The following is a 115,343-nucleotide window of genomic DNA, read 5'->3' on the forward strand; positions in this document are numbered from 1 at the left end:
AACCGAGGTCCACGGATTTGCAATCCGCTGCATAGCCACTCTGCCAAGGCGCCTTAATAACTCCAATCGAATCGCTTATTGCCATCCTCTTGGGTACGGGATGCATTCTACGGATTCGAGCGTTTGAGTCAATATTATTTTTGTATTTTTAATTCGTTTGAATAGATTTTATACGAAACAGGCTAAATAGCTGACTTTGTGTGCAAAGCACTTTGTGGACAGGCTATTCAAAGGAGATCTATATCACATTAGATATCCACTATTGATAATTTAACCTTAGGTTAAAGATCAAAAAAGCGAGCCTCAGCTCGCTTCTTCATCAATGGTGTTTTTCGTCTAACAAATCATCTTTGGCGGCCATCAAGTATTGCGCCATTGACCAGTAAGTAAGAACGGTTGCAACATAGAGTGCAATGTAACCCACCCAAACCATCCAGTCGTCGTATCGCCAGATAAGTACCCAAAGAGCAAACATCTGAGAAACGGTTTTCACTTTACCAACCCAAGATACCGCAACGCTTGCACGTTTGCCGATTTCAGCCATCCATTCACGAAGCGCCGAGATGATAATTTCACGACCAATCATGGTCACAGCAGGAATAGTCACCCAGATCGAGTGATAATGCTCGGTAACTAAGATAAGAGCAGTAGCAACGAGCACCTTATCCGCCACGGGGTCAATAAAGGCACCAAAGCGAGACGTTTGTCCTAGTTTACGAGCCAGCATGCCATCTAGCCAGTCAGTAAAACCCGCTACCCAAAACACCATTGCAGCAGCAAAAGGAGCCCATTCATAAGGTAGGTAAAAAACAACAACGAATACTGGGATTAAAAATAGTCTCAGTAAGGACAAAATGTTAGGTATATTCAAACGCATATTATTAGGCTCTTATCAATTGCGCTTTAATGGTGCGGGATTTTTACTATTGTTTCAATGCTTGATAAATGTTTTCTGCCAAAGAATGACTAATGCCCGGCACTTTGGCTATTTCTTCGACAGTTGCACGCTTAAGTTCTTGTAAGCCACCCATATATTTCAACAAAGATTGACGACGTTTCGGTCCTACCCCTTCGATTCCTTCCAAAGCACTGGTTCGGCGAGTTTTACCTCGTTTCGCTCTGTGCCCTGCTATCGCGTGATTATGGCTTTCGTCACGAATATGTTGGATAAGGTGTAGCGCTGGCGCATCACTGGGTAAATTGAACTCTTCGCCTTCAAGAGTCACCAAGGTTTCTAAACCCGGTTTACGCGTAACCCCTTTGGCTATACCCATCATTCTTGGTCGAAATGGCCAATCACCCCAATATTGAGAAATGATCTCATGAGCGCGGTTGAGCTGACCTTTACCACCGTCGATAAAAATGATGTCTGGGATCTTATCGACATCAAGTTGCTTCGAGTAACGCCTCTCAAGCGCCTGAGCCATTGCCGCGTAATCATCACCACCGGTAATGCCAGTGATGTTGTAACGGCGGTATTCGGGTTTAACCGGCCCTTCTTGATTGAACACCACACAAGACGCAATTGTGCTTTCACCCATGGTATGACTGATATCGAAACATTCCATTCGTTTAATCGCATCCATCGACAACACTTCTTGAAGCTCTTTAAAGCGCTGGTTGATGGTCATCTTGTGATTAATCTTGGTGGTAATAGCCGTCAATGCATTGGTATTCGACAGTTTAAGGTAACGACCTCGAGTACCTGAAGGGTTGGTATTAAAGTGAATCTTACGACCCGCCACTTCACACAAGGCTTCTTGAATCGGAGTGACATCTTCCATCAAATCGGCATTGAGAATCAAACGAGTTGGGATGGTTCTCGCTTCATTATGCGCAAGATAGTATTGGCTTAAAAAGCTCGAAAAAACCTCTTCTCGCACCGTATTGTTGGGGATTTTCGGGAAATGGCTTCTACTGCCTAAAACCTTGCCTTGGCGAATCATCAAGATATGAATACACGCTACGCCATTCTCTTGAGCAAAGCCCAACACGTCCATATCTTCCATTGAATCGTCGGATACATATTGTTGTTCTTGCACGCGTCGAATCGCTTGGATTTGGTCACGGAACGCGGCAGCTTGCTCAAAGCGAAGCTCTCGGCTTGCTGTGTCCATCTTTTCGATGAGCGTCTCAAGGACTAACTTGTCCTTCCCTTGCAAGAACAGACGAACGTAGTCGATAAGTTCACTGTACTCTTCATCAGAGATGATTGAGCTGACACATGGCGCAGCACAACGGCCAATCTGATACATCAAACACGGGCGCGTTCTGTTGGCATAAACCGTATCTTCACACTGGCGAGCAGGAAAGATTTTTTGTAGTAGGTGCAACGTCTCACGCACAGCGCCGGAATCAGGGTAAGGACCAAAGTATTCGCCCTTTTTCTTTTTAGCACCACGATGCATCGACAAACGAGGATGCTTGTGACCGCTAATAAAAATATAAGGGTACGACTTATCATCACGCAAAAGTACGTTGTATTTAGGCAAGTACTGCTTGATGTAGTTATGCTCAAGGATGAGCGCTTCTGTTTCCGTGTGCGTTACAGTGACATCGATCTTGTCAATATTGCTGACTAAAGCGCGTGTTTTTTCACTGTCGACTTTTTTACGGAAATAACTGGAAAGGCGTTTTTTGAGGTTCTTAGCTTTACCGACGTAAATAACAACAGCCTCGGCGTTATACATTCGATAAACGCCGGGCTGCTCTGTTACTGTCTTGAGGAATGAGACTGAGTCAAACAAGTTGGTCACTATACGATCTCAGTGTTAAAGGGTCTCAGTGTCTAACATTCCATGTCTAATCGCTAAATGCGTGAGCTCTACATCGCCACTGATATCCAGCTTACTGAACAAGCGGTAGCGGTAACTGTTGACTGTTTTAGGACTTAGATTGAGTTGTTCTGAAATATCCGTCACTTTCTGACCTTTGGTAATCATCATCATGATTTGAAGTTCACGTTCAGATAAGTCTGCGAATGGATTTTCAGACGCAGGCGAGAATTGGCTCAAAGCCATCTGCTGCGCAATTTCTGGCGAAATGTATCGTTGGCCACTATTAACCACTCGAATTGCATTTACCATTTCATCCGGACCTGCCCCTTTAGTAAGGTAACCAGCAGCTCCAGCTTGCATCACTTTAGTTGGAAACGGATTTTCCGTATGAACAGTTAAAACGATGATTTTAACATCAGGGTTGAAACGCAAGATTTTCTTGGTTGCTTCTAAGCCACCAATACCAGGCATATTCATATCCATCAAAATAACGTCAGTATTGTTAGTACGACACCATTTTGCAGCATCTTCACCGCTTTCAGCTTCCCCTGCTACGTTCATTCCACGGACGTCTTCAATAATACGTCGTATCCCTGTGCGAACCAGCTCGTGATCATCTACAAGGAAAACATTTATCAAACTTGTATCTCCACACTATTAATTGGCTCTGCAACCACTGTGTCATTTCATCTGTTTGAAACAATTGAACAAAGGAACAGTGAATCGCAGCATTGAGTACATCTTAACTTAATTACTAAAAAAAAGCTCTGTTGAATATGTGCTGAAACACGAACTTTAGCAAGTACTTATTAACAAATAAGCCAACTAAAACAACAAGCTTTTTCTAAAAATCAACCAGTTAAAACAACACCCAATAAAATTACACAAGATAAAGATATTTTCAATACCATTGAATAGCCATTCGCGACAATTTCACTTATTTGCTTATAGAGTCCCGTTATTTGCCTCTGTTAACTAGAATTTAGTTAGTATTTTTGCTGCCTGTTATGCGCTGAGGGTCGCTAGGTGGTAGTATTCGATTCCCAATTTCAATAGGTTACTACATTGGATATTCAGCAAGGCTTTGTACTCACAAGACAAGCAAGAGACTTTTCAGGGCGCACACAAATCGACTTGTGGTTAAGCACCCCTAAAGGCCCTACGCTACTGACTATTCAAAACGAAAAGCCTGTCTTTTTTGTTGCTCAATCTGATGTTGAAGAATGTCGGGCAATCGCAGCGAAAGAGTCGATTGATTGCCAATTCAAGTCCCTAGAACTAGCCACATTTGACCAAACCCCTTTAGCCGCTTGTTACACTTCCTTATCGAGAAGCAGCTTCGGGTTAGCTCAAGCCTTTAACGGTGAAGAGATCCAAACCTTTGAAAGTGATATTCGACTAGCCGATCGATATCTGATGGAACGCTTTATCAAGGGCAGTATCGAATTCACAGGCACTATCACCCCAAAAAGACAGCATCGCAGAGTATCGAACGCAAAATGCCGAGCTGGCGATTACTTGCCAAACTTGTCTGTGGTTTCGCTTGATATTGAGTGTTCGGAAAAAGGTGTGCTTTATTCCATCGGCCTAGACAGTCCAATGGATAGCCGAGTGATAATGATTGGCGATCCACAAGAAGCAGATACCAATATCCAATGGGTTACCAACGAGAAAGCGCTGCTTGAAGCTATGATTGCGTGGTTCTCCGAGTTTGACCCGGACATCATCATCGGTTGGAATGTCATTGATTTCGACTTTAGGCTGCTGCACAAACGTTCAGAATGGAACGAAGTGAAACTCAGTATTGGTCGCGACAATCAACCGAGCTTCTTTCGCAGCTCCGCACAAAACCAGCAGGGGTTCATTACCATTCCTGGTCGCGTGGTCTTAGATGGTATCGATATGCTTAAAACAGCAACCTACCATTTCAGGTCATGGTCTCTTGAGTCCGTGTCACAAGAGTTACTGGGCGAAGGCAAAGACATTCATAATGTTCATGACCGCATGGATGAAATCAATCGAATGTTTAAGTTCGATAAGCCTTCACTTGCCAAGTACAACCTTCAAGACTGTGTGCTCGTAAACCGAATCTTCGAACACACTCACCTACTCGATTTTGCTATTGAACGTTCTCGATTAACTGGTGTTGAACTTGATCGCGTTGGCGGCTCTGTCGCTGCTTTTACTAACTTATACATGCCTCAGATACACCGAGCAGGTTACGTCGCGCCGAACTTAGAGCCTGAGAACTGGATCGCTAGCCCCGGTGGTTATGTGATGGATTCGATTCCCAACCTTTATGACTCGGTTTTGGTACTCGACTTTAAAAGCCTGTATCCATCGATCATTCGATCTTTCTTGATTGACCCGATGGGCCTGATTGAAGGACTAAAGTTAGAGTTAGGCTCCGAAGAAGACCAAGCGGTGGCTGGGTTTCGTGGCGGTCAATTCCACCGCTCTAAGCACTTTCTACCAGAGATGATCGAAAATCTGTGGGCAGCGCGTGATGTCGCAAAGAAAAATAACGAGAAAGCTTTTTCTCAGGCGATTAAGATCATCATGAACTCTTTCTATGGTGTGCTGGGTTCTTCTGGTTGTCGTTTCTTTGATACTCGATTGGCGTCATCGATCACCATGCGTGGTCATGAGATCATGAAGCAAACCAAGGTTCTGATCGAAGATAAAGGGTATCAAGTAATTTACGGAGATACCGATTCAACTTTCGTGTCTCTTAATGGCAGTTTTGAGCAAGAACAAGCAGACGAGATTGGTCACTCTCTTGTGGCTTACATCAACGACTGGTGGACGAATCACCTGAAAGAGGTCTACAACCTCACCTCGATACTTGAATTGGAATACGAAACTCACTATCGCAAGTTTCTAATGCCAACCATTCGAGGCTCTGAGACAGGATCGAAGAAACGCTATGCAGGTCTAATCAATCAAGGCGACCAAGAGAAGATCATTTTTAAAGGCCTTGAAAGTGCACGAACCGATTGGACGCCCCTTGCACAACAGTTCCAACAAACCTTGTATGAGATGGTCTTTCACGACCAAGATCCAAGTGATTATGTTAGACAGTTTGTCGATGAAACATCCGCGGGCAAACACGATGACCTACTGGTTTACCAAAAACGCTTGCGCCGTAAGTTGCATGAATACCAGAAGAACATTCCGCCACAGGTTCGCGCTGCTAGATTAGCCGATGAGATCAATGCTCAGCTCGGTCGCCCGCTTCAATATCAAAACAAAGGGCGTATTGAATATTTGATTACGCTGAGTGGCCCCGAGCCCAAGGAGTATTTGAAGAGCGGTATCGATTATCAACATTACATCGACAAGCAGATTAAACCGGTCGCAGAAGCGATTCTGCCATTTATAGGGTTAGATTTTGAAAGAGTCAGCGGCCAGCAGCTAGGTCTGTTCTAGATTTAATTCTCTTTTCGACGCGACATTAGACTCGAGATATCTATTAAAACTCGAGCCAGACCTTAAAACGAAAAAAGCAGAGGAGTGCTTAACTCGCTCTGCTTTTTCATATCAATGGATAGCTTACGATCTTGATAGCTTACGACCCCCTACCCGATTCGAAACTCAGTTTTCTGATACTGCTTAACCAGCCATTCACCAAAGCCATCAAGAATACCTATTACTGAACGTTTAGGAATCGCACGCCCAGACAGCAAAATACCCAATCTTTGAATCTCGACTTCTTTCTCTGGATGATATCTCAAGAACTGTTGACCGCACTCCATAGGCGCATCGAACCAGTTTTTATCTCGGTACATGATCAAAGAGTAACTGGCTCGCAGAAGCTTCTTGGCAATAATCACCTGCGCGGCGATTTGCTGCTCTGGCGTTGTTGCTCGGGCAATCTTATTACGATAAACCGCTAACCAATTTTCCGCGTCCATATTCCAGTGCTTGGCAATTTCCCAACTCGTTTCGAAATCACCATAGCAATCAGATAAGTCTTCACCATGCACACACACGGCTAAATGCTTGAGCATGAAGCCCCACGTAAAGATATTGTCGAAATCAACTATCTCGCTCACCAAGGTAGTTTTGATCGCCACTTGAGTGACCTGAGGGAAGCTCTTTTGGAAGCGCCATTTAATGGTATTCAGCAGCGTGGTTCGTTGATCTGGAAAAGGACGATGAGTAACCACAACCACATCTAGATTCGAGCGACCGACGACGGCTTGTTTGCGTGCCACACTGCCATAAACATAGACACTGTGTAGATTGGATCCTAACCCACCTTTTAAAAAGGTAATCAGATCGTTAACCACAGGTTGGAATTCAGGTTGAAATGGCTGTGTTGGGTCAATAACAGGTAGCTGCATAGGTCGTTTCGGTAAATAAAATAATGATTTAACTGTCTCTCTATGATCGCTTAGGTGACTTTATGATTCAAGCTATTCCTATTTATAGCGTCTACGAGATATAATCACCGGATAGACCCAATAAGGACAAACACAAAATGCCTAGAGCAAGTGAGATTAAAAAAGGTTTTGCGATCAACGTTGATGGCAAAACAGTACTAGTAAAAGATATCGAAGTGACAACACCAGGTGGCCGTGGCGGTCAAAAGATTTACCGCTTCCGTGGTCACGATGTAGCAACTGGCGTTAAAACAGAAGTTCGCCACAAGGCTGACGAAATCGTTGAAACTATCGACGTAACTAAGCGTGCAGTGATGTTCTCTTACGTTGACGGCAACGAGTACATCTTCATGGATAACGAAGATTACTCACAGTTCATCTTCAACGGTGAAATGATCGAAGACGAACTGCTATTCATCAACGAAGAAACTCAAGGCATGTACGCGATTCTTATCGACGGTACTGCAGCAACGCTTGAACTACCAACTTCAGTTGAGCTAGTGATCGAAGAAACAGACCCTTCAATCAAAGGTGCATCTGCTTCAGCTCGTACTAAGCCAGCTCGTCTGTCTACTGGCCTTACTGTTCAAGTTCCTGAGTACATTGCAACTGGCGACAAAGTTGTTGTGAACACAGCTGAACGTAAATACATGAACCGCGCAAGCTAAGATATTTATTATGACCGAAGCTAACGACTTTATGTCTTACGACGACGCAATTGACACTGCATACGACATCTTTCTAGAGATGGCTCCTGATAACCTTGAACCAGCAGACGTGATCCTATTCACGGCTCAGTTTGAAGATCGTGGCGCTGCAGAGCTCGTTGAAACTGGTGACGATTGGGTTGAACATGTTGGCTTTGAAGTCGACAAAGAGATCTACGCTGAAGTACGCATTGGTCTTGTAAATGAAGCTGATGATGTCTTAGATAACGTATTCGCTCGTCTGCTGATCAGCCGTGACCCTGAACACAAGTTCTGTCACATCTTGTGGAAACGCGACTAGGCTCTTCTTAAATCAGCTCAGAGTACTGAGCTGATTTTCTTACGACTTCATAGCCTCATCACTTTACCAAACTGCAACTCTACAAAATTATGACCAAAGCAAAGACAGATACACTATCCAAAGGCTATGCCTGTGTTGGATTAGTAAACCCCAAAACACCTGAAAATGTTGGCTCAGTAATGCGAGCGGCTGGTTGCTACGGAGCAAACTCTGTATTTTATACTGGCACCCGTTATGACCACGCTCGACAGTTTCATACCGACACCAAGGAAAAGCACCTTGAGCTACCATTAATTGGTGTTGAAGACCTGAAAGACATTATTCCAGTTGGCTGCGTACCAATCGCGGTTGATTTGATAGAAGGCGCTAAGCCTCTGCCTGATTATAAGCACCCACCTCGTGCTTTTTATATCTTCGGCCCTGAAGATGGAACTCTGAAAAAAGAGATCACGGACTTCTGTCGTGAAACTATCTACGTTCCGACTAATGGCTGCATGAACCTTGCTGCCGCGGTCAATGTTATTTTGTATGACCGCATGGCGAAGGGTGACAACTTCTCGAATCATTTGAAAGTGACCTAATACCAATCGTAGTCCATAGCTAGTCACCCTAGCTAGTGAAGCACTTCTACCTGGTTAATCGTTTCTACTTGGTAAGCACTTCGACATGATTTGAACTGCGCCATATTCAAGACGAAAAAAAACCTGCTAAGTTAGCAGGTTTTTTAGTATTCGAAACGTTGGACTAAGCTTTAAGCTTAAGAACTGTAGCAACTACTGGTGTAATTACTTACGTGATCTTGGCTTAGCCGGTTTAGCCGGGCGTCCGTTGTTCAGTTTAGGCTTTTTGGTAGCCTGAGGTTTGCCATTGGTCGCTGGAGCACTACGGCCTGAATCAGGTGTTGTAGTACCGCGAGTTGCAGGCTTCTTACGCTTAGTCTGGTTGCTACGGCCTTTAGGAGCATTTGCACGCTCTTCGTGACGCTTAACAGCGCGACGAATTTTTTGGCTACGAGAACGCTCACGCTTACGAGAAGTGTTTGCAGGATCAAGATCCAACAGTGTCTCTTTTTCTGGCTGAAGTTCAACAAGCTCACGCAAGTAGTTTACTTCTTGAAGATCTAGCTCTTTCCAACCGCCACGAGGCAGTTTCTTATCAAGGTAGATATCACCGTAACGTACACGTTTCAGACGGCTTACTGTTGTTTCTTGTGATTCCCAAAGACGACGAACCTCACGGTTACGACCTTCGTTAATCGCTACGTAGAAAGTATGGTTCATACCTTCACCGCCAGCGTAAACCACGTCTTCGAAACGAGCCATACCATCTTCAAGTTGAACGCCACGAGTCACGTTCTTAACTTTTTGCTCAGTCACTTCACCAAACACACGTACTAGGTACTCACGCTCAACCTGACGGCTTGGGTGCATTAGGCGGTTTGCAAGTTCACCATCAGTAGTGAAAAGCAAAAGACCCGATGTGTTTGCATCAAGGCGGCCAACTGAAATCCAACGAGAACCACGGATCTTAGGTAGACGATCGAAAACAGTGCGGCGACCTTCAGGATCATGACGAGTACAAAGCTCACCTTCAGGTTTGTAGTAAGCAAGTACACGACAAACCACTTCTTCAGAGGCTTTGCCTGTAATAGTGTGGCCATCGATACGGATCACTGAGTTCTCGTCTTCAAGACGCTCACCCAATTTCGCAACTTGACCGTTAACACTTACACGACCAGATTTAATTAAACCTTCTAGTTCACGACGAGAACCGTGACCAGCTCGCGCTAAAACCTTCTGTAATTTTTCGCTCATTTACTCTTTTCTACCTAATTGTCGTCTTCACAGACGTCGAATGAATTTTTCGCGACCAAATCGCGGTCGCGTATTATCGCAAATAACCTGCCAAAAAGCACTTGTTATTTACTCTGGCAGGTTTGCCGTTTCGTTACAGACTGTTAATCAGTAACGCTATTATTCAAACGGCGCTGGATCGCCGGCACCACGACGTAAAACAACGGCATCATCGTCACTGAAGTCAATAACCGTAGTCGGTTGCTCACCTAAGTAGCCGCCATTCAAAATGACATCAACCGCATGCTCTAGGCTGTCGCGAATTTCTTCTGGATCCGATTCAGTTGTCTCGTTACCCGGAAGAATCAGAGACGTCGACATCAATGGCTCACCCATTGCTTCCAACAGGTCAAGTGCAATCTTGTTGTCTGGGACACGAATACCAATCGTTTTACGTTTCGCATTCATCAAACGCTTCGGTACTTCTTTGGTTGCTTTGAAGATAAACGTGTAAGCACCGGGCGTGTGCGCCTTAAGTAAACGGAAAGCAACGTTATCAACTCGTGCATACAGTGACAATTCAGAAAGATCACGGCATAACAACGTGAAATTGTGCTTATCATCGATTCGACGAATTTTACAGATGCGTTCAAGTGCTTGTTTGTTTTCAAGCTGACAGCCCAGCGCATAACCGGAATCTGTTGGATAAACCACAACGCCGCCATTGCGAATAATCGCAACCGCTTGAGTAATTAAGCGCGCTTGTGGGTTATCTGGGTGTACATAAAAAAACTGGCTCATTGTTGATCCTCGTTATCGAATCTCTCGACTCTATCATCAGAAGGAGCTGGTTCACCTAAATACTGTTATCGGTATCAGTTGGTGAAACCGTTTGAAACTCCCAATCTTTCCATACTTCTTCGACCCCAGAAGGTAGCCAGAGATTACGTCCAAGTTCCATCCACGGAGATGGATAATGGAAGTCACTGCCTTGGGAGGCTAATAGTTTGTATTGTATAGCATAATCCGCAAGTGTGCGTCTTTCTTGTTGCGCTTGCTGAGGCTGAGCGACTTCCATAGCGTCACCTTTTGCTTCAACAAATGCAGCTAACAGACGCTTAACCCACTTCGCTGTTAAGCCATATCGGCCGGGGTGAGCTAATACGGCTTGACCACCAGCAGCATGAATAGCCGTGACAGCATCACTCATTGAACACCACGTTGGCGGCACATAACCTGGGTTATTGCGAGTCAGAAACTTTTTAAACACCTGCTGCATGGTTTTCGCGTAGCCGTTATCGACTAACCACTTAGCAAAGTGAGCACGAGTGATAGGCGCATCACCCGCAATCAATTTAACTTCTTCTAGCAAGCCTTCACGAGTCGCTTTCTCAAGACGTTGAGCAATCATCTCTGCACGCCCAACACGGTGTTGCTTCTGTTGTTCAATTAACGCTTTTAGCTCTGGTGACTCCGGATCAACATTTAACCCAACAATATGGATATCTTTGTTTTGCCAAACGGTCGAAATCTCAATGCCGTTGATCAACTGGATAGGAAGGTTGTTATCAGCAATATAGCTGCGTGCTTCAGCAAGCCCATCAGTCGTATCATGATCTGTAATCGCTAACGCTTCGATGTTAAAGCCTAGCGCTCGGTCAATCAGTTCAGGTGGAGTAAGTCGGCCATCTGAGGCTGTTGTATGACTATGTAGATCAATTCTCATATATTCTTTTTCATTGTTTTCAATTTTTATCGTTATATTTGTGTCAACGCACTTGACCTGCAAGCGCAAAACTAGTTAACTAGTACGCAAATACGAAGTATCACATTTGATAGGTTCACCATGTTACAAGAATTTAACCAAAACCATAAAGATAAAGTTTTAGAACTTTCTTCAGTAGAAGCAAGTTCAGAGCTTAATTGGTGGCGCACTTGGACAAGTTCTTGGTGGGCTAACGTGTACTTCTAGTTAAACAGTTTGTTTATAAAAAAGTTATCACTAAGCCCGCTTTAATAGCGGGCTTTTTAATTTGTCGAACATCTCACATTCAACTGACTAACAAATCATCGAATTGACCATATTCTAGATTGGGTGAAAGGTATCTTTATGCGACTATGTACGGCAGGAAATTTAAAGAATCATAAAGGAGGTCTTGTGAACAAGGCCATTGAAATCAAAAAGCTGGGAACCATTGAGGTCATCAATTCTTCAGTTCCTTACTCGCAAGATCCAACCAGCGTTTTTCATACTTTGTGTGAAAACAAAACAGACAGCCTGTTGTTGGAATCTGCTGAGATTGAATCTAAACAGAACCTGACAAGCCTACTCCTTATCGACTCTGCTGTTCGCATCGTATGTCGCGGACATGAAGTAACCTTCCAAGCATTGACTGAAAATGGTCAAGCGCTTATCGAACATCTAACTCAAAACGTTAAAGCAGAAATTGAATCTGACCTTACCAATAACGTTTTGACGCTGACTTTTGTCGAGCCAAGCAACGAATTAGATGAAGACTCACGTTTAAGAGAAGCTTCTTCATTCGATGCACTGCGTTTGGTTCAACACAGCTTTGAGCAAGACGCGGATAACAAGCACGCGTTATTCATGGCGGGCCTATTCGCTTACGACATCGTGGCGAACTTTGAACCGCTAGGTGATGCTGAAGCGACTAACAACTGCCCTGACTTTGTTTTCTACGTTGCGGAAACACTATTGCGTTTCGATCACCAAGAGAACGAAGGTCTGCTTCACGCGAGCTTGTTCACTCAAGATGAAAACATCAGAACACAATTAACTGAGCGTCTAGCTGATATTCAGACACAATGTCAGTCATTGAAAGCCATCACAGAAGTAACGCCGCTCGACAATGTTGAAGCTGTACCAAGCGTTTCAGATGAAGACTTCTGCCAAACGGTTCGTGACTTAAAAGAGTACGTAGTTAAAGGCGATGTATTCCAAGTGGTACCTTCACGCCGCTTCACTCTGCCTTGCCCTGCTCCACTGGCGGCTTATAAAGAGCTCAAGCAAAGTAATCCAAGCCCTTACATGTTCTATATGCAAGACGAGCTATTTACTCTGTTTGGTGCCTCTCCAGAAAGTGCTCTGAAATACGAAACCGAAACCAACCAAATCGAGATTTACCCAATTGCTGGTACTCGTCGCCGCGGTAAGCGCCCAAATGGCCAAATCGATTTCGATCTAGACAGCCGTATTGAGCTTGAACTGCGTACCGACAAGAAAGAAAACGCCGAGCACATGATGCTTGTTGACCTAGCACGTAACGATGTGGCTCGTATTGCCGAAGCAGGCACTCGCCACGTAGCAGACTTGTTGAAAGTGGATCGCTACAGCCATGTGATGCACTTGGTTTCTCGTGTTGTTGGTCAGCTACGTGAAGACTTAGATGCCCTACACGCTTACCAAGCTTGTATGAACATGGGCACGCTAACGGGCGCACCAAAAATCCGCGCAATGCAGCTTATTCGAGACGTAGAAAAAACGCGTCGTGGTAGCTACGGTGGTGCAGTCGGTTATCTAACCGGTGAAGGGACTCTAGATACTTGTATCGTAATTCGTTCTGCTTACGTTGAAGATGGCGTAGCACAGGTACAAGCTGGCGCTGGTGTGGTATTCGACTCAGACCCACAAGCAGAAGCCGATGAAACTCGCGGCAAAGCTCAAGCGGTCATCTCTGCGATTCAAGCAGCTCACACTAAGAGCTCTGCTACAAACCAACACTCATCAAATAAGAAGGAGTCGTAATCATGGCTGATATTGTATTCATCGATAACTTCGACTCATTCACATACAACCTTGTAGACCAGTTTCGTTCATTAGGTCACAGCGTAAAGATTTACCGTAACAACATTCCTGCAAAAGTAGTTGAAGCGGCGATCAACGAACTAGACAACCCTGTTGCACTGCTTTCACCAGGCCCTGGCGCTCCAGCGGATGCGGGCTGCATGCCTGAGCTAATTCAGCTGCTAAAAGGCAAAGTGCCAATGATTGGTATTTGCTTAGGCCACCAAGCGATTGTTGAAGCCTACGGCGGCACCGTTGCAGGCGCTGGCGAAATCATTCATGGTAAGGTGTCGATGATGGAACACCAAAACCATGCGACTTACCAAGGCTTACCTTCGCCGCTGGCTATCGCTCGCTACCACTCTTTAGTGGCAACGCATGTATCCGATAGCTTAACGGTGACCGCTGAAGTCGATGATTTGGTGATGTCTGTGGTTCAAGAACAAGACAAGGTTTGTGGATTCCAATTCCACCCTGAATCGATTATGACGACCTACGGTGCAACGCTTCTAGCGAACGCTATCGAATGGGCTCTTGAGAAACCTCTTCATCTAGAGAAAAGCTCTACTCTTGATAAAAAGACTAACTAGGAAACGATCATGGAACAGATTAATAAACTTTACGAACAACAGTCTCTTACTCAAGAAGAAAGCCAACAACTGTTTGATGTGATCATCAAGGGCGAACTAGACCCAATCTTGATGGCTTCTGCGCTTACTGCACTGAAAATCAAAGGCGAAACGCCAGATGAAATTGCTGGCGCGGCGAAAGCACTGCTTGCCAATGCAAACCCGTTCCCACGTCCTGATTACGATTTTGCAGACATCGTAGGTACCGGTGGTGACGGTCATGACACCATCAACATTTCTACAACTTCTGCATTTGTAGCAGCAGCGTGTGGTTTAAAAATAGCTAAGCACGGCAACCGCAGCGTATCGAGCAAATCAGGCTCTTCTGACCTACTAGACTCGTTCGGCATTAACCTAGCGATGACAGCAGAAGACACTCGTACTGCAGTCGACGAGCTTGGCGTAGCATTCCTATTTGCTCCGCAATATCACGTCGGTGTACGTCACGCGATGCCTGTTCGTCAGACGATGAAAACGCGCACTATCTTCAACATCCTTGGTCCACTGATTAACCCTGCTCGCCCTAATATCGAGTTAATGGGTGTTTACAGCAAAGAGCTCGTCCGCCCTATCGCGGAAACCATGCTGCAAATGGGTATGAAGCGTGCTGCCGTTGTGCATGGTAGTGGCCTTGATGAAGTGGCTATTCATGGCGAGACAATCGTTGCTGAAATTAAAGATGGCAAGATTCACGAATACACAGTGACACCGGCTGACTTTGGCCTGAACACTCACCCTCTTGAAGCAATCAAGGGCGGCGAGCCAGAAGAGAACAAAGCCATCACAACCGATATCCTGACGGGTAAAGGCACAGATGCTCAAGTTGGCGCTGTGGCAGTCAACGTTGCTCTGCTGATGCGTCTATTTGGTCACGAAGATCTAAAAGCCAACACACAGCAAGCGATTGACGCGATGAACTCTGGCAAAGCGTACGAGCTTGTACAAAAGCTTTCTGCACACGCCTAACGAACGACGAGACAAAGAACATGACACAGACTACCGATAAACTGTCGACCCACGTTTCAGTCAAAGAAGCTGAAATGGCGGAAGTATTAGCAAAAATCGTTCGTGACAAATACCAATGGGTTGAAGCGCGTAAGCAAACTCAACCATTGGACGAGTTTAAAGCAGCGTTAACCGCAACAGACCGCAGCTTTTATGATGCATTGAGCGGCGAGCAAACCGTTTTCATCACTGAATGTAAAAAGGCCTCTCCGTCAAAAGGTCTAATCCGTGACGAGTTTGACCTCGACTACATTGCGTCGGTTTACAACAACCACGCAAACGCGATTTCTGTGCTGACAGACGAGAAGTACTTCCAAGGTGACTTTGAGTTTTTACCTAAAGTTCGCAGCATTGCTAAGCAGCCTATCCTGTGTAAAGACTTCATGGTTGATACCTACCAAGTGTACTTAGCTCGACATTACTCAGCTGATGCTATCTTGTTGATGCTATCGGTATTAGATGACGAAGAGTACCAAGCGCTGGCTGAAGTTGCTCACTCGCTAAATATGGGTGTACTCACCGAAGTCAGTAACGAAGAAGAGCTTCACCGCGCAGTCGCTTTAAAAGCAAAAGTGATCGGTATTAATAACCGTAACCTGCGTGACCTTTCGACGGATTTGAACCGAACCAAAGAGTTGGCGCCGCTGATTCGCGAACTGGCTCCAAACGCAGTCGTGATTTCAGAGTCTGGCATCTACACACATCAACAAGTTCGTGACCTTTCAACGTTTGCAGACGGCTTCCTAATCGGCAGCTCTTTAATGGCAGAGAAAAACCTTGAACTCGCAGTGCGTAAAGTAACACTCGGTGAAAACAAGGTGTGTGGTTTAACTCACTCTGATGATGCAGCAAAGGCTTATCAAGCTGGTGCGGTATTCGGTGGTCTGATTTTCGTTGAAGCATCTAAGCGTCATGTTGATATCGAAGCAGCTCGTTTAACCATGAGCGGCGCACCTTTGAACTACGTGGGTGTATTCCAAAACCACAGCGTAGCAGACGTTACGAAAACGGTATCTGAGCTAGGCCTATTCGCTGTGCAACTGCACGGTGATGAGTCTCAAGCATTTGTCGATGAGTTAAAACAATCAATACCTGAAAGCGTTGAAATTTGGAAAGCTTACGGTGTGGCTTCTGGTGGTGAAAACTGTGCTAAAAGCGCGCTACCAGAATTACTGAAAAGCAACGTGACTCGTCACCTGCTAGATACTAAAGTAGGTTCTCAAACGGGTGGTACAGGTCAAGCGTTCGATTGGAGCCTAATCAACAACCAAAGCGCAATCATGTTGGCGGGTGGCCTAAACCCAGACAATGCTAACCAAGCAGCGAAACTAGGCTGCTTAGGGCTAGACCTAAACTCAGGCGTTGAATCAGCTCCAGGTAAAAAAGACGCAGACAAACTGCAACGCGCTTTTGCAGCGATTCGTAATTACTAGTCCAAGCTCGGCGCTAGAAATTAGAAAGCAGAAACTAAAAACATATTTGTGAGCTTTGCCTTTTGCGAAGCTCAAGCAAGATTAAATGACTTGGTGTGAATACACATCGATAGAATTGAAGGAATAACACAATGGCTAAACTCGATGCCTACTTTGGTGAATACGGTGGTCAATACGTACCGCAGATCCTAGTGCCAGCACTAGACCAACTGGAACAAGCATTTATCGATGCACAAGCAGATCCTGAGTTCCGCAGTGAATTCATGACGCTTCTGCAAGAGTACGCAGGTCGTCCAACGGCACTAACGCTAACGCGTAACCTGACTAAAGGTACAAAAACCAAACTGTACCTAAAGCGTGAAGATCTACTTCACGGTGGTGCTCACAAGACAAACCAAGTTCTTGGCCAAGCATTGCTAGCAAAACGTATGGGTAAACAGGAAATCATCGCTGAAACTGGCGCAGGCCAACATGGTGTTGCAACGGCTCTAGCTTGTGCTCTATTGGGCCTTAAGTGTCGTGTTTACATGGGCGCAAAAGACGTTGAACGTCAAAGCCCGAACGTGTTCCGTATGAAACTTATGGGCGCAGAGGTTATCCCTGTTCATTCTGGCTCTTCAACGCTAAAAGATGCATGTAACGAAGCGCTACGTGACTGGTCTGCAACTTATGAAGACGCACACTACCTATTGGGTACTGCGGCTGGCCCTCACCCATTCCCAACGATTGTTCGTGATTTCCAACGCATGATTGGTGAAGAAACGAAGCACCAAATCTTGGCTCGTGAAGGTCGCCTTCCAGATGCCGTGATCGCTTGTGTCGGAGGTGGTTCAAACGCTATCGGTATGTTCGCTGACTTCATTGAAGAAGAGTCTGTACGCCTGATCGGTGTAGAGCCTGCTGGTAAAGGTATTGATACCGACCAACACGGCGCGCCGCTTAAGCACGGTAAAACCGGTATCTTCTTCGGTATGAAAGCACCACTGATGCAAGATGAGAACGGCCAAGTAGAAGAGTCTTATTCTGTTTCTGCTGGTCTAGACTTCCCATCAGTTGGTCCTCAACACGCGCACCTAAATGCTATTGGCCGTGCTGAATACGACAACGTAACCGACGATGAAGCGCTAGAAGCGTTCCAATTGATTGCACGCAAAGAAGGTATTATCGCAGCACTCGAGTCATCTCATGCTGTGGCTCACGCTGTCAAAATGGCTCACGACGACCCAGAGAAAGAACAGCTATTAGTGGTTAACTTATCTGGTCGTGGTGACAAAGACATTTTCTCCGTACACGACATTCTTAAAGAGAAAGGAGCATTATAATGGATCGCTATCAATCACTCTTCACTCGCTTAGCTGAAAAGAATCAGGGCGCATTTGTACCATTCGTAACGGTTGGCGATCCTAACCCTGAGCAGTCTCTTAAGATCATGGAAACGCTAGTTGAAGCGGGTGCTGACGCACTTGAGCTTGGTATCCCATTCTCAGATCCGCTTGCAGATGGCCCAACAATCCAAGGCGCAAACATTCGCGCGTTAGATTCAAAAGTAACGCCAGATGTGTGCTTCGATCTTATCGGTCAAATTCGTGCTAAATACCCAGAGTTACCAATCGGCCTACTGATGTACGCAAACTTGGTTTACGCACGTGGTATAGAAAATTTTTACGAACGCTGCGCAAAAGCAGGTATCGATTCAGTATTGATTGCTGATGTACCAACTAACGAGAGTGGCGAGTTTGTTGCTGTAGCTAAGAAGTTTGGTGTTCACCCAATCTTTATTGCTCCACCAACAGCAAGCGATGAAACGCTTCAATCAGTATCTGAGCTAGGTGGCGGCTACACCTACCTACTTTCTCGCTCAGGCGTAACGGGTGCAGAAACAAAAGCAAACATGCCAGTAACGGCACTGCTTGATCGCTTGAACAAGTTCGATGCGCCACCAGCACTGCTTGGTTTCGGTATCTCGGCTCCTGAACAAGTGAAAGAAGCGATTGTAGCTGGCGCTGCCGGTGCGATCTCAGGCTCAGCCGTAGTTAAAATCATTGAAAACAACGTTGAACAACCAGAAGCAATGCTTAAAGCCCTTGCGGAGTTTGTTACGCCAATGAAAGCGGCTACGCAGAAATAATCGACGCTCGTAATCAATGGTCATTAAATAGAACCAGCGATTCAAATACTAAAAGGCTCCACAACTGTGGAGCCTTTTTTATTGCTCTTCATTTGAGCCAATCACTCATCGGCTTTCATCGCTTTCTTAATCGCTGCCTCATTGAGCGTCGCTTTGATCGGGTCGGTTATCTTCTCGACCAGATCGATGGGCATTGGGAATATGATTGTGGAAGTTCGCTCATTAGCTACTTCTGTTAGTGTTTGCATATATCGCAATTGAATGGCGTTGGGCGCTTGATTAAGAACCTCTGCAGCCTCTTTCAGCTTGGTTGATGCTTCTAATTCCCTGTTGCATGGATCACCTTAGCTCGACGTGAACGTTCCGCCTCGGCTTGCTTAGCAAGGGCTCGCACCATACTGTCATCAAGATCCACATGCTTGATCTCGACATTGGCAATCTTAATCCCCCAGTTATCGGTGTGTTGATCCAGTATCGCTTGCAAGTCTCTATTGAGCTCTTCTCGCTCAGACAGCAATTCATCCAACTCATGCTGTCCTAATACTGAACGCAACGTTGTTTGTGACAGTTGACTGGTCGCTTCGAGGTAGTTCTCTACGTTATTGATCGCCATCTTCGGATCCAGCACTCGAAAATAGACCACGGCATTCACCTTCACTGACACGTTATCGCGTGTGATCAAATCTTGCGTCGGCACGTCCAACACGATAGTTCGTAGATCCACTCGCACAATTTGTTGGATGAAAGGAATGATGATAATTAACCCCGGCCCTTTAACACCGTAAAAGCGCCCAAGGAAAAACACCACTGCACGTTCATATTCGCGCAGCACTCTGAACATGCTGGCTATCAACAAGATAACGAGCACAATGACAATACCTATAGTGTGTATAAACATAACCGCCCCCTAATGGTAACGATGGCTAAGCAATTAATAATTCAATAACGTTTGTTCTAACAGTCCGCGCTAGCTAGATTTCGATGATGTATCATCGGGCAGCGCCTCAACATCCAAAGATAGCCCCGTCAGCTTGGTCACTCTGATGATCTGCCCCACTTGCAATTCACTCGCACATTTGGCTTGCCAGATCTCACCTTCGACTAGCACATGCCCCGCACCGGGGAAGCCGCTTACCACTTTGCCCGTGTCACCGACTACCGCTTCCATCCCCGTAGTCACTGGTTTGTTTCTCACTCGGACTAGCATTGATATTGTTACGACGATAAAGGCAACAGAGAACAAACTGATCCCGATAATTAACGGCAATGCGATTTGATAACCCGGCACTTCGGTATCCATCAACATGATCGAGCCGAGCGTAAACGCAGCGACGCCGCCCAAACCGAAGATGCCAAAACTGGGGCTAAAGGCCTCTGCGACCATCAAAGCAATTCCCAATAGGATTAAAGCAAGGCCCGCGTAACTCACAGGCAGCATTTGTAAGGAGTACATCGCTAATAACAGACAGATACCGCCCAAAACACCCGGTAGCCCGACGCCGGGGTTATAGAATTCGAGTAACAAACCGTAGATACCAATCAGCATCAAAATATATGCAACGTTCGGGTTCGTGATCACTGACAGCAAACTAAAGCGCCAGTCTTGTTCCCGCTCGATAAAAACCACCTCATTGAGCTGAACTTCCTGACTGACACCGTTGATGGTGACGGTGCGCCCGTTACTCAGTTCAACCAATTGCTGAAGGTCGCTGGCAATAAAATCAATCACGTTAAGAGTCAGTGCATTCTCAGAATCCAAACTTGCTGCCTCTCGCACCGCTTTTTCTGCCCATTCTTCATTACGGTTGTGTAGCTTAGCCAAACTGACAATGTAAGCCGCAGCATCATTGATGACTTTCTTCTCCATCGCAGTGGTTGCTTTTACTTGGTCTGGGTTCTCTTGTTTTGTTTCGTCTTGCTCACTCGCTGACGTGTTGTCATCTTTATTAGCATCGTCTTGAGGAGATAGCGGATTAGTCGGTGCTTTACCCCCACCGAGCGACACAGGTGTTGCTGCACCTAGATTAGTTCCGGGCGCCATGGAAGCAACGTGGCTGGCAAGTAAAATATAGGTTCCGGCGCTCGCTGCTCGCGAACCCGCAGGCCCAACCCAAGTAACGACTGGAATCGGTGAGGTGGTGATGGATCGAATAATGTCACGCATCGACGAATCTAACCCGCCAGGCGTATTCATTTTCAAAATGATGAGTTTTGCTTGCTCATCGTGAGCTTGTTCTATTTCTCTAGTGAGGTAATCACTGGTCGCCGGACCTATCCCTCCGTTCACCTCAATCACCCAGACATCATCGGCCTGAGCGAACACAGAGCTGAACAACAGAAGAAACGCAAACAAGTACTTTAATATAAAAGTCATAGCCCCTCTCCTTACAACTGAGATGCTAGATAGACGTTTTATTTAAAGCGCAGAGGTAACATCTTGGTAATAAATAGATACCTTAAGCATAGTTCAGGCTAAATTTCCCACAACAAGCTTTATCATTTTCAGCCAGATTAATCTGTATAGAAAAAACGCAAAGATATGGATTAAATGTTAACAAAAGTAAGCAAGCGACTCGAAGCACAATCCATTCACAAAGCGATCAATAAAAACACTTTTATAAATCTTACAAATAACCGAACAACGAAAAACCAAAGCAAACGTTTGCTTTGGTGTGAAAAAACATCTAATAGCGATTCACCTGCTGTTTTTAAGAGACTTTCACCTCTGCTCATATTGATAAATGTAAAGGATACGTGTAAAACTCTTCGCGAAATATTTATCCAATGGCACATCGTTCATTGGTGAGTAATTCTGGGATTTTTATATTTAGTAGCACAGAGGTTATGGAAGTGTTAAAAGAAAAGAGTTTACTAAGCAACATCGGCGTTCAAGTCGTTATTGCAATGATCATCGGTACCGCTGTCGGTGCAATGATGGGTGACAGCGCAACAATGTTCGCTCCACTGGGCGCAATCTTCATCAATTTAATCAAGATGCTGGTTATTCCTCTAGTCGCAGTTGCCCTAATTTCAGGTGCTGCAGGTCTAGGTAATAGCTCATCGGCAGGTAAAGTTGGTGTGGTTACACTGGGTTACTTTGCACTCACGTCTGCACTTGCTGTAGCACTAGCGCTTGTAATGGGTGAAGTATTCGAACCGGGTCGTGGTATCGATGTTTCTGGCGTTGAAGGTATGTTCTCTTCTGAATACGCTGCGAAAGGCGAACTTCCAACGTTCTGGGCAACCATCACGGGCATGATCCCTACCAACGTTTTCCAATCACTGAACGAAGCCAACATTCTGCAAATTCTCGTTTTCTGCTTATTCTTCGGTATTGCGATTTCTAAACAAGCGAAAGAAAAACGCGACCCAATCATCAATGGCGTAAACGCGATTGTTGACGCTATGGTTTGGATGATCAACAAGGTTATGATCATTGCACCACTTGGTGTATTTGGCCTAATGGCAGAAGCAGTCGGTACATTCGGTTTTGGCGCACTTATGGTCGTGTTCAAGCTGTTCATTGTCTACATTGCTGCGATTCTTATCTTCGGGTTTGTGGCTTACCCACTGATGATTCAAATCTTCACTAAGACTTCAGCTAAGAAGTTCCTAGTGGCAATGAAGAAACCTCAAGCGGTTGCACTATCAACAGCCTCTTCAATGGCGACACTGCCAGTAACAATGGAAACGGTAGAGAAAGAACTTGGTGTTCGTAACTCTACGGCTTCATTCGTCCTGCCTCTTGGCGCGACGATCAACATGTCTGGTAATGCAATTTACTACGGCCTAGTTGCTATATTCTTTGCACAGCTGTTCAATATCGACCTGTCTATGGGTGCTTACGTTGCTATCATCGTAACCTCTACGCTAGGCGCAGTTGGTCAAGCTGGTGTTCCAGGTCCTTCTTTCCTAGTGGTTGCGGTTCTTCTAGCAGCTGGTATCCCTATCGAAGGTCTACCTCTATTATTCGCTCTAGACCGTATCTTCGACATGATTCGTACTGCTCTTAACATCACAGGTGATGCAGCATGTGCAGTAATCGTTGATTCTCTAATCAAAGACGAAGTGAAAGAAGCTGAGCTAGAGAAACAACAAGCTTAAACTTCTTAGAAACCTAAAGACCAAAAAGCCACTCATTGAGTGGCTTTTTTACTTTCAAACGTTGATATTTGTTAACTCTAAATTAAGCGTCTTAAGAAACGTTAATTTTAAATCTCAGGACTTTCAAACTTGAATCGGGGTCAACATCGACAAACTCAGGTGGGTTATCTAGACGCTCGATAAACTCAACACTTGGCGCTTCTTCTACCATCGTCTCAATCAAGAAGTTTGGTGACACTGCTGGTGAGTTAACACAAGCAATCACTTCACCACCTTCGGTTAGAAGCTCAGGCAAACGACGTAAGATCTTTTTGTAGTCTTTAGTAAGTGCAAAGCTGCCTTTTTGGAACGAAGGCGGATCGATAATAACCAGCTCATATGGGCCACCCTTCTTGATTTTTCCCCACGACTTAAAGATATCGTAGCCAAGGAAGTTCACCGAGCGCATATCATGCTCATTCAAGCGGTGGTTATCACGGCCTTTGTTCAGTGATCCGCGAGACATGTCTACGTTCATACATTGTCGAGCGCCACCCGCAATCGCCGCCACAGAGAAACCACAAGTGTATGCGAACAGGTTAAGAACGTTCTTATCCTTAGCATTATCTTGTACCCACTGACGGCCATTACGCATGTCTAGGAACAGACCGAAGTTCTGATTGCGGCCAATGTCTAGTTGGTACTTAAGCCCATGTTCAACCACGACTGGTGAGTCGTTCAATTGACCCCACAACACTTCAGAGGGCGCGCCATCAGCATAACGGTGTTGCAGCACAATGCTTGTGCCCTGTTTTACTTGCCAGATATCTTTGTTAGTGAGGTCGACCAATCCAGTCTTTAGAGATGATAAGAACGCTTGGTCCACTTCTTTAAACACGTTAACCAATAACTGTCCATCAACCCAATCACAAGTGAGTTGATCTAGGCCGGGCCAAAACTTGCCACGCCCGTGAAAAATACGACGTAGTTCATTCGGCACTTCATTCAATTGCTGTTCAATATGACTAAAAAACAGAGGTAAAGCTGATGCTTCCATTATTTCACTCACTTAGTGTTTAGCTTTGGCCACGTTAATGACCAAGGTTCAAGCCAACTGTCTAAACCATTAGACACGATCTCTTGATGCCATTTCTCACCCAAAGAGTCGAGGTTTCTTGGATCGCAGACATATTCGTAGGCTTGTGATTGATAGGTAAATCGAATCGCGAAGGCATGCAGATAGCCTCTGTCAGCCTCCTTCGATGGATTGTAAATAGGATCACCCACAATAGCCGAGCCAATGGACTTCATCGCGACACGGATCTGATGAGCTCGCCCCGTATAGGGTTTACATAAAAGTAGACGCTCACCGGGTTCAGCCGTTGCAGATAAAAATTGGGTAATCGCTGGGTTTTCTTTGGTTGTCAGCAGCTTCCAGCTTGAGCGTCGTGAACGCTCCATATCTCCTGAGATCAGCCCCTGCTTTTTCTTCGGCTTCTTGGAGCCTATCGCAAGGTAGTACTTCTCTACTTCACGCTTTGCAAACAACTGTGAAAGCTCACTCGCTGCCGGGGCATTTTTTGCCAGCAGTAGAATTCCTGACGTCATTTTATCGAGACGATGGACTAAATATAGCTTCGGCTCATTGATTGCCTTAGCAACTTCTTGCAATAACATCGTATCACCATCGTCTTTATGGACGCTGACGCCTGGATGTTTGTTTATAAGTAAAAAATCAGAGTGATTCAGAAGAATGTCGAACATGTAAAGGCTAGCTCCATTGTAGAACGTGGAGTATACCGTGTCTGAATCCAGATTCCAGCTACGAAAAAGCCCAACGAGTTCAATAAACATTGAATCGTTGGGCTTATGTTTCAATAGGCAACTTTCACTGGGAAGTCTTTAATCAATTCGCTCTAAGCTTATGTTCTAGACTTATGATCCAGCTCTAAGCTCTAAGCTCTAAGCTCTAAGCTCTAAGCAAGTTTGAACTTACCTACTAAGCCTTCAAGTTCGGCAACTTTAGCATTCAAACCTGATGTGTTCTCAGAGCTGCGAGTCGCTAACTGTAATGACTGTTCAGAGATATCACTGATTGCCGTAATATCCGCTGCGATTTCTTTTGTCACCGCTGTCTGTTCTTCTGCCGCAGTCGCAATTGAGTTAACCATGCTTTGTACGTTGCCCGCACCGCTAACAATTGCTTCTAGAGCCGATACCGCCCCTGTACTTTGCTCTACACCAATTTCAACTAAACGACAGTTGTCTTGAGTGTAAGTCACCGCTTCTTGAGTACCTGATTGAATAGATTGGATGATACCAGACACTTCTTGTGTTGCTTTAGTCGTTCTCTCCGCTAGCGCTCGTACTTCATCAGCTACCACGGCAAAACCACGACCGAACTCACCAGCACGCGCAGCTTCAATAGCCGCGTTCAGAGCCAAGAGGTTGGTTTGTTCTGCGATATCTTCGATTACCTTGATAACACTGCCAATCTGCTCGCCATGTGAACCCAGCGTGTTCATTTGTAACGACATGTCGCTCATTTGAGTAGACACTTGTTGGATGCTCGCAACCATCTCCACGATCACTTTACGACCGTCTTCTGCAGACGTTTCTGAGCGGCGCGCTTCTTCATAAGTAGAAGTACCTTGTTGCGCTACTTCAGAAATGGTTAAGCTTAGTTCTTCTGCCGCAGTCGCAATCAATGTCGCTTTATCTGCTTGAGCAGAGGCGCCAGATACGATGTCGTGGCTGATTGATGATAGCTCACCAGTAACGGATTGAACTTGGGTAGTCACTGATGAGATAGAACCGAGGAGATCGACCAATGACTTTTGCATCTGGTTGATCGATTGAGCAAGGTCAGCCAATTCATCACCAGAATCATCAACAATATCTCCAGCCGTCAGGTCACCATTTGCTACGCGGCGTGCAACTTGTTCAACACGAGTTAAGCGATTAGTAATAGAGCTAGACAATACAAACGCAATTACACAGCCAAACACAATCGCAACCGCAGTCAACACCATAATCGTGCGTTCGATTGTAATAAACGAATCCGTTAGTGTTAGCAGAGCTCGCTCTGTATCAGCAATCTCACTTTCAGATGCTTGATCAAGCAAATTTTCAATCGGGATAAGATTACTCTCATACAAAGAGCGAAGCTGCTGGATATTTGATAACAATGCAGTTTCATCATTAAGCATAGGTACGAGCTTCGATTCAAACTCTTGAGTAAAGCGCCCCATTAGCTCTTCAATTCGCTGAACACGACGATGGTCCTCTGAGCCTTTACTCTCTAAACGCTTTGCTTCTTCAATTGCTTGAGAAAATTGAGTCTTATTAGCTCGATAATCATTGAGCGCATTACCGCCCTGAACAACCGCGCCCAAAGCATCACGGTAAACATCACCAGCTTCATCGATCAATATAAGGTAGGTAACAGTTCCTGGAACATCATCCAGTCTAATTTCATCAGAGCTCTCGTGAGCCCCAATCACTTCTATCGATACAATCCCTACTAACGTGACAAGCACCGCCAATATAGATCCAAAACCCAAATATAGTTTTTTTCTCACTGACAATTTCACAGAACACCTACCTAAAATAAATACAGGCCGATATAGCCTAACCGAAAGATATATCGGCCACCACACGGATAACTTTAGGGGACGATGTTTTTATTTCTCGAAAAACAATAAGTACGTCGCATAAAAAACGGGAGCCAATGGCTCCCGCTTATCAATTAACTTTAGTTTGCGATTAGAGTTTCTAAGAATTATAGCTTCTTAGAAATAAGCGCAGAGCCGGCAATGATACCAATACCTAGTAGCATGATTGCACCTTTACCGCTGTCGAAGCCAGAAGATATACCCATAAACGCTACGATAGCGATAGCTACTGGGATGATGTACTTAACGAGTGTGTACCATAGACCAAATAGAGGGAAAGAAACTTCACCGTCGTTAGTGATTTCTTTCTCTAGGTCAGCACGATTTAGCCTCCAACCAGCGAAGATACATACCAACATACCGCCAACTGCTAGGAAGATTTTATCCGTTAGTAAGTCGAAGATATCAAATGCACCAGTACCAAACAGTGTTGGACCGAAACCGCCAAGTGATAGAGAAGCGAAGATACATAGAATCGCCATTACGACACTTGCAGACAGTACAGCTGTTACACGCTTCATGCCTTTCTCATCGATTAGGTACGAAACAACAACTTCAAGTAGAGATACTGAAGAAGTCAGTGCCGCAACACTTAGACCAACGAAGAACATAAGAGCAAATAGAAGACCAACTACGCCGCCCATTTCAGCGAATAGCTGAGGAACAACAACGAATACTAGACCAGGACCTGCTGCAGGTTCCATACCGAATGCGAACATTGCAGGGAACATTGCAACACCAGCTAGGATAGCAACGCCTGTATCCATCGCCGTAACCATAGCTGTAGTTTGAACTAGGTTCTCTTTCTTCTTAAGGTAAGAACCGTAAGTCAACATACAACCCATACCAAGAGATAGTGAGAAGAATGCTTGACCTAGTGCGGCTAGGATTACACCGCTGTCTACTTTAGAGAAGTCAGGGCTGAATAGGAATTCAAGACCAGCCATCGCGCCCGGAAGCATTAGGCCTTTGATTGATACCACGATAAGGATGATGAAAAGAAGTGGCATCAGAATCTTACCCGCTTTCTCAATACCGCCAGAAATACCCTTCATAACGATGACAACGTTAAGTAGTAGGTATAGGCCCATCCACATTAGTGGCTGAACTGGGTTTGAGATAAAGCCACCGAAGCTGTCGCCAATTGCTTCAGGTGCGTCTAGTAGACCACCAGCAATTTTACCGATGTATGCGATAGACCAGCCACCTACTACAGGGTAGAAACCCATGATAAGTAAACCACTGACTACGCCAATAACACCAGCGAACGTCCAGCGACGGTCAGTTGATTTAAATGCACCTACTGCTGATTTTTGCGTATGACGGCCAATCGCAAATTCAGTCAGCATCACACTAAAACCGATGAAGATTACAAAAAACAGATAAATTGCAACGAATGCACCGCCGCCACTTTCACCTGCTGTGTATGGGAATTTCCAGATGTTACCTAAGCCAACAGCAGAACCTGCTGCAGCCATTACGAATCCTAATTTCGAACCCCAGGTATCGCGGGGTGTAGTGGTTGTATTACTAGTAGCCACGTTTACTCCAAACTTTTGTGTTATGTGATGTTGTATTTTGCTTTGTGTGGCGTCATTAAAAGATAAGGTGTATACAATAATTTACACCATTAAAAGATTTGATTGACGCTCGTTATCTAGCAAGTAAACCAGTTTAAGAATACAATTGGAAGCCCGAACCGTATATATTTCGTTATCAATGTAAATCTTTATGGTTAAATGCCGGTTTTTCATACAAAACAATTGCATTCGTCTTAAGTTAACTAAAACTTAACAACTTTAACCTGTTTACAGCTTTTGCTCTATTTTGTAAATAGTTGATTCCTTAAATTCCCATATCCGTAAAATAGCATTACTATCTAAGTGTCTCTTTTTTCGAGTATTCAATGTGGAAAAGCTCTACCATTTTTTAACTTTAGCTTCTGTCGCTTTATACTGGGTCCTTGTCGCCGGTGTGACTTTTCGTGTCGTACTAAAACGACGCTCTGTCAGCGTTTCTCTCGCATGGTTGATGGTTATCTACATTATCCCTATTGTTGGCGTCGCTTGTTACTTCCTTTTCGGAGAGCTAAATCTCGGTAGAAAGAGGGCTGAGCGGGCACATCGCATGTTTACGCCTTTTGGTGATTGGTTCCGCCAATTAAATGATTGCCAAGTCCACCTTCCAGGTAAAGTCGGCTCTCCTATCCACAAAATTGATGAGCTTTGTAACAATCGGATGGGCATTCCAGCTCTCAGCGGAAACACACTTTCACTGCAAGCTTCTCCTAATGAAATCCTACACGCAATTATCGAAGATATAGAAAACGCCCAGACGAGTATCAAAATGGTTTTCTATATTTGGCACCCCGGTGGCTTAACTGACTCCGTTGCTTCCGCACTTATTCGAGCAGCAAAACGTGGTGTCGATGTTAAAGTTTTACTCGATTCTGCAGGTAGCCCGCGTTTTTTCAAAAGTCACTGGCGTTCAATGATGAAAGACGCTGGCGTTCACGTTGTCCAAGCATTAGAGGTTAGTCCTTGGCGTATTTTCTTACGCCGTTTAGATCTAAGGCAGCACCGGAAGATCATCGTGATTGATGAGTCCATCGCCTATACCGGGTCAATGAATATGGTAGATCCAGCTCATTTCAAACAGAGCTCAGGTGTCGGCCAATGGATTGATGTCATGGTTCGCGTCACTGGGCCAACCGTTAACGTGTTGTCAGCAATTCATGGTTGGGATTGGGAAGTGGAAACCGGTGAACGCATTCTTCCTGATTTACCAGAGTGCCCGGTTGAAGAAATAATGACGCATCATCCAGTTCAAGTAGTGCCATCTGGGCCGGGCATGCCGGAGTATTTGATTCTGCAAGTTCTTACTATTGCGATTAATCAAGGAAACCATTCAGTTCGTATTACAACACCCTATTTTGTACCGAGTGCCGACTTATTAGAAACACTCAAAATGACGGCACAACGTGGTGTCAGCGTCGAATTAATCATTCCACATAACAACGATTCATTAATGGTTAAATGGGCTTCTCGCGCCTTCTATACCGAACTGCTTGAAGCCGGAGTGAAGATATATGAGTTTTACGGCGGGCTTCTTCACACCAAATCGGTAGTGATTGATGAAGAGTTTTGCTTAATCGGAACGGTCAATATCGACATGCGCAGCCTATGGCTTAACTTCGAAGTAACGCTAGCCGTTGATGATGTGCACTTCACCAAGCAACTGTTTGATTTGCAGCAATCCTATATTGAATCATCTCATCCAGTGGAATTGGAGCAATGGGAGCAGAGAAATTTACGCAACCGCTTCTTCGAACGATTGTTCTATTTGTTCAATCCACTACTGTAATCCAATCAATGGAGCCACTGCGACTCATATCTCTCTGCTTATCAGACTTTTGACCTTTCACGATAAACGACGTGAAAGGTTAAAAAGCGAAAGAAAAGCGCAAAAACTCCCGCTCTGCTCTTGCTTTGAAGGCTATTGGCATGTTTTAAATAGGACATAACCGATTGATAAGGAATTCACAGCATGTCCGAGAACAAAACCACTAAACTGATCACTGCAGGTCGTGATAAGAAGTGGACTAATGGTGTCGTTAACCCACCAGTACAACGCGCTTCAACTGTCGTGTTCAACACAGTAGAAGAGAAACGCAAAGCGACCATTAACCGCGCTAACAAGACACTTTTCTACGGACGCCGTGGCACCACGACTCATTTCGCATTTCAAGATGCAATGGTTGAAGTTGAAGGTGGTGCAGGTTGCGCACTTTACCCCTGTGGTACGGCAGCCATCTCTAATGCCATCCTCTCTTTTGTTGAAACAGGTGACCATATTCTGATGGTCGATACCTGTTATGAACCCACTCGTGATTTCTGTGACACCATAATGAAAAAGATGGGTGTAGAGACCACTTACTACGAGCCAACGATCGGTGAAGGTATCCAAGACCTTATTAAGCCAAATACTAAGGTTCTATTTACTGAATCTCCGGGTTCAGTCACCATGGAAGTTCAAGACATCCCAACACTCGCACGTATTGCTCATGAACATGACATCATTGTAATGCTCGATAACACGTGGGCGGCTGGTGTTAACTTCTCACCGTTCGATTTTGGCGTCGACATCTCAATTCAAGCGGCGACTAAATACATTGTTGGTCACTCTGATGTGATGCTAGGAACTGCGGTAGCCAACGAAAAATGTTGGGATCAACTGAGAGAGCAGAGTTACTTGATGGGACAGTGCGTATCTCCAGATGACGCTTATCTTGGTCTTCGCGGTATTCGCACTCTTGACGTTCGACTTCGCCAACATGCTGAAAACAGCCTTAAAGTAGCAAAGTGGTTAGAAACACGCCCTGAGGTTGACCATGTTCGTCACCCTGCCCTTGAGTCTTGTCCTGGTCATGAATTCTTCAAACGAGACTTCACTGGCGGTAATGGTTTGTTCTCTTTCGTACTGAAGAACTCAAACACAAAAGCAACGACTGCTCTGCTTGATGGTATGACGCACTTTAGTATGGGTTACTCATGGGGTGGATTTGAAAGTTTGATTCTAGCGAACGAACCGAGCAGCTTTAATAGCTTGAGAACGGTAGCGAACCCTAACTTCGAAGGAACCTTGATACGCGTTCATATCGGCTTAGAAGACGTCGATGACCTGATTGCGGATCTAGAAGCTGGACTAGATCGTTACAACGCTCTGGTTTAAGTAAAACAATAAACAAGTTTCCACAAAAAGGCAGGGACAACCTGCCTTTTTTAGTTCGGTAAGCTCTTGGTGTAGAAGTTATATGACTACTTCTGAACCTTAAAACATACCCAATTAAAAATTTCGAAACGATTTTTATTAAATAAATAGAGTGAGTCATCGGTGACAACAACTGAGTAATCAATATTCAGCCCCTTATACGAGCTATACTCTCGATTAATAACAGGATCATCAGTTTCAGTTGTCGGCGAATAATCAATGATAGAGATAGACAACTCGCCATCTTCTAACGAATAACGACCTGAGGAGTGGTGCTCCAATTTACTCACCTGACCATTCTTCTCTTCAACCTTCACCGCCTCTGCAATCATAAACGTATTGTCTGATTGGAAGGTAAAAGTCATACGTTCATACAACGATTGATAAGGTTGAAATGCCTGCGTCATAAAGCCCGTTTTGATGGTTTTACAGTGCCAACGAGTGCCCGCTAATATGTTTCTATCAATCATGAAACTTGCAGCTGTGAGTGCTAATACCAATAGCAAACCAATTATTCGCAAAAGTAACTCCTTTGAGCCATGTAATTCACAAACGAATCAAAAGATGACTCAACTTCAAAAATAGATGACAAGTAATTAAGAGCTTCGCCATCCTTTCTCTCAATCAGCATATACAAAGCATCATTTTCAGGTTGGTTGACAGATGGATAAATGCGTACAAAAACATCAACATTACAGTGGCTAGGTATAACTTGTATCAGTCTCTCAGTGATCGCAGGCAACGAGTAGGCTTCATTGCGAACAATATGGAAAAAGTAGTGATTAGTTTCATCTACGAAGCTGTCGTGATACTCATTTTTATCAACAAAGTATGGCAATGGCTGATAGTAAGCCTGAAATATATTAAACAAAGAGATCAACACACAGGTAAAGGCTAAAAAGTAGCCCACGCAGGCTAAATGACGATGAACAAAAAGCTTAAAGCTAGGTGGTACCGCGTTGACTGAACCTCTCGGGCTAACTGTGGACAATGGCATTTCCATGTCGCCTTCAACGCTTTGTGTTACTGATGCAGGCATAACATGAGCCTGCTCATCTTGCGGCTTTTTCTCAGGTGACTCGCCTGAGGTTTGTGTTTGATTTGTCGTTATTGATGATGGGTTAAGTTCGGCTTGCGATAATCCTATCGTTTGAGGAGACTCTGATACTAAATCCGCCTCAGGGACTGTCGCTTTAGGCTCTGTATTTTGAGGTTGAGATGATTCCTCTATCTCCAGAGAATACCCCATTTTACTGACGGTACGAATCGTGGCGCAACCACAAGTCACTCTGTTCAGTGTTTTTCTAAGCTTAGATATCACGTTGGTCAACGCTTGCTCAGAGACAATCACATCCCCCCAACATCTATCAAAGATCAGGCCTCGCTCAATGCATTCGCCTGTATTTTCAAGCAAGAATAGGAACACTTTACCTTCTAGCGGCGCGATAGTTTCTACGTGGCCATCCTCACGCATAAACTGCCTAAGCAAGGGATCATAGTTAGCATCACATATTTGGTAGTTTTGTTGATTCACTATCGTTGTCTACATTTGAATTTGGTCGCATATAATATTGAAAAGTTTATAAATGACCAGTGAATTTTTCAATTTACACACAATTATTTCGCGTCGAGAAATAACACCTTTATTTATGTGGGCAACCTTCTAAATGGTCATTAACCATACCTGTCGCTTGCATTAACGCGTAACAGATTGTTTCCCCAACAAACTTAAAGCCTCTCTTCTTCAAAAACTTACTCATCGCTTTGGATTGCTCGGTAGAAGCTGGAACTTGAGTCATCTCAATCCAGTCGTTTTCGATCACCTTGTTATCGACAAATTGCCATAAGGCGTTTGAAAGAGAACCAAACTCTTTCTGCAGTTCAAGCGTTGCTCGAGCGTTGTTATACACAGAGGCAATCTTGCCTTTATGCTTAACCACATCAAAGTTCTCTATGACGTGTGGCACATTGTCTTCACTCAATTCGGCTAACTTGTTTAGATCGTAATTATCAAAGGCAGCACGATAGCCTTCGCGCTTTTTAAGGATCGTAATCCAACTCAGGCCCGCCTGAGCGCCTTCTAAAGTAATGAACTCAAACAGAACTTGGTCATCATAAACAGGCACGCCCCACTCTGCGTCGTGGTACTCCCTTTCCAGTTCGTGCTTCAGTGCCCATGCACACGTTCTACCTTCAGTGTTTGTTTCCATGTTATTGCTACCTATTTTAAATCACTCAGAAATGATAATGCCCCTAAACAGGGGCATTAATTCAAAGACTCACTCGTCTTACGAGACTTCAATTTTATGGAATAGACGATACAGCACAGGTACCACGATTAGCGTCAGTACGGTGGCGAAGCCCAAACCAAACATGATGGTTACCGCCATTGGCTTGAAGAAGATATCCGGTAACAATGGAATCATACCGAGAATCGTTGTGATAGCCGCCATACATACAGGACGTACACGACTCAATGCCGCATCAACAACCGCTATATATGGGTCTTTACCTGACTTCATCTCAATCTCAATTTGATCAAGCAGTACGATACCGTTCTTCAGAAGCATTCCAGACAAACTCAAGAAGCCCAGAAGCGCCATAAAACCGAACGGTGTATTCAAGGCTAGCAAGCCTGTCGTTACCCCTATCAAGGCGAGTGGTACCGTTAACCAAACAATCAGGGGCTCTTTCACCGAATTAAACAAGAACACCGTGATTAAGAACATGAACAAGTAGCCTAACGGCATAGTTGTGAACAGTGACGCTTGAGCGTCAGCTGACGACTCGTATTCACCACCCCATTCCAATGAATAACCCGGTGGCATCTCAATCGCTTCTATTTGTGGCTGTAAGCGTTTCTGTAAAGTTGATGCTGTCTCTTCACCCAGTAGGTCAGGATCCGCCATTACCGTCAGCATACGCTTACGGTTCTTACGGATGATCAGTGGATCTTCCCATTCCAATTCGTAGCCTAGTGTTACTTGTTGTAGTGGGATGTATTCACTTAATGCCGGGCTCCAAATCTTCATACCTTCGATGTTGCGAATATCAATTCGCTCATCTTCAGGTAAACGAGCCACAATAGGCATCAGCGTAGTACCATCACGATACACACCAATCGACTTACCAGAGAAAGACATCGCTAGGAAATCATCAACGTCAGATTTGGTAATACCATAACGACGCGCTTGGCTTTCGTTGAACTGAGGTTCCAGTACCTTAGTTCTTTCACGCCAATCGTGACGAACGTTAAACGACCCATTGTCAGCACGCATGATGTCCATAACTTGAGCTGCGATTGAACGTAAAACCGTTGGATCAGAACCCACAATTCGCGCTTCAATTTTAGCACCGCCACCAGGACCTAATTCGATCTGTTTAAGTTTGTAATTAATTTCAGGGAACTGGCCGTTTACATGCTCACGAAAGCGCAACATCAAACCTTCAAGTACTTCATAACTCTTCACACGAACCGTTATCTCACCGTATGCGCTATAACTTTTCTCTGGCGCATAAGTCAGCATGAAACGTTGCAGACCTTTACCCGCCGTTGTCGTGATATGTTCAACTTCGTCCTGCTCTGCTAACCAACCTTCAAGCACTTTAAGCTTAGTGTTGGTCGCACGAATATCGGTACCTTCCGGCATCCAAACATCCACTTGGAACATTGGCGTAGTCGAAGATGGGAAGAAGGCTTGTTTTACAAAACCAAAGCCGTAAACACTCGCACCCAAACCAATAATCAGAACGAACATCGTGAGCCACGCACGCTTCATACAGAACTCAAGGAAGTTTTTATAGATAACAAAAACCATCCCGTTGTATGGGTCTTTACCTTCACTATCTGGATCGACTTTCTGGCCTTTGAAGAACATATCGGCAAAGAATGGCGTGAGTGAGATGGCCGTAAACCAACTCAGCATCAAGGAGATAAGTAGAACCGTGAACAAGGTGCCACAATATTCGCCCGTTGAGTCTTCAGACAAACCGATTGGGGCAAAAGCGGTGACCGCAATAACCGTTGCACCAAGCAGTGGCCATTTGGTTTGGGTCACAATATCTGTAGCGGCCTGCATTCGGGTTCGCCCCTTCTGCGTGCCGATCAATATCCCTTCCACCACCACAATGGCATTATCCACCAGCATCCCCAGCGCGATAACCAACGCGCCCAATGAAATACGTTGAAGATCGATTTTGAAGTACTGCATGAAAATGAAGGTACCGAAAACGGTCAATAGCAGTATCAAACCAATCAACAAACCCGATCGTAATCCCATGAAGAACAGCAACACTACGATTACGATCGCAACCGCTTGTCCTAAACTCACTACAAATCCACTAACTGACTTATCGACTTCTTTGGGTTGGTTATAAACCTCAGATATGTCAATACCTACGGGCTGTTGGTATTTCAGCTCGGCGAGCCTTCGGTCAAAGGCTTCGCCCACTGCGACCACGTTCACGCCTTGTGCAAAAGAAACACCAAGGTTAAGTGCGAGCTTCCCGTTATAGCCAATGATGTTAGTAGGCACTTCAACATAACCACGAGTTACATTCGCCACATCTTTTAGATAGATAAGCCCTTGAGCGCCACCTTCCGTAAGAATCAAATCACCGAGCTGTTCAACATTCTGGAACTCTCCTGTTGGATGGATTCGAATGTACTCGTCACCAATCCTTACAGCACCTGCACTTGAAACAATATTTTGAGTGGATAAAAGGTTAAATACAGTATTTGGAGACAAACCCAGAGAGCTGATCCGTTTCATCGATATCTCAATGAACACTTGCTCTTGCTGTTGGCCGGATACCGAGACTTTACTGACCCCATCAACAAGTTCTAGCTCTCGCCTTAGGTAATCAATGTAATCAAGTAACTCTTTGTAACTGTAACCGTCTCCCGTTACGGCAAGCAAAATGCCGTAAACATCACCAAAATCGTCTATGACTTGAGGGTCATTTACCCCGGGTGGAAGTTGACCTTTCAAATCATTCACTTTACGTCGAAGTTCATCCCAAATTTGTGGAAGATCATCAGGGCCGTAATTATTCTTCATCGTTACCGTAACCTGAGACAGGCCACGACTAGAGATAGAGTTAACTTCATCAACATAGGTAAGCTGTTGAATCGCTTTCTCTAATGGGTAAGTCACTTCCTCTTCCACTTGCTGAGGCGTCGCTCCCGGATAAGAGGTCACTACCATGGCATCTTTGATGGTAAAGGCAGGATCTTCTAAACGGCCCAAACCAAAGAATGCAGACACACCACCAATAAGAAAGATCAGTGATAGCATCCAGCTAATGACCTTATTTCGTATAAAATAAGCCGCCACTCCAGTGATTTGGTCATCACCCTGTTGATCGTCACTTTGGGGCTTGTTATTGACTTCACTCATTGTTCGTCTCCTGAGACAATACTTCCACTGTCATCCCATCTCGCAATCGCGATACGCCTGCAACAACGACATGCTGCCCCATTTCTAATCCTTTGATTATCTGCAATGTTTTCTGATTCGCTTTGCCTAATACGACTTGCTGTTTAGATACTGTATTGTCGTCATTAAGAATCCACACGTAAGAGTTTTGACGAGTTAACTCATCCCCATCGGCATTGAACACAGCCTCAATAGGAATAAGTACGCCGGCTTTTAATTTCAACCCGATATCACGCCCATTTGACGTGACCTCAACGGCCATACCGTCAAGAATCAAATCATCTTCTGGCATAGGTAAAGCAAGCGTGACGGTAAATGTACCTGTGTTTGGATCGGGTTCAGTCGTAAACTCTTTTATCCCCGCACTGTATTCATTCCCACTTGGAACTCTAACTACTGCCTCAATATTCGAGATAGTCGCTTCATTTGGTTGATTTACATAGATTTGGTCAGGCAATTGGATAACAACTTCAACATCCTCAACACTGTGAATATTCACAATCTGTTGGCCAACCTGAATATTTTCGTATTGGTCAACACTGACACGAGAGATAATTCCATCAACCGGTGCGCGAAGCTTAGTAAATGACAAACGCAGTTTTGCCAATTCTAACTCGGCATAAGCGATTTGACGCTGAGCGGCAATCTCATCGAATTGAGACTTAGCCAATAAGCCTTTTTTAACCAAAGGGCTAGAACGTCTGTATTGGCTGTTAATCACTGTGTATCGAGCTTGAGCGTTATCAACGTCCAACTGATAATCTGTTGGATCTAACTCGGCAAGAACATCACCCTTTTTAACTTGTTCACCTTCTTTGACATCAAGTTTAAAAATCTCACCAGCGACACGGAAACTTAGGTGCGCTTTCTCAGCAGCATTAGCAACTGCTGGAAAATAGAGTTTATCGTTAAAGTCTAAGACGGAGATTTCAATGGCTTTAACGAGAGGAAGCTTTTCGACTTCAGTGACACCTTTGTCTTTGCAGGCTGTCAACAACGCCAAACATGATAGGCCGATGGCTTTTGATACTGTCTTCATGTTAGAGCCCCCTTTCCTTGATCCACTCACGAACTTTGACGCCAGTTTCTAATCCATTAACGCCCGAGGTCACAACGCGGTCTCCGTCGTTAAGACCCGAAATAATATGACGTTTTTCATCAATGACTATCGCGACTTCTTCGACGATACCATCGTTGTTAACGCGCCATACTGAGACATCATCTCCATTGGTCATCATTGCTGAGGTTGGAATTTTTGTCGCCGCTGCTTGTGAAGAAACAAGGTTAACCGTGCCAGACATACCCGGCAGGATGCCTATATCAGTCGGTCTCTCCATTACCATGGTGACCTTGTATGAACCGGTTTTAGGATCGGCTTCGGTATCCACTTCTTGGAAGGTTAGAACGTAATAGTTTTCAGGAAATGCATCAAAAACCATGGTTGCATCCGTCTTGAACCCTGAAGAAAAGCGCGTAATAAGTTGGTCGGGTAATAAGAAGACGACTTTAAGAATTTGATTGGTTTGAATATTCATCACGCCTTGTTTAGCCGCAATATATTCATGGTTTTCAGCCGGAATAATGGAAATCGTTCCATCGTAAGGCGCAACAAGAGTGGTATAGCGAAGGTTTGCTTTGGCTTGATTAAGCATCGCTTTAGCAGAATTATGATTGGCTTTCGCTTGGTCGAAATCTTGCTCAGATACGACTCGGTCTTTACGTAGCTTAATCGAACGTTGGTATTGAACGTCAGCAAGCTTAAAGTTGGCTCTTGCTTGCTTCTCTAGCAGTTGATATTCGTCAGGATTGAGCGTTGCAAGCCCTTCACCTTTACTGACCTGTTGACCAGATGTGACATCGATAGTCTGAAGTAGCCCTGGAACACGAAAGGCCAGTACGGCTTTGTCACCCGCTTCAGTGGTGGCAGGAAAGCTACGTTCAAAGGCATTACTACCTACGGAGACAGTGAAGAGTTTGGCTGGTCGTGATTCGGGTTCTGGAACCGGAGGGAGCTCCTTACCACACCCAGATAACCCGGATAAGGTCACCAATAGGACTAGGGAGGCTTTGTACATTGCGATCATCCATATCTATAAATATTTTATTAACATAGATTAATCACATGTAACTTACCAGTTATCGTAAGATTTATTTAGACAAAATTATTAAAAAAAATAACGGCTTGGGATAAATTTTCCTAAACCGTTATCTAATCTTTTTGAGGCTTGACCACTACATGTTCTTAAATGCACGGTCGACTTTAAAAGTGTCCGAAGTCACATAAGCTTCCATATTGCGTACACTGGTCTCTAACGTCTGGAAATCACCCTCTAAAGTGCCCAACAATGACTCTGCTGTTTGCCCTTTTTCCCAGGGTTTTTGCTTGAGTGTGTGCTCTTGTTTGGCTTTCATCTGATCGACATATTGAGGTGGTTGTTTTTCCAGCATAAATGTCAAAGCTAAATACGCTAACAATACCAAAAAGCTACCACCTAGCAGTGCGGCTGAGATCACTAAGATACGAACCAACCAAACTTCAAGGCCAAAATAGTTCGCTAATCCGGCACACACGCCAGACAATTTACCGTTAATCGGATCGCGATACAGTTCTCTACTCATAGTTTCGTCTCCAGTTAGGTGACTCCGCATCCAGTATTTTTTCTAACGTTTTCACTCGGTCTTGCATCGACTCAGCTTGCTCAGAAAGCTTATGCAGACGCTGAAGATCCGTTTCTGAAAGACCATTGCTGGATTTCTTCTTGCTGCGGTAGTGTAAGAATAACCATAGCGGAGCCACGAAGATCAAAAAGACAATCAGTGGACCTGCAATTAGAAATGTTGACATAGACAACTCCTAAAATTATTTATCGCGGTTTTCAACTTGTTGCTTCAGTTTCGCCAGCTCTTTTTCAATCTCATCTTGAGCTTGTAGCTCTGCAAACTCTTGGTCTAAAGATTTTGCGTTACCGGTTTTTGCGTAAACGTCAGCTTCAGCTTCTAATTCATCCACTTTACGTGAGAATTGCTCAAACTTCGCCATTGCTTCGTTGGTTTTGCTTGAATGCAGATGTTTTTGAACATCACGACGATTGCTCGCCGCATTATTACGAATCATTAATGCTTGTTGCTTTGCGCGAGTTTCTGCAATTTTAGTTTCAAGCTTGCCGATCTCACTGGTTAGCTTTTCGATGGTTTCATGAACCAAAGTTTGCTCGGTATGAAGGCCCTTGATGATATCTTCAAGTTTTTGCTTTTCGATTAGCGCCGCTCTAGCCAGATCTTCACGTTGCTTAGTCAGTGCGAGTGTCGCTTTGTTTTGCCAATCTAGAATCTGAGTTTCGATAGCTTCAACTTTACGTGCTAACTCTTTCTTGTCTGCGATTGCTTTTGCTGAGTTAGTACGAACCTCAACCAGCGTGTCTTCCATTTCTTGGATAATCAGGCGAATCATCTTTTCAGGATCTTCGGCCTTATCTAATAGTGCACTGATGTTTGAATTTACAATGTCTGCAAAGCGAGAAAAAATACCCATGAGGAACTCCTTAATTACAATGATGGCAAATAGGTTTTAAATCGTTTTTCGATTTCTCAATCCACTTGCTCAAAAATCTACGTTTGTTGTTAAACCTACCATAAGTAATCCAAGTAGCGTGCCAACTTTTAAGCCATTGTTTATCAAACACTTACAATAAAATGGTGATTAACCCGAACCATGCTATGATGAATTTAGCCAAGTATTGGTATTTTTCACCACTACAGCTTTGTGATTAATGCTATTTACATCAAGTGATGTAAATAAAACTCTCTATATCATGCCCATTGGAAATCAGACCATACAAGGACCCATTATGCAGCAGAATCTCATTGGTGAATCCCCTAGTTTTCTCTCTGTTTTGGATAAAGTGTCTCAACTCGCGCCAATCGAGAGACCGATTCTGATCATTGGTGAACGTGGTACAGGTAAAGAGTTAATCGCTCAAAGGCTGCATTACCTTTCAAGACGCTGGGACCAGCCATTGATCTCACTTAATTGCTCAACCCTTAGCGAAGGGTTGATTGATTCAGAGTTGTTTGGTCATGAATCAGGTTCTTTTACCGGTTCAAAAGGTCGTCATCAAGGTCGTTTTGAAAGAGCTGAAGGTGGAACTCTGTTCTTAGATGAACTAGCGACCACCCCCCTTGCCGTTCAAGAGAAGCTATTGCGTGTTATTGAATACGGGCAATATGAGCGTGTCGGCGGACAAAAGGCGCTGAGTGCCAATGTAAGACTGGTGTGTGCGACCAATGCTGACTTACCAAACATGGCGTTAAAAGGCGAATTCAGACCCGATTTATTAGATAGACTGGCGTTTGATGTCATTACTATCCCACCTCTTCGCGAACGAAAAGAAGACATCACGCTACTAGCAGAATACTACGCCATTAAGATGTGTCGAGAGTTAGAATTGGAGCTGTTTGTCGGTTTTGCTCCATCTGCTGTTGAGGCACTATTGGATTATTCTTGGCCGGGAAATGTGAGAGAACTCAAAAACGTCGTTGAACGAGCTATCTACCAACACGGTAAAGATCCATATCCTATTGAATCTTTGGTGTTTAACCCCTTTAAACCAACATGGAAAATAGATCAAGATTCCACGCACGAAACTGGCAATGATCTGTCCAACAGCCATACTCCATTAGAGCACTCATTTTCTTTGCCGCTTGATTACAAAGCATGGCAAGAACAGCAAGACATTAAATTACTCAATCAAGCTCTAAAACAGAGCAAGTATAACCAGAAACAAGCAGCAGAATTACTTGGGTTAACCTACAACCAATTACGTGGAATGGTGAGGAAGTACGCGATTGTAGGACAAGCGAACGATAAATAGCTGTCCACACTTGATTATTATTTGGAGCCGAATAAATAAAATGTTAAATTGTCGGGATCTTGAGGCTCCTCTAACGCCTCGTTTCGAAAAGTATTTCTTTTTATGAAAGCACTAATAAGACTATCACTTAGCATCTGCACGCTTGGCTTTTTAGCTGGATGTGGTGAAAGTGTCACTCACGAGCAAATCCGTGAAAAAGGCTTCATTTATTGCGGCCAAGGTAATCCTAGTACCTTCAATCCACAATTGGTTGATAGTGGCATTACCTCAGAATCGCTGAGCCCTCAAATTTTCGATACCCTGCTCACTCTTGATCCTATGACTTACCGACCAAAACAGAACTTGGCAACAAGCTGGTCTGTCGATAAATCAGGTACAGAGTACACTTTCAAACTGCGCCCAAATGTTGCGTTTCAAACCACAGATTGGTTTGCCCCAACCCGCACCATGAATGCACAGGATGTGGTCTTTAGTTTTGAACGAATTATTGATAGTTCAAACCCATTCCATTATGTGGGTGGCGGTTTATATCCATGGTTCGCTGGCATCGACTTTCAAAACCTGATTGTTGAAATCACAGCGGTGGATGACCTAACGGTGAAGTTCCAGTTAAGTCGCCCAGATAATTCATTTCTTAACAATATCGCCACCAGTTATGCGGTTATCCACTCCAAAGAGTATGCCAACAAGCTGATTACCACAGATGAAAAAAATGAAATAGACTCCAAGCCCGTAGGCACAGGCCCTTTCTACTTGGATGAATATCAAATTAATGATCTTGTACGCTTGAAAAAGAACAAGCATTACTGGAAGGGTGAAGTACAAATGGACCAAGTCGTATTTGATACTTCACAACGCGGTACAGGCACACTTGCCAAGCTTCTCCGCAGTGAGTGTGACGTGTTGAACTCACCAATTTCTAGCCAGATCCCTATTATTCAAGCTCATGAAGAATTGAAGATTTCTGCCACACCTGCAGTAAATGTCTCTTTCATCGCGCTAAACACAGAACACCCTGCATTGCGTGACTCTCGTGTAAGAAAGGCGTTGAATTTGGCCATCAACCGCCAAAACATTCTCGACTCGGTTTATTACGGTACGGGCACGAAAGCCTACACGCTGTTGCCTCCAACTTCTTGGGCTTACCAAAAAGACAGTGTTCAAGTTCGCTATGACCGCAACTATGCTGTTGCGCTTCTTAAAGAAGCTGGCGTAGAACCTGGGCTAGAGTTGTCAATGTGGGTGCCTTTAGAGCCACGCGCATACAATCCAAGTCCAAGAAAAACGGCAGAACTGATCCAAGCAAACTTGGCTGATATTGGTATTGAACTCAAACTCTATACCGACGACCGATTTGACCGAACACAGCTGTCTTCAATTTCCTCAACAGATTTGTTGCTCACAGGTTGGATTGGCAGTACGGGCGACCCAGATAACTTCTTGCGTCCACTTCTATCATGTAGTTCGGAACGCGCGGGATTAAACGTCTCTATGTGGTGCAACTCAGACTTTGATTTCCTTCTCGACTTGGCATTAGAGATTAATCAACAAAGGCATCGCGTGAACTTGTATCGACAAGCCCAAAACATTCTTAATGAAGAAGTTCCTGTGATACCTCTCGCTCATGGCGTGCAATTCCGTGTGCACGATCGTTCGCTAACAGGTTTTAAACGTAGTCCTTTTAATGCTCAACCTTTTGATCAAGTCAGAAGGGAGGTGAACTGATGTTTTGGTATACATTAAGACGTGTAAACTTATTCATTATTACACTTGGAATTCTGACTTTAGTGGGCTTTGCTCTACTTCGATTAGACCAAACCTCACCTTGGGCAATTCAAGATTTTTGGCCCGGCTGGCTTAGCTACGTCACCGAATTATCGACGCTGAATTTCGGCCTGAGCAAACACGGTGTTCCTATCATCGAAGAGCTTGTCGTGGTATTTCCTGCGACGTTAGAATTGTGCTTCTTTGCTTTTCTACTCGCACTGTTTATCGGCATCCCTTTCGGCACAATTGCCGGCATGAGACAAGGTAAGTTTGTTGATACCACCATATCGTTTACTTCAATGGCAGGCTACTCAGCACCTATATTTTGGGTCGCATTGCTAATGATCATGGTGTTCTCACTGCACTTCGAGATGTTCCCTGTTGGGGGGCGATACGATCTACTTTACGAAATTGAACACGTGACTGGCTTTGCAATGATTGATGCCTTCTTTGCCGAAGGTAACTATCGAGCACACGCCCTACAGAGCGTAATAGACCATATGGCGTTACCTTGCCTTGTTTTGGCGCTCGCTCCAACAACCCAGGTTATCCGACTAATGAGAGCGTCAGTGGCTGAAGTGATGGCTCAAAACTACATCCGTGCCGCACGAATCAAAGGTCTTTCAACAAGAGAGATCGTCACTCAACACGTATTAAGAAATGCAATACCACCGATTATTCCTAAGGTCGGCGTTCAACTCTCCAGTATGTTAACGCTCGCTATCATCACCGAGTCTATCTTTAACTGGCCGGGTATTGGCCGCTGGTTGCTGGATGCATTATCCAATCAAGATTACGTTTCAATTCAAGCTGGTGTAATTGTGGTAGCAACCTTGGTTTTGACCGCGAATATACTGTCCGATCTACTGGGCGCGATGGTCAATCCTCTGGTAAGGAAGGAATGGTATGCTAACAAATAACGTCTACCAAGAAGAACAGATTCCAACCCAATTCGAGCGTTTCTGGCGCAGCTTCCGTGGCAATAATCTCGCAATGTTTGGACTATGGTGTTTGGTCTTGATCATTTTGATCACCATCACTTCACCATGGCTAGCACCACATGATGCTCAAGAGCAGACGGGGCACCTACTAACACCTCCTTCTTGGGATCCGGCTGGAACAGTTGAGTATTTTCTAGGCACTGATGATTTAGGGCGAGATATTCTATCCCGTCTGATTATTGGCTCTCAGCTGACATTTGGTGCCGCAGTAGTGATTACCTTTATCGCAGCAGTCATCGGTTGTCTGATTGGCGTACTTGCAGGTATGACTCGTGGGTTGCTATCAAGCACGCTAAACCACTTGCTTGACACGGTAATGTCTATTCCGTCGTTGCTACTTGCGATTATCTTCGTGGCATTTCTTGGCTTTGGCGAGTTTAATATCTTGCTAGCCTTATGTTTGGCATTGATTCCACGCTTTATTCGTTCGGTATACATTGCCGTGCATGCAGAAGTAGAAAAAGACTATATTTTGGCTTCTCGCCTTGATGGTGCGAATGACTTCTACCTGTTATGGAATTCAATCCTTCCTAATATTCTTACTGTAGTGGCACTTGAAATTACACTGGCATTGTCAGTCGCCATTCTTGATATCACGGCCTTGGGTTTCTTAGGGCTTGGCGCTCAAGCACCAAGTACCGAATGGGGCTCAATTTTGGGTGATTCTGTAGAGCTGATTTACCTTGCGCCATGGACAGTAACTCTACCCGGCTTAGCCATTATGTTTACAGTGATCGTGATTAACCTTGTCGGTGAAGGTGTTCGCCAAGCGCTAAATGCAGGAATCGAATAATGCCGTTACTTGATATTCGACATCTAACTATCGAGATTGAGACCCCTCAAGGGATGGTTAAAGCAGTAGATCGAATGAGTATTACCCTCAATGAGGGAGAAATTCGTGGCTTAGTAGGTGAATCAGGTTCTGGTAAGAGCTTGGTTGCAAAAGCGATCGTTGGTGTTTGCAAAGAAAACTGGAAAGTGTCTGCCGACCGAATGCGCCTTGGCAATATCGACCTGCTACAACTGACGCCCAAAGAACGACGCCGTGTGATCGCTCGCGATATCGCGATGATCTTCCAAGAACCATCGACGTGTCTTGACCCTTCCGAAAAAGTGGGACGCCAGCTAATAGAGGCGATTCCTTCGCGTTCATTTGAAGGTCGATGGTGGCAACGGTTTAAGTGGCGAAAAAAGCAAGCAATAGCATTACTGCATAAAGTGGGGATCAAAAATCACTCTCACCTAATGGACAGTTATTCTTATGAGTTGACCGATGGTGAGTGTCAAAAAGTCATGATCGCCATGGCGATCGCTGCCAAGCCAAAAGTGCTAATTGCCGATGAGCCAACCAACGATTTAGACCCGATTACGCAGTCTCAAATATTGCGCTTATTGAGCCGAATGAATCAACTTCATAACACGACAATTCTCCTCATTGGGCACGATTTAACGACTATCACTCAATGGGCGACACGAATAACCGTGATGTACTGTGGTCAGTCCGTTGAGTCTGCAGATACGACAAAACTGTTGGATGTACCAAAGCATCCTTACACCGTTGCACTGCTAAAAGCGATGCCCGATTTTAACGACTGGATTCCCCATAAAGAAAAACTGCAATCTTTACCAGGGTCAATTCCGCCGCTGCAGCACCTCCCGATTGGTTGTCGACTTGGACCACGTTGTCCATACGCGCAAAGACAGTGTGTCGAGATCCCGCATACTAAGCGTATAAAGACCCACAAATTTAACTGTCATTTCCCTCTGAATATGGAGAAGAAAAAGAAATCATGAGTGCATTATTAGAGGTCAGTGATTTATCTAAAGACTTTACGACTCGCTCTGGTCTTTTCCGTAAAAAGATTCATCAGGCAGTGAAGCCAGTCAGCTTTTCCCTTGAAGCGGGACAGACTATTGGTTTTATCGGTCAGAATGGGTCGGGGAAATCGACATTAGCAAGAATGCTAGCGGGTATGGTGGAACCAACAGCAGGTGAGATCCGAGTGAACGGTGAAAAGCTAGAGCACAAAGACTACTCAACTCGCTGCAAACTGATTCGAATGATCTTCCAAGATCCGAACACCTCGCTAAACCCACGCATCCAGATTGGTCGAATCCTTGAAGGACCGTTGAAGCGAAATACCAACATGCCACCAGAAGCCCGCATGCACCGCGTAAAGGACACATTATTACGTGTTGGGCTTCTACCAGAACATGCTTACTTCTATCCTCAGATGCTTGCTGCAGGCCAGAAGCAGAGGGTTTGTTTGGCTCGCGCATTGATACTTCAGCCTTCCATCATTGTGGCTGATGAAGCGTTGAATGGTTTGGATATGGCGATGCGTTCGCAAATCATCAATCTGTTCCTAGAACTTCAAGAAGAGATGGGCGTATCGTTCGTTTATGTTTCCCAACACATCGGCATTGTTAAACACATCACAGATAAGATCATCGTCATGCACGAAGGCAATGTGGTTGAAAGTGGCGAAACACATGAAGTACTGACTAACCCAACTCACCAAATCACACAAAGGTTAGTTGAGAGCCACTTCTATAAAGCACCAAGCCATTAATCGGTGATCGCGCTATATTCCGCAAAGGGGAAAGATATGTTACCAAGAGCTTCAATGCTTTCCCTCTTGTTGGCGCTGCTGTCCTTTAATGCAGCAAGCACACCACTCACATGGCTAGATAGAACCTTCGTCGAAACTGCCTTTTATCACGTCGCACTTCAACACGAATATTCACAAGGCGACAAGCTACTCGCTAAATGGAAACAACCTATTAAGATATGGATCGATCACCGAGTCGGCGACGAAGAGCTTCATCAAGAACTCACCGAATTGCACGTCCAGCACCTATCGCAAGTCACCCAACATCCGATTAAAATCGTCACACGAGAATCGGATGCAAACGTTAAATGGATATACACAAGGCAGAGTCAGTGGATAGCTGAAGCCAAAACTGTACTCAAACTGAAATCGACACAGCATCTAAACAGCGCTATCTGTACTGCAGGTTATCGAACTAATTCCAAAGGGGAGATTGTATATGCAGGAATTGTGATCCCAGTAGATCAAGCGAGAGCAAGAGGAAAGCTGGTCGCATGTATTGTTGAAGAGATCACACAGGTACTTGGGTTACCCAATGACTCAGATAAAGCCTACCCTTCTATTTTCAATGATCACACGCCAGAAGACTTGTTATCCCCCTTAGATGTAGTGCTGCTAAAGCTACTGTATGAACATCAATTGAAAGTGGGAATGACAAAAGAACAGGCAAAACCAGTTGTGCGAAAAATACTGAAAAGATACAGCAAAACAGGTGTACTTCAGCAAGCTTCAGAAGCCGCTCAACAAGCACCCTTGTATCAATTGATTGGGTATTGACGAAAATACGTTGGAAAGTAGCTTAGAATGGAAGAATAGAACAACAGCGTTGCCCGAGGTAAGACAACGCTGGCTTACAATTTGACGAGAGAATTAGCGCTTAGCAGCCTGCTTCTTCAGCTCGAAGTCGAACTCATCCGGGAACAAGATAACACCTTCTTCCTGTTCGTTCGGGAACACAACAACGGCAAGCTCGTCGTCTTCTAGACCGTTAGTCCAACGGCTATGCCATTTGTTTAGTGAAATAGACTCAGCTTTACACTCAGACCAATCACCCGTCGCCCAAGACTCCGCAAACTCTTGGTTTGGCCATACAGGAACACAGTCTTCATCTTCTGTGTTCAGCATTACACAACCGTGTTCATCGGTTAAGATCCATACTTCACGGTTCGCTACGATTTCTTTCACACAGTACTTCAGGCGTTGCTCACCCGTATACTTATTGATTTCAGCGATTTTTTTATCGTCTAGCTGTGTAGTCATCTCAATTTCCTACTTTAGTCAGTAACTATTTTCTTAAAGCTATTTTATGCCGAGTGTTTTTAACTTCAAACACTATCGATGAAGAAGAAAGCCTACTTCAAAGAAAAACGCCTGCTAAATTAGCAGGCGTTTATAATTAAGCGACTTGTTTAAACAAGCTCGCCTTGAAGCCAAGGCCAACCTTGCTTCTTACGGCTCAATGTATTTTCCATCATCAATACACCGTCTTTCTCGAATTTAACCAGCTTATCAGCCCACTCACCTTTGTATAGAAGACGAGTTTGAGCTGTAGTGATATCTGTCAGCATTACTGCCGCGAACGCTAGACCATCTTTCTCACAACGCGCTTCAAGATCAGCTTCTAGAGCTTCGATCATGCCGTCTACTTGCTCAAGAGTCGCAAGCTCAACTTGACCAACAACAACATCACGACCGTTGAATGGGTAGCCTTTAAGGTCTTTTTCTACTAACTGTGCAGCAGATAGGCCTTCGATGTTTGTCTTAGCGATTAGAAGCGCTTTGATAAATGCATCAACGTCAGTCACGCCAGCGATTTCAGCAAGCTCAGCAACCGCGTCTTTGTCTTTTTGAGTACATGTTGGAGAAGCAAAACCAACTGTGTCTGAAAGAATTGCAGACATCATCAGTTTAGCGATTTGTTGAGAGATAGCGTGACCTTCAATCTTAAACATGTTGAAAAGTACTGTATTTGTACAGCCAACAGGCCAGATCCAAGCTTCCATAGGGTTAACTGTCATCACGTCACCTAGACGGTGGTGATCGACAATACCTACGATCTCAGCATCAGCTACATCGTCTGGTGCTTGTGCAAGATCTGAGTAGTCTACTAGCCAGATTTTCTCACCAGCAACAGAAGTACGAAGTTCTGGCTTTTCAGCACCAGCGACTTCTAGAATGTGTTGAGTTTCGCGGTTGATCTCGCCTTGGCGAATTGGTGTCGCTTCCTCGCCACGAGCTTTAAGAAGCTCAGTTGCAACTAACGCACTACAAATACTGTCACTATCAGGGTTTTTGTGACCAACAACTAAAATCATGTTTCTTCCTATTACACTAACAATTATGACTCTACCTTTAGAGTCTCTCTTTATTAGGCATACTTTACCTCATTTTTTTAGATTGGTCATGTTTCGTGGGTTTGGCCAATGGTAACAAAAGATAAAAAAACAACGAATGCAATTGATAATTATTATCATTCGTATATGATTATCTTAATACACAAATTTTGAGTGACACTTATGGATCGACTAATCTCTTTTTTGCCAAGCAGCAGCGCTGCGAAAACAACTCAGTTTTCACTGTCTTTTAAGCGCCTGCTTTTACCTATTTCACTTGCGGCGTTAGTTGCAGCTCCTGCTACGCGAGAATTGACGGTCACTACCTTGTCTGACGCCTTCTGGGCAGTGTCATGTTACGTTGCGCTAACCCTAGCGATTTACCACTGGTTAAGTCTATACATCAACAAAGATAACGTCTTCAATAAGCTCGTCCATCAATCTCGTTCAAACCAAGTTGTATTCGCCGCGCTAATGGGCGCATTGCCAGGCTGTGGGGGAGCGATTGTGGTCACCACACAATTTATTTCAGGCAAACTCGGATTTGGTGCGGTTGTGGCTGTACTCGTCTCAACCATGGGTGACGCGGCCTTCCTGTTAATTGCTAGCGAACCCAAAACAGGTTTAGCCATGATGGCGATGGGTGTAATCGTGGGTACCGCCTCAGGACGAATCATAAACTTGTTTCACGCAGACGACTTTTTACGCCCGAAACAGGCAGAGAGAAATGAAGCGGAAAACAGCTGTACCTCACAACCTCAAGATCAAAGCCCTGTCTCTAAAAAAGCGATAAACCTTCAGGGTTACCTATGGTCTGTGCTTATTATTCCGGGAGCCGCTGTTGCCCTGCTTGGCTCTTTTCAAATCGATGTAAACCAGTTGCTGACACTGCCTGAGATGTCTATGGAATGGACGGGAACGATTTTACTGATCAGCTCGATGTTTTTGTGGGGGCTTACTCGTGAAATTGAGGATTACAAATCGGCCGTAAGTGAAGATGAAAAATGTATAGGTTCTCACCCACTACAAAAAACCGCTCAAGATACAAACTTTGTCACTGCATGGGTGGTGGTCGCTTTTCTTTTCTTCGAGTTTGGCTCTGTGCTTGCAAATGTCGATTTTGCGACGCTATTCTCAAGCTGGGGGATGATGCTCCCCCTGGCGGGTGTGTTGATGGGCTTACTGCCGGGGTGTGGTCCGCAATTGTTGGTCACTAGCCTTTACCTTTCAGGTGCACTGCCACTTTCAGCTCAGGTCGGTAACGCAATTTCAAATGATGGTGATGCTTTATTCCCTGCTATCGCAATGGCACCGAAAGCCGCTCTTGTAGCCACATTATATTCAGGCATACCCGCATTAATCTGTGCATACGGTTATTGGTTTATGTTCGAGATTTAACTCAAGCTGATTCAATTCCATAGGTCTCTATTAGGTCGATACTTTGTATCGGCCTTTTTGTTTCCGTCTGCCTAAGTCCTTACAACAGATTCTTTTTACACTCCCTTCCTGCTTCATTGTTCATTGTTCATAGTTCATAGTTCATAGTTCTACAGCCTATCTCAAACGGCACGTCGTTATCGCCTGTCTCAAAAACGCCCCCTCTTAGCGTTATGACAATGCTTAATTAGAAATCCCGCACACAGGCTAGAAAAACAAAAAGCCCCTGTAAGAGTGCTTACAGGGGCTTTAATTCAAGCTTTAATCTTGGTTCTTAAGTACAAGACTTAAGAAACTTCGATTGGACCACCGAATGAAGTTACTGGAGGCAGTTTGCCTTGGAACTTCTCGAAGTTAACCAAACATGTGTTTGCTGACGTTGCTTGAGCAAGTTCAGACGTACCGATGTCTTGAGTTAGTGTGTTTGGATCGCCGTATGTATCTAGCGCCCCCACTTTCTCGTTGATCGGGCCGTACCAAGCGCCTTCTTCGATACGAACAACACCAGGTGCGTAGCTATCCATTAGAACAGCACCTGCTAGTAGTTGACCACGGTCATTGAACACACGTACTACGTCGCCATCTTTGATGCCTTTCTTCTTAGCATCGATTGGGTTGATGTAGATTGGCTCACGGCCTTGTACCGCGTAAGTCGCACGCCACTCTTCAGATTCACACATCTGAGAGTGAAGACGCTTGTCTGGGTGACAAGATTGTAGCCAGTACGGGTGTTTATCAGAGCCTGGACCACCGTGTGAACGTTCAGATTTCTCAAACCACATTGGGTGTTCTTGACAGTGCTCGTAACCCATGTTGCCAACAGTACGGCTTGTGATTTCGATGAAACCAGAAGGCGTACCTAGTGCGTTGATCTCTGGATCTTCACGGAATGAAGCGTGACGAGTCCATGGCTTACCTTTACCGAAGTCTAGGAAACCTTTCTCCCAGAACTCAGCAAACTCAGGCATTTCGAAGCTGCCTTCGTTTGATGCACGACATTCGTCATACAGAGATTTAACCCACTGCATTTCGTCCATACCACGCGTGTAATCGTCGTAACGACCCCAACGCTTAGTTAGGCTAGACATAATCTCGAAGTCAGTTTTAGACTGGAACAGAGGATCGACTAGTTTGTGCATCGCGATCAAACCACGACCAGAGTACGCGCCGTAACCATCAATATCGTTACGTTCCCACTGAGTACATGCAGGAAGCACGATATCAGAGTGACGACAAGTTGCAGTCCAAGCGAAATCAACAGCCACTACAGTTTGTAGGCTCTTGAATGCTTTACGCATCTTGTTGCGATCTTGGTGGTGGTGCCACGGGTTATTACCACTGAATACCATCATCTTGATATCCGGTAGTGTAACCGTTGAACCGTTCGCTTTGATCTTCTTACCTGGCTCTAGCAAGCTATCTACCCAACGAGCAACAGGGATTACACGGCTGTAACCGTTGTAATCAGTGTTAGTGTGCTTAGGCGATTGACCTTGGTCGATGTTCAACGGGAATGAACCCGGAGCAGCGAAGCCAGTTGAAGAAACACCGATACCAGAGTAATGGTGACCGTAAGAGATACCACCGCCAGGTAGACCGATTTGGCCAACCATTGCTGCGATAACGGCACACATCCAGTAAGGCTGCTCACCGTGTTGTTGACGTTGGATACTCCAACCGACAAGAATCTGCGTACGACCGTTAACCAGCATCTTAGCGAATTCACGGATAGAGTCCGCGCTTGCACCACAGATAGCCGAAGCCCACTCAGGTGTCTTCTCAACTTTATCTTTCGTTTCACCTTGAACGTACTTGATAAAGTCTTCAAAACCTAGACAGTAAGTTTCGATGAACTTCTTGTCGTATAGATCTTCGTTGTAAAGAACGTGAGCAACACCAAGCATGAACGCCACATCAGTTTGTGGGTTGATGTACATTTGCTCGTTTTCTAGGTAACGGCCTGTTTTGTTTTTAACAGGGTCAACAGAAACAACGTTGATCTCTTTCTTAGCAACTTTTTCTTTCAGCTGTTCTAAGTACGCGAATGACTCGTGAGTCTCACATGTCCAACCTACTTGCAGGTTTTTAACTGGATCGTTACCCCAAAGAACAATGTTGTCACTGTTTTCTAGGATAAGTTCCCAAGATGTACCTTGTGCGTAAACTTCAGTAGAACCTAGCACGTAAGGCATGATCGTTTGACCAGCACCTGTTGAGTAGTCACCGATTTTCTTCACAGAGTAACCGTGAAGTGCCATTGCACGTTGCATATGGTTAGTACAGCTGTGGAACTGACCCGTTTGTCTCCAACCAGTTTGACCTGTGTGAAGCGCCCATGGACCGTAATCTTTCTGTACGCGCTCTAGTTCGCGGTAAACAAGGTCTAGTGCCTCATCCCAAGTCACACGAATAAAACGGTTGTTACCACGCGTGTCTGCGCTGTATTTATGCTTCTTCAACCAATCTAGGCGAACCATTGGGTAACGCACACGTGATGGGCTGTAGATAATACCTTTAATACCTTTCAACATCTCAGTTGGGTGTTGATCGATTTCTAGAGGTTTAATCTCTTGTACTTTACCCGCATAAACGCGAGCTCGGAATGCACCCCAGTGAGAACCAGAGACTTTCCACGCGCCGTCTGTTTCTGCTGCAGACACTGATGCCGACGCCAATAAGCTTGGACCGATAACCGATGCCGCACTTGTAGTCGCGACACCTTTCAGAAAACTTCTTCTTGTAATTGCCATTGTGTTACTCCAATTGACGTCTTATTAGTGATGGCCTTCAGAAAAATCTGATGAGTGCTTCTGTAGATACTTAAGAACAAGTGCTTCTGTATCTGTATCGAAGTTAACGAATGCAATCATACCATCTAACATGCCTACCCAACCGTTAGCGCTGAAGTGAGCTTCATCTGGCTGTGAGTGACACGTTGAACAGTTAGATTGGTACGCTTGACCCGCTGCGTTCCAGATTGGATCGAAGTTATCAACCATAGACTCTTTCTTCATCCAAAGTGCTAGGTTAACTTCTTCCCATGGAAGGCCAGTAAGCTCATCTTCTTTCTTCTCACCAACAGTGATAACGTCACTTTGAGATACTTCTTTGGTCAAGATTGCAGTTGAGATATTCATACCGAAGTCTTCTTGGATTACACGTCCGAAACCTTTCGCTTTACGCCAACCATCGATTTGAATCTTGATCATGTCGCCTTTTTCGTCGATAACCGCAACTTTACTTGCAGGGCTGAGTAGACCCGCTTCAACTGTTGCTGTTTCATCCGTGTACATTGGGAGGTGACGAATAGAGATCACGTCAGAACCATTTGCGTAAGATGTGCTGCTTGCTACATTTTCTAGCTCGCCAACAATACCGCTTGCTGATGCCATATCCATTGGAAGGTTGTGAGCAATACCTTTGTGACAGTCAACACAGCTTTGATCACGTTCTGCTGCATTCTTCATCTGGATACGCGCTGTTGGGCGCATGTTCTCGAAGTCCATTGAATCGTAGTTGTGACAGTTTTTACACTCTAGAGATTTGTTCGAAGAGAAACGATCCCATTCGTGTTTAGCCAGTTCGATACGACGAGCTTCGAATTTCTCAGGTGTATCTAGGTCACCAAATACTTGAGCGAATACTTCTTTAGATGCTTGCATCTTACGAGCGATTTTTGCTGTCCATTCATGTGGAACGTGACAGTCAGGACAAGTAGCACGTACACCAGAAGTGTTTTTCCAGTGAACCGTTTCTTGTAGTTCTACGTACACGTTGTCACGCATGGTGTGACAACTTACACAGAACTCTTCTGTATTTGTGTGCTCTAGAGCTGTGTTAAAACCGCCCCAGAAAATAACACCGGCGATAAAGCCACCCATAGTTAGTACACCAAGACTGATGTGTACTGCAGGGCGAGTCATTGTGCGCCATAATTTAACTAAAAATGATTTCATGTTTAGCTCTCTTAAATATTGATTTTAAAAAATGTTGTTACTAGAGGGCATTACATGCCGCCGTGAGCACCAGGAGGTCCGAATACAAACACTTGCAGTGCCCAAACTAGGAAGCCGTAACCGCCTACAAAAGCCACACTTAATATTGGAAAGAGAACCACCGCAATGAAGAGGAAAGACTTCCACTCCAACGAGCGTTTTTCGCCAGTTTCAATTTTATTAACATCACTCATACATTTTGCCTATTTTGTATTTAGTAATTTCGAGTAACCCATTCTATGGGGCTAAAGTTCTTGAGTATCTAACAACAAATTTTAGACCATACACAAAGTAGGGTTCAATCAAATCCCCCGTTATAACCCTTGCTAATCAATACTTTTTTGAGGTCATCCAAACTTGTTTTCAGTTAAACAAAGTTATTAAAAAGTATTAACAAATGTGAAGAATTAAGTATATTTCACAAATGTTAAAAACCAACATACACGCAACCATCTGACAACCAATTTTAACTTTTTACTTACTAAGTAGTAGCTAAAAAAGCCTCAAACAACCACTATTTTGTGTTTTGTTTGTTAAATGATTGATCATTTTTAGAATTGGCGACTTTACAGGTGAAATGCATCATTTGGCACTTTCAGATATGATGGAGACCACTTAAAAGGAATCATTATGCAAGACGTTATTGATATATCTTGGTGGCAGTTATTGTTCTTCAGCTCACTTCTCTTGCTACCCATTACCATCAACTACAAGTTAAAACTCGGCCTTGGCAAAGAGGCTTCTGTCAGCATAATCCGTATGGTTATTCAGCTATTTCTAGTGGGACTTTACCTAGAATACTTGTTCACCTTAAATAGCTTATGGGTCAATTTACTGTGGCTATTTGCAATGATCATCGTTGGGGCAAGCTCAATTGTTGAAAAATCTAGGCTCTCCAAAAACCTACTTTTAGGTCCTATAGCCGTTAGCCTTGCTGTAACTTGTGTACCTATTGTCTTGTTTATCTGCTTTTTCATCATTAAACCGACACCGGTTTTTAACGCACAGTACCTTATCCCTATTGCAGGGATGCTGTTAGGTAATAGCTTAAGCAGTAATATCGTGGCATTGCAGAACTTGTTTGGGGCTTTTGAAACGCAGAAATCAGAGTACGAAGCGGCTATCGCTTTGGGCGCATCTCCTTCCTATGCAGCCGCGCCTTTTGTTCGTAATGCGATACAGAAGGCGATGTCACCAATTATGGCCTCTATGGCAACTACAGGCTTAGTCACGCTACCGGGAATGATGACAGGACAGATCTTAGGAGGTGCATCACCGATGATTGCGATTAAGTATCAGTTGATGATCATGTTAGCTATCTTCGTGATGATGAGCTGCTCTTTAGCACTTGCACTTCAGCTCTCATTGAAGACATCTCTTACTAAAGAAGGCCGAGTTCTCGCGCAAATACAGCCTTCGAAATAGCCTCCCTACCCCACTTAGATCTGGTTACTCACTGAATTTGAGACAGGTTATCCACAGAAATTGTGGATAACCAAATCAATATAGATCCTTTTTTGTCCATTCCCACCTAGGGAAAGATCATTACCTTTGATCTTTGGGTGTTTTCAAAGACATATACACACACGGTGATCCTCGCTATTGAGCGTTCACATGATAATTTAAGAAATGAATAAGTAGGTTTTCCACAAATAAAAACGGCCTGCAATGCAGACCGTCTTTTAAATGTCATAAGTCAGTTCAGTGTTTTCACTGAGTCCAAGTTACCCAGTTAACTCGTAAACTGGATTAACCGCGTAATCGGAATTAATCACGAAACCTTTGCTTGGTGGATCACGCCACCCTTATTAGTCACGTAGGTAGATCAACCAGTACCACATACCAACAAAGATACCACCGCCAATGATGTTACCAATGGTAACGGGCAGCAAGTTGTTCATCAAAAAGTCCATCATGTTCAGATCAACGTAGTCCGCAGGGTTAGCGCCTGTCATTGTCCAAAATTCTGCGGGAGCAAATGTTTTGATACCGATAGCTAAAGGGACTTGGAACATGTTGGCAATACAGTGCTCAAAACCGGCTGATACGAACATCGCCACAGGTAAAATCATAACTGCGATTTTGTCAGTCAGTGTACGTCCACTAAACGTCATCCATACCGCGATACAAACCAACACATTACACATGATGCCAAGCGCGATAGCTTGGATAAAATCATGGTGCATTTTGTGTTGGGAAATCGCCATGGCATTCAAACCCACTTGCCCATGATCGAACATGTACTGTTTAGTCAGAAGCATACAGGCCACCAGCAGCAATGCACCAATTAAGTTACCGACATAAACCGTGGTCCAGTTCTTAACTAATGTACGCCAGGTAATCTTGCCACTTGCGCGAGCAACAAGCGTCAACACCGAGCTGGTAAACAGTTCACCACCAGTAACAACAACAAGGATTAATCCTAAGCTAAAAGCTAGACCACCCAATAAGCGAGTAATACCCCACGGTAAATCACCAGCACCGGTAGTCACGATAGTGTAGAACACAAACGCGATACCAATATGTATGCCGGCAGAAATCGCTAGGAGAAAAGATTTGATTGGATCTTTGGTTGCTTTACCTACGCCAATATCTGCAGCGCGCTCAGCCATTTGTGGCGGTAATAATGAGTCGAATTGGTTTAGATTCATGATGATTTACATTTTGAAACATGTCGTCGGGAGCGCGATAATCCTCTCTTTCATTTCTGAATTCAAGAGCTATTTTAAGCTCGAAATGCCTCTCACAACCCTGTTGAAAAGAATTAGTCCAAGTTATTCCAAATTCATACGACTTTAGTAGTAAAAATAAAACTCTGCTGAATGATTAGTTATCAGCATAGAAAATAACACATCTAGAAATATCAACAAGTTACGTTAAAACACAAAGAATAACGTACACTATAATGACTCAATGAACAATTTTGTTTTCAGATTTTGACATAGATCAACAGAACGTAAAAAAGCGCCCTTAGGCGCTTTTAACTCAATCACAAATAAAGAAATTAGTCTTACTAAACCGAAGGTTCAACCATTTCTTCTAATGATTGTTCGAGAGATGCATCCTCTAGGCTAGATTCAATACTAGGAAGAATCACATCAGAGTCACTTTCGCTGGCAACTTTACCACCTAAGCTTTTCAAACTATCCACTAACTCTTCTAGGCTCTTTATATGAGCATCACTCTTGGTAACCTGATCATCTAACAATTGGTTGTGCTTGGTCGCTTCAACCAATTTCTGTGTTTGTTTCTGATTCTCACTTTCTAACTTAGCGAGTCGCTCAGTCAAAGTTTTAATCTCTGACTTTAATGACGCCGTCATGTCTGAGCCTTTCAGCGCTTTAACACTCGCTACAATTTTTTGAGACTGAAGACGCAATACAACATCACGGTGATCTTCATCATTAACCACTCGTGAAATGCTCAATAACTGGTTCTCTGCATTCAAAACCGACTGTTCGAACTGGTCGCCTTTTACGCTCGCTAGTACTTTAACTTCATGAGCAACACTGCGCACGTGGTTTAATTCGAACTCTGCAGCGTGAACTGCGTCTTCAATGATCGACTTTTCACGGGGACTGGCTTTCACTTGGCTTTCTGCCAAAGCAATTTGAGATGCCGCTTTAGCAAACGTCAGTGGAACAACGTCATCGAAATCTTCATCTTCCAAGAACTCCAACTCATCCTTCAAAGGTTCGATGTACTTCTTGTGCGCCACTTTAACTTCTAACAAGCTCGCGTTATTAAGAAACTCTACCTGTGCTTCCTGAGCATCTTCAAGTTCGTCGACCAGCACATACTCAAACAGCTCGCTGTATTCTGAATACAAGCGCTTGTAGCTCGATGCAAACATAGTATCGGCACCAAGAAACTTTAAGTAATCCATTTGCACTATCGAGTCGGCTAATACTCTGTCAGCCTTTTCCTTTAGCACTAAGATCGAGTCATAATTTGATCGAATCAACGCGATTTTTTCATCAAAGGCTTCGGCGTAAGTTAATGTCGAAAAAATCGAGTAACTCTTGGTTAACCGTGTTTGATCTTTCAGTAAGTCCGCATAAATGCTTTCAGCATCATCCCAAGCGTCTAATAGTTCATTGTAATTCTCTGGAGCATAGAGAGACAATTGAGCGTGTTCTTCAAGCTTAGCCTCCCACTCGGAGTAAACACTTTGGACAGACTGAAATGAACGGACCTCTACTGTTGATTCATTGTCATTTGTGGTTTGGTTCGCGCCTGTCTGCTCTGAGGGTGCACTTTGACAACCTGAGATAGCAAATAGCATACTGATCGTTAATGCTACTTTGTTCACTCTCACTGATGCGTTTCCTTTTTATACAATATTAGCTGGATGCAATATATTTCTAGTAACACAATATATTACAACCACTTCCCAATAAACATCGTTCAGAATTTAAGTGGCTGCAAATCACGCAATCTAACTAAAATAAACCCACCATACGACGATTAATCATTCAATTTGGTATCACTTATCAATTCTATTTATTTGCTATTGCTTGAGCCGTGAATGCGCACTAAGGTGAAGGTAGAGAACGTTATGAATATATAGGTTAATTATGAAGTACAACGCTGAACATATTGCTGATTTAAACCTCCTTCTTCAATTTGATGTAAGTAGCGCCGCTACTGGAATTAAAGTTCATCAAGAGGCTGCTCAAGAAACTCAAGACGCTGTTAAGCGCCTATTCGAAAAGAATCTTTGCACTCAGCCAGACGGTGGTTACCTAACAGACGAAGGTATCCAGATGGCAGAGCGCGCAGACAAGTTACTTCGCGTACTGAACTAAAACTCCACGGTTCTAGTAAAAACTCCACTCGCTTCGGCCGTGGAGTTTTTTCATTTTTGGGCAAAGGTTTGTTAGGCTTACTATAAATCCATAGCTTTCAGTTGTGAGGAACACATGGCTTCTATATTTATTGTTGGTGCAGGATGGGTCGGTGCACCTTTATCTGAACATTTAGAAAAACATGGTAACCAAGTTGTGGTCACGAAAACGACCCAAGCAGGTGCAGACGCTGTTGGGAACAAACGAGTTCCATGTGAAGTGTTTAGTTTTGACTCATCAAAGTCAGATGAGACTATCGGTGAACTCTATTCGTTGTTACTCGAAAACAACACTGAGATAGTGATTGGTAGCTTCCCTCCAGGCTTTAGAAAGGGAGCAGGACAAGAGTACGCCAACCACTGGCAGCAACTCACCAATGCATGTCAAAAGGCCAACGTTAAGAAGCTTATCATGGTCAGTTCAACAACCGTATACCCAACTAAACCTGGCGTTTTGAACGAACTGGATGCTTCACTCCCCCTTTCAACCTCAGGCAACGAGCTCGCGTCTTCATTTTCCGATAACGCGCGTGTCATGCTGCAAGCGGAACAGTCAGTGATTGATTCTGGCATCGACTACACCATTCTTCGCTTTAGTGGATTGATTGGTCCGAACCGTCACCCATCGAGGTTTGCAAGTAAATTGAAGCAAGTGAGCACTCAAGCTCCTGCCAACATGCTTCACCTTAACGACGCGATTGGTGCGGTCGATTTCGCCATCAATCAACTGCACAATGAAATCGTAAATGTCACCACACCAAATACAGTAAGTAAGGCAGAGTTCTACGCAGCAGCATTAAAAAGTGCCAATAGCAGCGAGCCACTCCCTCCTATTGTCGATACCCCAGACAAGCTGATCTCTTCTAAAAAGATCCTCGGTTTAGGTTACTCGTTTAAATTCGATTCCACATTGGACGCTCTTTATGACTAAGCAATCCATAGCTAAGCAACCTGTAACAAAGAACTCAAAGGGTAAGCGATATCACTCGATCGACACCCTTTGGAACTTTATGTCTATAGGTCACAAGGTTACGCCTTCAGACTGTATTTTTGTATTGTGTAGCAACGATACTCGCGTCGCTGAATATGCAGCCGAGCTTTATCACCAAAAGATAGCGCCTTACATCGTTTTTTCTGGTGGTGTGGGACGTTTTACAGAAGGAAGCTTTGAGCGTTCAGAGGCTGAAACATTCGCGGCTATCGCACGAGACGCTGGCGTGCCTGACTCTGACATTATCATTGAGAAGCACGCAACTAATACTGGGGAGAACGTACGATTCACCCACAAATTGTTGACTGAGCGTGGACTATCCCCGAAACGCCTGACCTTAGTACAGAAACCCTTTATGGAGAAACGCACTTACGCCACGTTTGCTAAACAGTGGCCTGACGAAGTTACCGAGATTCAAGTCACTTCACAATGGCAAGACTGGATTGATTACTTTAACGAAGAGTTACCATTAGACATGGTGTTAGGTGCATTGATTGCTGATTATGAGCGAATCAAATCCTACCCCGCTCAGGGCTTTCAAATAGAGATGCCCATCCCTGACGACGTTGACCATGCCTATCAAGCATTAAAGAGGCTCGGTTTCGAATAAAGCAAAAGATCGACTAAGAATAAAATAGAAGCTCGGCTTGGAATAAAACAAAAGCTCGGCTCAATAAACAAAAACGGTGACACTAGGTCACCGTTTTCTAATTTGAACGCTATTGGTTTTAGCAATGCCGACTTGTAGGCTGCTTATTTACCTAACGCTTCTTTATAATGTAAACGGCAAGCCGAAACATATTGGTCATTGCCACCAATAGCGACTTGGTCACCTTCAGCAATTGCCACACCGTGCTCATCTGTACGAATTACCATATTGGCCTTACGGCCACAGTGGCAAATTGTTTTAAGTTCTACTAATTTGTCAGCCCAAGACAACAAGTAGCGGCTACCTTCAAACAGTTCACCCAAGAAGTCAGTGCGCAAACCGTAACAAAGTACAGGGATGTGCAGCTTATCAACCACTTCTGTTAGTTGGTAAACCTGCTCTTTCGATAAGAACTGACACTCATCGATCAATACACAATGACGCTTTTCTTCTTCGTTGAGTTTTTGAATTGCCTCAAACATATTGGTGTCGTTTTTAAACAATTGAGCTTCAGATTGAAGACCAATTCGTGAACTCACTTTACCGATACCATAGCGATCATCTAATGCAGCCGTAAAGATCACTGGTGTCATACCACGTTCTTGGTAGTTGAATGAAGATTGAAGAAGCGTTGTTGATTTACCCGCGTTCATTGCCGAGTAATAAAAATACATCTGAGCCACAGAAATATTCCTGTTAATTAAAAGGTGAAGATAAAAAGGTGAAATTAGAGAATTTTTGCTAGAAAAAAGGGCTGAAAATCAGCCCTTTTTATAAGATTTACTTACGACGCCAAGTCGTACCTTCTGGACCATCTTCCAGAACAATACCTAGCTCGTTCAGCTTATCACGTGCAAGATCGGCATTTGCCCAATCCTTCGAAGCGCGAGAGTCATTACGTAGCTTAATTAGGCCTTCGATTTCAGCGACTTCGTCATCGTTACCGGCTGCATCGCCTTGCAAGAAAGCTTCTGGATCTTGGTGAAGAATACCGATGATGTCTGCCAGTTCACGCATCAACGCACCTAGTGCACTTGCTTTTTCTATGCTTTCAGTCTTGATACGGTTGATTTCACGAGCCATTTCAAACAGCACTGAATAAGCTTCAGGTGTGTTGAAATCATCGTTCATCGCTGTAGAGAAACGAGTCACATACTCTTCACCACCAGCAGGGGCTGCGGTAACGTCTAGACCACGAAGTGATGTATAGAGACGTTCAAGTGATGCACGAGCCTGATTTAGGTTATCTTCACTGTAGTTTAGTTGGCTACGGTAGTGACCAGACATTAGGAAGTAACGAACTGTCTCTGCATCGTAATGCTGAAGTACGTCACGGATAGTGAAAAAGTTACCCAGTGACTTAGACATTTTTTCTCTGTCTACCATCACCATGCCACTGTGCATCCAAGTATTCACATACTGGGTGCCATGTGCGCAGCAAGATTGTGCGATTTCGTTCTCGTGGTGCGGGAACTGTAGATCCGAACCACCACCATGAATATCGAAGTGATTGCCAAGAATAGACGAGTTCATTGCTGAACATTCGATGTGCCAACCTGGACGACCTGGCCCCCATGGCGATTCCCACGTCGGCTCACCAGGCTTAGACATCTTCCAAAGAACAAAGTCTAACGGGCTACGTTTTGCAGAATCGATGTCAACACGGGCGCCAGCTTGAAGCTGCTCAAGATCTTGCTTAGAAAGCTTACCGTATTCGTCAAACTTCTTAACTTCGAACATCACGTCACCGTTGCTTGCAACGTAAGCAAAGCCACGTTGAATTAGCTTTTCTACTAACTCAATGATCTCTGTGATGAATTCAGTCGCACGAGGCTCGACATCTGGGCGTTTCATGTTCAATGCATCGAAGTCCGCGTGCATTTCACCGATCAGACGCTCAGTCAGAGAGTCACAAGACTCGCCGTTTTCATTAGCGCGCTTGATGATTTTGTCATCGATATCAGTGATATTACGAACGAAATTCAAATCGTAACCAAGGTAACGCAGGTAACGAGTTACCACGTCAAATGAAACGAACGTACGGCCATGACCAATATGACAGAGATCGTATATGGTTACCCCACAGACATACATACCGACTTTGCCAGCTGTAATTGGTTTGAATTCCTCTTTCTGTCTTGTGAGCGTGTTATATATCTTCAGCATGATCTCTATCTATTTTATGGATTAATCAAAAATAAGATCGCAGTATAACAAGTCATACCTTAATAGGTAATCCCCCAAAGCAGGAATTACCTCAAACATCCGAGTTAAGTTAATGATTTGGTGATTTGAAAGTCCGCCAACATGCGCTAGAATTCGAACTTCATATTAAAAAGACAGTAAGGTAACAATCATGATCATCCTTCACACAAATTTTGGTGACATCAAAGTCCAACTTAACGAAGAAAAAGCACCAGAAACAAGCGCAAACTTCCTACAGTATTGCCGTGACGGTTTTTACGACAACACGCTATTCCACCGTGTTATCGATGGTTTCATGGTTCAAGGCGGCGGCATGACTTCTGGCCTTAAAGAAAAAACAACTCGCGCGACTATCAAGAACGAAGCAAACAACGGCCTAGCGAACAAAGTGGGTACGCTAGCAATGGCTCGTACTATGGAACCGCATTCAGCGAGCTCTCAGTTCTTCATCAACGTTAACGACAACTCTTTCCTAAACTTCCGTAGCGAAAGCCTAGACGGTTGGGGCTACTGTGTATTCGCAGAAGTTGTTGAAGGCATGGACATCGTAAACAAGATCAAAGGTGTTAGCACTGGTTCTATGGGTATGCACCAAGACGTACCTCTAGAAGAAGTGATCATCACTGGTACTACAATCGAAGCTTAATCACTTGCTTTCGGTTAGGGCGTATTGACCTTTTGAGCTAATTTTTGCAGCGAGTTGCTGGGGATTTATACAAGGCAGAGGCTTTGATGTGTAGCTAGCCTACATGAGAAGCCGATAACGTAGTAGAAATGACCAGCAAACGCTGCCCAAAGGGTTCGGCTAAAAGCGTTCTACTCTTTGTTGAGGGAAATTTGCTTAGAATGACTAGGCTTCCTATCCCTCGCCTCGATTAAAACGCTTTTATCTCGAACAAAATTTAACCGCCAAAGGTCAACACGCCCTAGTATTAATAATTGATGAGCCGATAAAATCAGGATATAGGGAGCGAATCGCTCCCTTTTTTTAGACCTATGAAAACATATTTTATATCAGATCTACACCTTGCTCCGTCGCGACAAGACATCACAGACTGCTTCTTAACCTTCATGAAGAACGAGGCCGTAGAAGCGGATGCACTCTACGTGTTGGGTGATCTTTTCGAATTCTGGATTGGTGACGACGATACAAGCGAGTTCGCGAATTCAATTCGCCAAACGTTTATAGACTTAGTTAACACTGGCGTACCTTGTTATTTCACACAAGGCAATCGGGACTTTTTAGTTGGCAAAAAATTTGCGAAACAAACAGGCGTACAGCTTCTAGATGAAGTTTCTACTATCGATATCTACGGACAAAAAGCAGTGGTATTGCATGGTGATACTCTGTGTACCGAAGATATAAAGTACCTCGCCTTTCGTGAAAAAGTTCATCAGCCCTGGTTACAATGGGTCTTTAATAGAATTCCATTTTTTATCAAAAAGAAAATTGTCTCCAAGGTTCAGTCTGATATCAAAGATGATAAGCAGACAAAGTCACTCGACATCATGGATGTAACACAGCAAGAAGTCGACAATGTGATGAAACAACACAACGTCGATTTGATGATCCACGGTCATACTCACCGTCCAGACATACACTCCTTCAGTGCTAACAATTGCACTAAAACCCGTATCGTACTGGGTGATTGGTATACCCAAGGATCAGTTCTGGTGTTCACTCCGCAAAGTTTTGAACTACAGAATCGCGAGTTTAGCAATCGCTTTTAGCATCACGCTTAAACTTTCACTTTTATTATTATCATCGGTCAGATTTTCTTCACTTGTATATGGTAATTTCTCCTGAATTAGCTATTATTTGTCTATCAAAAATAAACCGAACACAGTACCAAGTTGAAATATTCATACGTAGCGCGTCAACCAATACTCGATGCAGACAAGAAGACCATAGGTTACGAGTTGCTATTTAGGGATGGTCCTAAGAACACTTTCCCTGAAGTAGAGCCGGAGCTCGCTACTAGCCGTTTGCTTTCCGACCACTTCTTATCTACCCACTATAATACATTGGGCGATAAGCTTGGATTCGTTAATTTTCCATATGCAAGCTTGGTTAACCTAGTCCCGACTCTATTTCCGAAAGAGAGCTTAGTTGTCGAGGTACTGGAAGACTGTGGGCCAACAGACGAACTGCTAGAAGCCATCATCACAATTTATGATGCGGGTTACACGATCGCGTTAGATGACTTTGTGCCTAGCAAAGCATGGAAACGCTTCTTACCTTACGTATCAATTATCAAATTCGACATACGTTTGATCTCAATCGCTAAAGCTGCGATGTTCATGAACACTCTGAAAGACTTGAATATCGAGTTTCTAGCGGAGAAAGTAGAAACTCACGAAGAATACCAAGAAGCAATCCAAGCCGGGTTTAACTATTTTCAAGGCTACTTTTTCAGTAAGCCGGAGATGATCCAAACTCGCGCATTAAACCCTGCTTTTTTAACCATTGTTCAACTGTTGAAAGAGATTGCCAACGATCCTATCAACTTTGCCGAAGTAGAGCGTTTGATTACCCTTGATATGACTATGTCGTATAAGCTGCTCTCTTACGTAAACTCCGCTGGTGGCTCATCAACACCGATTCGTTCATTCCACCAAGCGCTTGTTTATCTTGGTGAACAAAAACTACGTAAGCTAGTGTCACTGGTTGCTATCGCATCCGCGAAAGAAGATAAACCAGACTCACTCTATGGTTTAGCCGTGATACGCGCGCGCCAATGTGAACTGTTGGTCGAGAAAATGAACGTTAAGGTTGAGCCCGGGCAAGCCTTTTTAACTGGCATGTTCTCGCTGCTCGACTCCCTATTCGATCTGCCGTTAGTAAAAGTACTGGACTCGGTGCCGATCGATGATGAGATTAAACAAGCCTTGATTCAACGTAAAGGCGTATTAGGTGCCATTTTGGCGATGGTCATAGCTTATGAACAAGCTCGCTGGGATGAAGCAACGCGCATTCGTAAACTGCTCAAACTCAACGAAGCAGAGCTAGGTCAAGCTTATGACGAAGCAACTTCTTGGGCCCAAGACCTGCTGTCTCCTACTTTGAAATAGTTCACATCACACAGCTACTTCAATCGAAACTCAGCTTTGGTGAGCAGTCGTTTCTTGATAAACTCCAACACATTCATTTATGGCCTCTTAACAGAGGCCATTTTTACAGGATTTGACCATGTCTTTATGCCCATGCGGTAGCAAAAATACTTACCAACAGTGCTGTAAATCAGCACACCTTAACCACAGTGCCGTTGAAACACCCGAGCAATTGATGCGCTCACGTTATTCTGCACATGTACTTGGTTTGGTGGATTATGTTGTTGCGACTTACCACCCTAGCTGCAACGCAGAAGCGCAAAGAGAAGGTATTGCCGAATCTATCAACAGTGATTGGGCAGGACTAGAAGTCATCGATACTGCGGTAGGCTCGCACCAAGACGAAGGCTTTGTTGAGTTTAAAGCTTACTTCAATGAAGAAGGCGCACAATACTGCATGCAAGAACGCTCTCGCTTTATACGTGAAGACGGTCTTTGGTACTACATTGATGGTACCTTCCCAGAGCAGGAACAAACTACACAACCAGAAATTGACCCACGCTTAAATCAAACCGTTGAGAGCTTTAAAATCGGCCGTAATGATCCGTGTATTTGTGGCAGTGGTAAGAAATACAAGAAGTGCTGCGGGTAACTCGTTCGACTAAGAAGTCAGATTAAGAGAAGAGATTCCTGATGTCGCTTCGGCTCCTCGGAATGACGCAAAGTCAGAGGTTAGAAAAGTGACGCAGGGCTTAGAAATCTTGAAAATTAAACAGTTAAAAAGCCCCGTAAACATGTTTGTTTGCGGGGCTTTTGCCTGTCTTTTACGCGGTTCTATTAATCTAAAGAGAGCTTACTTATGACGCTCTTTCAGCTTGTTTACCACATCATCCATCGATAAGCCTTGATCTTGAAGAAGAACCATTAGGTGGTAAATCAAATCTGCTGATTCACACACTAACTCCGCCTTATCGCCCGACGTCGCCGCAAGCGCGACTTCAACGCCTTCTTCGCCCACTTTTTGCGAAATACGCTTGGTGCCACGGGCATATAGACTGGCAGTATAAGAAGATTCAGGATCGGCGTCCTTGCGGGCAGCCAATAGCTGCTCAAGCTGATGAAGCCACACCATCTGAGACTCTTCTTGCTTGTCTCCATCCCAACACGTTGTTGTTCCTGTGTGGCACGTTGGGCCAATGGGATTAACCTTAACCAGCAAGGTGTCGTTGTCACAATCCAATGACATGTTTTGCAGTTGCAATACGTTACCCGACGTTTCACCTTTGGTCCAAAGGCGCTCTTTGGTGCGAGAGAAAAACGTCACTTGGCCAGTTTCACCTGTTTTCTCGAGCGCTGCTGGGTTCATGTATCCCATCATCAGCACTTGGCTCGATTGGTAATCTTGAACAATCGCTGGCACTAAGCCATCGACTTTTTCCCAATCAATACGCTCTGACAATGCGCCTACTTCTGTTTTTGATAAGCTTACGGGTTCAAAACTCATAGTCGCACCTCTACATCTTGTTGTTTCAAATACTGTTTAAGTTCACCAATATTGATGACTTGCTTGTGGAATACCGAAGCCGCAAGTGCTCCGTCCACGTTGGTTTTTTTATAGGCTTCAGCAAAGTGCTCCATCGCACCTGCGCCACCTGATGCAATCAGGGGTACATTACACACTGAACGTACCATATTTAACTGGTCGATATCATAGCCGTTGCGAACGCCATCTTGGTTCATCATGTTTAACACGATCTCACCGGCGCCACGCTTCTGTACTTCCTGCACCCAATCTTTGGTTTCCCACTTGGTTGCTTTGGTACGCGTTTCATCGCCTGTGAATTGGTAAACCTGATATTTACCGGTTTCTTTATCGAAGTATGAATCGATACCAACAACGATACACTGCACGCCGAACTTATCAGCAAGGTCAGTGATCAGTTGCGGATTAGCCAATGCCGGTGAGTTGATTGATACTTTATCCGCACCAAACTCAAGAATACGCGCTGCATCTTCCGCTGATTTAATACCACCAGCGACACAGAAAGGAATATCAATCACTTCTGCTACACGTTTCACCCAGCTCTTGTCGACTACACGCCCATCGCTTGATGCCGTGATATCGTAAAATACTAATTCATCAGCGCCCTCTTCCGCATAACGTTGCGCTAACGGAACGATGTCACCAATAATTTCGTGGTTACGGAACTGAACGCCCTTAACCACCTGTCCGTCACGGACATCCAAACAAGGGATTATTCGCTTTGCCAACATGCAAATGCCTCCTCTGCGGTAAACTTACCATCAAGTAGCGCACGACCCACAATCACACCAGCAACACCGCTGCCTTTAAGTGCTTCGATATCAGCTAGGCTACCAATGCCGCCCGATGATTGGAATTGCACTTGTGGGTACTGCTTACAAAGATCAACGTAGAGCTCTACGTTTGATCCTTCTAGCGTGCCATCACGTGAAATATCGGTACACAGAACGTGTTTAAGACCAACCGTGAGGTAGTCTTCAATCAGCGCTTCAATAGTCACGCCTGAATCTTCTTGCCAACCTGAAATCGCCACTTTACGTGTGCCGCTTTCGTCGATGTTAATATCCAGAGCCAGCACTATTTTTTCAGCGCCGTACTTCTCCATCCAACCTTTCACCAACTCAGGTTGCTTAACTGCTGTAGAACCAACTACAACGCGCTGCGCGCCAGCTTCTAGTAGATCAACAACATCTTGCTCGTTACGCACGCCACCACCAATCTGGATGTTTGCAGGCGTGCTAGCCAGTAGCTTAGCAATCAAGTCTAACTGACGAGCCGTTGTGTCTTTTGCACCCGTTAAGTCAACAAGGTGAAGCCAACCTGCGCCAGCTTGGTGGTACAAGTTAAACTGCTCTGCTGGGTCTACTTTGTATTCTGTTACTTGCCCGTAGTCTCCTTGGAATAAGCGAACTACTTGGCCTTCAATTAAATCTAACGCGGGAATAATCATTTACATTCCTTATATGGCAACGTTAGCCGCTGCCTAATCCTTACTACAATTCCAAGAAGTTCTGAATCAGCTTAGAGCCAGCTTTCGAAGATCGCTCTGGGTGGAACTGAACACCATAATAATTGCCACTTTGAACCGCTGCTGTGAATGGATTACCGTAATCACATTGTGCGATTGTGTAGTCACCCACTGGCATTGCGAAGCTGTGTACAAAGTAGAAGTACTCGCCCTCTTCAATATCTTTGAATAGAGGGTGGTTAGGTGTCGCGGTTACTGTGTTCCAACCCATGTGTGGTAATGGCAAATCACCCGTTTCAAGTAAACGAACTTCACCATCACACAAACCTAGGCATTCAACTAACTCGTCAGCCTTTTGGCCTTTCTCTTGAGACAGTTTGCCTAACAGCTGCATACCTAAACAGATACCTAGCAGAGGCTTCTCTACTTGCTTCACAAGGGTAACAAGGTCACGTTCTTGCAGGTTCTTCATTGCCTCACTTGCTGTACCTACACCGGGTAGGAATAGCTTATCGGCAGCAAGAACAACGTCTGGTTCTTTTGAAATTTCAACTGCGTAGCCTAGACGTTCAATCGCAAACTTCACCGAGGAAACATTGGCACAACCAGTATCAATAATAACGACTTTTTGATCTTTCATTGTTTTTCCTTGCTCACGTTAGCCTTACAGAACGCCTTTGCTGCTTGGTAACTCGTTACCTTCAACTTTGATTGCTTGGCGAAGAGTACGGCCAAACGCTTTGAATAGGCTCTCAATGATGTGGTGATCATTATTGCCGTCAGAAGAAAGGTGTAGCGTACAAGCCAATGTATCAGTTAGAGAACGGAAGAAGTGAACCACCATCTCTGTTGAAAGATCACCCACTTGCTCGCGGCTGAACTTAGCATCGAACTTAAGGTATGGGCGACCAGATAGATCAAGCGCACACTGAGCCAAACACTCATCCATTGGCAGGCTGAAACCAAAGCGGCCAATACCACGTTTGTCGCCTAATGCATCTTTCAATGCTTGGCCTAAAGCAAGTGCGGTATCTTCTACTGTGTGGTGATCATCAATGTGCAGGTCGCCCTTCACAGTCAGGTTCATTTGGAAACCGCCGTGTGTCGCGATTTGATCAAGCATGTGATCGAAGAAACCCATGCCAGTATCAATCTTGTTGTCACCGGTTTCATCAAGGTTTACGGCTACCTTAATGTCGGTTTCTTTAGTGGTACGAACCACTTCAGCAACACGAGCATTAACCGTCAGATCTTTAACGATCTGTGGCCAGTTAAGCGTGCCTTCAGTTTGCGCATCTGGTCCGTATTGGATACCACGAATTGCCATGTTCTCAGCAAGTTGAAGATCCGTCATTCGATCGCCAATCACGACTGACTTTTGGAAGTCAACTTTACCGCCTTGTAGGTATTCTTTAACCATACCCAGCTTAGGCTTGCGGCAAGAGCAATTGTCTTCATCAAAGTGAGGGCAGATTAGAACATCATCAAACTTAACGCCCTGAGACTCAAAGAACTCCATCATCATATTGTGTGGAGCATCGAACTCTTCTTGCGGGTAGCTATCTGTACCTAGACCATCTTGGTTAGTCACCATCACTAAGCGATAACCCGCATCTTGCAGTGCAAGTAGGCTAGGAATCACTAACGGTTCGAATTTTAGTTTGTCTAAACGGTCTACTTGAAAGTCAACTGGCGGCTCAACAATTAAGGTGCCGTCACGGTCTATAAAAAGTATTTTCTGTTGTTTACTCACTTGAACTTCCTTTTAATTTTAAATCTGCTGGCCTAGCTAAAATCAACGCTAACCCAAAATATTGGTTTCATTTGCCAGCCGATTATTAATCCACTAAAACTGGCAAATGTTATTACTGGTAAGCCTTTCGTTACTGATAAAAGTTACGAATGAATCCAAGTGTCTTTTCGCACTCTTCGCGATTACCAATACTAATACGAACACAGTCTTCAATTGGTGAATTACGCAAAATGATGCCCGTATCCCAAGCCGCTTTAAATAACTCATCGCCGTTCGGGAATTTAACCAGTAGGTAGTTACCCCAACCATCAAACACCGTCACTTGAGGCATACCTAGTAAACCGGCTTGTAAATACGCTCGGTTAGCACTTAAATCCAGAACTTGGAACTTAGCACGCGCTAGTCCTTGCTCTGAAAGTGCTTGAACGGCAATGTCAGCAACAGGGATTGGCACAGGATAAGGAGCAATCACTTTTAACAATACATCGATAAGCTCTTTGTTCGCTAGCGTAAAGCCACAACGTAAACCCGCTAAAGCAAATGCTTTCGAGAGAGTTCGAAGAATCGCTAGATTCGGATACTGAGCAAGCAAATCCACCGTTGATGCTTCAGGGCAGAAATCGATATACGCTTCATCCATCACAACAATCGCTTTGTCTTGTGTCATTTCAAGCAGCTTGATGATGTCTTTGCGATCAACCAAATTACCGGTTGGGTTATTTGGACTACAAACAAAGACCACTTTTACGTTGTCAAGTTGAGCTTCAATAGCAGGAAGATCCAATTGCCATTCAGAAGTCAGAGGCACCACTTTACGCTCAACACCAATCGTCTCTGCACTGATTGCGTACATACCGTAAGTGGGTGGGCAGTAAAGAATAGCGTCTTCGTTCGGCTCACAGAAAGCACGAATCAGTAGTTCAATGCCTTCGTCAGCACCACGAGTAGTCAACGTTTGCTCTGGTGCAACACTCGCATATTGAGCGTAAGCATCGATTAGCTCTTTAGGCTGACACTCGCTGTAGCGATTAAGTCGAGTCAGATTTAAGGTGTACTCGTTATCAAACGGAGATTCGTTGGCGTTCAACCATACATCTCCGCTGCCACCAATGCGTCTTGCAGACAAGTAAGGTGTTAGAGCCTGAACTTGTTTTCTTGCTAACTTTTCCATGCCCTACCCTTATTTCGCTTTATTTAGCTGTTCAAATCGATTTAATTTTTCAACTCGGATGGTCACCGCACGTTTGTGTGCGTCCAAACCTTCGGCTTCCGCCATTGTGACTACCGTTGGCGCTAGGCCTTGTAAGCCATCAGCTGTTAACTCTTGTACCGTCATACGCTTAGAGAAATCCGCCAAACCTAGGCTTGAATAAGTCTTGGTATAGCCGTAAGTCGGAAGAACGTGGTTTGTGCCTGATGCGTAGTCACCTGCAGATTCTGGAGACCAGTCACCCAAGAAGATTGAACCTGCATTATCTAGTAATGGCAGCAGTTCACGTGGACTCTTGGTCTGAACAATCAAGTGTTCCGGGCCATAGAAATTCGAAATCGCAATCGCTTGAGTGATCGATTCAGCAATGATGATTAGACTTGAAGCCAATGCTTGCTGAGCGATGTTCGCACGAGACAGCTCTTTCAGTTGCTTCTGAACTGCATCGGTTACTTGGTCGGCAATAACTGGTGATGGTGTTACTAATACAACCTGTGAATCTGGCCCGTGTTCAGCTTGGCTCAGTAGATCAGCAGCAATGAAGTCAGCATCCGCAGTTTCGTCTGCAATCACTAACACTTCAGACGGGCCAGCAGGCATATCAATCGCAGCGCCACGGAAGTCGTTACTTACTTGGCGTTTAGCTTCCGTTACGTAAGCGTTACCTGGGCCGAAGATCTTATCAACCTTAGCCACGCTCTCGGTCCCGTAAGCCATGGCAGCAACGGCTTGACCACCACCAACATTGTAAACCTCATCGATTTTACAAAGATTAGCGACATACAAGATTTCATCCGCGATGGGCGGAGGTGAGCAAAGCACAACCTTACGACAACCCGCAATTTGAGCAGGTACACCTAACATAAGAACCGTTGACGGAAGTGGCGCACTGCCCCCCGGAATATAAAGTCCAACAGTATTAATCGCGCGCGTCACCTGCTCACACACAACACCAGGCTGTGTTTCAACCTTAATTGGCTGTGGCTTTTGAGCTTCGTGAAACTTAGCAATGTTGCTGTAAGCTTGCTCCAACGCTTGCTTCATCTCTGGTGTTAGACGAGCACATGCCTCTTCGATCTCACCCGAACTAACTCGGATAGATTCTGGAGTCACACCATCAAACTTTTCAGTCAGTTCCTTAAGTGCGGCATCGCCTTCATTTCGTACTTTTGCAATAACATCAGAAACAGTCGCTGTGATGTTTGCACCTTCAGTAATAGCTGGACGCTCTAATACCGAGTCTTGCTGTGATTCACTTAAAGATTGCCAAACAACGGTTCTCATCGTCACTACCCCATCATTTTTTCGATTGGTAATACTAGAATCGAGCTTGCACCCAACTCTTTCAGCTGTTCCATAGTTTCCCAGAACAAGTTCTCTGTACTTACGAGGTGAACGGCAACTTTGTCTTTGTCTGTAGATAGAGGAAGAACCGTAGGATCTTCAGCCCCAGGTAGTAGAGCTTTGATTTGCTCCAGCTGAGACGTTGGTGCGTGAAGCATGATGTACTTCGACTCTTTCGCTTGTTGAACACCCTGCATACGAGTCAGTAGTTTTTCAATCAATGCCGTTTTGTCTGCATCGAAATCACCAACACGTTGAATCAGTGTTGCTTTAGATTGGAAGATAGCCTCTGCTTCCTTTAGACCGTTTGCTTCTAGCGTTGCACCTGTAGAAACTAAATCTGCGATAGCGTCTGCTAGACCTGCGCGAGGGGCAACTTCAACTGAGCCAGTTAGCATACAAGCGCTGAATTCAACACCCTGCTCGTCCATGTAGGCTTTTAGTAATTGTGGGTAAGTTGTCGCAATACGTTTACCCGCTAGGTCTTGTGGGCCGTTGTATTCTTCATCTTTGTTGATTGCGATAGAAAGGCGGCAACCACCGAAGTCTAAACGACGTAGTGTACGAAACTCTGAAGGCTCCTTTAGAGCGACACGGTCTAGGCGAACTTCTTCTAGTTCATTCTCACCGATAAAACCAAGGTCAACCACACCATCCATGATAAGGCCTGGGATGTCGTCATCACGAACGAGTAACAAGTCGATTGGCATATTTAGTGAATGAACAACTAAGCGCTCACCCATGATGTTAAATTTCACACCACATTTTTTAAGTAGATCTTGGCACTCTTTACTTAAGCGACCTTTCTTTTGAATTGCGATTCTTAGGCGTTGTGTCTGCATTGCTGTATCCCTGTGCAAATATTTGAATTTATTGATTATTTAAAAGTGCTAAAACTAAAAAACCCTCGGAAGACTTTGTCGTCCCGAGGGTTTAAATCTAAATTCTTTGACTTAACCTCCGGGAGAATTCTTGCTCCCGGGTATACGTAAATCTCCCCGAAAGACTAGATAGGGTGATGATGGTGATGAATGTTCATTACTAATTTACGCATACTTATCAGCTCTTAGGTTGTTTGCTGTCTTGTCTCCACACTAACTAAGCTGACACCCTTTTTCAACCATTTATTCGAACTTTTTTCACGAAATTTAAAATTAAATTAACGAACACAAAAAAAGGGAGGCAAACGCCTCCCTTCTCATTATTCAATCAAATGATGATTAGCTTTTACACGTTGCTATCTTGCAACGAGAGAAATAAGCCAATGCAAAACATACCGCAACAAACGTTAGAGACGCTGCGCCAAATGCAATGCCAGTTGATGATGTCATTCCTAGGGTGATAAAACCAATACACGATACGAACGCCACAGACAGCGCGTAAGGGAGCTGAGTCGATACGTGGTCAATGTGGTTACAACGCGCACCTGTAGAAGACAGAATCGTTGTATCTGAGATTGGAGAACAGTGGTCACCAAATACAGAACCCGCAAGAACCGCACTTAGCATAGGAAGAATTAGCGCGATGTCAGAGGCTGCAGCCATGTCACCCGCAATCGGTAACATGATACCGAACGTACCCCAAGATGTACCTGTCGAGAACGCCATTAGGCCAGCAAGAAGGAACAAGATAACCGGTAGCCAGTGGTAATCGATGTTACCTGTTGCTAGAGAGGATAGGTACGAACCTGTTTTCATGTCGCCAATAACAGAACCAATCGTCCATGCAAATACAAGGATAAGGATAGCGCCAAACATTGAGCTTGCACCAATCCACATTGTTCTTGTGATATCAGCCATAGGTAGTTTCTGTTTGAATACCGTTGCTAGCGCAACGAGTAAACCAATCACACCACCGTAAACCAGAGACTTACCTACATCTGTATTTTCAAATGCACCAAGTAAGTTGAATGCTTGACCATCAGCAGTAAGCGCTTGGCCACCGGTGTAAAGCATTGCTGCAACCGTCGCGACGATTAACGCTACGATTGGCATAACGAGATCAGAAACAGAACCGTTTTCGCTCTCTTGAATATCCAGCTCTTCGTTTAGATCGTGCGCTTGCTTTTGATCATTATCACCTTCAAAACCACGGCCTTGAGAGGCTTCAATCTCATGCTCGCGCATTTTGCCAACATCTAAACCAAACCACGCAACGGCAAACACCATTAATAGTGCGAACACAGCGTAGAAGTTCATTGGGATAAGGCGAACGTAAGCACCCAGTGCAGAATACTCTGTCACACCGTGTGTCACTAAGATGCCACCAATGATAGTGATGATGTAAGCACCCCAGCTAGAAGCCGGCATGATCACACACATAGGAGCAGCAGTTGAATCTAGAATATAAGCTAGCTTAGCGCGAGATACGTAGAAGCGGTCAGTTACAGGGCGAGAGATGGCACCTACCGCTAAGCTGTTGAAGTAATCATCAACAAAGATGAATACACCTAAAAAGGCAGCAAGTAGTTTTGAACCACGTTTGCTCTTAACACGAGACTGTGCCCACTCAGCGAATGCGCGAGTACCGCCAGACAGTGTTAATAATGCCGTTGTCATTCCAAGGATAATTAGGAAAGCAACGATGCTCATGTTCCAAGTGTTAATACCACCATCTTCGATGAAAACACCAGATACTTTAGTAAAGACGTAGCTAGCTGCGTTACCTACTGAGTAGTCAGCAAGTAGAATCGCACCCATGACGATACCGACACCCAAGGAAACTAATACACGGCGGGTAACAATAGCAAGAGTCAAGGCAACCAAGGGAGGAAGCAGCGATAAAGGCGATGTTGCAAAATCTATTAAATTCATGATCTTCAAAAACCAGTTTTTTATTTGGCTAGAGATCTACTGCAGATAAACTTGATACGGCTTATCAAGCTCATGTTGAACTAAGCGAAAGGGAAGTGAACACTTCACCCAACCCTACAGTAGCGCTCCATAGTTTAAAATTAAGACTATGGCAGTGTTGTACCTATTGAGCACAACCCCAGCAAATTGCTTAGATATACAATTTACTTCGGCAATTACACCTTTCATTCCCGTTCATTGGCATCACCCCAACGAAAACTACTCTTTATAATTGCACCTCTACGTGCGGTAACATTATTAACCGTGTAAACCAGAGTTTAACAACAGATTAACCAAAGCACCGCATCAGGTAGCCGCAATTGTACCCATCAAGAGCAACAATGCAACATATCATTCCGAGAAAAATAGCTTTTTGTTAATGAAGTAATCAATAGAAGAATAGTCAACTTTTACGGATTACTCCACTTAACACATATCAGATATCACCTGTTTTTTTTAAGATATTCTTAATAGTTATTATAAGTTCATTAGAGGTCTATCTTTTCATCTTAAAACACTCGTCTCATTTTTTTATTTAAATAACTAATAGAAGAAATACTATTTGTTTTATTCTTAGGCTCTGTTTATTATTAGGAGGATTATTTAGTTTACCTTGATGGGAAATATCATGTCTGAATTAACAAAAACTCTATTAAATATCCGTAGCCTTCGTGCGTTCTCACGTGAATTAACTCTTGAGCAACTTGAAGAAGCGCTAGACAAGCTGACTATTGTTGTACAAGAACGTCAAGAGTCTGAAGCTGAAGAACGCGCAGCAAAAGCAGAGCAAGAAGCTAAGCTTTCTGCTATCGCAGAACAAATTGCAAAAGACGGAATCGATGTTGCCGATCTTATTGCTGCACTTTCTGGTGAAGCAAAATCTAAAACAACAAAATCTAAACGCGCTCCTCGCCCTGCGAAATACAAATACGTAGACGCGAATGGCGACGAAAAAACTTGGACAGGTCAAGGCCGTACGCCTTCAGCTATCCAAGAACAACTAGATGCTGGTAAATCTCTAGAAGAGTTTGCTCTTTAAGGCATCGAGTTTGCTAAGTGAATAATCAATAACCCACTAAGCAATAGAATTAATATTTAAGTCGACTAAAGTATTATTTACGGCTTCAATATATTCAGAAACAAAAAAGGCTCCTTTCGGAGCCTTTTTTATATTTCTAATAGTGAAATATAAATCAAAAAAATGCCTTATCTTTCCCAGTACGCTTCTTCTAGACTATCTTCTCTTTCAGGAAGGCCACGAGATAAACGTGGAGAGTGTTGAACCAACACTTCATAGCTAGCACGGTTAGAATATTTACAAACTTGTGAGAACGAAGAGTACGTCAAGAATGAATGTTGGTGCTTACTTGAGTTCGGCACGTTTTCTTTGTGATACTTATTAGCAGCCATATCATGTAATAAAGCTGATAACGCAGCATCACCTGCACCATTGGTATTTTTGATCTTTTCTGGACCACCCATGTATGGCGCAATGTGCGAATACACTTTAGTTGGGTTTTCACATAAATCTTTATGTGCGGGACGACTAAACTCATAACGGTTAAATTCAGCAATCGAGCCTGGTAACAACGGTAATGACGTTTCACGCTTAGCTGCATCTTCTGTATAACCAGCCATAAATAGGCCAACAGGTCCCGCAGTACATAGAACAAGGTCTACCCACTCTAGCGCTTTATCTGATGCAGCAAGCGGATCGCTTTCACCCGTTAATGCTTCAGCTTCGTCTTCATTCATTGCAACAACCGTTACGTGTTGCTCAAGGAAATCTTTCCAGAATTCTGGATCATCTTGAATAACGAACTTAGTACCTAGTGTAAGCACGACTGGCACATCGTATTTCTTCGCGTATTCGATCGCTTTCATTGTTGCTTCAGGCATCGGGTCGCCTGGCTTACAACGAACTAAATAAGCCGTTAAAACTAAAGCAGAAGCACTTTTGAAGATTTTTTCAGGAATGCTTTCTGGTTTTAATTGGTTCATTTGTCCTTCGCTAATTGCGAAAGTACGTTCACCGTCTTCTGTAATTAATGCAAAGCAGCGACCAATTGCGCCATCTACCCCTTGTAAATGGTTCAGATCCATTCTGCTTGATGTATTACATAAATAGCGGTAACCGTAGCTACCAATCTTAATATCTTGGCTCATTACACCTAACAGTGTAGAACGGTCATCCGCCAATACTGAGTAATTGTGTAATGTGTTACCAATTGTGCCACCAGCGTATTCATTGGTAATCAGGCACTGTTCTTTTAATTCTTGATATAAAGATTCAGCGGCTGCGTCGCCAATAACCAGTGAATGTCCCTTGCTCAAACCATACTTCTCAATAAGTTCAGAACTCACCTTTGCTTCAATATCCACCAATGTTTGGTCAATACCGATAATATGAGTGCGTGACATTCTTTTACTGCTTTGAGCTTGGCTCACTAGAGGATCACGAGCGTGAACCGGAAAGTAGTGCTTTGATTTACGTTGTCCAGGGAATTTCATAGGGCTAGTCTAAGTCAAGGGGAAATAGGTGGCGGATTCTACCGCGCTATATTTAACGCGGCAATCTTTCAAACTATAGCAAACGTTTGCTGAAGGTTTTTTTTATTCGCCTTCCATAAAGCTTAAATCAGGCAGCATGCCCAAATGCTCTGCGTAACGTTTTTGATTAAACTCCGCGCCGTTTTTCATAACGTCAAATACTTCAATTGCCAGTGCACATGCCATAGCCGCAATTGCTTCTTCACGTGGAGTGCCAGTCATCATTAAACGCATCAACGTCTCTTTCACTTTCACTGGTTCGCCATCTTCAAGCTGGTTCTCGATAATCTCAATCAGCTCTTCTTCTTGCATAAATTCGTTTTGTTCAGACATTTTTTTATCTCAGGTCTTGGGTTTCGAGCGACTATGCCACATATACTTCTGACATCCTAGCGACTCACCTCGCTCTCATGCGATTCTCTAACAAAGTCAGCGCACTATTTGTGCAAATGAAACTGTGATTCCAGTCTCGGATCTGTCACGGCGTTTCTCTTTCTGTTAGAATCTGCGACCAAGTAATAGTAACGGTGTTTAGACATGTCAGATATCAGCTCTGGAAACAGCGAAAAGAAAGTAATTGTCGGTATGTCCGGCGGTGTAGATTCGTCAGTATCGGCGTATCTTCTTCAGCAACAAGGCTATCAGGTAGAAGGCCTTTTCATGAAAAACTGGGAAGAAGACGATAACGAAGAATACTGCACGGCAGCTGAAGACCTTGCTGATGCTCAAGCGGTATGTGACAAGTTAGGTATCCACCTTCACACTATCAACTTTGCAGCAGAGTACTGGGATAATGTATTCGAGTACTTTCTGGAAGAATACAAAGCGGGTCGTACACCGAACCCAGATATCCTTTGTAACAAAGAAATCAAATTCAAAGCATTCTTAGAGTTTGCGGATGAAGTCTTAGACGCAGACTACATCGCGATGGGTCACTATGTTCGTCGTACTTTCCCAACACAAGAAGAGCTAAACGCTGGTGCGAAGCCAGAAATGCTACGCGGCCTAGACGGCAATAAAGACCAAAGTTATTTCCTTTATACGCTAAGCTCAGATCAAGTGGCACGCAGCCTATTCCCTGTGGGTGAATTAGAGAAGCCAGAAGTACGACGTATTGCTGAAGAGCAAGACTTGATCACTGCGAAAAAGAAAGATTCAACAGGCATCTGCTTTATTGGTGAGCGCAAGTTCACTGAGTTCTTAGGCAAATACCTACCCGCTCAACCGGGAAACATCGAGACACCAGAAGGCCAAGTTATTGGGCAACACCAAGGCTTGATGTACCACACACTAGGCCAACGTAAAGGCCTGCATATCGGTGGCACCAAAGGTGGCGGCGGTAATGAAGAACCATGGTTTGTTGGTGAAAAAGATCTTAAACGTAATGTTCTGATCGCGGTACAAGGTAAAGACCACCCTCTTTTAAAATCAGAAGGTTTGATCGCTTCTCAGCTTCATTGGGTTAATCGCACACCAATTACTGAAGTTATGACGTGCACGGTAAAAACACGTTACCGTCAGACCGATATTCCTTGTACAATCATCCCAATTGATGATGAGAACATTAAGGTTATTTTTGACGAACCACAAATTGCGGTGACCCCAGGTCAATCAGCAGTGTTCTACCTAGACAACGTATGTCTTGGTGGTGGTATCATTGAAAAGCGCATCTAACCAATAATCGAACGACAAACAATAGAAGACAACTAGGAGTTACTACGTGGCTAATACACTTTATGACCGTACTATTGCTTTCGCTGGAATTTGCCAAGCTGTGGCTTTGGTTCAACAAGTAGCGAAAGACGGCCATTGTGATAAAGATGCCTTCGAAGCTTCACTCAATGCTATTTTAAATACCAACCCGGCGAACACCGTGGGTGTCTTTGGACGTGAAGCGAACCTAAAGCTTGGCCTTGAGTGCTTAGTAAAAGGTATCGATAGTACTCCAGCTGGTAGCGATATTACTCGCTACATCATCAGCTTGATGGCACTTGAGCGTAAGCTATCTTCTCGTAACGACTCTATGTCTCAGCTTGGCGATCGTATTCAAACTGCAGAACGTCAAACTGAACACTTTGATCTGTTTGACGAGCAAATGATCAGCAACCTAGCCAGTATCTACCTTGATGTTGTGAGCCCTATCGGCCCGCGTATTCAGGTTTCTGGGACGCCAGCTGTACTTCAACAGACGTCGAGCCAGCATAAGGTTCGTGCCCTGCTGCTATCAGGAATTCGAAGCGCTGTGTTATGGCGTCAAGTTGGCGGTAAACGTCGCCACCTTATCTTCGGTCGCAAGAAGATGATCGAGCAGGCTCAAATCCTGCTAGCTCGCATGTAATTTATTAGCTCGCGCCTCGTCGCGAGCTTGTTTTTTGTACCAACACAACTCTCACGCAAACGATTGCGCAATATGCGTGACAATTGAGATTGTTACTGGTATAAACCTCTCAAAATTTAGAAAACTCAATTCAGGAGAACACCATGGAACTGTCAGCATTGACTGCTGTTTCACCAGTAGACGGCCGTTACGGAAGCAAGACTGTTGCATTACGCAGCATCTTTAGTGAGTTTGGCCTACTAAAGTACCGCTCTATCGTTGAAGTTCGTTGGTTACAAAAGCTTGCAGCTACAGATGCAATCAAAGAAGTACCAGCGTTCAGTGCAGAAGCTAACCAGTTTCTTGATGAACTAGCAGCTAACTTCAGTGAAGAAGATGCTCTACGTATCAAAGAGATCGAGCGCACGACTAACCACGACGTTAAAGCGGTTGAGTACTTCTTGAAAGAGAAAGTTGCTGGCGTTCCTGAACTTCACGCTGTAAACGAATTTATTCACTTTGCATGTACTTCTGAAGACATCAACAACACATCTCACGCGCTTATGCTTAAAGAAGCTCGTGACACAGTGATTCTTCCAGAAATCCGTAACGTAATTGATGCTATCAAAGCACTTGCGAACGAGTACCGTGACATTCCATTACTGTCTCGTACACACGGTCAGCCTGCTTCTCCTTCTACTATGGGTAAAGAGATGGCTAACGTTGCGTACCGTATGGAACGTCAATACAAGCAAATCGAAAACGTTGAGATCCTAGCGAAAATCAACGGTGCTGTAGGTAACTACAACGCACACCTTTCTGCATACCCAGAAGTTGAATGGCACCAGTTCAGCGAAGAGTTCATCACTGAATCTCTTGGCGTAACTTGGAACCCGTACACAACTCAAATCGAACCTCACGATTACATCGCTGAGCTATTCGACGCTGTTGCTCGTTTCAACACTATCCTTCTAGACTTCGACCGTGACGTTTGGGGCTACATCGCTCTTGGTCACTTCAAGCAGAAGACTATTGCTGGCGAAATCGGTTCTTCTACAATGCCGCATAAAGTTAACCCAATTGACTTCGAAAACTCTGAAGGCAACCTTGGTCTAGCAAACGCAGTATTCAGCCACCTTGCACAAAAACTTCCAGTTTCTCGCTGGCAGCGTGACCTTACTGACTCTACGGTTCTTCGTAACCTAGGTGTTGGTGTTGGCTACGCTATCATTGCATACACTTCGACTCTGAAAGGTATTAGCAAGCTAGAAGTTAACCGTGAAGCGCTACTTGCTGAACTAGACAAGAACTGGGAAGTACTAGCAGAACCAGTACAAACAGTAATGCGCCGTTACGGCATCGAGAAACCATACGAGAAGCTAAAAGAGCTAACTCGTGGTAAACGTGTAGATGGCGAAGGCATGCGTGCATTCATCGACGGCCTTGAAATCCCTGCAGACGAGAAAGTTCGTCTGAAAGAGATGACACCAGCGAACTACATCGGTCAAGCTATCGAGCTAACTGACAAGCTGTAAGATTCGAATTTCGAATCACAGAATAGACTAAGGCTTCCCATGTGGAAGCCTTTTTGTTGAGCGGAAGAAAGTGCACTGAGCAAGAGCTGTAATCAAAAGAACATAGCCCCCCTCCTAATTACCCTACACATGTCAGTCCGTGCTATATCAACCAATAAATATCGCAACGCTTCATCACTAGTAACCCTCTATCACCAGACACATATCCCTCGGATACTTACTGTCTTGAACACCAAGATCAAAAAAGGCCTCCCGAAGGAAGCCTTTAAAAGGTCTCTTGTCGACTAGCGACGAGAATTACGTAGCGATTACATGTTACGTAGAGACGCAATACGCTTGTCTAGTGGTGGGTGGCTCATCAGAAGCTCAGTAAGCGATTTCTTGCCGTTGATACCAAATGCCATCATAGAACCTTCTAGTTGTGGCTCATGGCTCACCTTAAGACGTTCTAGTGCTGCTATCATCTTCTCTTTACCTACTAAGTGCGCAGCACCTGCATCGGCATGGAATTCACGATGACGGCTGTACCACATCGTAATGAAGCTTGCTAAGAAACCAAATACTAATTCCAGCACCATAGACACACCAAAGTACACCATCATGTTGCTGCCACCCTCTTCTTCGTTGTCATTCGACGCAACAATGTTGGCGATGAAACGAGATAGGAAGATAACGAACGTGTTCACCACGCCCTGCATTAGCGTCATGGTCACCATATCACCGTTCGCGATGTGACTCACTTCATGCGCTAACACTGCTTCAGCTTCATCACGCGTCATGTTGTGTAGCAGACCCGTAGAGACTGCTACTAATGAATCATTACGCTTAGCGCCCGTCGCAAACGCGTTGATGTCTGGCGAATCGTAAATCGCCACCGTTGGCATACCAATACCAACTTGTTGAGACTGACGGCTTACTGTCTCCATCAACCAATGTTCGGTTTCGTTACGTGGACTTTCAATGACCATACCGCCTACCGATCGTAGCGCCATTTTCTTTGACATCATCAATGAAATGAATGAGCCACCAAAGCCAAATACTGCAGCCATCACCAATAAGCCTGATAGGCTACCAGGTTGCATACCTGTAACTGCGTATACAATATTAAGAACAACACTTAGTACCAATACAACCGCTAGGTTGGTTGCAAGGAACAACATTACTCGCTTCATTACTTATCTCCGCATGAAAGCTGTTTTTATAAAACTTATTATTATAGACAAGGCAGACAGCAATTTATTCCAACCTTGAAGACTTATACTTACTTATACATATAGTCTTAGATTAAGAAAACAAGGTTAAGCATTAAATTGCAACATTTGATTACGAGACCATATTCGAATCACCTCCAGTCTATTAGACCTAAGTCGTATGGTGTCGGTATAACAATCCGTTTACAGTGGCTTCAGATGATTTATTGGCTAGTCCATGTACAAAAAGGGAAGAATCATGGTTGAAGGTACTAACACTCAAATGGCTATCGATTTACTGTGCTGTCACCTAGGGATTACTGAAGAAGAAGCAAAAAAGCAGATTGGGATCCTAACACCGCAAACGGCACAGACAAAAATCACAGAAACACAGCAAGCACTAATGGGACTTACAAAAGAACACTAACCCATAGCGACTTGTTCAAAGGCCAGTTGTTTATAAACTCATGGCCAAAAGGCTTAACATAGCAAAAGGGCTGCAATCGCAGCCCTTTTCTTGTTTAACGTATAACTCGAAGTTTAAAGGTCGAGCAATGGCTGTATATCAATATACTTACCAATGTTCTTAGACTTTGCTCTTGGCACATACGGAATTTCACCTAACTTCGGTGCACCTAGCTTATCTTCAAGCATCGCTATAATTTCGGCGTAATGTTCAGTACCTGGGTTAATGCGGTTTGCAACCCAACCCACTAGGTTCAGTCCATCAGCACGAATCACTTCTGCGGTTAGCAGTGCATGACTCAAACAGCCAAGCTTAATACCGACCGTCAATACCACTGGCAGCTGCTCTTTTTTGACCCAGCTAGACAAATATTCTTCATCAGAAACCGGTACACGCCAACCACCAGCACCTTCAACTAACACGATGTCAGAGTTTTGCTTATGCTCTGCCAACTTAACTGATAATACGGTTTCATCAATCACCACACCATCATACTTTGCTGCAATGTGTGGTGATGATGGTAGCAACAACGCATACGGGTTAACGTCTTCGTAGGCGATATCTTGCGTCGCAGCTTCTTGAAGATGCAGTGCATCACTATTACGTAACCCTTCAGGGGATTGTTCACACCCTGCGGCAACTGGCTTGTAGCCTATTGTTGATAACTCTTGTGCGGCTAAAGCTTGAAGAATCGCTTTTGAAACCACAGTTTTTCCCACTTCGGTATCCGTACCTGCAATGAATAATGCATCAATCATAATTGAATAACCCCTAAACAAACTTGATATGTTGCTGGTAAGAAACCTTGATGGTTTTTAAACTCTCTATATTCCCGCTCAACAAGCTGCAACATTCGGCGACTTGTTAAACCTTGTGAGCGACCACTTACGTGATTAGCGCCGATACCTTTAAGGTCGCGCATCAGTTCAAACGCAGTGTCGTACCAAACGGTGATGGTGGGCAAGTCTAGTTGATGAGCCGTACAGCTAGATTGCGCTAACGCAATTTTTACCTGATTGATTGTAATAAAATGGTTAACGTGTTGATGTGCGTCAATTTTGGACCACGACTTTTTCAGTTCAAACAGTGATCCATCAAGCAAAGTTGAGAAAATAACACGTCCACCAACCGCTGTAACACGCTTCATCTCTCTCAAAGGCGACGACAAGTCGTCACACCATTGCAACGCAAGACTAGAGAAAACAATGTCAAAGTGCCCGTCTTCAAACGGTAATTGCTCGGCATCGGCTTGTTGATATGAAGAGACTGATACACCACAGCGCTGTTTTGCTTCGTCCAACATTCCATTGGAAAGGTCAGCACATACCACTGCAGCACCTCGCTTAACTAACTGTTCAGAGAAATACCCTGTACCACAACCTAGATCGAGCACCTTTAACCCAGAGAGGTCACTCGGTAGCTTATCCAATAGTCGGTGGCCTACATCGCGCTGAAACTCAGCGTGTTTGTCATAGGTTGCAGCTGCTTTGCCGAAGGCTTCAGCAATCGCACTCTTATCTTGGCTTACGTAATTATGCACTACTGCTTCTTGTGACATTTACTGAGCCTCTTTCTTTAATTCAAAGCTTGATTCTATGCTTGGCTGGCTTCCAGAGTCGTTGCTTCGCTCTATTGCTTGAAGCAACGAGTCAGTTAACTGAAGAATCTGTTCCTGACTATGGTTCGCCGTTAAGGTAATACGCAAACGAGCAGTCCCAATAGGCACCGTTGGTGGCCTTATTGCCGTTACCCAAACTTGATTGCGCTTTAACTCTTCAGCAATAGATAGTGCTGCTTGGGCTTCGCCGATTAAAAATGGTTTGATCGGCGTCTGAGTATCAATAAAACCTTTCACACCATTCATCTGCTCTGCATAGAGCGCACCTAGCTCCGTGAGTTTCTCACGACGCCACTCTTGCGTTTGAATCATCTGACATGCATGAGACAAAGCCACCGCTTGTGAAGGTGGCATTGCCGTCGAATACACATGATGACGCGCAAACTGAGTTAAGTAATCACCCACTTCTGACGAACAAAGAATCGCAGCACCAGAAAGGCCAAATGCTTTACCAAAGGTCACCACCAAGATATCAGGTGAGATTTGTGCGGCGTTGCAACTCCCTGCCCCGTTATCACCTAATACGCCAATACCGTGGGCATCATCAACCGCCAACCAACTGTCGTATTGATTAGTCAGGCTAGATATCTGACGGAGAGGCGCTTGATCACCATCCATGCTGAATACACCCTCAGTCACGACCAAGGATTGTGGAGTTTGACTCAATAGCGACTCTAAATGTTGCGTGTCGTTGTGCTTAAAGCGTTTCATGGTTGCAGGTGAAAGCATCCCCGCTTCCATCAAAGAGGCGTGGTTAAGTTTGTCTTGCAACAGAAAGTCGTCTTTTTCGAGCAGAGAAAACAACAAAGCTTGGTTAGCACTGAAACCAGAGTTAAAGAGAATGGCGCGTTCAAAGCCAAGCCATTCACACAGCTGAGTCTCTAAATTTCGATGAGCAGGACTAAAACCCGTGACCAATGGCGATGCCGCACTACCAGCACCATACTGGGAAAGCCCCACTTGCCACGCATCAACCAATTCAGAATCGTTTGCCAAGCCTAAGTAATCATTACTCGAAAAATTAATGAAGCTAGAACCTTCGCTAGTAAGCAAAGGGCCATTACTGTTTTCGAGCACCTTCAGTTGACGAGTTAACCCCTGCTCACGGCGATGAACAAGGGCACTTTTGATGCGAGATTTAAACAGTGGCATCGTAGAACATGTCATCTTTCGTTGGACGAGCAGCAACCCGCTCCACCACTTGATCTAACAGTTCATTTTCTTGAATTTCGTCAGGCTTCTGAGCCACCTGTTGGCTGTTGATACCTAACTTCTTAAACAGCTGCATGTCCGTGTCTTCATCTGGGTTTGGCGTAGTCAGTAGCTTACAGCCGTAGAAGATAGAATTCGCACCCGCCATGAAACACATCGCTTGCATCTGTTCGTTCATGTTCTCACGGCCTGCTGATAAACGAACCGCAGACATAGGCATCATGATGCGAGCAATCGCAATCAGTTTGACGAAGTCGAAAGACTCAACATCATCGACGTTTTCCATCGGTGTGCCTTTGACTTTTACGAGCATGTTGATTGGTACACTTTCTGGGTGAACAGGAAGGTTCGCAAGCTCTACAAGCAGGCCTGCACGGTCATTAGTACTTTCGCCCATGCCAATAATACCACCAGAACAGATCTTCATACCGGCATCACGCACATGAGATAGCGTATCTAAACGGTCTTGGTAAGTACGAGTGGTGATAATGCTTCCGTAGAACTCCGGAGACGTATCAAGGTTATGGTTGTAGTAATCCAAACCTGCGTCCGCTAGCTCACCTGCTTGATCAGGCGTTAACATGCCTAGTGTCATACATGTTTCTAGGCCCATGCCTTTCACACCTTTGATCATGTCAGTTAGGTGAGGCATATCGCGTTCTTTCGGGTTTTTCCATGCCGCGCCCATACAGAAGCGAGTCGAGCCCGCGTTCTTAGCTTTTTGCGCCGCATCCAAAACACGCTCGACTTCCATTAAGCGTTCTTTGTCGACATCCGTTCGGTAGTGAGCACTCTGAGGGCAGTACTTACAGTCTTCAGGACAAGCACCTGTCTTAATCGATAACAGTGTACTCACCTGCACGTGGTTGTGCTCTTGGTACTGTCTATGAACCACTTGAGCTTCAAACATTAAATCCATAAACGGTTTTTCAAGCAGTGCTCTTACTTCAGCAACTGTCCAGTCATGACGAACTTCCACGTGTCGATCCTTTTTTATTATTTGATGTTACATCTCTATCAATAGAGATTGTATTTATGCTTGGATAGTCTACCGACAAGCTTTAGACTGTCAACACATTGATAATATCAAAAGTTTACATTTGGTTATTTATTAGCCACACCAAGAATGGAAGTTACTATGGATCTCGCCTTTGACCGCCAGCATATCTGGCATCCTTATACATCAACGTTGACACCTCTGACCTGCTACCCAGTCACTAACGCAGACGGCGTTTACCTAGAATTAGAGGGCGGAAAACGAATTATTGATGGTATGTCCTCTTGGTGGTCAACCATCCACGGCTACAATCATCCAGAGCTCAATGCTGCAGCTCACAGCCAAATCGATAAGGTTTCGCATGTTATGTTTGGAGGTATCACCCACCAGCCTGCTATCGATTTATGTAAGAAACTTTTGAACCTAGCACCAAATAATCTCGAGCACGTATTCTTGGCTGATTCAGGTTCAGTAGCCGTGGAGGTTAGTCTCAAGATGGCTCTCCAATACTGGCACGCTAAAGGGCAACCTCGTTCAAAATTCCTCACGTTGAGAGATGGTTACCACGGTGATACCTTTGCGGCAATGTCGGTGACCGATCCAGATAACTCGATGCACAGCCTCTACAAAGGCTTTTTGCCTGAGCACATTTTTGCTGATTCGCCAAAAACGGGGTTTTGGGATCAATGGGACGAAAACGACATCAACAGCTTTCGAGAAAAGCTGGCAAATCACCATCAAGAAGTTGCTGCCGTGATCTTAGAGCCTATCGTTCAAGGTGCTGGCGGCATGCGCATCTACCATCCTGAATTTCTGAGACAGGTTCGCTTGCTGTGTGATGAATTCAACGTATTGCTGATCTTGGATGAGATTGCGACTGGATTTGGTCGTACAGGGAAACTGTTTGCTTGCGAACATGCCGATGTTCAACCGGATATTTTATGCGTAGGTAAGGCGCTAACTGGTGGCTATATGACGCTGTCAGCGACACTTGCGAGTAAAGAAGTCGCCGACACGGTATGTGGCGGTGAAGCCGGGTGCTTTATGCACGGGCCAACCTTCATGGGCAACCCTTTAGCTTGTGCTGTAGGTGCGGCAAGTTTGTCCATCATAGAGCAAGGTCATTGGCAAAATCAGACTCATCAGATTGAACAACTCTTTTCTGAGTTACTACCGCCTCTACTCGAGCACGATCTTGTCAAAGATGTTCGCTGGTTGGGCTCTATAGGCGTCGTTGAAACCCACACACCTGTCGATATGGAAACCATACAAGCTCACTTTGTTGAACAAGGCGTTTGGATACGTCCGTTCGGTAAGTTGATTTATATGATGCCTCCTTTCATTAGCAAGGCTGAGCACATCGAACAACTTGTTTCATCTATTGATAAAGCCCTCCAACAATCTGCTTGCTTCAAACCAAGTTGATTTAACAAACATCATTTAGAAAACCTATAAGCCGCCCATAAAATACTAATGGCGGCTTATCCTTCACGTGAAAAACCAGCCAACAAACACACCCCAAGCCATTGTTTTATCTTTGATTTGAACTCGAAAAACCCCACAAATAAATTTAATCCTCTCCATAAAAACAATTAGCAAAAGAGTGTTACCTATCGGGTAAAAAGCCGTCATAAAATACGCGCCATTTTGGTACTGAATATAATGAATGACCTTCCTTATTCGAGTTCATCTCAGAATCAAATTAGCCAATATTTTTAACTCCTATTAGATAAAAATATTCGCAGAAAAAGAATCCAATTCTAGCGAAGGCTTATATCAACTTCGTAGAAACCTAACGCTTCTTGTTTTGTCGGTCGTGCAAGACATCAAGACAATCCGCAATAGCTACGTAATTCACGTCAGTAAATAATTTAAAGTAAGCATGAAATTAACCCAACTAAATGCACTTATCATTGATGACTCAACGATAGTGTTATCAACTATTCGTAACATGCTGGTTCATATTGGTTTTTCAGAACGTTTGATTGCCATTGCGAAATCACCTCGTGTTGCAATGACCATCACGAATGACACAACTTTTGATGTCATCATTTGTGATTACAACTTTGGTAACACGATCAACGGCAAACAGCTATTTGAAGAATTGAAGCAAGCCAACAGATTAAAAGATGACGGAATATTTATTCTTGTTACAGGTGAAAATTCAGCTCTATCGATACGCCCTATCCTTGAACTACGACCTGACAACTATTTGTTAAAACCGTTTAACCGCGAAACTCTAAAACAGCGCATCACCAGTTCCTTAAGGAAGAAGCTGATTTTACAAGACATTTATAAGGCTGAGAGAGAAAATAACTATGAAGCGGGCCTAGAGCATTGCGAAGGGCTTGCCGCGTTTCATCCCGAATACTTCGCAACAATCCAGCAATTTCGAGGGAGCTTTCTATCAAAACTAGAGCTCTACGAGGAAGCCAAGAATGTCTATCAGAAAGCGATAGATGAAGGCAGTTTTGATTGGGCTCAAGCAGGATTAGCAAACAGCCTTGCGAATTTGGGGCAGCTTAGCGAAGCACAGTCGATGATTGAAAGTTTGATCAATTCTGCGCCAACCTGCACTTTGTATCGAGACCAAGCAGCTCAAGTAAACCTGATCAGCAATAAGGTTCCGGCAGCCATTGCTCACTTCAAGTTAGCGAGTAAACTAACACCAGGTAACTCTGAGAGAGAGCTTGCAATCGCAAATCTATGCTTATCGGTTAATGATACTAAAACAGCACTATTCCACTACCAAAACCATGTGCAAATCAATAAGGACACCTTTCGAGACAACCTATATATGAAGCTAAGTCATATACGATTCTTGCTCTATTGCGCCTCAGATGGCATCGATAAGCAAGCGAATTTGGGTCACGTCAATTACTTAATTTCGAAGATCACTACCGAGGCAAGATCAGGGCTTCAAACTGACTTAGCACTTATCGCAGCTCACATCGCGATGGAAGCTAACCAATATCAAAAAGCAGTCACTATACTAACCGCATTGCACGATAAGAATGACTTTGATGCCTTCCCTGTGATTTATCACCATGCATGGTTATTGGATAGGATGAGCTGTGAAAACGAGTTTAAAATTGCGGAAAACCGTTGCAGCATGTTGATAGTGAAAACAGCGAGCGAGACAGTGGTTTCAAGTCAGATAACGATGTGCACTGAGATGAAACATCGCAACACCGCAAAAATGAACTGGCTCAAAGAGAAGAATATCGGCATCAAACTAGCAAAGTCAGACTACAAACAGGTGCTTGTTGCTTACTTAGATATTCATAAACGATGTCCGATGATCAAGAACGTATGTATGAATACGATAAAATTGCTCTCTGTTATTTGGCCTGATTCAATGGGTGCAAAACAAGTGCTAACCATCATCAAGCAATGTGACGAAGTGATCACACAGCTTTATACGATTGATGAGCTGACACAAAACAACTATCAAAACTATTACCGAAAGGCGCTTCTGGCATGTAAGCAAGCAGACTTGGCCTGGAAACAAGCAAACAATACTTCCGAGGCTGCCTTCTCATATATGTAGCTTCTATTTAAACAACGTCCGCATACAAAAAAGGCTTTGCCATTACAGCAAAGCCTTTTAAATATTCTAACAAGTCAGATTAATCTAAATTTGATTAACCAAAATTGGCATTAGCCGATGTGCGTTACGCCGCCCATGTATGGTTGAAGTACTGTTGGGATAGCAATACGGCCATCTGCTTCTTGGTTGTTCTCAAGAATAGCAACCATAGTACGACCAACAGCAAGACCAGAACCGTTAAGTGTGTGTACAAGTTCAGGTTTCTTCTCGCCTTTACGACGGAAACGAGCTTGCATACGACGCGCTTGGAAATCCCACATGTTTGAACAAGAAGAAATTTCACGGTATGTCTCTTGTGCTGGAACCCAGACTTCTAAGTCGTAAGTTTTCGCAGAACCGAAGCCCATGTCACCCGTACATAGAATCACTTTACGGTAAGGAAGCTCTAGAAGTTGAAGTACTTTCTCAGCGTGACCTGTTAGCTCTTCAAGCGCTGCCATTGAGTCTTCTGGCTTAGTAATTTGTACTAATTCAACTTTGTCGAATTGGTGCATACGGATAAGACCACGAGTGTCACGACCGTAAGAACCCGCTTCAGAACGGAAACATGGAGTGTGAGCTGTCATCTTAAGTGGCAGTTCAGCTTCATCAGTAATCGTGTCACGAACCATGTTCGTTACCGGTACTTCCGCAGTAGGGATAAGCGATAACGTCTTAAGCGGTACATCACTTACTTGCTCAGTTAGCGGGCTTGTGTGGAACAAGTCTTCGCCGAACTTAGGAAGTTGACCAGTACCGTATAGGCTATCGTGGTTCACTAGGTACGGTACGTACATTTCTGTGTAGCCGTGCTCATCAGTGTGAAGGTCCAGCATGAACTGAGCAATAGCACGGTGTAGACGTGCGAATTTGCCTTTCATCACGATAAAACGAGAACCAGAGATTTTAACTGCGCTAGCAAAATCAAGACCGCCAGACATTTCGCCAAGATCCACGTGATCTTTCACTACGAAGTCGTAAGTCTTAGGTTGACCCCAACGAGAAACTTCTACGTTGTCGTCTTCATCTTTACCATCTGGCACTTCTGCGTCAGGTAGGTTAGGAATTGACATTGTGATCGTTTCTAGCTCAGATTGAAGCTCAGCCAATGTTACTTTAGCTTGGTCTAGTTCTGCGCCTAAGTTGCCTACTTCTGCAAGGATACGCTCAGCTTCTTCATGGTCGCCTTTTGCTTTCGCTTGACCAATGGACTTCGATCGAGAGTTACGTAACGCTTGTAGCTCTTCAGTTTTCATCTGAAGGGACTTACGTTTTTCTTCAAGTTCACGAATTGTCTCTACATCAAGGGTGAAGCCTCGACGTGCTAATTTTGCCGCTGTTTCATCCAGCTCAGCTCGAAGTAATTTAGAATCCAGCATTGCTAATCCTATGCTTTAGTTATTTGAATATTCAGTAGATTGCTACTGAATCACTGCTAAACCCCTAAAACTGGTGCTATTTCGACCAATTTGTAACGATTTAATTGAATTTTTATGACTAGGTAACGATATCCAAAAAAGACTACTTTTCATAGCGTTTTTGTGGGCTTTTTGCGTCCAAATCCGCCAGATAATCTAGCTTCTCGCCAATTTTGGTCTCTAAGCCTCGTTTTGTTGGGAAATAGTATTGTGTTTCGCCCATTTCAGGCGGCAAATACTTTTCTCCAGCGGCGTAGGCACCTGGTTCATCATGAGCATAACGGTATTCTTGCCCGTAGCCCATGTCCTTCATCAAAGTTGTGGGTGCATTACGTAAATGATGAGGGACTTCATATTCAGGAAGGTTGTGAGCATCCGTTAAGGCTTGCTTCCAAGCCGTGTAAACAGCGTTACTCTTTGGCGCACACGCTAGATAGACAACCGCCTGCGCAATCGCACGCTCCCCTTCTGCTGGGCCAATACGCGTGAAGCAATCCCAAGCCGACATTGCGACCTGCATTGCTCTTGGATCAGCATTACCAATATCTTCAGAAGCAATCGCCAGCAAGCGTCTTACTATATACAAAGGGTCACAACCCGCTGCAATCATTCGCGCCGACCAATACAACGCAGCATCGGGATTAGAGCCTCGAATCGACTTATGAACGGCGGAGATTAGGTCGTACCAAATATCACCCTTGTTATCGAAACGAGCAACCTTCTCACCAGCCACCTCAGCTAACAACTGCAATGTTATCGCTTTCTCGCCTTTGTCGTTGTCTTCCGCCATGTCATACAGCAGCTCTAGATAGTTGAGCGACATACGTGCATCACCGTTGACCAGCTCCGCAAGACGATCTAATACGTTATCAGCAAAATCAGCCGACACATCACCCAAGCCACGCTGTTTATCTTCAATGGCTTGGCGAATGACGAGGGAGATATCCTCAGTATTAAGCGAAGTCAGTTTGTAGACACGCGCACGTGATAACAAAGCGTTGTTTAACTCAAAAGAAGGGTTTTCTGTGGTCGCGCCGATAAACGTAACCGTGCCATCTTCGATATGAGGTAAGAACGCATCTTGCTGACTTTTATTAAAGCGATGGACTTCGTCCACAAATAGAATCGTTCTACGCCCTGCTTGCTTGTTCTCACGCGCTTTTTCAATGGCGATACGAATGTCTTTTACACCCGAAGTCACTGCTGACACGCGCTCGACTTCTGCATTGGCGTAATTAGCTGCCACTTCTGCCAGCGTGGTTTTACCGGTGCCCGGAGGCCCCCATAAAATCATGGAGTGGATATGGCCCGCCTCCAACGCTCTGCGAAGGGGTTTACCTGGACCTAATATATGCTGCTGGCCGATATACTGTTCAACAGTTTCAGGTCTCATACGAGCAGCAAGGGGACGAAAATCTTCGTCCCTTGCAAAATCTAAGCTGTAATTACTCAATTGCAATCTCTTGATTCGTTGATGGCATCAATGCCTATCGACTTACTACCAAACGATCTGCCAGTTTGGATCAGTTTCTTTGGTCGTCGACCTCGACACCTTCTGGCGCCACAAAAGTAAAGCGGTCAGCAGCAGGTTTACCTAAGTCAACATTGTTAAAGGTAAACTCACCTTTTTGGCCGTCTTGTTCAATCACATTAAAGCCCTGAACAATGCCTTTCTCGGTGATGTTAATCTGGAAATCGCCCTGATTAGAGTCCACAGCCGTTGGCGTTAGCGTAAATTGGTTACCCGTTTGCGCGACGTTGTAGTTGTCCCAATCGCTTTCTTGGTTACGAGTCAGCAATACAAATGGCGTTTGCGATGTGGCTTGTTCTTGCCAGTAAATGCTCACTTGTTCAATGAACGGACTGTAGTACCACAAGCTTTGACCATCAGAGACCAATAGGTTTTCATCAGGGAAAGTCGTTTCCCAACGGAACAAGCTAGGGCGTGCAATCTCTACTGTGCCCTCGCCTTCCATCACAACATCACCGTCAGGGCTGGTGACAACTTGTTTAAAGTCAGCGCTAAAACCTGCATTCAGCGACAAGCGGCTACTCAACTCTTCTTTCGGAGAAGCAAATACTGAGAAGCTCATAAATAAAAGTGCGAATACTTTTTTCATCAATAATCCTGTTAGAACATAAGTCGGTCATGTTTTGGTTTTGACCGACTGAATAGTTATGAGTTCCTATTGGAACTAATCTTTTGGTGGCGCTGGCGCCAAGACTTCTCGGTTACCGTTATGTCCTGGCGCACTGACAATACCTTGAGCTTCTAATTGCTCAACAATTCGTGCGGCACGGTTGTAGCCGATCTTAAATCGACGTTGCACACCAGAAACTGAACCACGACGTGAATGGACAACGTGTTCGACAACTTGATCAAACAGAGGATCGACTTCTTCATCGCCTTCCATTTTCTCACCTGGTAACAGTGTTTCTGGGGTTTGGTCGCCGTTCGTAATCTCTTCAATATAGTTTGGCTTACCACGTGCTTTCCAGTTATTCACGACCGCGTGTACATCATCATCAGATGCAAACGCACCGTGTACACGAGTTGTGTGGCTTGAACCCGGTGGTAAGTACAACATATCACCCATACCCAATAATGATTCTGCACCACCTTGGTCAAGAATCGTTCGAGAGTCCGTTTTGGTTGATACAGTAAAGGCTACACGTGTCGGGATATTGGCTTTAATAAGACCCGTAATAACATCCACTGACGGGCGCTGAGTCGCTAGGATCAAGTGAACACCCGCCGCACGTGCTTTTTGTGCCAAACGAGCAATCAATTCTTCAACTTTCTTACCTACTACCATGATTAAATCGGCGAATTCATCGACGACAACTACGATGTAAGGCAGTTTTTCCAATAATGGTGCTTCAGGGTCCATGCTGTCGCCCGGTTTCCACAGAGGATCATGAATTGGGTGACCCGCTTCCGCAGCCATCTTCAATTTGTCGTTGTAGCCTTTAATGTTACGAACACCAAGTGCCGACATCAGTTTATAACGACGTTCCATTTCGCCAACACACCAACGAAGGGCGTTAGACGCATCTTTCATGTCAGTAACGACTTCAGACAATAGATGTGGAATACCTTCATAGATAGACAATTCCAACATTTTCGGGTCAATCATGATGAAACGAACGTCTTCTGGCGATGCCTTGTAAAGCATACTCAAGATCATCACGTTCACACCCACCGACTTACCAGAACCGGTGGTACCTGCAACCAGTACGTGTGGCATCTTCGATAAATCAGCAATAACCGCTTCACCTGCAATATCTTGTCCTAGAACAACGGTCGTTGGTGACGTCGCTTCTTGGAACTGAGGGCTACCTACCACATCGGAGAAGAATACGGTTTGACGGCTCATGTTCGGCAATTCCAAACCAACATAAGGTTTACCCGGTATTACCTCTACGACCCGCACTGCCAATGCAGAAAGTGAACGCGCTAAGTCCATAGAAAGACCAGAAATACGGCTCACTTTCACGCCAGGAGCCAGATCGAGTTCGAATCGAGTGATGACAGGGCCAGGGAAGATATCAACCACATCAGCTTTGATTTTGTAATCGGCTAATTTAGATTCAACAAGACGAGCAATCGCCTCTAGTGCATCGCGGTCAATAAAGGTTTCACGTTTTTCAGGGTGGAACAACAGCTCAAGTGTTGGCAATGGCTCGGCAGGTTTGGGCAAATTCACATCTTGCTGTACCAAGAACGGGTTTTGTGTCGCCGCCATATTCGCTTGCGCTTCAGATACCAGATTTTGGAATGCTGCTACATCTTGGTCTTGGTCTTGGTCTTGGTGCACAGACTCATCTTCCGTGACTTCTTCCCATGGAAGATCAACAGCAAGCTCTTCAGTTTGTTCGTTAGCTTGTTCAAACTCCGCATTACCTTGCTGGGCAGCGAAAGGCTCTTGTTGCTCAGTATTAACATCTTCAATCGATACCGGTTGGAACACTGAAGTTTGTTCATCTTGCTCTTCCGCCATATCAAACGGAGATGCTTGCACTGAAGAATCGTCTTCGATTGTTTCTTCTGTTTCATCCACTGGCGAAGCATATAAAGATTCAGGCTGAACGTCTTCTGCACCGAGTTCACCCTCGACTTCAGAGGAACTATCCGTTGCTGTTTCAGCACTATCAAAATCACTATGAGTTGGACTAACTTCCGCTTGTTCGTTTTGCATGTATTGTTGGTACGCAACCTGAGATTCATGTGCGTCAACTTGCTCTTGAGCCGCTAGATCATCTTCATACATAGCGGCGTGCTCAAGCTGCTCTATCGTTGCATTCAACTGCTTCGAACGCTCAATACCTTCTTCTAATGGTTCTTCTGGCGCTTGGTAAACAGGCGCAGCAGGGATCGGCTCAGGTTCAACTTCAGGTTGACGTTGAATATCAGACACTTCTTGAGCTGAAGCGTCTTGCTTCGCTGGCGCCTCGACAGGCATATGAATATTGTAATGGCGCTTCGGCGACGCGGCACTGTCTAGCGCATTTGTAGCCTCGCCTGAAGACTCATTGGTCGCTGAGAAGCTCATCGCAGGATCTAGTAGATCATGCTCTTTTGATTCTTTGTTATCTTCTAAAGCAGGAACATCACGGTAACTCGGCTCTTGATGACGTTCTTCGATTAAATCGCGGTCTGCCGATTCTGTTAACTGAGGTTCAAGCAGCTCTTGATCTTGGCCGCGCGCCTTATTAACGGCTGACGTAAAGAATTTGATTGCACACTCGCCTAACCATTCAACAATACTTAACCAAGAAATGCCCGTTAATAGGGTAAAGCCAGCTCCCCATAAGAAAAGAAGAACCAACGTACTGCCCAGAACGTTCAGCGTTGGAAGTGCAAGACTTGTTAATACATCACCGACTACACCACCAGATGAAAAGTACCAAATATCATCGAAGTTGATATCCGCTAAACCACAGCTAGTAAGAACAAGGACAGTCAGTCCAAGTAAACGAGTACCCCACAGCATGAAATCGATCTGCTCATCTTCATTACGTTTACGGAATAATACCCACGCAGCAACCGTCACCAAGATAGGTAAAGGATAAGCTAAAGAACCAAACACAAAGAAAAGCGTATCCGCCAACCATGCACCTACGTAGCCTCCTGCATTTTGAATATCACCACTCCAAGCCGTTTGCGACCATGATGGGTCAGCAGGGCTAAAAGTTAATAACGCAACGGCAAGTAGAATAGAGAAGAGAACACCTAGAATTAGGCTGCACTCTTTTAGACGTTGAGAACCACTTAAACGAGGAGACTGAGGCTCTTCACTCGTTTTAATGATTGTTTCTACTTTATTACTGCTCTGCTTGAACATAAACCAACTTAATAATTAAACGGGATAAAAACATCTCGAGCGGCAATAGCCGCTCGTTTCAATGAAACTACTGTTGATTTAACCATATCAAACAGAAAAACCCAATTCCAGAAAGCAAGAAAGCGGAACAAATGTCCGCTTTCTTTCATTTCACCAATTGTGATTAACGAGTTTTAATCACAAGTTGATTGGTTTGTTTCACTTCTTCCATTACAACGTAAGTTCGAGTGTCGTTTACGCCTGGTAGACGAAGTAACGTATCACCCAGTAGCTTACGGTAAGCACCCATATCAGATACACGTGTTTTTAGAAGATAGTCAAAATCACCCGACACTAAATGACACTCTTGGATGTCATCCAGTTTCTGCACAGCGGTGTTGAATTGTTCGAACACATCTGGCGCACCACGGTTCAACGTAATTTCAACAAACACTAAAAGTGAAGCATCAAGGTACTGTGGGTTCAGCAATGCTGTGTACCCAGTAATGTAACCTTGACGCTCTAAACGACGAACACGCTCAAGACATGGAGTTGGAGAAAGTCCTACTCGTTTTGAGAGTTCAACGTTTGAGATACGACCGTCTTTTTGCAACTCATTAAGAATGTTGCGGTCAATACGATCTAGTTCCTTGGACGGCTTCTTATAATTGTCTGCCATTTTTTATTCCACCTTATTACTTCCTTGCAAAAAAATATACTACAACTTTTTAATATTCAGTATCAAATTTTACTTAAACATATCTATACTAGATATTAATTCGACAGAATTACCCTACACATAGATAAAACAACCAAAATAAAATGAGGAGTCAGGATGATCATTGGCGTACCTAAGGAAATCAAGAACCACGAATACCGCGTTGGTATGACCCCAGCTAGCGTGAGAGAACTAATCTCACACGGCCACCAAGTTTTTGTAGAAACCAATGCCGGTAATGGTATCGGTTTTTCAGACGATGATTACATCGCTGTAGGCGCATCCATTCTTCCTACTGCTGCTGACGTTTTCGCGAAAGCAGAAATGATTGTAAAGGTTAAAGAACCTCAAGCTGTCGAGCGAGCTATGCTTCGCGAAGGGCAAATATTATTTACCTATTTACACCTTGCACCAGATTTTCCACAAACGGAAGAGCTAATCAAGAGCAAAGCTGTCTGCGTAGCCTATGAGACTGTAACAGATAATATGGGTCGCTTGCCACTATTAGCACCAATGTCTGAAGTCGCTGGTCGCATGTCTATTCAAGCAGGTGCACAAACACTAGAGAAATCTAACGGTGGTTGTGGTCTTCTTCTTGGCGGCGTTCCAGGTGTTGAGCCAGCAAAAGTTGTTGTTGTTGGCGGCGGTGTTGTTGGTGCTAACGCAGCACGTATGGCTGTTGGCCTTCGCGCTGATGTAACCATTCTTGATCGCAACGTAGATACTCTTCGTCGTCTTGATGAAGAATTCCAAGGTCGCGCAAAAGTGGTTTATTCTACTGAAGACGCTATTGAGAAGCATGTTCTAGAAGCTGACCTAGTGATTGGTGCAGTGCTAATCCCAGGCGCAGCCGCTCCTAAACTTGTTACAAAAGATCACATCGCTAAGATGAAGCCAGGTTCAGCGGTTGTTGATGTTGCAATCGACCAAGGTGGTTGTTTTGAAACTTCACATGCAACGACTCACGCTGATCCAACTTACATCGTTGATGACGTAGTTCACTACTGTGTTGCTAACATGCCAGGTGCCGTTGCTCGTACTTCTACTTACGCACTAAACAATGCAACACTTCCTTACATTGTTAAGCTAGCGAACAAAGGCTACCGCGAAGCACTTCTATCTGATGAAGGTTTCCTAGAAGGCCTAAACGTAATCCACGGTAAAGTGACTTGTAAAGAAGTTGCAGAGAGCTTTGACCTAGAATACGTAGCGCCTGCAGAAGCAATCGCGATGTTTAATTAATGATGTAATGGCTAACTGAACGCAATAACCTTCTCGTTGAAGCGTTCAGTTAACTCATACACATTAAACAAAAAGCCAGTACGACATAATGTCGCGCTGGCTTTTTTGTATTTATCACTTTTTTGTACTTATAGCTTTATTTTGCATTCATGATTTTAGATCGTAAAAACACGTACCAGTGCTGTTTACCGCTAGCGCTCGATCTTAACCCCATGAATCAATAGGTTTCTTGGCGTTACACTACGTTCGCAGAACTCTTCAATCGAAGCTTGATAACCTTGTTCTTGCAGATAAATGGCACGATCTAAGGCCAACCATATCTCTAAAGGTCTTCTAAAAACTTGTTGAACTAAACTCAGCTTTTCCATTTCCCAGAAAAGCGCTTCGCCTTGAATTAAATAAGAGTCAAAATCAATATCTGAACCCAGCGATATATCTTTCACTTCAGATGCCCAGCAACAAAATGATTCAAAGCCTTCGGATAGCTCCGATTTCTTGATGCTTGGTACAGGAATGTACTCGTCGACACCAAGCTCACCCTTAAGTAGTTGGCTAAAGCCTAATCGGTAACTCATTTCTGACTGACGGTGTCTTTTTACTCTTTCACCACCAGTGACGGTTTCTTGAAGCGGGATTCTTAAGTCGCTCTTGCTCAACGTTAATGCTGAGCTTTTCGCAACGGATGACATCGCTTGGTAGCTTTCATCGCGAATAAGATGGTAGCAACATGGAGAAATGGTGACTGCAGGAAGCCCATGTGAAACAGATTTCTTCACTAATTCAACATGAAGATCACCACAAGCGTGAAGAGCAACAGCATGTTGATTTGAGTTAAACACCCGATCTGCATCTTTTGAAAACGCGTCACCTTGAACAAAGTCCATCTCTAGTTTCTGGTCATCTGCAATCTTTTGCCCGCTTTCACACAACGATTGTTGCCACTCAAAGCTAGTGACCTTTTGAGCTGATTGCTGAGATAAGATTCGACCGAGAAAGCCTTTGCCAGAACACCATTCAAGCCACTCTTTACCATGATGCTCTTTTAATGAAGCCTCTCCCATCGCGACAATTTGTTGCAGCTTTCTGCCGGGGATACCATCGGCAGTACCGCGCGGAAGATCAAGCCCAACTAAAGCCGAATTATCAAACTGGATGTGTTGATTGGCATTCCCTAACTCTGGGAGAAAACGCATAAGTTCCGAAATCAGAACTTGAGGCTGTTCTTTTAGCGTTTGAATGCGTTCAATACTCAAACCATCTAACCAATCGACAAGTGGAAGGTTCACGTCTGTCCATGGCTGATCGTGAGTTTGGCATAGGTGAAAAGGCTCTGAACGCCAGTAAATCTGGTGCTCTAGCAAAAATGAATCGAGTATTTTAAATCGTGAATACATGCTTCCCCCTATGGTGCGAGGATTGTAGGGGTAAGAGGCCAAAATGGAAAGGAAGGTTACAAATTGAGGTTGTATAAAGACTACCTACCAGCAAGCAAACCACAAATGTTAAATGAAAACGGCCTGTAAACAGGCCGAATTGGGTATCTAGGCAAGACTATGACCCTTAGCGAACGGGTAAGTCGATGTCTTTAAACATCTCTTCGATCTCTTCATTCGATTTCAAAGAAATAGCTTGCTCAACTACTGGGCGAGTTAAGTGCGGTGCAAAACGCTCCATGAAATCGAACATGTAAGAACGTAAGAAAGTACCCTTTCTAAAGCCAATACTTGTGGTACTCGCACCAAACAAGTGGCTCGCGTCAATAGCAACCAAGTCTGTATCTTGCTCGTGGTCAATCGCCATGCTTGCAATTACACCCACCCCGATTCCCATCCGAACATAAGTTTTAATCACATCAGCATCCGTCGCGGTAAACACAACACGCGGTGTTAAGCCTACTTTGTTAAATGCTGTATCCAGCTCGGAACGGCCAGTAAAACCAAATACATAAGTCACGAGAGAATAAGCGGCAAGATCTTCAATCGAGATATTTCGTTTCTGTGCAAGAGGGTGATCTTTCGTTACCACGATCGAACGGTTCCAATGATAACAAGGCAGCATAATTGCATCTTGATAAAGGTGTAGCGCTTCCGTTGCAATCGCAAAGTTCGCTGTACCCTTAGCTACCGCTTCTGACATCTGGCTTGGCGTGCCTTGATGCATGTGAAGCGACACTTTTGGATAACGCGCCGTGAAACCTTTAATCACATCAGGGAGTGCATAACGAGCTTGAGTATGAGTGGTTGAAATATTCAATGTGCCCATCTCAGGATGAGTGTGCTCACCCGCAACCGCTTTAATACTCTCAACACGAGCCAAAATCTCTTGAGAGATACGAATAATATCCTCACCGGCTTGTGTAACCTGAGTTAAATGCTTACCGCTACGCTCAAATATTTGAATGCCTAGCTCATCTTCAAGTAATCTAACCTGTTTACTTATGCCGGGCTGAGATGTGTACAAACTCTCTGCTGTCGCTGAAACATTTAGGTTATGGTTTAGAACCTCAACAATGTACTTCAGTTGCTGTAACTTCATATCTAACCTCGTAATCCTTTACTCATTTCTGCGCTAACTTATTTGCAAATAGAGCGTTATAGTCTCGTGTAATATAATTAATAGTTATAACGCTTCGAGAACTAAAATGACAGAAATATCGAGCTTTTAAAGCGTAACAAATAAAAATATCACTGACGCTTTGTAAGCCACTCCTCATTCTCACACATTAGTTAGTAAATTTTGATTGCCGATTGCGCTCAACAAGAGATAATCAAAAATTGTAATTTACAAGTGCCTATACACAATGGAATCGTGTATCCTCTCTAGTTAGCTATAGAAAACAATAAGCAGACACAAATATATGAATATTGGTTTAATAATCGCCTTGGTAGCCGTGCTTTTGGTGTTGGTTTTAGGCTACAACATCATGCTTCAATACAAAGTTAAGGTAGAAACAACGAAGAAACAGGAAGCTTCTCGTTATCTAACCATTATAGATGGAACAGAAGAGTTAATTGGCAATGCTCACCACATGCCGTTTAGCCAAGATCTTCTTATATGCTTAAACAATCGAATTCTTGATGCATTAGTTAATATGTATGAACTCGATCCTAAAAATAAGCAGCTTGCCCAACGCATCGAAAGCGTAAAGCAACAAATCACTCAGCTTAAAGAGAACCACCAAGGGGGCGAAAGCACCGCTTTTCGCATGCCTAGTAGTGACAAACAAGCAATCATGATGCTTAAGCTAGTTAAACGCTTGCGTGACACGGTTCGTAACGAGCACAATAAAGGACGTTTTAATACTCAAGCTTTTGTGGTTGAAAACGCTCGCTTAGAAACAATCCAAATTCGCATCAACATCGAGAATGTTATCAAACGTGCAAATGACTCGATATCTCGTGGACAGCCTGGCACAGCGATTCAACTGTTGCGCAAAGGCATCGATGCATTAGCCACTAAAAACGACGCATACTCCAATCAAGCGAAAGACAAGCTACAACAGATGCTTGACGATCTTGATCAGAAGCGCCTAAATAAAAACGCAGAAGATTTACAGCAGATGGAATCGAAAGAGCGTGAAGATGACATGGATGCTCTATTCGGTCAGAAGAAAAAATGGTAACGCTCTAACTCAACACTTAAAGGCCGCTCTATTTAAATTAGCGGCCTTTTTTGTACCTGTGGAATTTCCTTTCTCCGTATAGGGGGATCTCTTAAGCTATGATAAAATCCCGCATTATCAACAAACTTGCCCTTACCATGTATCAAGAATTATTAGCCCCTATACACTCTTTTCTTAAAGCTGAAACGCCAGATTCATGGATAGATGAAGCCAAGAAGCCTGAAAACCTTCATATCATTCTACGCGATCACATGCTTTGTGAACTTAAAGCAGCTCAAAGTGCTTTGTTCCTTATCCGTAAATATGCGGTAGATAAAGAAAGCGCGAAGCAACTGAATGAGTGGATTTTGCCCTACGAGCAATTTGCTTACCGTCGTATTGGAGACTTAGAGTCTCTACGTGGTAAAAGCAATGTATCAAAGCAAATTACAGCGAAAGAAGGCTGTAATTACGGTGCTGACTTGATCGATAAGATGGTATTGCTGATCAAAGAAGAGCTGCATCACTTCTACCAAGTGATGGAATTAATGGTAAAAAAAGGCGTGACTTATCAACCGATCGAGGCGGGTCGCTACGCTAAGGGGTTAATCAAGCAAGTTAAAACTTACGAGCCTGATGCTCTGGTTGATAAGCTTATTATCGGTGCATTTATTGAAGCTCGCTCTTGTGAACGCTTTGCTAAGCTGGCTCCTTTCTTAGAAGAAGACATGGAAAAGTTTTACGTATCTCTACTTCGTTCAGAAGCTCGTCACTATCAAGACTATCTTGAACTCGCGGAAAAAATCGCAGGGAAAGATATCTCTGAGCGTATTGCTCATTTTGCGCAAGTTGAAGCAGAGCTTATCACTTCAGAAGACAGCGACTTTAAGTTTCATAGTGGCGCTCCGGTTTAAGCCGTTTAGAACAAGTCTACTCCAGACCAATTCTGTATTTAGTACACCTATAAGAAGGCCAGCAAATTGCTGGCCTTCTTTATTGGAATTACGACTTAATGATAAGCTTAAGCTAGCGTGCCGTTGATTTCAGCAAGTACTGATGCAGGGTCTGCTGCTTGAGTAATTGGACGACCGATAACAAGATAGTCAGAACCTGACTCAATCGCCTTAGAAGGCGTCATGATACGCTTCTGGTCACCAACATCAGCGCCTACAGGACGAATACCTGGAGTTACTAGTTTGAACTCCTGACCAAGTGCACCTTTGAGCAAAGAAGCCTCTTGTGCAGAACATACAACACCGTCTAGGCCTGAGTTTTTAGTCAAAGACGCTAAGCGCATCACTTGTTGCTGTGGCTCTAGATCCAGACCGATACCCGCTAAGTCAGATTGCTCCATACTGGTTAGTACCGTCACACCGATTAACAATGGACGATCTTTACCATATGGTTCCAAAATTTCACGAGAAGCCGTCATCATACGCTCGCCACCACTCGCGTGCACGTTCACCATCCACACGCCCATCTCAGCGGCAGCACGTACCGCCTTTGAACATGTGTTCGGGATATCGTGGAACTTAAGGTCCAAAAACACAGAGAAACCACGTTTATGTAATTCACGAACAAATTCAGGGCCAAACAGAGTAAACATCTCTTTGCCAACTTTTAGGCGGCAAGATGCTGGGTCAATACGATCGACAAAGGCTAACACATCCGCTTGGTTATCATAATCCAATGCTACAATGATTTTTTGGTCGTTCATTTCATCTCCTAACGCAGTTAACTTTCTACAAAATATTTATACCAATCAGGCCATAAATAACAGTCATAAAAATGCAGCCCGAAAGCTGCAATTAATAATTTGGTCTTAAAATGACCACAAATCTATTCACCATCAAGCCCACGAATAGGCTTGATCGTTCCCCACCCCTTACATGAAGGGCAGTGCCAATACATTGAGTGAGTTGAGAAACCACACTGACGGCATCGGTAATGAGGCTTAACCTTGAGTTGTTCACCAACCATAGATTGAAGCGTTGTTAAGCTGTCTTTGGCTCTACCTTCTTCCGCTTCCTCTAGGTGATAATCAATTAATCGATAAAAACCTTTCATGGTTGGGTTTTTAACAAGCTGCTTTGTCAGTAGCTCTTGAGCAGAGCCAACATCTTCATGGTCGGCAACGAGTTGAGCCAGCATCAACTCAGCGGAAACACCGGCTTTCTTCTGAATACACGCTTTAAGGAACTCGACCAACTGCGCTTCTTGTCCAAGTTTGTGGTAACACTCAGCAAGCGTTGGCAGGACTTCACTAATGAAGTCGATATCTTGCTCGAGAACTGACTCTAAATAAGTAATTGTCTTGTGATAATCTTCATTGGCTAAATAGAATTTTCCTAAAGCAATACTGGCTCGAACACATTTAGGGTCTTCTGAAAGGGCCTTCTTGAAGTGCTGAAGCGCTTTAGGGCGGTTGCCGTCGGCTTGTTCTTGCATCGCAAGCTCACACCAGAAGTGTGCAACCATCGCACGCGTCTTCATTTTCTTCTTGCTCAGTTTAACTAAGATATTCCCGTAATGAATCGCTTTATTCCACTCACGCGTTTGCTGATAAATGGCAACCAACTGCTGTAAAGCGCCTTCTTTATGATCAGGCTCTTCTACAAGCTGTTCAAAAATTTTCTCTGCGCGATCAAGAAAGCCTGAGACCGTATAGTCTTTAGCTAATTGTTGCAATGCGAGGTTTTTTTGATCAAGGGTAAGCCCAGATCGAGAGATAAGATTTTGGTGAATACGAATAGCGCGGTCGACTTCGCCTCTTGAGCGGAACAAGTTGCCCAAAGCCAAATGAGTATCGATGGTTTCATTGTCTACTTGAAGTAATTCAATGAAGTGATCAACCGCTTTGTCAGATTGGTCTGACAGTAATAGGTTCAAACCCGTCACGTATTGGCGGGAGATCTGGTGTGATTGCTTTTGTTTTTCTTGCTGAGCATTACGATTACCCATATACCAACCATAAGCGGCTGCGATGGGCAAAAGTAAGAACAGTAACTCTAACATCAAATATGGCCTTTAAGCTTTAGTTTCAGCAGCGACCTGCTTTGATTGCTTATTGAGTTGCTTCTTCAAGCGATGAATTTTTAGTTGAGATCGCATGTGCATATTTCCAAAGACTAACCAAGCAAGAGCAAAACCTGAAACGAATACAACACCTAGCAAGCTTGAGAGGTGGAAGTCACCTTGCGCTAGCAAATAATTGAAATTCACAATTGTTTGGTTTTGAGAGCCTAAAGCCAGTGCCATTAGGAAAAGTGCGATAACAGCGACTATTTTTATAATTTTCATAGTTCATCACTCATTGATTAGTTAGCTGTACGATTATGCAGGAAAATTACTAATCAGACCACCATATTATGGTCATAAAAAAGCGGCATACATTATAGTATACCGCTTTTCTTAATTCCGATAATTAGTCTACAACCCTGAGTTTACTCGCTCGCGTAGCTCTTTACCTGGTTTGAAGTGAGGAACGTATTTACCTTCCAACTCAACCTTGTCACCAGTTTTAGGATTACGTCCAACACGAGGTTCACGGTAATGCAGAGAAAAGCTGCCAAAGCCGCGAATTTCGATTCGATCACCACTTTCTAGTGTTGAAGCCATGTGCTCTAAAATGTCTTTTACAGCGTCTTCAATTTCTTTTGCAGAAAGATGCGTTTGCTCAGCGCACAGTCTTTCAATCAATTCAGACTTAGTCATAGTTACCCTCGTTGGTTTTCTTTTTAGAAATTATAGACCTATAGGAAAAATAAGCAAAAAAAAAGGAGCCTTACGGCTCCTTTCTTGGCTAGATAGCTATAATTCTCTTAATGAGAAGCTATTATTCGCCTTTAGCAGCTTTGAATGCGTCTGCCATTGCGTTACCGAACGCGCCTTCATCAGACTTGTTCAGTGAAGCCATTGCTTCTTGCTCATCAGCTTCATCTTTAGCTTTGATAGATAGGTTGATTACGCGGTTCTTACGGTCTACACCAGTGAACTTCGCTTCAACGCTGTCGCCAACGCTTAGGATTAGAGATGCATCTTCGATACGGTCACGAGAAACTTCAGAAGCACGTAGGTAGCCTTCAACGCCTTCGATTAGCTCGATAGTAGCGCCTTTAGCGTCAACTGCAGTTACAGTACCGTTTACAAGAACACCTTTCTTGTTGTCAGCAACGTATGCGTTGAACGGGTCGTTTTCCATTTGCTTAACGCCAAGAGAAATACGCTCACGCTCTGCATCTACTGCTAGAACAACAGCAGAGATTTCGTCGCCTTTCTTGTATTCACGTACAGCTTCTTCGCCGGCAGCGTTCCAAGAAATGTCAGATAGGTGTACAAGACCGTCGATACCGCCTTCTAGACCGATGAAGATACCAAAGTCAGTGATAGACTTGATCTTACCAGTAACTTTGTCGCCCTTAGCTTGCATTTCTGCAAATGACTGCCATGGGTTAGCTTTACACTGTTTCAGACCTAGAGAGATACGACGACGTTCTTCGTCGATATCAAGAACCATAACCTCAACTTCGTCGCCAACATTAACAACTTTAGAAGGGTGGATGTTCTTGTTAGTCCAATCCATTTCAGAAACGTGTACTAGACCTTCAACGCCTTCTTCGATTTCAACGAAGCAGCCGTAGTCAGTTAGGTTTGTAACACGACCAGAAAGCTTGTGACCTTCTGGGTAACGCTTAGCGATTGCTACCCATGGATCTTCGCCTAGTTGCTTAAGACCTAGTGAAACACGAGTGCGCTCACGATCGAACTTAAGAACTTTAACTAGGATTTCGTCACCAACGTTAACGATCTCTGATGGGTGCTTAACGCGCTTCCAAGCCATATCTGTGATATGTAGAAGACCGTCAACACCGCCAAGATCAACGAATGCACCGTAGTCAGTAAGGTTCTTAACGATACCTTTAACTTCAGTACCTTCTTGTAGAGTTTCAAGAAGTTCGTCACGCTCAACACTGTTTTCAGATTCGATAACAGCACGACGAGAAACAACAACGTTGTTACGCTTCTGGTCTAGCTTGATTACTTTGAACTCTAGCTCTTTGTTTTCTAGGTGAGCAGTGTCACGGATAGGACGCACGTCTACTAGAGAACCTGGAAGGAAAGCACGGATACCGTTAAGTTCAACAGTGAAACCGCCTTTAACTTTACCGTTGATGATACCAACAACAGTTTCAGCTTCTTCACAAGCTTTCTCAAGTACGATCCAAGCTTCGTGACGCTTAGCTTTCTCACGAGAAAGTTGAGTTTCACCGAAACCATCTTCAACAGCGTCTAGAGCTACGTCTACTTCAGCACCAACTTCAACTTCAAGTTCGCCAGCAGCGTTCTTGAATTGTTCAGCAGGGATAGCAGATTCAGACTTAAGACCAGCGTCTACAAGAACGTAACCGTTCTCGATAGCTACTACAGTACCTTTAACGATGCTGCCTTGTTGGAATTCAGTTTCAGATAGAAACTCTTCAAAGAGTTGAGCAAAAGATTCAGTCATTATTTAATCTTCAATAATTAAACGTCCATGGGTATCCTACCGCATGGGGTTGATAAATTCGCCGGTCATCATCCTTGCGACCAACGTTCGTACTAGCTCGGCGAAATTACCCAGCCAGTTTCGATTCAATATAGTGTAGTGCTTTTTCGACTACCTGCTCAATATTCATTGAGGTGGAATCAAGCACTAGAGCATCCTCTGCAGGGCGAAGTGGCGCCACTGGGCGATTACGATCTCGATCGTCTCGCTCTTGGATCTCGCTCAAAAGGTCGTCAAATTTAACATCTAACCCCTTCTGTTGCAACTGTTTAAGGCGACGACTCGCGCGCTCTTCAGCACTTGCATCTAAAAATATTTTCGCTTCAGCTTCAACAAATACAACGGTTCCCATGTCACGACCGTCTGCAACTAAACCAGGAGCTGCGCTAAAAGCACGTTGACGACGTAACAGTGCTTCACGAACGCGAGGTAAAGCAGCGACTTTTGAAGCCGCCATGCCCGTCTCTTCTTTACGAAGTTCACCAGACACATCTTCGCCTTCTAAGATAACCTTCACTAGCTCACCTTCAGCGATAAACTGAACATCTAAGTGAGTTGCAAGCGGTACTAAAGCATCTTCTGATTCAGTATCCACGCCATGGTGAATTGCCGCTAAAGCCAATACGCGATAGATCGCGCCTGAGTCTAGAAGATGAAAGCCTAGCTTATCTGCTAGTAACATACACAGGGTACCTTTACCTGCACCACTTGGTCCATCAACCGTAATCACTGGGCTTTGAGAAGGCATCTTTTACTCCACGTTTTGTCGTAAGTTTTATTCTGTACTAGCGATTCGCCACTACTTTATAGGCGGCATATTATAGAGAAAATTTGCAAGTCGAGCGAGGTAAATCTCAGATAATTCCGGGGTGATGCTACAGAAACCCATGCAACCAACTCAATATCCGTTAACTTAGATAAATAAGGCTGTCATCCGCTTCTCTTTAGGCATAAAAAAGCCTCGCGATAAGCAAGGCTCATGATTTTGCATTTTTGTAGAGCAAAGAAGTAGTCGCTAAAAGACGCTTAGCCAATAATAGCTCGAACCGCTTCTAGGTCTTCTGGCGTATCAACACCAGCTGCAGGTGCTTCTGCCGCAACGTCTACATGGATTTTTTCACCGTACCAAAGTACACGTAGCTGCTCTAGGCACTCAATACGCTCAAGGGTACTTGGTTCCCAATTGATATAGGTATTAATAAAACCCGCACGGTAAGCGTAAATGCCAATGTGACGAAGCAGTGGAGATTCAGCAGCTGTACCATTGTTCGCGTAAGCATCGCGATCCCAAGGAATAGTAGCTCGGCTAAAGTACAGGGCATACCCATCTTTGTCGGTCACAACTTTTACGGCGTTAGGATTAAACACTTCGTCAGCATGTGTAATTTCCACACCGAGTGTTGCCATCGGAGCTGTACTGTTCGCAAGGTTGTTCGCGACCTGATTAATGATCGCAGGTGGGATAAGTGGCTCATCACCTTGAACATTCACGATAATATGATCATCTGGAATCTTCATAACTTCAATCACTTCAGCTAGACGCTCAGTGCCTGATTCATGATTCGGTGATGTCATACAAACGGTCGCGCCAAATGCTTTGGCCGCTTTTTCAACTCGAGCGTCGTCGGTAGCGATAATAACGTTATCGGCACCCGCCTTCATTGACTGTTCGTATACCCATTGAATCATCGGCTTGCCACCAATGTCAGCCAGTGGCTTACCTGGTAAACGGCTCGATTGGTATCTTGCAGGTATAACAACCGTATAAGACATTACTTACCCTCATCCATTGAAACGGTGCGAGCTTCAGGTTCTAAAAGAACAGGAATACCCTCTTTAATTGGGTAAGCAAGGCGATCAATTTTACAAACAAGCTCTTGCTTATCCTTGTCAAAAGTTAGTTTACCTTTACATACAGGGCAAGCAACGATCTCAAGTAGACGGTGATCCATAGTATTCCATAACCTCTTTTATTCTTTTTAAAATTTGCTGTTGCGAATCTTCATCAAACTGCGCAGAAACTGGAAGATACCACCAGTTATCTTGCGCATATTCTTCGCATTTTACAGCGTCTTTTTCTGTCATAATCATATTCATACCTTTTTTTGCCAAGGCATGAAGTTCATCTTTATCAAAATCTTGATGGTCAGCGAAGCCCTGCGTGTAAACCACGTCACCATCAAGGTTTTCCAATGTTTTGAAAAAGCGTGGTGGGTGACCGATACCAGCAAAAGCCACCAGCTTCTGTAATTCTGCCACAGACCTTTTCTGACCCGTCTTCAGGTTAACCGCTTGGCTTGGAAGCAAAGACATCGAGAACTCTCGCCCGTGCGCTTTACCGCCATTATTAACCAAAAAGTCTACGTCATCTAAACGAGATATAGGCTCTCTTAATGGGCCCAAAGGAATTAGGCACTCACTACCAAAGCGTCTCGCACCGTCGATAACAGCAAATTCAATATCGCGTTCAAGTGCATAATGCTGAAGGCCGTCGTCAGTGATGATGACATTAACCCCTTCGCTCAGCAAAGCCTTTACTGCGTTTGCGCGCACAGGGTCAACCGCTACAGGCGCACCAGTTCGCTTACGAATCAAACGAGGCTCATCACCAGAGTGCTCTGCTGGCGTGTTTTCATCCAACACTAACGGATAGTTTGGTGCTTTCGCCCCATAACCTCGAGAAACAACGCCGGGCTTAAAGCCGTGAGCCTGAAGCATCTCTACCAACCAAATCACAACTGGTGTTTTGCCATTGCCGCCAGCGGTAATATTACCAACAACAATCACGGGTAAAGGTGGGCGATAGGTCTCTTTTTTCCCCGATAGATAAGCATCACGACGTTGACCGCTGATCATTTTGAACAACAGACTCAATGGCCATAATAGCGGCCAGAGAAAGTATTTTAATGGGTGATTGTTAAACCAAATTTTTTCGATCACAACAAGACCTAATCTTATCCGCTGAACTGAATTCGGTGTAGTTGTGCATAAGCGCCATCAAGGGCGATGAGCTCGGCATGTGCACCTCTTTCTACAATATGCCCATCATCAACCACAAGTATCTCATCAGCTTGCTCGATAGTAGAAAGTCGGTGTGCGATAACGAGTACTGTTTTGTCTTTCTGCAGCTCTTCTAACGCAGATTGAATCGCTCTTTCTGACTCGGTATCCAATGCAGATGTCGCCTCATCAAGGATCAAAACAGGTGCATCTCTCAATAGAGCACGTGCAATCGCGATACGCTGTCTTTGACCGCCAGACAGGCTCGCGCCATTTTCGCCAACAACCGTATCGATGCCATTTTCCATGCCTTCGATAAACTCACTTGCATGCGCAAGTTTAGCCGCGTGTTCGATCTGTTCACGTGAATACTGTTCTTCAGCTGCGTAAGCGATGTTGTTCGCAACCGTATCGTTAAATAGGTGCACATTCTGGGAAACAAGAGCGAAGTGCTCACGTAGATTTCTTAATTCATAATCACGAATGTCGTGACCATCAAGCTCAATAGAGCCAGAGTCTACGTCATAAAAACGAGTAAACAGGTTCGCAATGGTACTCTTACCCGAACCTGAACGGCCGACAAGTGCGACTGTCTTGCCTTTCGGTATATTAAAACTGACCTTATCAAGCGCTGCTTTCTCTGCACCTTGGTAGGTAAATGTCACATCTTTTACTTCGACTTCACCCGCTACGGTTTCAGGCTTCAACGTACCTTTATTTTGTTCCGTATCTAGATCCATCAAACCAAATAGGGTCGTACTCGCTGCCATACCACGTTGGAATTCAGACGTTACGTTAGTCAGAGCTTTTAGTGGGCGTAGTAAACCAAACATCGCCGAGAACACAACAGTGAACGTACCAGGAGTAAGCTCTGCTTTAATTGAATCAACACTAGCAAGAAATAGAACAACTACGATTGCAAGTGATGCAATCATCTGAATAATTGGGTTAGCGGCCGCTTGAGCAGTGATTAGCTTCATGCTTTGTTGGCGCATTTGGTTACTAACTTGGTCAAAGCGGTGTTTTTCTAGATCTTGTCCGCCATACGTTAGAACGACTTTATGTCCTTTCAGCATTTGTTCTGCAGAAGAAGCGACGTGACCCATACTGGTTTGCATGTTCTTAGAGATCTTTCTGAATCGCTTCGATACGATACTGATTGCCCACGCGACAAGAGGGGCGACAGCGAACAACACCAAAGACAACTGCCAACTATTCCAGAACATCAGCGTCAACAGGCCAATAATACTTGCACCTTCACGGACAATACTGACTAATGCTTTACTGGTTGCCGCAGAGACTTGCTCTGAATCGTAAGTAATTCGAGATAGCAGCGCACCAGTCTGTTCTTTATCAAAAAAAGAAACTGGCATATGCATAAAATGGCTGAATATTTTACGTCGAATTTCCATGACCACATTGCCTGAAACCCAGCTCAAACAATAAGTTGAAACAAAGCCACTGATGCCACGAACGAACATCATGACAAAGATAATGAGAGGGAGCGTACGTAAAAAGTCAGATTCTGCATTACCAAAGCCTTCATCAAGTAACGGCTTTAGTAAGGAAATCATGTAGGTATCAGTGACAGCATTTATAATAAGCGCAATAACCGCAACACCAAGGCCGGCCTTATATAGTCGAATATAAGTCCAAAGTCTTTTAAATGTGACCCAGGTAGTTTCATCTGTTTGTGTTGACATAGAATCGCTTAATTTTCTCACAATAATCTTCCTATTCTACTCCCTTACGAAGCATCTGCCTATACCACTGTCTGCCTTGTTGTTCTCTAATCTCATGATATTGCCAACCTTCTTGACCAATACTGATGGTTATTTGGCCGCTTTCTCCAGTATCAAGCCAAGCACTCCCTGCGTCGTGATAACGTTCAATAACGGATTCACTCGGCATCCCCCATTGATTGCCTTTGGCCAAAGAAGCGATCGCTAACTGAGGTGAAACGGCCTCAATAAAACTGGCGATCGAAGACGTATTGCTACCATGATGAGGAACAAGAATTACGTCACTTCGAAGCCGTTCGCCTTCGCGTGCAAGTAACCACTCACTGACCAATTCAATATCACCAGTAAGTAACATCGAGAACTCTAGAGCGGGGTCAAAAAGCCTGACCACGCACGAATGTGGGTTATACGCCCTCTTCACTT

104 protein-coding genes, 1 pseudogene, 1 riboswitch and 2 other annotated features (1 of these 108 running past the window's edge) are annotated in these 115,343 nt (G+C 44.3%); of the genes and pseudogenes, 40 read left to right on the forward strand and 65 right to left on the reverse strand.

The annotated features are described in order from the left end of the window. Window positions 1–319: 319 nt before the first annotated feature. Genes pgsA through uvrY form a run of 3 tightly spaced genes read right to left on the reverse strand, consistent with a single transcriptional unit; the run spans window position 320 to window position 3,416 of the window. On the reverse strand, window positions 320–877 hold the full coding sequence (gene pgsA, locus ACED53_RS00005) for a CDP-diacylglycerol--glycerol-3-phosphate 3-phosphatidyltransferase (protein WP_012604331.1): 558 nt from the start codon (window positions 875–877) through the stop codon (window positions 320–322). Between the two features lie 46 nt (window positions 878–923). Continuing rightward, on the reverse strand, window positions 924–2,756 hold the full coding sequence (gene uvrC, locus ACED53_RS00010; RefSeq protein ID WP_029225627.1) for an excinuclease ABC subunit UvrC: 1,833 nt from the start codon (window positions 2,754–2,756) through the stop codon (window positions 924–926). A gap of 15 nt (window positions 2,757–2,771) precedes the next feature. After that, window positions 2,772–3,416: a UvrY/SirA/GacA family response regulator transcription factor gene (uvrY, locus tag ACED53_RS00015; RefSeq protein WP_004729778.1), complete on the reverse strand. Its 645-nt coding sequence runs from the start codon at window positions 3,414–3,416 to the stop codon at window positions 2,772–2,774. A gap of 426 nt (window positions 3,417–3,842) precedes the next feature. Here uvrY and ACED53_RS00020 point away from each other — a divergent pair, with 426 nt between their 5' ends. Further along, window positions 3,843–6,206, forward strand: a complete 2,364-nt coding sequence (locus ACED53_RS00020; protein WP_017102074.1) for a DNA polymerase II — start codon at window positions 3,843–3,845, stop codon at window positions 6,204–6,206. Between the two features lie 149 nt (window positions 6,207–6,355). On the opposite strand, the gene ACED53_RS00025 is transcribed toward ACED53_RS00020, so the two are convergent. Beyond that, entirely contained in the window at window positions 6,356–7,123 is a 768-nt protein-coding gene (locus tag ACED53_RS00025; RefSeq protein ID WP_017102075.1) for an elongation factor P, read from the reverse strand. Between the two features lie 137 nt (window positions 7,124–7,260). Here ACED53_RS00025 and yeiP point away from each other — a divergent pair, with 137 nt between their 5' ends. The 3 genes from yeiP to ACED53_RS00040 all read left to right on the forward strand — a co-directional run bounded on the left by yeiP (window position 7,261) and on the right by ACED53_RS00040 (window position 8,751). After that, the gene (gene yeiP, locus ACED53_RS00030) at window positions 7,261–7,830 is read left to right on the forward strand and encodes an elongation factor P-like protein YeiP (protein WP_004729781.1); all 570 of its coding nucleotides are present in this window, start codon (window positions 7,261–7,263) and stop codon (window positions 7,828–7,830) included. Window positions 7,831–7,840: 10 nt separating this feature from the next. Then, entirely contained in the window at window positions 7,841–8,170 is a 330-nt protein-coding gene (locus tag ACED53_RS00035) for an HI1450 family dsDNA-mimic protein (protein WP_017102076.1), read from the forward strand. Window positions 8,171–8,259: 89 nt separating this feature from the next. Next, window positions 8,260–8,751 (forward strand): RNA methyltransferase, encoded by a 492-nt coding sequence (locus ACED53_RS00040; protein ID WP_004729783.1) that lies wholly within the window; start codon window positions 8,260–8,262, stop codon window positions 8,749–8,751. A gap of 204 nt (window positions 8,752–8,955) precedes the next feature. On the opposite strand, the gene rluB is transcribed toward ACED53_RS00040, so the two are convergent. The 3 genes from rluB to ACED53_RS00055 form a co-directional block, all read right to left on the reverse strand. Next, a complete protein-coding gene (gene rluB, locus ACED53_RS00045; RefSeq protein WP_004729784.1) occupies window positions 8,956–9,984 on the reverse strand; it encodes a 23S rRNA pseudouridine(2605) synthase RluB in 1,029 nt (342 codons plus the stop codon). A 159-nt stretch (window positions 9,985–10,143) separates the two neighbouring features. After that, window positions 10,144–10,764, reverse strand: coding sequence for an L-threonylcarbamoyladenylate synthase (locus tag ACED53_RS00050; protein ID WP_009848751.1), 621 nt, complete (start codon window positions 10,762–10,764; stop codon window positions 10,144–10,146). 55 nt (window positions 10,765–10,819) lie between these two features. Continuing rightward, window positions 10,820–11,689 (reverse strand): PHP domain-containing protein, encoded by an 870-nt coding sequence (locus ACED53_RS00055; RefSeq protein ID WP_029225628.1) that lies wholly within the window; start codon window positions 11,687–11,689, stop codon window positions 10,820–10,822. 120 nt (window positions 11,690–11,809) lie between these two features. Here ACED53_RS00055 and ACED53_RS00060 point away from each other — a divergent pair, with 120 nt between their 5' ends. From ACED53_RS00060 to trpA, 7 genes are all read left to right on the forward strand, one after another. After that, the gene (locus tag ACED53_RS00060; RefSeq protein ID WP_009848753.1) at window positions 11,810–11,935 is read left to right on the forward strand and encodes a trp operon leader peptide; all 126 of its coding nucleotides are present in this window, start codon (window positions 11,810–11,812) and stop codon (window positions 11,933–11,935) included. Further along, window positions 11,882–11,996 (forward strand) — a sequence feature (Trp leader region). Its footprint overlaps the gene before it by 54 nt. 125 nt (window positions 11,997–12,121) lie before the next feature. Then, the gene (locus tag ACED53_RS00065; RefSeq protein WP_029225629.1) at window positions 12,122–13,729 is read left to right on the forward strand and encodes an anthranilate synthase component 1; all 1,608 of its coding nucleotides are present in this window, start codon (window positions 12,122–12,124) and stop codon (window positions 13,727–13,729) included. Window positions 13,730–13,731: 2 nt separating this feature from the next. After that, window positions 13,732–14,358: an aminodeoxychorismate/anthranilate synthase component II gene (locus tag ACED53_RS00070; RefSeq protein ID WP_004729794.1), complete on the forward strand. Its 627-nt coding sequence runs from the start codon at window positions 13,732–13,734 to the stop codon at window positions 14,356–14,358. A gap of 9 nt (window positions 14,359–14,367) precedes the next feature. Continuing rightward, window positions 14,368–15,363, forward strand: coding sequence for an anthranilate phosphoribosyltransferase (trpD, locus tag ACED53_RS00075; protein WP_017102079.1), 996 nt, complete (start codon window positions 14,368–14,370; stop codon window positions 15,361–15,363). A gap of 20 nt (window positions 15,364–15,383) precedes the next feature. Then, on the forward strand, window positions 15,384–16,835 hold the full coding sequence (gene trpCF, locus ACED53_RS00080) for a bifunctional indole-3-glycerol-phosphate synthase TrpC/phosphoribosylanthranilate isomerase TrpF (protein ID WP_017102080.1): 1,452 nt from the start codon (window positions 15,384–15,386) through the stop codon (window positions 16,833–16,835). Window positions 16,836–16,966: 131 nt separating this feature from the next. Next, complete coding sequence (gene trpB / locus ACED53_RS00085; protein WP_004729801.1) at window positions 16,967–18,157, forward strand: tryptophan synthase subunit beta; 1,191 nt, start codon at window positions 16,967–16,969, stop codon at window positions 18,155–18,157. Then, window positions 18,157–18,963 (forward strand): tryptophan synthase subunit alpha, encoded by an 807-nt coding sequence (trpA, locus tag ACED53_RS00090; protein ID WP_017102081.1) that lies wholly within the window; start codon window positions 18,157–18,159, stop codon window positions 18,961–18,963. The genes trpB and trpA overlap by 1 nt, the downstream gene beginning before the upstream one ends. A 101-nt stretch (window positions 18,964–19,064) precedes the next feature. Here trpA and ACED53_RS00095 read toward each other — a convergent pair. Together ACED53_RS00095 and ACED53_RS00100 are read right to left on the reverse strand one after the other, a co-directional pair. Further along, window positions 19,065–19,861, reverse strand: a pseudogene (locus ACED53_RS00095) (slipin family protein). 69 nt (window positions 19,862–19,930) lie between these two features. Beyond that, window positions 19,931–21,337, reverse strand: a complete 1,407-nt coding sequence (locus ACED53_RS00100; RefSeq protein WP_017102082.1) for a nodulation protein NfeD — start codon at window positions 21,335–21,337, stop codon at window positions 19,931–19,933. Between the two features lie 410 nt (window positions 21,338–21,747). Here ACED53_RS00100 and ACED53_RS00105 point away from each other — a divergent pair, with 410 nt between their 5' ends. Then, window positions 21,748–23,067: a cation:dicarboxylate symporter family transporter gene (locus ACED53_RS00105; RefSeq protein WP_017102083.1), complete on the forward strand. Its 1,320-nt coding sequence runs from the start codon at window positions 21,748–21,750 to the stop codon at window positions 23,065–23,067. A 91-nt stretch (window positions 23,068–23,158) separates the two neighbouring features. Here the strand turns inward: ACED53_RS00105 and ACED53_RS00110 are convergent, their stop codons facing one another. From ACED53_RS00110 to ACED53_RS00125, 4 genes are all read right to left on the reverse strand, one after another. Next, the gene (locus ACED53_RS00110) at window positions 23,159–24,103 is read right to left on the reverse strand and encodes a class I SAM-dependent methyltransferase (RefSeq protein ID WP_032499055.1); all 945 of its coding nucleotides are present in this window, start codon (window positions 24,101–24,103) and stop codon (window positions 23,159–23,161) included. An 8-nt stretch (window positions 24,104–24,111) separates the two neighbouring features. After that, window positions 24,112–24,810, reverse strand: a complete 699-nt coding sequence (locus ACED53_RS00115; RefSeq protein ID WP_102579823.1) for a TIGR01621 family pseudouridine synthase — start codon at window positions 24,808–24,810, stop codon at window positions 24,112–24,114. A 212-nt stretch (window positions 24,811–25,022) separates the two neighbouring features. Then, complete coding sequence (locus tag ACED53_RS00120; protein WP_009848765.1) at window positions 25,023–26,639, reverse strand: methyl-accepting chemotaxis protein; 1,617 nt, start codon at window positions 26,637–26,639, stop codon at window positions 25,023–25,025. A gap of 188 nt (window positions 26,640–26,827) precedes the next feature. Beyond that, window positions 26,828–28,261, reverse strand: coding sequence for a sodium-dependent transporter (locus ACED53_RS00125; RefSeq protein WP_012604350.1), 1,434 nt, complete (start codon window positions 28,259–28,261; stop codon window positions 26,828–26,830). Between the two features lie 367 nt (window positions 28,262–28,628). On the opposite strand from ACED53_RS00125, the gene cls reads away from it, so the two are divergent. Both cls and ACED53_RS00135 read left to right on the forward strand, forming a co-directional pair. After that, window positions 28,629–30,083 carry a cardiolipin synthase gene (gene cls / locus ACED53_RS00130; protein WP_017100079.1) on the forward strand — a complete coding sequence of 485 codons (1,455 nt, stop codon included), beginning with the start codon at window positions 28,629–28,631 and terminating at the stop codon, window positions 30,081–30,083. Window positions 30,084–30,266: 183 nt separating this feature from the next. Beyond that, window positions 30,267–31,451 (forward strand): cystathionine beta-lyase, encoded by a 1,185-nt coding sequence (locus ACED53_RS00135; RefSeq protein WP_017100080.1) that lies wholly within the window; start codon window positions 30,267–30,269, stop codon window positions 31,449–31,451. Between the two features lie 86 nt (window positions 31,452–31,537). Here ACED53_RS00135 and ACED53_RS00140 read toward each other — a convergent pair whose 3' ends face one another. From ACED53_RS00140 to pspA, 9 genes are all read right to left on the reverse strand, one after another. Further along, entirely contained in the window at window positions 31,538–32,011 is a 474-nt protein-coding gene (locus tag ACED53_RS00140; RefSeq protein ID WP_102579822.1) for a hypothetical protein, read from the reverse strand. Continuing rightward, window positions 32,002–33,024 (reverse strand): winged helix-turn-helix domain-containing protein, encoded by a 1,023-nt coding sequence (locus ACED53_RS00145; RefSeq protein WP_017100082.1) that lies wholly within the window; start codon window positions 33,022–33,024, stop codon window positions 32,002–32,004. The genes ACED53_RS00140 and ACED53_RS00145 overlap by 10 nt, the downstream gene beginning before the upstream one ends. Window positions 33,025–33,133: 109 nt before the next feature. Then, window positions 33,134–33,700, reverse strand: a complete 567-nt coding sequence (locus ACED53_RS00150) for a DNA-3-methyladenine glycosylase I (RefSeq protein WP_017100083.1) — start codon at window positions 33,698–33,700, stop codon at window positions 33,134–33,136. A 78-nt stretch (window positions 33,701–33,778) separates the two neighbouring features. Next, window positions 33,779–36,889 (reverse strand): efflux RND transporter permease subunit, encoded by a 3,111-nt coding sequence (locus tag ACED53_RS00155; RefSeq protein ID WP_009848771.1) that lies wholly within the window; start codon window positions 36,887–36,889, stop codon window positions 33,779–33,781. Further along, on the reverse strand, window positions 36,882–37,967 hold the full coding sequence (locus ACED53_RS00160; protein WP_009848772.1) for an efflux RND transporter periplasmic adaptor subunit: 1,086 nt from the start codon (window positions 37,965–37,967) through the stop codon (window positions 36,882–36,884). Before ACED53_RS00160 ends, ACED53_RS00155 begins: the two co-directional genes overlap by 8 nt. A gap of 1 nt (window position 37,968) precedes the next feature. Further along, window positions 37,969–39,003: an efflux RND transporter periplasmic adaptor subunit gene (locus ACED53_RS00165; protein WP_029225394.1), complete on the reverse strand. Its 1,035-nt coding sequence runs from the start codon at window positions 39,001–39,003 to the stop codon at window positions 37,969–37,971. 157 nt (window positions 39,004–39,160) lie between these two features. Next, on the reverse strand, window positions 39,161–39,547 hold the full coding sequence (gene pspC, locus ACED53_RS00170; protein ID WP_032499058.1) for an envelope stress response membrane protein PspC: 387 nt from the start codon (window positions 39,545–39,547) through the stop codon (window positions 39,161–39,163). Further along, window positions 39,540–39,773, reverse strand: coding sequence for an envelope stress response membrane protein PspB (gene pspB, locus ACED53_RS00175; protein WP_009848775.1), 234 nt, complete (start codon window positions 39,771–39,773; stop codon window positions 39,540–39,542). The genes pspC and pspB overlap by 8 nt, the downstream gene beginning before the upstream one ends. 15 nt (window positions 39,774–39,788) lie before the next feature. After that, the gene (gene pspA, locus ACED53_RS00180) at window positions 39,789–40,460 is read right to left on the reverse strand and encodes a phage shock protein PspA (protein ID WP_009848776.1); all 672 of its coding nucleotides are present in this window, start codon (window positions 40,458–40,460) and stop codon (window positions 39,789–39,791) included. Between the two features lie 316 nt (window positions 40,461–40,776). Here pspA and pspF point away from each other — a divergent pair, with 316 nt between their 5' ends. The 7 genes from pspF (at window position 40,777) to ACED53_RS00215 (ending at window position 47,956) form a co-directional block, all read left to right on the forward strand. Continuing rightward, window positions 40,777–41,799 (forward strand): phage shock protein operon transcriptional activator, encoded by a 1,023-nt coding sequence (gene pspF, locus ACED53_RS00185; RefSeq protein WP_017100085.1) that lies wholly within the window; start codon window positions 40,777–40,779, stop codon window positions 41,797–41,799. A gap of 102 nt (window positions 41,800–41,901) precedes the next feature. Then, window positions 41,902–43,524 carry an ABC transporter substrate-binding protein SapA gene (gene sapA, locus ACED53_RS00190; protein WP_017100086.1) on the forward strand — a complete coding sequence of 541 codons (1,623 nt, stop codon included), beginning with the start codon at window positions 41,902–41,904 and terminating at the stop codon, window positions 43,522–43,524. Further along, on the forward strand, window positions 43,524–44,486 hold the full coding sequence (locus ACED53_RS00195) for an ABC transporter permease subunit (RefSeq protein WP_009848779.1): 963 nt from the start codon (window positions 43,524–43,526) through the stop codon (window positions 44,484–44,486). Before sapA ends, ACED53_RS00195 begins: the two co-directional genes overlap by 1 nt. Next, window positions 44,473–45,360, forward strand: a complete 888-nt coding sequence (gene sapC, locus ACED53_RS00200) for a putrescine export ABC transporter permease SapC (RefSeq protein ID WP_009848780.1) — start codon at window positions 44,473–44,475, stop codon at window positions 45,358–45,360. Before ACED53_RS00195 ends, sapC begins: the two co-directional genes overlap by 14 nt. Further along, window positions 45,360–46,361 carry an oligopeptide/dipeptide ABC transporter ATP-binding protein gene (locus ACED53_RS00205; RefSeq protein ID WP_009848781.1) on the forward strand — a complete coding sequence of 334 codons (1,002 nt, stop codon included), beginning with the start codon at window positions 45,360–45,362 and terminating at the stop codon, window positions 46,359–46,361. The genes sapC and ACED53_RS00205 overlap by 1 nt, the downstream gene beginning before the upstream one ends. Further along, window positions 46,358–47,140, forward strand: coding sequence for an ATP-binding cassette domain-containing protein (locus ACED53_RS00210; protein ID WP_017100087.1), 783 nt, complete (start codon window positions 46,358–46,360; stop codon window positions 47,138–47,140). Before ACED53_RS00205 ends, ACED53_RS00210 begins: the two co-directional genes overlap by 4 nt. A gap of 36 nt (window positions 47,141–47,176) precedes the next feature. Further along, on the forward strand, window positions 47,177–47,956 hold the full coding sequence (locus ACED53_RS00215) for a DUF2927 domain-containing protein (protein ID WP_017100088.1): 780 nt from the start codon (window positions 47,177–47,179) through the stop codon (window positions 47,954–47,956). Window positions 47,957–48,049: 93 nt separating this feature from the next. Here the strand turns inward: ACED53_RS00215 and ACED53_RS00220 are convergent, their stop codons facing one another. Together ACED53_RS00220 and ACED53_RS00225 are read right to left on the reverse strand one after the other, a co-directional pair. Further along, the gene (locus ACED53_RS00220; protein WP_004734596.1) at window positions 48,050–48,439 is read right to left on the reverse strand and encodes a DUF2750 domain-containing protein; all 390 of its coding nucleotides are present in this window, start codon (window positions 48,437–48,439) and stop codon (window positions 48,050–48,052) included. Between the two features lie 149 nt (window positions 48,440–48,588). Continuing rightward, window positions 48,589–49,494, reverse strand: a complete 906-nt coding sequence (locus ACED53_RS00225) for a manganese-dependent inorganic pyrophosphatase (RefSeq protein WP_009848785.1) — start codon at window positions 49,492–49,494, stop codon at window positions 48,589–48,591. A gap of 201 nt (window positions 49,495–49,695) precedes the next feature. On the opposite strand from ACED53_RS00225, the gene ACED53_RS00230 reads away from it, so the two are divergent. After that, window positions 49,696–50,910: a putative manganese transporter gene (locus ACED53_RS00230; protein WP_009848786.1), complete on the forward strand. Its 1,215-nt coding sequence runs from the start codon at window positions 49,696–49,698 to the stop codon at window positions 50,908–50,910. Window positions 50,911–51,236: 326 nt separating this feature from the next. Here ACED53_RS00230 and torA read toward each other — a convergent pair whose 3' ends face one another. Genes torA through torE form a run of 3 tightly spaced genes read right to left on the reverse strand, consistent with a single transcriptional unit; the run spans window position 51,237 to window position 55,138 of the window. Further along, window positions 51,237–53,699, reverse strand: a complete 2,463-nt coding sequence (gene torA, locus ACED53_RS00235; RefSeq protein WP_017100089.1) for a trimethylamine-N-oxide reductase TorA — start codon at window positions 53,697–53,699, stop codon at window positions 51,237–51,239. A 24-nt stretch (window positions 53,700–53,723) separates the two neighbouring features. Then, window positions 53,724–54,905 carry a pentaheme c-type cytochrome TorC gene (gene torC, locus ACED53_RS00240; RefSeq protein ID WP_009848788.1) on the reverse strand — a complete coding sequence of 394 codons (1,182 nt, stop codon included), beginning with the start codon at window positions 54,903–54,905 and terminating at the stop codon, window positions 53,724–53,726. 50 nt (window positions 54,906–54,955) lie between these two features. Further along, on the reverse strand, window positions 54,956–55,138 hold the full coding sequence (torE, locus tag ACED53_RS00245) for a trimethylamine N-oxide reductase system protein TorE (protein ID WP_008222628.1): 183 nt from the start codon (window positions 55,136–55,138) through the stop codon (window positions 54,956–54,958). 436 nt (window positions 55,139–55,574) lie between these two features. On the opposite strand from torE, the gene ACED53_RS00250 reads away from it, so the two are divergent. Beyond that, entirely contained in the window at window positions 55,575–56,369 is a 795-nt protein-coding gene (locus ACED53_RS00250) for an ABC transporter permease (RefSeq protein ID WP_017100090.1), read from the forward strand. 383 nt (window positions 56,370–56,752) lie between these two features. On the opposite strand, the gene focA is transcribed toward ACED53_RS00250, so the two are convergent. Together focA and ACED53_RS00260 are read right to left on the reverse strand one after the other, a co-directional pair. Beyond that, on the reverse strand, window positions 56,753–57,595 hold the full coding sequence (focA, locus tag ACED53_RS00255; RefSeq protein ID WP_009848790.1) for a formate transporter FocA: 843 nt from the start codon (window positions 57,593–57,595) through the stop codon (window positions 56,753–56,755). 362 nt (window positions 57,596–57,957) lie between these two features. Continuing rightward, the gene (locus ACED53_RS00260; protein WP_017100091.1) at window positions 57,958–59,262 is read right to left on the reverse strand and encodes a hypothetical protein; all 1,305 of its coding nucleotides are present in this window, start codon (window positions 59,260–59,262) and stop codon (window positions 57,958–57,960) included. 259 nt (window positions 59,263–59,521) lie between these two features. On the opposite strand from ACED53_RS00260, the gene ACED53_RS00265 reads away from it, so the two are divergent. The 3 genes from ACED53_RS00265 to ACED53_RS00275 all read left to right on the forward strand — a co-directional run bounded on the left by ACED53_RS00265 (window position 59,522) and on the right by ACED53_RS00275 (window position 61,391). Beyond that, window positions 59,522–59,752 (forward strand): TIGR02647 family protein, encoded by a 231-nt coding sequence (locus ACED53_RS00265; RefSeq protein WP_009848792.1) that lies wholly within the window; start codon window positions 59,522–59,524, stop codon window positions 59,750–59,752. 114 nt (window positions 59,753–59,866) lie between these two features. After that, on the forward strand, window positions 59,867–60,721 hold the full coding sequence (locus ACED53_RS00270) for an NAD(P)H-binding protein (RefSeq protein ID WP_017100092.1): 855 nt from the start codon (window positions 59,867–59,869) through the stop codon (window positions 60,719–60,721). Beyond that, window positions 60,714–61,391: a YdcF family protein gene (locus tag ACED53_RS00275; RefSeq protein WP_017100093.1), complete on the forward strand. Its 678-nt coding sequence runs from the start codon at window positions 60,714–60,716 to the stop codon at window positions 61,389–61,391. The genes ACED53_RS00270 and ACED53_RS00275 overlap by 8 nt, the downstream gene beginning before the upstream one ends. A 143-nt stretch (window positions 61,392–61,534) precedes the next feature. Here ACED53_RS00275 and ACED53_RS00280 read toward each other — a convergent pair whose 3' ends face one another. Both ACED53_RS00280 and cysS read right to left on the reverse strand, forming a co-directional pair. Continuing rightward, window positions 61,535–62,113, reverse strand: coding sequence for a thymidine kinase (locus ACED53_RS00280; protein WP_009848795.1), 579 nt, complete (start codon window positions 62,111–62,113; stop codon window positions 61,535–61,537). A gap of 97 nt (window positions 62,114–62,210) precedes the next feature. Next, on the reverse strand, window positions 62,211–63,596 hold the full coding sequence (cysS, locus tag ACED53_RS00285) for a cysteine--tRNA ligase (protein WP_009848796.1): 1,386 nt from the start codon (window positions 63,594–63,596) through the stop codon (window positions 62,211–62,213). Window positions 63,597–63,786: 190 nt separating this feature from the next. On the opposite strand from cysS, the gene ACED53_RS00290 reads away from it, so the two are divergent. From ACED53_RS00290 to ACED53_RS00305, 4 genes are all read left to right on the forward strand, one after another. Next, on the forward strand, window positions 63,787–64,281 hold the full coding sequence (locus ACED53_RS00290) for a peptidylprolyl isomerase (protein WP_004734582.1): 495 nt from the start codon (window positions 63,787–63,789) through the stop codon (window positions 64,279–64,281). Between the two features lie 350 nt (window positions 64,282–64,631). Next, window positions 64,632–65,366, forward strand: coding sequence for a UDP-2,3-diacylglucosamine diphosphatase (gene lpxH / locus ACED53_RS00295; protein WP_017101636.1), 735 nt, complete (start codon window positions 64,632–64,634; stop codon window positions 65,364–65,366). A gap of 123 nt (window positions 65,367–65,489) precedes the next feature. Continuing rightward, window positions 65,490–66,707 carry an EAL and HDOD domain-containing protein gene (locus ACED53_RS00300; protein WP_017101635.1) on the forward strand — a complete coding sequence of 406 codons (1,218 nt, stop codon included), beginning with the start codon at window positions 65,490–65,492 and terminating at the stop codon, window positions 66,705–66,707. 118 nt (window positions 66,708–66,825) lie between these two features. Beyond that, window positions 66,826–67,338 carry a YchJ family protein gene (locus ACED53_RS00305; protein WP_017101634.1) on the forward strand — a complete coding sequence of 171 codons (513 nt, stop codon included), beginning with the start codon at window positions 66,826–66,828 and terminating at the stop codon, window positions 67,336–67,338. 201 nt (window positions 67,339–67,539) lie between these two features. On the opposite strand, the gene hisIE is transcribed toward ACED53_RS00305, so the two are convergent. The 9 genes from hisIE to ACED53_RS00350 form a co-directional block, all read right to left on the reverse strand. Beyond that, window positions 67,540–68,190, reverse strand: coding sequence for a bifunctional phosphoribosyl-AMP cyclohydrolase/phosphoribosyl-ATP diphosphatase HisIE (gene hisIE, locus ACED53_RS00310; RefSeq protein WP_017101633.1), 651 nt, complete (start codon window positions 68,188–68,190; stop codon window positions 67,540–67,542). Then, a complete protein-coding gene (hisF, locus tag ACED53_RS00315; protein ID WP_017101632.1) occupies window positions 68,187–68,960 on the reverse strand; it encodes an imidazole glycerol phosphate synthase subunit HisF in 774 nt (257 codons plus the stop codon). Before hisF ends, hisIE begins: the two co-directional genes overlap by 4 nt. After that, the gene (gene hisA, locus ACED53_RS00320; RefSeq protein WP_012604374.1) at window positions 68,942–69,679 is read right to left on the reverse strand and encodes a 1-(5-phosphoribosyl)-5-[(5-phosphoribosylamino)methylideneamino]imidazole-4-carboxamide isomerase; all 738 of its coding nucleotides are present in this window, start codon (window positions 69,677–69,679) and stop codon (window positions 68,942–68,944) included. The genes hisF and hisA overlap by 19 nt, the downstream gene beginning before the upstream one ends. Before the next feature lie 43 nt (window positions 69,680–69,722). Continuing rightward, window positions 69,723–70,337, reverse strand: a complete 615-nt coding sequence (hisH, locus tag ACED53_RS00325) for an imidazole glycerol phosphate synthase subunit HisH (protein WP_017101631.1) — start codon at window positions 70,335–70,337, stop codon at window positions 69,723–69,725. Between the two features lie 24 nt (window positions 70,338–70,361). Continuing rightward, on the reverse strand, window positions 70,362–71,450 hold the full coding sequence (gene hisB / locus ACED53_RS00330) for a bifunctional histidinol-phosphatase/imidazoleglycerol-phosphate dehydratase HisB (RefSeq protein ID WP_017098159.1): 1,089 nt from the start codon (window positions 71,448–71,450) through the stop codon (window positions 70,362–70,364). Between the two features lie 130 nt (window positions 71,451–71,580). Continuing rightward, window positions 71,581–72,621 (reverse strand): histidinol-phosphate transaminase, encoded by a 1,041-nt coding sequence (gene hisC, locus ACED53_RS00335; protein WP_017101630.1) that lies wholly within the window; start codon window positions 72,619–72,621, stop codon window positions 71,581–71,583. A 9-nt stretch (window positions 72,622–72,630) separates the two neighbouring features. Next, window positions 72,631–73,950 (reverse strand): histidinol dehydrogenase, encoded by a 1,320-nt coding sequence (hisD, locus tag ACED53_RS00340; protein ID WP_017098157.1) that lies wholly within the window; start codon window positions 73,948–73,950, stop codon window positions 72,631–72,633. Then, window positions 73,950–74,846 (reverse strand): ATP phosphoribosyltransferase, encoded by an 897-nt coding sequence (hisG, locus tag ACED53_RS00345; RefSeq protein WP_029223133.1) that lies wholly within the window; start codon window positions 74,844–74,846, stop codon window positions 73,950–73,952. Before hisG ends, hisD begins: the two co-directional genes overlap by 1 nt. Window positions 74,847–74,899: 53 nt before the next feature. Continuing rightward, window positions 74,900–75,035: a sequence feature (His leader region), on the reverse strand. A 189-nt stretch (window positions 75,036–75,224) separates the two neighbouring features. Next, window positions 75,225–76,817, reverse strand: a complete 1,593-nt coding sequence (locus tag ACED53_RS00350) for a Na+/H+ antiporter NhaC family protein (RefSeq protein ID WP_029223134.1) — start codon at window positions 76,815–76,817, stop codon at window positions 75,225–75,227. A 112-nt stretch (window positions 76,818–76,929) separates the two neighbouring features. Further along, window positions 76,930–77,107, reverse strand: a riboswitch (Lysine riboswitch). A 377-nt stretch (window positions 77,108–77,484) separates the two neighbouring features. Between ACED53_RS00350 and ACED53_RS00355 the strand changes: the two genes are divergently transcribed. Further along, window positions 77,485–77,895, forward strand: a complete 411-nt coding sequence (locus ACED53_RS00355; RefSeq protein ID WP_012604381.1) for an H-NS family nucleoid-associated regulatory protein — start codon at window positions 77,485–77,487, stop codon at window positions 77,893–77,895. A 167-nt stretch (window positions 77,896–78,062) separates the two neighbouring features. Here ACED53_RS00355 and ACED53_RS00360 read toward each other — a convergent pair whose 3' ends face one another. Together ACED53_RS00360 and ACED53_RS00365 are read right to left on the reverse strand one after the other, a co-directional pair. After that, window positions 78,063–79,367, reverse strand: a complete 1,305-nt coding sequence (locus ACED53_RS00360) for an inosine/guanosine kinase (protein WP_017101629.1) — start codon at window positions 79,365–79,367, stop codon at window positions 78,063–78,065. Window positions 79,368–79,469: 102 nt separating this feature from the next. After that, window positions 79,470–79,739: a hypothetical protein gene (locus ACED53_RS00365; RefSeq protein ID WP_010439986.1), complete on the reverse strand. Its 270-nt coding sequence runs from the start codon at window positions 79,737–79,739 to the stop codon at window positions 79,470–79,472. Window positions 79,740–79,943: 204 nt separating this feature from the next. On the opposite strand from ACED53_RS00365, the gene mnmA reads away from it, so the two are divergent. From mnmA to purB, 3 genes are all read left to right on the forward strand, one after another. After that, window positions 79,944–81,080 carry a tRNA 2-thiouridine(34) synthase MnmA gene (mnmA, locus tag ACED53_RS00370; protein WP_017101628.1) on the forward strand — a complete coding sequence of 379 codons (1,137 nt, stop codon included), beginning with the start codon at window positions 79,944–79,946 and terminating at the stop codon, window positions 81,078–81,080. Window positions 81,081–81,126: 46 nt separating this feature from the next. Then, window positions 81,127–81,744, forward strand: coding sequence for a high frequency lysogenization protein HflD (gene hflD / locus ACED53_RS00375; RefSeq protein WP_019822494.1), 618 nt, complete (start codon window positions 81,127–81,129; stop codon window positions 81,742–81,744). A 143-nt stretch (window positions 81,745–81,887) separates the two neighbouring features. Continuing rightward, window positions 81,888–83,258 (forward strand): adenylosuccinate lyase, encoded by a 1,371-nt coding sequence (gene purB, locus ACED53_RS00380; RefSeq protein ID WP_009848814.1) that lies wholly within the window; start codon window positions 81,888–81,890, stop codon window positions 83,256–83,258. A gap of 308 nt (window positions 83,259–83,566) precedes the next feature. Here purB and htpX read toward each other — a convergent pair whose 3' ends face one another. Then, window positions 83,567–84,430, reverse strand: coding sequence for a protease HtpX (gene htpX, locus ACED53_RS00385; protein WP_017098153.1), 864 nt, complete (start codon window positions 84,428–84,430; stop codon window positions 83,567–83,569). Between the two features lie 277 nt (window positions 84,431–84,707). On the opposite strand from htpX, the gene ACED53_RS00390 reads away from it, so the two are divergent. Continuing rightward, window positions 84,708–84,875: a hypothetical protein gene (locus ACED53_RS00390; protein ID WP_017078977.1), complete on the forward strand. Its 168-nt coding sequence runs from the start codon at window positions 84,708–84,710 to the stop codon at window positions 84,873–84,875. Between the two features lie 113 nt (window positions 84,876–84,988). Here ACED53_RS00390 and bioD read toward each other — a convergent pair whose 3' ends face one another. The 4 genes from bioD to bioB are packed head-to-tail and all read right to left on the reverse strand — an operon-like array spanning window position 84,989 to window position 88,723. Continuing rightward, on the reverse strand, window positions 84,989–85,672 hold the full coding sequence (bioD, locus tag ACED53_RS00395) for a dethiobiotin synthase (protein ID WP_029225571.1): 684 nt from the start codon (window positions 85,670–85,672) through the stop codon (window positions 84,989–84,991). Continuing rightward, window positions 85,669–86,472: a malonyl-ACP O-methyltransferase BioC gene (gene bioC / locus ACED53_RS00400; protein ID WP_009848818.1), complete on the reverse strand. Its 804-nt coding sequence runs from the start codon at window positions 86,470–86,472 to the stop codon at window positions 85,669–85,671. The genes bioD and bioC overlap by 4 nt, the downstream gene beginning before the upstream one ends. After that, window positions 86,473–87,684: an 8-amino-7-oxononanoate synthase gene (gene bioF / locus ACED53_RS00405; protein WP_029225570.1), complete on the reverse strand. Its 1,212-nt coding sequence runs from the start codon at window positions 87,682–87,684 to the stop codon at window positions 86,473–86,475. Then, window positions 87,671–88,723 carry a biotin synthase BioB gene (bioB, locus tag ACED53_RS00410; RefSeq protein WP_009848820.1) on the reverse strand — a complete coding sequence of 351 codons (1,053 nt, stop codon included), beginning with the start codon at window positions 88,721–88,723 and terminating at the stop codon, window positions 87,671–87,673. Before bioB ends, bioF begins: the two co-directional genes overlap by 14 nt. A gap of 159 nt (window positions 88,724–88,882) precedes the next feature. On the opposite strand from bioB, the gene bioA reads away from it, so the two are divergent. Together bioA and ACED53_RS00420 are read left to right on the forward strand one after the other, a co-directional pair. Beyond that, window positions 88,883–90,166, forward strand: coding sequence for an adenosylmethionine--8-amino-7-oxononanoate transaminase (bioA, locus tag ACED53_RS00415; protein WP_017101624.1), 1,284 nt, complete (start codon window positions 88,883–88,885; stop codon window positions 90,164–90,166). A 457-nt stretch (window positions 90,167–90,623) separates the two neighbouring features. Beyond that, the gene (locus ACED53_RS00420; RefSeq protein WP_017101622.1) at window positions 90,624–92,291 is read left to right on the forward strand and encodes a response regulator; all 1,668 of its coding nucleotides are present in this window, start codon (window positions 90,624–90,626) and stop codon (window positions 92,289–92,291) included. 110 nt (window positions 92,292–92,401) lie between these two features. Here ACED53_RS00420 and serS read toward each other — a convergent pair whose 3' ends face one another. The 5 genes from serS to lrp all read right to left on the reverse strand — a co-directional run bounded on the left by serS (window position 92,402) and on the right by lrp (window position 99,751). Further along, window positions 92,402–93,709, reverse strand: coding sequence for a serine--tRNA ligase (serS, locus tag ACED53_RS00425; RefSeq protein ID WP_017101621.1), 1,308 nt, complete (start codon window positions 93,707–93,709; stop codon window positions 92,402–92,404). A gap of 142 nt (window positions 93,710–93,851) precedes the next feature. Continuing rightward, window positions 93,852–95,207 carry a replication-associated recombination protein A gene (locus tag ACED53_RS00430; protein ID WP_017101620.1) on the reverse strand — a complete coding sequence of 452 codons (1,356 nt, stop codon included), beginning with the start codon at window positions 95,205–95,207 and terminating at the stop codon, window positions 93,852–93,854. Between the two features lie 64 nt (window positions 95,208–95,271). Beyond that, window positions 95,272–95,868, reverse strand: a complete 597-nt coding sequence (lolA, locus tag ACED53_RS00435; RefSeq protein WP_029222615.1) for an outer membrane lipoprotein chaperone LolA — start codon at window positions 95,866–95,868, stop codon at window positions 95,272–95,274. A 75-nt stretch (window positions 95,869–95,943) separates the two neighbouring features. Beyond that, window positions 95,944–99,093, reverse strand: coding sequence for a DNA translocase FtsK 4TM domain-containing protein (locus ACED53_RS00440; RefSeq protein WP_102579821.1), 3,150 nt, complete (start codon window positions 99,091–99,093; stop codon window positions 95,944–95,946). A gap of 163 nt (window positions 99,094–99,256) precedes the next feature. Continuing rightward, window positions 99,257–99,751, reverse strand: a complete 495-nt coding sequence (lrp, locus tag ACED53_RS00445; RefSeq protein ID WP_004734558.1) for a leucine-responsive transcriptional regulator Lrp — start codon at window positions 99,749–99,751, stop codon at window positions 99,257–99,259. 156 nt (window positions 99,752–99,907) lie between these two features. Between lrp and ald the strand changes: the two genes are divergently transcribed. Continuing rightward, the gene (gene ald, locus ACED53_RS00450; RefSeq protein ID WP_012604392.1) at window positions 99,908–101,032 is read left to right on the forward strand and encodes an alanine dehydrogenase; all 1,125 of its coding nucleotides are present in this window, start codon (window positions 99,908–99,910) and stop codon (window positions 101,030–101,032) included. A 191-nt stretch (window positions 101,033–101,223) separates the two neighbouring features. Here the strand turns inward: ald and ACED53_RS00455 are convergent, their stop codons facing one another. Then, window positions 101,224–102,426 (reverse strand): methyltransferase, encoded by a 1,203-nt coding sequence (locus ACED53_RS00455; RefSeq protein WP_017101618.1) that lies wholly within the window; start codon window positions 102,424–102,426, stop codon window positions 101,224–101,226. A gap of 166 nt (window positions 102,427–102,592) precedes the next feature. Next, a complete protein-coding gene (cysB, locus tag ACED53_RS00460; protein ID WP_009848858.1) occupies window positions 102,593–103,567 on the reverse strand; it encodes an HTH-type transcriptional regulator CysB in 975 nt (324 codons plus the stop codon). Window positions 103,568–103,889: 322 nt separating this feature from the next. On the opposite strand from cysB, the gene ACED53_RS00465 reads away from it, so the two are divergent. Together ACED53_RS00465 and ACED53_RS00470 are read left to right on the forward strand one after the other, a co-directional pair. Next, window positions 103,890–104,654 carry a hypothetical protein gene (locus ACED53_RS00465; RefSeq protein WP_009848859.1) on the forward strand — a complete coding sequence of 255 codons (765 nt, stop codon included), beginning with the start codon at window positions 103,890–103,892 and terminating at the stop codon, window positions 104,652–104,654. A gap of 98 nt (window positions 104,655–104,752) precedes the next feature. Then, the gene (locus tag ACED53_RS00470; RefSeq protein ID WP_017101617.1) at window positions 104,753–105,547 is read left to right on the forward strand and encodes a tRNA-(ms[2]io[6]A)-hydroxylase; all 795 of its coding nucleotides are present in this window, start codon (window positions 104,753–104,755) and stop codon (window positions 105,545–105,547) included. A gap of 107 nt (window positions 105,548–105,654) precedes the next feature. Here the strand turns inward: ACED53_RS00470 and pyrF are convergent, their stop codons facing one another. The 11 genes from pyrF to ACED53_RS00525 form a co-directional block, all read right to left on the reverse strand. Further along, window positions 105,655–106,350, reverse strand: coding sequence for an orotidine-5'-phosphate decarboxylase (gene pyrF / locus ACED53_RS00475; protein WP_017101616.1), 696 nt, complete (start codon window positions 106,348–106,350; stop codon window positions 105,655–105,657). A gap of 122 nt (window positions 106,351–106,472) precedes the next feature. Then, window positions 106,473–107,648 carry a lipopolysaccharide assembly protein LapB gene (gene lapB, locus ACED53_RS00480; RefSeq protein WP_009848862.1) on the reverse strand — a complete coding sequence of 392 codons (1,176 nt, stop codon included), beginning with the start codon at window positions 107,646–107,648 and terminating at the stop codon, window positions 106,473–106,475. Between the two features lie 12 nt (window positions 107,649–107,660). Then, window positions 107,661–107,933: a LapA family protein gene (locus tag ACED53_RS00485; RefSeq protein ID WP_012604397.1), complete on the reverse strand. Its 273-nt coding sequence runs from the start codon at window positions 107,931–107,933 to the stop codon at window positions 107,661–107,663. A gap of 129 nt (window positions 107,934–108,062) precedes the next feature. Continuing rightward, window positions 108,063–108,347, reverse strand: a complete 285-nt coding sequence (gene ihfB, locus ACED53_RS00490) for an integration host factor subunit beta (RefSeq protein ID WP_010439923.1) — start codon at window positions 108,345–108,347, stop codon at window positions 108,063–108,065. Window positions 108,348–108,468: 121 nt separating this feature from the next. Then, a complete protein-coding gene (gene rpsA / locus ACED53_RS00495; protein ID WP_012604398.1) occupies window positions 108,469–110,139 on the reverse strand; it encodes a 30S ribosomal protein S1 in 1,671 nt (556 codons plus the stop codon). Between the two features lie 106 nt (window positions 110,140–110,245). Then, on the reverse strand, window positions 110,246–110,926 hold the full coding sequence (gene cmk / locus ACED53_RS00500) for a (d)CMP kinase (RefSeq protein WP_009847140.1): 681 nt from the start codon (window positions 110,924–110,926) through the stop codon (window positions 110,246–110,248). Window positions 110,927–111,204: 278 nt separating this feature from the next. After that, window positions 111,205–111,951, reverse strand: coding sequence for a 3-deoxy-manno-octulosonate cytidylyltransferase (gene kdsB, locus ACED53_RS00505; protein WP_009847141.1), 747 nt, complete (start codon window positions 111,949–111,951; stop codon window positions 111,205–111,207). Next, entirely contained in the window at window positions 111,951–112,130 is a 180-nt protein-coding gene (locus ACED53_RS00510) for a Trm112 family protein (RefSeq protein ID WP_004736429.1), read from the reverse strand. The genes kdsB and ACED53_RS00510 overlap by 1 nt, the downstream gene beginning before the upstream one ends. Beyond that, window positions 112,111–113,118: a tetraacyldisaccharide 4'-kinase gene (gene lpxK, locus ACED53_RS00515; protein ID WP_017101615.1), complete on the reverse strand. Its 1,008-nt coding sequence runs from the start codon at window positions 113,116–113,118 to the stop codon at window positions 112,111–112,113. Before lpxK ends, ACED53_RS00510 begins: the two co-directional genes overlap by 20 nt. A 14-nt stretch (window positions 113,119–113,132) precedes the next feature. Then, a complete protein-coding gene (msbA, locus tag ACED53_RS00520) occupies window positions 113,133–114,881 on the reverse strand; it encodes a lipid A ABC transporter ATP-binding protein/permease MsbA (protein ID WP_009847143.1) in 1,749 nt (582 codons plus the stop codon). Window positions 114,882–114,912: 31 nt separating this feature from the next. Continuing rightward, window positions 114,913–115,343, reverse strand: partial view of a DNA internalization-related competence protein ComEC/Rec2 gene (locus tag ACED53_RS00525; RefSeq protein WP_371692538.1) — the 3' portion only. 1,702 nt of this gene lie beyond the right edge of the window; the window shows 431 of its 2,133 coding nt (coding positions 1,703–2,133); its start codon lies beyond the right edge, outside the window — the gene reads right to left on this strand; the stop codon is at window positions 114,913–114,915.

This window comes from Vibrio sp. 1F169 (assembly GCF_041439605.1).
Lineage (GTDB): Bacteria > Pseudomonadota > Gammaproteobacteria > Enterobacterales > Vibrionaceae > Vibrio > Vibrio tasmaniensis_A.

What these genes read in the sequence shown, in the direction of transcription:
- pgsA (WP_012604331.1), bottom strand. Translation starts at nt 877, where the DNA reads ATGCGTTTGAATATACCTAACATTTTGTCCTTACTGAGACTATTTTTA.
- ACED53_RS00025 (WP_017102075.1), bottom strand. Translation starts at nt 7,123, where the DNA reads ATGCAGCTACCTGTTATTGACCCAACACAGCCATTTCAACCTGAATTC.
- yeiP (WP_004729781.1), top strand. Translation starts at nt 7,261, where the DNA reads ATGCCTAGAGCAAGTGAGATTAAAAAAGGTTTTGCGATCAACGTTGAT.
- ACED53_RS00035 (WP_017102076.1), top strand. Translation starts at nt 7,841, where the DNA reads ATGACCGAAGCTAACGACTTTATGTCTTACGACGACGCAATTGACACT.
- ACED53_RS00040 (WP_004729783.1), top strand. Translation starts at nt 8,260, where the DNA reads ATGACCAAAGCAAAGACAGATACACTATCCAAAGGCTATGCCTGTGTT.
- rluB (WP_004729784.1), bottom strand. Translation starts at nt 9,984, where the DNA reads ATGAGCGAAAAATTACAGAAGGTTTTAGCGCGAGCTGGTCACGGTTCT.
- ACED53_RS00050 (WP_009848751.1), bottom strand. Translation starts at nt 10,764, where the DNA reads ATGAGCCAGTTTTTTTATGTACACCCAGATAACCCACAAGCGCGCTTA.
- ACED53_RS00055 (WP_029225628.1), bottom strand. Translation starts at nt 11,689, where the DNA reads ATGAGAATTGATCTACATAGTCATACAACAGCCTCAGATGGCCGACTT.
- ACED53_RS00060 (WP_009848753.1), top strand. Translation starts at nt 11,810, where the DNA reads ATGTTACAAGAATTTAACCAAAACCATAAAGATAAAGTTTTAGAACTT.
- ACED53_RS00070 (WP_004729794.1), top strand. Translation starts at nt 13,732, where the DNA reads ATGGCTGATATTGTATTCATCGATAACTTCGACTCATTCACATACAAC.
- trpD (WP_017102079.1), top strand. Translation starts at nt 14,368, where the DNA reads ATGGAACAGATTAATAAACTTTACGAACAACAGTCTCTTACTCAAGAA.
- trpCF (WP_017102080.1), top strand. Translation starts at nt 15,384, where the DNA reads ATGACACAGACTACCGATAAACTGTCGACCCACGTTTCAGTCAAAGAA.
- trpB (WP_004729801.1), top strand. Translation starts at nt 16,967, where the DNA reads ATGGCTAAACTCGATGCCTACTTTGGTGAATACGGTGGTCAATACGTA.
- trpA (WP_017102081.1), top strand. Translation starts at nt 18,157, where the DNA reads ATGGATCGCTATCAATCACTCTTCACTCGCTTAGCTGAAAAGAATCAG.
- ACED53_RS00100 (WP_017102082.1), bottom strand. Translation starts at nt 21,337, where the DNA reads ATGACTTTTATATTAAAGTACTTGTTTGCGTTTCTTCTGTTGTTCAGC.
- ACED53_RS00105 (WP_017102083.1), top strand. Translation starts at nt 21,748, where the DNA reads ATGGCACATCGTTCATTGGTGAGTAATTCTGGGATTTTTATATTTAGT.
- ACED53_RS00110 (WP_032499055.1), bottom strand. Translation starts at nt 24,103, where the DNA reads ATGGAAGCATCAGCTTTACCTCTGTTTTTTAGTCATATTGAACAGCAA.
- ACED53_RS00115 (WP_102579823.1), bottom strand. Translation starts at nt 24,810, where the DNA reads ATGTTCGACATTCTTCTGAATCACTCTGATTTTTTACTTATAAACAAA.
- ACED53_RS00135 (WP_017100080.1), top strand. Translation starts at nt 30,267, where the DNA reads ATGTCCGAGAACAAAACCACTAAACTGATCACTGCAGGTCGTGATAAG.
- ACED53_RS00150 (WP_017100083.1), bottom strand. Translation starts at nt 33,700, where the DNA reads ATGGAAACAAACACTGAAGGTAGAACGTGTGCATGGGCACTGAAGCAC.
- ACED53_RS00155 (WP_009848771.1), bottom strand. Translation starts at nt 36,889, where the DNA reads ATGAGTGAAGTCAATAACAAGCCCCAAAGTGACGATCAACAGGGTGAT.
- ACED53_RS00160 (WP_009848772.1), bottom strand. Translation starts at nt 37,967, where the DNA reads ATGAAGACAGTATCAAAAGCCATCGGCCTATCATGTTTGGCGTTGTTG.
- ACED53_RS00165 (WP_029225394.1), bottom strand. Translation starts at nt 39,003, where the DNA reads ATGTACAAAGCCTCCCTAGTCCTATTGGTGACCTTATCCGGGTTATCT.
- pspC (WP_032499058.1), bottom strand. Translation starts at nt 39,547, where the DNA reads ATGAGTAGAGAACTGTATCGCGATCCGATTAACGGTAAATTGTCTGGC.
- pspB (WP_009848775.1), bottom strand. Translation starts at nt 39,773, where the DNA reads ATGTCAACATTTCTAATTGCAGGTCCACTGATTGTCTTTTTGATCTTC.
- pspA (WP_009848776.1), bottom strand. Translation starts at nt 40,460, where the DNA reads ATGGGTATTTTTTCTCGCTTTGCAGACATTGTAAATTCAAACATCAGT.
- pspF (WP_017100085.1), top strand. Translation starts at nt 40,777, where the DNA reads ATGCAGCAGAATCTCATTGGTGAATCCCCTAGTTTTCTCTCTGTTTTG.
- sapA (WP_017100086.1), top strand. Translation starts at nt 41,902, where the DNA reads ATGAAAGCACTAATAAGACTATCACTTAGCATCTGCACGCTTGGCTTT.
- ACED53_RS00195 (WP_009848779.1), top strand. Translation starts at nt 43,524, where the DNA reads ATGTTTTGGTATACATTAAGACGTGTAAACTTATTCATTATTACACTT.
- sapC (WP_009848780.1), top strand. Translation starts at nt 44,473, where the DNA reads ATGCTAACAAATAACGTCTACCAAGAAGAACAGATTCCAACCCAATTC.
- ACED53_RS00205 (WP_009848781.1), top strand. Translation starts at nt 45,360, where the DNA reads ATGCCGTTACTTGATATTCGACATCTAACTATCGAGATTGAGACCCCT.
- ACED53_RS00210 (WP_017100087.1), top strand. Translation starts at nt 46,358, where the DNA reads ATGAGTGCATTATTAGAGGTCAGTGATTTATCTAAAGACTTTACGACT.
- ACED53_RS00215 (WP_017100088.1), top strand. Translation starts at nt 47,177, where the DNA reads ATGTTACCAAGAGCTTCAATGCTTTCCCTCTTGTTGGCGCTGCTGTCC.
- ACED53_RS00220 (WP_004734596.1), bottom strand. Translation starts at nt 48,439, where the DNA reads ATGACTACACAGCTAGACGATAAAAAAATCGCTGAAATCAATAAGTAT.
- ACED53_RS00225 (WP_009848785.1), bottom strand. Translation starts at nt 49,494, where the DNA reads ATGATTTTAGTTGTTGGTCACAAAAACCCTGATAGTGACAGTATTTGT.
- ACED53_RS00230 (WP_009848786.1), top strand. Translation starts at nt 49,696, where the DNA reads ATGGATCGACTAATCTCTTTTTTGCCAAGCAGCAGCGCTGCGAAAACA.
- torA (WP_017100089.1), bottom strand. Translation starts at nt 53,699, where the DNA reads ATGGCAATTACAAGAAGAAGTTTTCTGAAAGGTGTCGCGACTACAAGT.
- torC (WP_009848788.1), bottom strand. Translation starts at nt 54,905, where the DNA reads ATGAAATCATTTTTAGTTAAATTATGGCGCACAATGACTCGCCCTGCA.
- torE (WP_008222628.1), bottom strand. Translation starts at nt 55,138, where the DNA reads ATGAGTGATGTTAATAAAATTGAAACTGGCGAAAAACGCTCGTTGGAG.
- ACED53_RS00250 (WP_017100090.1), top strand. Translation starts at nt 55,575, where the DNA reads ATGCAAGACGTTATTGATATATCTTGGTGGCAGTTATTGTTCTTCAGC.
- focA (WP_009848790.1), bottom strand. Translation starts at nt 57,595, where the DNA reads ATGAATCTAAACCAATTCGACTCATTATTACCGCCACAAATGGCTGAG.
- ACED53_RS00265 (WP_009848792.1), top strand. Translation starts at nt 59,522, where the DNA reads ATGAAGTACAACGCTGAACATATTGCTGATTTAAACCTCCTTCTTCAA.
- ACED53_RS00270 (WP_017100092.1), top strand. Translation starts at nt 59,867, where the DNA reads ATGGCTTCTATATTTATTGTTGGTGCAGGATGGGTCGGTGCACCTTTA.
- ACED53_RS00275 (WP_017100093.1), top strand. Translation starts at nt 60,714, where the DNA reads ATGACTAAGCAATCCATAGCTAAGCAACCTGTAACAAAGAACTCAAAG.
- cysS (WP_009848796.1), bottom strand. Translation starts at nt 63,596, where the DNA reads ATGCTGAAGATATATAACACGCTCACAAGACAGAAAGAGGAATTCAAA.
- ACED53_RS00290 (WP_004734582.1), top strand. Translation starts at nt 63,787, where the DNA reads ATGATCATCCTTCACACAAATTTTGGTGACATCAAAGTCCAACTTAAC.
- lpxH (WP_017101636.1), top strand. Translation starts at nt 64,632, where the DNA reads ATGAAAACATATTTTATATCAGATCTACACCTTGCTCCGTCGCGACAA.
- ACED53_RS00305 (WP_017101634.1), top strand. Translation starts at nt 66,826, where the DNA reads ATGTCTTTATGCCCATGCGGTAGCAAAAATACTTACCAACAGTGCTGT.
- hisIE (WP_017101633.1), bottom strand. Translation starts at nt 68,190, where the DNA reads ATGAGTTTTGAACCCGTAAGCTTATCAAAAACAGAAGTAGGCGCATTG.
- hisF (WP_017101632.1), bottom strand. Translation starts at nt 68,960, where the DNA reads ATGTTGGCAAAGCGAATAATCCCTTGTTTGGATGTCCGTGACGGACAG.
- hisA (WP_012604374.1), bottom strand. Translation starts at nt 69,679, where the DNA reads ATGATTATTCCCGCGTTAGATTTAATTGAAGGCCAAGTAGTTCGCTTA.
- hisH (WP_017101631.1), bottom strand. Translation starts at nt 70,337, where the DNA reads ATGAAAGATCAAAAAGTCGTTATTATTGATACTGGTTGTGCCAATGTT.
- hisC (WP_017101630.1), bottom strand. Translation starts at nt 72,621, where the DNA reads ATGGAAAAGTTAGCAAGAAAACAAGTTCAGGCTCTAACACCTTACTTG.
- hisG (WP_029223133.1), bottom strand. Translation starts at nt 74,846, where the DNA reads ATGCAGACACAACGCCTAAGAATCGCAATTCAAAAGAAAGGTCGCTTA.
- ACED53_RS00350 (WP_029223134.1), bottom strand. Translation starts at nt 76,817, where the DNA reads ATGAATTTAATAGATTTTGCAACATCGCCTTTATCGCTGCTTCCTCCC.
- ACED53_RS00355 (WP_012604381.1), top strand. Translation starts at nt 77,485, where the DNA reads ATGTCTGAATTAACAAAAACTCTATTAAATATCCGTAGCCTTCGTGCG.
- ACED53_RS00360 (WP_017101629.1), bottom strand. Translation starts at nt 79,367, where the DNA reads ATGAAATTCCCTGGACAACGTAAATCAAAGCACTACTTTCCGGTTCAC.
- ACED53_RS00365 (WP_010439986.1), bottom strand. Translation starts at nt 79,739, where the DNA reads ATGTCTGAACAAAACGAATTTATGCAAGAAGAAGAGCTGATTGAGATT.
- mnmA (WP_017101628.1), top strand. Translation starts at nt 79,944, where the DNA reads ATGTCAGATATCAGCTCTGGAAACAGCGAAAAGAAAGTAATTGTCGGT.
- purB (WP_009848814.1), top strand. Translation starts at nt 81,888, where the DNA reads ATGGAACTGTCAGCATTGACTGCTGTTTCACCAGTAGACGGCCGTTAC.
- htpX (WP_017098153.1), bottom strand. Translation starts at nt 84,430, where the DNA reads ATGAAGCGAGTAATGTTGTTCCTTGCAACCAACCTAGCGGTTGTATTG.
- ACED53_RS00390 (WP_017078977.1), top strand. Translation starts at nt 84,708, where the DNA reads ATGGTTGAAGGTACTAACACTCAAATGGCTATCGATTTACTGTGCTGT.
- bioD (WP_029225571.1), bottom strand. Translation starts at nt 85,672, where the DNA reads ATGATTGATGCATTATTCATTGCAGGTACGGATACCGAAGTGGGAAAA.
- bioC (WP_009848818.1), bottom strand. Translation starts at nt 86,472, where the DNA reads ATGTCACAAGAAGCAGTAGTGCATAATTACGTAAGCCAAGATAAGAGT.
- bioF (WP_029225570.1), bottom strand. Translation starts at nt 87,684, where the DNA reads ATGCCACTGTTTAAATCTCGCATCAAAAGTGCCCTTGTTCATCGCCGT.
- bioA (WP_017101624.1), top strand. Translation starts at nt 88,883, where the DNA reads ATGGATCTCGCCTTTGACCGCCAGCATATCTGGCATCCTTATACATCA.
- ACED53_RS00420 (WP_017101622.1), top strand. Translation starts at nt 90,624, where the DNA reads ATGAAATTAACCCAACTAAATGCACTTATCATTGATGACTCAACGATA.
- serS (WP_017101621.1), bottom strand. Translation starts at nt 93,709, where the DNA reads ATGCTGGATTCTAAATTACTTCGAGCTGAGCTGGATGAAACAGCGGCA.
- lolA (WP_029222615.1), bottom strand. Translation starts at nt 95,868, where the DNA reads ATGAAAAAAGTATTCGCACTTTTATTTATGAGCTTCTCAGTATTTGCT.
- ACED53_RS00440 (WP_102579821.1), bottom strand. Translation starts at nt 99,093, where the DNA reads ATGTTCAAGCAGAGCAGTAATAAAGTAGAAACAATCATTAAAACGAGT.
- lrp (WP_004734558.1), bottom strand. Translation starts at nt 99,751, where the DNA reads ATGGCAGACAATTATAAGAAGCCGTCCAAGGAACTAGATCGTATTGAC.
- ald (WP_012604392.1), top strand. Translation starts at nt 99,908, where the DNA reads ATGATCATTGGCGTACCTAAGGAAATCAAGAACCACGAATACCGCGTT.
- ACED53_RS00455 (WP_017101618.1), bottom strand. Translation starts at nt 102,426, where the DNA reads ATGTATTCACGATTTAAAATACTCGATTCATTTTTGCTAGAGCACCAG.
- cysB (WP_009848858.1), bottom strand. Translation starts at nt 103,567, where the DNA reads ATGAAGTTACAGCAACTGAAGTACATTGTTGAGGTTCTAAACCATAAC.
- ACED53_RS00465 (WP_009848859.1), top strand. Translation starts at nt 103,890, where the DNA reads ATGAATATTGGTTTAATAATCGCCTTGGTAGCCGTGCTTTTGGTGTTG.
- ACED53_RS00470 (WP_017101617.1), top strand. Translation starts at nt 104,753, where the DNA reads ATGATAAAATCCCGCATTATCAACAAACTTGCCCTTACCATGTATCAA.
- pyrF (WP_017101616.1), bottom strand. Translation starts at nt 106,350, where the DNA reads ATGAACGACCAAAAAATCATTGTAGCATTGGATTATGATAACCAAGCG.
- lapB (WP_009848862.1), bottom strand. Translation starts at nt 107,648, where the DNA reads ATGTTAGAGTTACTGTTCTTACTTTTGCCCATCGCAGCCGCTTATGGT.
- ACED53_RS00485 (WP_012604397.1), bottom strand. Translation starts at nt 107,933, where the DNA reads ATGAAAATTATAAAAATAGTCGCTGTTATCGCACTTTTCCTAATGGCA.
- ihfB (WP_010439923.1), bottom strand. Translation starts at nt 108,347, where the DNA reads ATGACTAAGTCTGAATTGATTGAAAGACTGTGCGCTGAGCAAACGCAT.
- rpsA (WP_012604398.1), bottom strand. Translation starts at nt 110,139, where the DNA reads ATGACTGAATCTTTTGCTCAACTCTTTGAAGAGTTTCTATCTGAAACT.
- cmk (WP_009847140.1), bottom strand. Translation starts at nt 110,926, where the DNA reads ATGCCTTCTCAAAGCCCAGTGATTACGGTTGATGGACCAAGTGGTGCA.
- kdsB (WP_009847141.1), bottom strand. Translation starts at nt 111,951, where the DNA reads ATGTCTTATACGGTTGTTATACCTGCAAGATACCAATCGAGCCGTTTA.
- ACED53_RS00510 (WP_004736429.1), bottom strand. Translation starts at nt 112,130, where the DNA reads ATGGATCACCGTCTACTTGAGATCGTTGCTTGCCCTGTATGTAAAGGT.
- msbA (WP_009847143.1), bottom strand. Translation starts at nt 114,881, where the DNA reads ATGTCAACACAAACAGATGAAACTACCTGGGTCACATTTAAAAGACTT.